Genomic DNA, 115,061 nt, shown 5'->3' on the forward strand with positions numbered 1-115,061 from the left:
GCGGCGAACCGCTCGCCGCCCGGCTCGCGGGCCGCACCCTGGACGGGACCGTGCTGCTGGTCGACGACATCTGCGGCACCGGAGCCACCCTCGACGCGATCCTCCCCGACCTCGCCCCCCACCTTGCGTCCGGCGCCGTCGTGCGCACCGCGGTGCTGTGCCGCAACGCCGGTGCCCGCTACCAGCCCGACCTGTGGGTGTGGACCGTCGATGACTGGGTCCACTTCCCGTGGGAAACAACACTTCCCGACGACCAGGCCACCGAACCACTCACTCTGCCTCACGAGGTTCAACCATGACCTGCATCGCGTTCGTCCTCGTCTCCTGGCGGCCCAACGCCCCCGCCGGAATGGAACGATCCGTCGCCGCGTCCGTCGCCGGGCTCACCGCCCGTGGACACCGCTCGGTCATCGTGACCGCCGACCCGGCCGCACCACCGCACTACCGCGGCGCAGCGGTCGAACGCCTCACCACCCTGCACCTGCCGCAACCATGCAGCGACCAGCAACTGCGCCGGCAGGTCGATCTCGCCGGCGACGACCTGATTGCCGAGCTCACCGACCTCTACGCCACGCACCAGGTCGACACCGCCATCTACGTCGACGCGCTCTGGGGCCTGGGTCGGGTGATGCCGCCGGCATCACCCGACCGCCGAGTCCTTGCCGCGCACGTCGTCGGACACGACACCGACCTGGCCGCTGCCCTTCCCCGCGCGACCACCGTCATCGCCCCGTCCGCCACGGTCCTCGACCAGGCGACCGACCGCGGCTACGACACCAGCACTTGGCAGATCGTCCCCAACGCACTGCTCGACGACCCCACCAGCCCCGACCAGGCCAACCGCGAACACCTCCGCGAGCAGGGGCCGGTCCGCGTCCTCGCCCGACTCGGGCCGGAGAAGGGCGTCGCCGACCTGCTGTCGGTCGACCCCCAGCTCGACCGCCCGATCGAGATAGCCCTCGCCAGCGCCGGATTCGAGGCTCAGGCCGGCAGCCAGAACCAGACCCTCCACACGTGTCTGGAGCGCGCCAGCCGCATCTCCGGTGCCGCGATCGTCCCGCCGAAACCGTGGGACCAGGCTGCGCCGTGGCTCGCCGGCGCCGCAGTCGTGGTGGTCCCCTCCCACCAGGAAACCTTCGGCCTCGTGGCACTGGAGGCTCTCGCTGGCGGCGCACCGGTCGTCAGCTACGACATCGGCAACCTGCCCGCCCTCACCGACGCTGGAGGCATCACCGTCCCCCACGCAGATGGTCCTACCGGACTGTGGCGGGCCGTGCACACTCTGCTGGGCGACCCGGTACGCTGCAAAGCGACTTCATGGGCTGGCTACTACCGCGCGCGGGACTATCGGCCCACCCACATCGCTGACCTGCTTCTTAAGGTGGTGAGCTGATGGGCGTCCCGCGTGCCCACCAGACCGCAATCCCGCTCCAACCCGGCACAGACGACGGCGCGCCGCCGCTGCTGCTGGTCGACGGCCACAACCTGCTGTGGGGCGGCACGTTCGGATTCCCGGCGGCAATCTACTCCCGCGACAAGACGCGAACTCTCACCGGGCTGTTCGCGTTCTTCGCGCTGCTGCGCGTCGCGATCCGCGAGGAGGTGCCCGGCGGATCGCCCGAGGTCATCGTGGTGTTCGACGGCGAGCACGGCGGCGCCGCCCGCAAGGAAGAACACGCCGGCTACAAAGCGTCCCGGCCCACCGACGACGCTGCGCTGGAACCGTTGCAGTACCTGCCCGACGTGCAACGTGGCCTCGACCTGTGCGGCATCAGCTGGATCGAAATCGACACCGCGGAAGCGGACGACGTAATCGCCGCGCTCGTCGCCGCCACCCCGGCGCCGCGACCCGTGCTGATCATGTCCCGCGACCGGGACTACTACCAGCTCATCAACGACCGGGTCCGCGTCCTCAACACCAAGTTCCGGGCCGGAAAACGCCTCGTCGACCCGGCGCAGGTCTACGACCGATTCGCAGTCACGCCAGCCCAGTGGGCCGACTACCGGGCGCTGGCCGGCGACCCCGCCGACGAGATCCCCGGTGTTCGTGGTGTCGGCGCGAAAACCGCCGCGCAGCTTCTCGCCGGCGGCCTCACCCTCGATGACCTTCCCGCCTCCGGCCGACTCGCCTCCGGCCGCGGCCGGCTCGTTAGCGACCAGTACGACATAGCCCTGAAGTGGCGGCAGATGATTCAGCTCGACCACACCCTCGACGTGCCCCTGACCCCGACCGGACAGCCCAGCCCACTGCTGCCCAAACCAGCGGACGTGGTGGAGGCGCTCGGCAGATGGTGACCACATCGATCATGACCATCATGGCCCACCCCGACGACGCCGAACTCTGGGCCGGCGGCACCCTCGCCCTACATGCCGCCGACGGCGCCGAGATCACCATCGTCGTCGCCCACCACGACGACGTGCGCGACGCCGAAGCCGCCGCCGCTGCATCGATCCTCGGTGCGCGACTCCACCAGGTCGAACGGCTGGACCCCACCACGATCGCCAACCTGCTCGTCGCCCGCCGGCCCGAGGTCGTCATCACCCACTCCACCGACGACATCCACCCCGAGCACCGAGCCGCAGCCCAGGCCCTCACCGACGCGCTCCCCGAGCCAGTCATCGCCACCGGCCGCCCCTGCCGTGTCTACACCTGCGACGGATACAACAACCTCGACAAGGCCGGACGGCCACTCGACCTGCCCATCATCATCGACATCACCAGCACCGTCGACACCAAGGCAGGAGCGCTGCGCGCTCATCAATCCCAACCTATCGCCGGCCACTTCGGCCCCATGGCTGAGAACCTCAGCCGTCTCCACGGCCACCGGATCGGCGCAGCACACGCCGAAGCGTTTCGACCGATCCCCATCCTCGGCCGACTACCTGCCACCAGCCGACTTTGAGGCGATGCCGCGATCATCACGTCGGCCACCCCACCTCTGCAGGACGTGCAGAGACTTCCGTGGGGTTAGATGAGGATCGCGATGATCGCGGCGGCGCACAGGGCTGGCCCAGCAGGGATCGTGGTGTGCAGGTTCCGGGTGCGGGCCCACGTAAGTGTTGCGGCGATCAGCGACAGCCCCGCGAAGGCGGCAATGAGCATGATCAGGTGTTCGATACCGGCCCACGCTGTGACTGCTGCGAGGGTTCCGCTGAGTTTGACGTCGCCGAATCCGAACCCGGACCGGATCAGCGCGAGTGACAGCACGGCGACGGACACGGCGGCGGTGGCGATGATGGCCCGCACCAGCGCAGTGAGGGCGTCTGGCATCCGCAGCACCACCGTGGCCGTGGCGGTGGCCATCCAGACGATCAAAATGGGCGCGATCAACCAGTCGGGAAGTCTGCGAGCGCGCAGATCGCTGATCGTGAGTGCTGTTCCGGCAGCGATGGTGGCAAGGGCGACGGGCAGCAACGGGACCAGACCAAGACGCGCGGTGGCGACAGCGGCCACGCACAATGCCGCCGCGGCCCCCGCGACAGGCACGGGCGCTGCGGTGAAGCGTGGGCGCTTGGGAGCAGGTGACGCTGCGGGTGCCACGGTGGCTGCGTGAACGGTCAAGGGCCAACAGCACACCGCGGTGACGACCGCTCCCACAACGATCCGGCTCCAGGCCACCTGTTCACGCTACGGTCCTGAGGCGGTTGCCAGAACCTGATCGGCCGTTCCGGATCTGATGGTGCGCCGTGAGCGTCGCGTGGGAGTGCAACGACTTCTCGGGCCGTGGCGGTCCGCGTGGGACGGGATCAGGGCTTGTCCTGTCCTTCCAACTGGGCGATTGCGTGGTCTGCCCGTTGTTGGGACGATGCAGTAATGACGAAGAGTGTCGCACGGTTGCGGTCTGTCGGTGACCACTGCTACGCGTGGGTTCATTCGTTGGCGACGTGGGGGTACTCCAACGCCGGCGTCGTGGTTGATGCTTCCGGGCGGCAGGGGCTGCTGGTCGATACCCAGTTCACGCTCGGATGGACGCGTCAGCTGCGCGATGCGATCACCGACACGCTGCCAGAGCTGGCGATCAGCGATGTGGTCAACACCCATGCCAACGGAGATCACACACACGGCAACATGGTATTTGCCGATGCACGGGTGTGGTCGTCGAAGCAGACCGCTGCTGACGTGGCCGCTGAGGTGAGTCCCGAGATGCTACGGCAGGTGTTTACTTCCTCCTTGCCGGAGCCGCTAGCCGGGTACGCGCACCGCTTTTTCGGCCAGTTCGACTTCTCCGATATTCAGACGGTGCCGCCGACCGACACGTTCTCCGGGCAGCACACGCTGCGGGTTGGGGACACGGCTGTGGAACTGTTGGAGCTTGGCCCGGCGCACACGCATGGCGACGTCGCGGTGTTGGTTGCCGACGACGGCGTGCTGTTCACGGGGGATCTGTTGTTCGTGGGTGATCATCCGGTGACATGGTCGGGCCCGCTGGACGGGTGGATCGCCGCGTGCGAGCGGATGCTGGCCACCGGCGCGACCACGATCGTTCCTGGACATGGCCCGGTGGTAGGCCCGGACGTGCTTCGAGAGTTCATGCATTACCTCGAGCATGTCGCCGAGCATGCGTTGGCGGCGTGCCGGGCCGGGACCCCGTACACGGAGGCGGCCAGGACGCTTCCGATCCCGGAGTATGCCCAACAATGGGGTAACCCGGAGCGGTTGGTGTTTCTGGTCGCCGCTGTATATCGGTCGGTGGGGGCGCCTGCGCCGTTGGCGCAGCTGGAGCTACTGGCCGACGCCGCCCAGATCGCCGCGAGTCTGGGGCGGTAACGACCGCATGGTTTGGTGGCGGGCGCCCGCAGACGGCGAGTGCGGCATGTCGTCGGGCGGGTAGTCGGCATCGTGGCGCAGGGCCCGGTAGATCTCGTCCCGGTCTGAGGCGTGTATCGGGATCAGCGACATCACTCGCGCGTGCGGGGACTGCATAGGGTCGGCGGCGTTGATCTCGATGTCGATGATGCGGTCGGAGTAGAACGGTAGGCGGATCTGACGGATGTCGCCGTCGGGGTGCTCGTAGGGTGCCAGCGCGTGCCACATCTGTTCGTTGTCCGGCTCGGTGAGGATGTCGTCGATGACCTCGCGGAGCCTGTGGTTGTCCGGCTGCTGGCTAAACGCGGTGCGCATCTGCGCCATCATCAACGGCGCCCAGATGCGTCGCCACGGCACCAGCGTGTACCGGGCTTCCGCGGTCAAGAACACCCACTTCATCACGTTGGGCCCTACCCCGGTGGGGCCAATCTGGGCCATCCACGGCAGCCACAAGATCGCCGCCTTGTTAGCCAGCCGCACATCCCACGCCGAGTCGGAGATGTAAGTAGGCAGTGGACGCGACAACACGTCGATGCGACGGGCCTCGGACAACTCGAAGTGTTCCGGCCGGGCGCCGGTCGCATGTCCAGTCAGCCGCAGCAGATGGTCGGTCTCGCTGGCGTTGAGCTCTAGCGCCAGCGCAACCCGATGAACGGACTCCGCCGAGTAGTGCGCGCTCGTGTCGCCGCGTTCCAGCCGGCCGTACCAGGTGGTAGACATCCCGCAGCGCTGAGCCATCCGTTCCTGGCTGGGTGGCCCTGGCAATCGCTGCCGAGCCATGCGCATCAGATCGGACAACTCCCGCCCAGCGGTCAGCTTCTCGCCGTCAGCTCGAACCATCGATCGCCCCCCAGCTCACCGCCAACCAACAACCGATGGACACCCATCGGAGGGATCCTCCGCCATCAATCCATCATCACCCTCAGCAATCGCTCGACATGCCAGATAGTGACAATGTCAAACCGGACAGACATACCAAACGGTCGGATGTTCCGCATCGTTAGGCGGCTGAGAACTTCTCGCGGCACCGTTACTGCAGGTGGCCAGTCTGGAGGAGATCTGCACTCGTACTACAGATCACACACAGGTAATTCCACGGATAGTTAACAGAAGGTTGTCGATCTGCACTGGCAGTTTCTTCCGTTATTTCGCGACAGCGGCCACAGTGATGCGCACGCCAACCCCTCCGCCACGGCGTAGCACTGCAAATCCCCTCCCAACCCACCACGTGGGGTGAGCCGAAGCGGACCCCCGCCCGGCCGGTTCAGCCTGCGCAGACGACGACGCTCCGTACGCATGCGGGGCGGACGGGAGGCAACCGCCATGACCACAATCGGCGACCAGAACGTCCTGCCCGGCGTAGCCGGCGACGCTCAGCAGAAACCGACAGTCACCATCCACGCCAACGTTGCGGCGGGTACAACCGGCCAATGGTTGCCGACCCCCGGGCAACTGCGGGCCGGAATCCCGCTGGGTATCCGCACCGCCACCCTAGTTACCGACACGCGTCAGGCGATCATCGACATCCTCACCGGCACCGACTCTCGACTGCTGGTTGTCTGCGGCCCCTGCTCGCTGCACGACCCCAACGCAGCCCTCGACTACGCCCAACGACTGCGCATCATCGCCGACCAACTGAGCGACGACCTACTGATCGTGATGCGCACCTACGTCGAAAAGCCGCGCACCGCACTCGGCTGGCGCGGGATGGTCGCCGACCCCGGCCTGATCGGCACCGGCGATCTGCGCAACGGCCTGGTGCTGGCGCGGGCGACCCTGCGCGGGGTGCTACGTGAAGGCATGCCCACCGCGACCGAGTTCGTCGACCCCGCAGTGGCCGCCTATCTCCAGGACACCGTGTGCTGGGGCGCGATCGGCGCCCGCACCGTGGAAAGCCCCACCCACCGGCAACTCGCTGCGTCGCTACGACTGCCAATCGGATTCAAGAACCGGCTCGACGGTGCAGTCGTGCCAGCGATCAACGCCGCGCTCACCGCGGCGACCGAAGACCACATCCTGGCCTTGGCCGCCAGCGGTAGCCCCACCCGCCAGGCCGCACCCGGCAACCCCTGCCCGCATCTGGTGCTCCGCGGCGGCGAGTCCGGACCCAACTATGCGCCGAGCATCGCGGCCGACGCCGCAGACCAGCTGCGTGCGAACGGACTCCCCATGCTGCCGGTCGTCGATGCGGCACACGGCAACAGCCGCAAGAACCCCGCACAGCAACAGGTTGTGCTGGGCGAGCTGGCCGACCTGATCGAGGATCCGGCCTACCCGGTCGCCGGGGTGATGATCGAGTCGAACCTGGTTGGTGGCCGCCAGGATGTCGACCTCAACCGGCCGCATGCGCTGACGTATGGGCAGTCGATCACCGACGCCTGCATCGTCCTGGACGACACCCGCCCCCTGCTGACCCGCCTTGCCCGCGCCTGCCACGCTCGCCGTCGCCAGCGCCAGGCTCAGACCCGTTCCCTGCGCTCCCAGACCAACAGGCACGAGGACCTGGCCGCGGTCGCGGAACTGCGCCAGGTCCCCGTGGTCGCGGGTGTCGGAGCTGCTGCGGTGAGGTCGTCGTGCGCGCGGTAAGCGCACTGCGCCGGTTGCCCGGCTCCGCGGTCCTGCTCCCGCTGACAGCAGGGATCGCCGTCGCCGCAGTCACCGGTGGCCGAAGCGGGCTCGGACCGTTCACCACGGGCATGTCCGGCGGCGCGATCAGCTACGTCAGCTTGCTGCTGGTGTGCATCGGCGCCCAGATCAGCCCCGGCAGCCTGCGCCCGGTCGCGTCCCGCATCGCCGTGGTGCTCGCCGGTGCGACCCTCATCCCCGGCGTCGGCGCCCTCGTCTACGCCCGGCTCGCCGGCAGAGACGGCATCGACGGAGTCTCATCGCTGGCGGTGGCCGCTGCCGCGGTCTGCACCAGCAACGCGCTCTGGCTCGTGCTGGCACGACGCTATGGCAGCGACACCGACGCTTGGGGCGGCGCGGTCGCCTCCATCCTCAACTCCGCACCCATCGCGCCGATGCTGATCCTGGCTGCCGTCTCCCGCCACCACGCGCTGCCCTGGTGCGGCATGATCGACGCCCTCGCGCCCCTGGCCGTCGGCGTGGTGGTCGGCAGGCTGGCGCCAGCGTGCAGGACTGCCCTCGCCGCCGCGGTACCGCTGTTGGTCGTCGCGTTGTCGTTCGGCCTGGGTACCCAGGTGCAGGTGCGGCACCTGGGCGGGCAGCTGGTGGCCGGGGCAGTCCTGGGTGTCGCCGTCGCCCTCGTGTCGGGCGGGCTGGTCGCCGCCGGATGGCGCATAGTCCTGCACCGCCCCGCGACGGTCGGCTTCGGGGCGGCAGCCTGCACGGTCGCGGTCCCGCTGACCCCCAGCATCGTCGCCGCAGCCGATCCGACCTGGGCGCCGCTAGTACCCGCCGCCACCGCCCAACTCGCCGTCGCGCTGATCGTGTCCACCCTCGCCGCGCCCGCACTCACCGCCGCCGTGCACGCCTGGACGCTGCGCGCCCATCACCGGCCCGCACACCTCGCCGGCCACCCACGACCCGCCACCTCAACAACCCTCGTCCCACGGCCAGCGCGCGGCATGCCCGACCTGATACCGATAGACCACACCTGACCACACGCACGTCGACCCGGCGTGAAGGAGATCCTCATGAAGCCAGCCTCACCCGCCACGATGACCGCGACGTTGACGCTCGCCGTGCTGACCGCTGTGGTTCTGACCGGATGCAGCAGCCCTCGCTCTGACGCCTCCGCGCCCCAGCGCTCTACCCGGGCCCCTGGCCCGACGCCCAGCCTCAACGTTAGGGCAGCGGCAGAACGCGATGCCCTCGCAGCCTACCGCGGAATGTGGAGGGCGTTTGTTCACGCCGCCAGCACGTCAAACGCCAATGATCCGCTCCTGACCAAGTACGCGACCAGCGATGCACTCCATACCATCCAGTCGGCCCTGACCAAGGATCGTCGTCAACACCGGGTCGCCAAGGGCCGCGTGTCCACGCACCCGATCGTGCTGAGCGCCAGGCCAGGAACACGACCTTCACAGATCACGCTTCGCGACTGCGCAGACGACAGTCACTGGCTGACCTACCACGAAAACGGTGGCCTCGTTGACGACCAGCCTGGCGGGAAGCACTCGGTCACCGCGATCGTCGAGGACCGCCACGGGTGGAAGGTGACGGCCTTCGCTGCACATGAGGTGGGGACATGCACATGAATCGGGGAGTGGCCATCGGCATCTGCCTGGTCACTGTGGCTGCGTGCGTGATGATGCCGACTGTTTCGTTTGCTGGAGGCCACATCGGATCCGTCACGTGCGATGAGTCTCCAGCTGGTTGCGATCTGCATGCCGGCCATGGTGGGCACCACGGCAGCAGCCCGGCAGGGGGTATCGACGCGCCACCGAACGGCGCTGCTCAGGGTGGGACGTCCATCCATTGCGAGAACCCGTCGCATCAGCAGATCCCCTGCCAGGATCCAGATCTTGGTTCGGTGGGTGCGGATGGCTGTTACTACAAGCCGACTTCGCGGCCTGAGGGACGTAAGCAGCCGTCGGGTCCGGGTGGCTGGTACGCCAAGACGTGCACTCGCAACGGTTCGGACGGCCGGGAGTCGTTGTCGCATCCTGTGTGGCGCCCGGGTTCGACGGGTGGACAGCCGCTGTTGTCGCCGGAGCAGGTGGCGCAGATGGCGGTGCGGCGGCTGGATCTGCCGAAGCCTGTTCTGGCGATGAATCCGCCGCGCACGGTGCGGCAGTTGGTGGGGGTGCCGGTGTGGCTTTGGGTGGTTCAGTGGCCGACCAAGACCGCCACGGCGCGTGTCCCAGGGGTTGAGGTGACCGCGACCGCGCACCCCACCCAGGTGCTGTGGGCCAGTGGCGATGGCGGCTCGGTGGTGTGTTCAGGCCCGGGAACCCACTGGCAGCCGGGCAACGACCCGACACGGTCCTCACCCGATTGCGGGCATGTGTTTCGCCGCGTCTCGACATCCAGTCCGGGCGGCCGGTTTGCGGTGACCGCGACGATGCGCTGGGCCGTGAGCTGGCAGGGCGCGCACCGCTCCGGCACGGTAGCCGATCTGTCCACGTCGGCGTCGACGTCGGTGAAGGTGGCTGAGTCGCAGGCGGTGAACACCCGCTGAGCGACCAACAGCGGTCATGAGTACGGGGAGGAACCAGTCATGGTGAGTCTTCAAACACCGCCGGATCAGGCGCGGGCCACCCAGCACAGCGCTGCGGTCACCTCGCGGGGGCGGCGGGGCTGGCGGCGTCATGGATGGGGCCGGATGGTGCTGGCGGCGGTGCTGATCGTGGCCGGCGGTCTGGTCGTGGCGTTCGTGGCAGGCACCGGTGATCCTCGCAGCGAGGTGGTGGCCGCGGCACGCGATGTTGATGCGGGGCAGACGATCACGGCCGCCGATGTGCAGTCGGTGAAGGTGTCCGCGGACTCGTCGGTGCAGCTGATCAGCTGGGCGCAGCGCGGCGCGGTGGTGGGGCACACCGCGGCGGTGCCGATGACCACCGGGCAACTGATCACAACGAACTCGATCGGAACCTCCCGGTGGCCGGGCGCCGGGTATGCGGTGGTCGCGGTGGTGGTCAAGCCGGGGCAGGCGCCGCCGCGGCTGCCGGTCGGGCAAACGGTGCAGGTGCTGTTCACCACCGCCCCGAACCTGGAGGCCGGAGCCCGGGACTCCACCGACGCCGGCCCGGCCGGGGTGGTGGCGCAGGTCGCGTCGGTGTCGGCCGCAGCCGGCAGCGGGGAGGGCTCGCGGGTGGTGTCGCTGCGGGCGCCAGTGGAGACCGCGCAACGTATCGCCGCCGCCCCCGCGGTGACGTTGGTCGCGATACAGCCGGACTAGGCCGTCGCCGGACACAGGTCCGGGACGAGTGTGCACGCGGACGGGGGGATGCGTGATGAGTGTGGTGGTGTTCTGCCGGGCGAAAGCCGGCGGATGCGTGACAGCCACGGCGTTGGCGGTGACCGCATGTTGGCCTGATCCGGGGCCGGTGACGGTGGTAGAGGCCGACGCCTCGGGCGGGAGCCTGGCCGCTCGGGCTGGCCTTGAAGCGGGGCCGGGCCTGGTGGAGTGGGCCGCGATGGCCGGCTCGCCGCGGCCGGCCGGTGAGCTTCTGGACCAGGTGTCCCGGCCATTTCCGGGTACCTCGGTGGCGGTGGTGACCGGCCCGGTCGACGGCGCCGAGCAACCCCAGGACAGCGCGGCCACCGCCTACCCGGCGGCCGGGGGCGCGCGTTTGGCCGGTGGGGCCGCGGCGCGGGCGCGGGCCGCGGTCACGGCGCTGGCCTGCGAACCGCGGCTGCTGGAAGCCGGCGACGACCGGGCGGTCCTGTTGGATGCGGGGCAGGTGAGCGCCGCCGCGCCGGCGTGGCCGCTGTTGGCCCGCGCCGATGGGGTGCTGGTCTGCGCGCCGCCGAGTCTGGACGGGCTGGCCGCCGCGTTCGGCCTGGCCCGCGAGATCCAGGCTGCGCCTGGCTGCACCGCCGAGGTCGCTCTTGTGGCGATCGGGGACGGCCCGTACTCGCCGCAGGAGATCACCGCGGCGGCGCCGGCGGCGCTGTGGGGTGTGCTCCCCCACGACCCGCACGCCGCCGATCTGCTGGGGTCGGGGAGAGGGCTGGCCGCGCGGACGCGTCTGGCCCGCGCCGCCACCGTCCTGGCCGCCCGGTGCGCGAAGCGCGCATCCGCCTCCCCGTTCCCGGCCCCAGGACCCGCCCGCGACGCCACAGCGGACGCGCAGCCCTCGAGGTTGGTGCGGCGGGCACCGGGTCGCCGGTGGACGCGACACGACGGCGTGACCGAGCCGCCGGCGCATCTGGCCCTGTTCGACCGCAGCCGCATGCTTCCGCACGCCACGGACTGAATGGAGGACCGCCATGACTGCAACCTTCACCCACCCCGCGAAGATCGGGGACCCCGCCACCACCTTCGGCGCCGGCCAGCTCACGGTGCTGCGCCGCGAACTGGTGGACCGGTTGACCGCGGCGGCCCAACGTGCCGAAGCGGCCGGCTCGCCGCTGGTCGGCCCGACACGCGCGCAGCGGCTCGAGGCGTTGATCGAGCAGATCATCGACGAACAATCCACCCGCCAGGTGGAGCACGGCGGCGGCCCGCTCGATGGGCCGACACGATCGGGCCTGGCGGCAGCGTTACGGGCCACGATCTCGGGGATGGGCCCGTTCGAACAGCTGCTGGCCGACCCGGACGTGGAGAACATCAACTGCAACGGCTGCGATCAGGTGTGGGTGCGCTACGCCGATGGCCGCAACCAGCAGATGCCGCCGGTGGCCGCCAGCGACACCGAGCTGATCGACTGGGTGCGCCGGGTCGTGGCCGGCCCCGACGGTAGTCAGGAACGCCGGTTCGATCGCGGGCATCCGGTGGTCTCCGGGCAGTTGCCTGATGGGTCCCGGCTGCACGCGGTGATGGACCTCGGACAACACGGCGTCTACGTTTCGATGCGCAAGTTTCGGCTTGCCCAGACCAGCCTCGATGCGCTACGCCGCACCGGGACCGTCGATGCGCGTACCGCCGCGGTGTTGGCTGCGGCGGTGCGGGCCCGGCTCAATCTGCTGATCGCCGGCGGCACGGTACTGGGCAAAACCACCCTGCTGCGGGCGCTGGCGGGCGAGATCGACCCGACGGAGCGGGTCATCACCGTCGAAGACGCCTTCGAGCTCGGGTTGGGCCGCACTTTGCCCGATGTGGTGGCGTTGCAGGCGCGGGAGCCCAACATCGAGGGCGTTGGGGAGGTTGATGCGGCGGAGCTGGTGCGCTGCGCGCTGCGCATGTCGCCGGAGCGGGTCATCGTCGGGGAGGTCCGCGGCGGCGAGGTCGTGCCGATGCTGCTGGCGATGGCGCAGGGCTGCGACGGGTCGATGGGCACCATCCACGCCTCTACCAGCCAACAGGCGCTGCTGAAACTGGGGATGTATGCGGCGCAGGCTGATGAGCGGCTGCCGTTGGATGCCTCGGCTCTGTTGATCAGCTCGGCGGTGGATCTGGTCGTGCACCTTGACTACACACCGGGCACCCACACCCGGGTGGTGTCCTCGATCCGCGAGGTCGCCGGCGCGGACGGGACCACCGTGTCCTCCAACGAAATCTTCCGCCCCGACCCGGCCAGCCGACGCGCGGTGCCGGCGCCCGGGGCGATGTCGCAGCGCCTGGGCGACCGGCTGATCGCCGCCGGCCTCGACGAACGCGTCGTGCACGATGCGGACGGGTGGTGATACCCATGATGGAACCCGCCCGACTGGCTGTCACCGCGGTCGCGGTCGTCTGCCTCGCCGCCGGGATCCTCGTTGCGCTGGTGCCGCCCCGGCGTGCCACCGGCACCGAAGCCCTCGTACCACCGTCGGATGCACAGGTCACACGCCGCGACCCGACCGCCGCCCACGGCTGGGCGGGGCAGCGGTGGCGACAGATCGTGGGGGCACTGGCCGGCGGCGTACTGGGGTTCGCGGCGACCGGCTGGCCTGCCGTCGCGGTCCTGGCCGCGGCGGGAGTGTGGTGGCTTCCCGCCATGCTCGGCCCCGATCGGGTCGGGAAGACGCGGCAGCGGCGGGCGGAGGCGATCGCCGGCTGGGCCGACGGGCTGCGTGACGTGCTGTCGGCCGCTGCCGGGCTGCAGCAGGCGCTGTTGACCACCGCCGGTACCGCCCCCGCCGATATCCGCCCCCACATACAGCAGCTGGCCGCCCGCATCCGCGCCGGCCAGCCGCCCGAGGCGGCGCTGCGCCGCCTCGCCGCAGACCTCAACGACCCGGCCGCTGACCTGGTGGCTGCGGCGTTGATCCAGGCATCCCAGCACCAAGCACGCCAGCTCGGCCCGCTGCTGGGCCGGCTGGCCGACACCGCCCGCGCACACGCCGCCGCCGCCCAACGCGTCGCCACCGCCCGCGCGGCGTCCCGCACCACGCTGCGGATCATCACCGGCACCGTGGTCGGCGGGTTCGTGTTGCTGCTGTCCGCCGATCAAGAGTTCCTCACCCCCTACCAGTCCGGTGCCGGCCAGCTGGTGTTGCTGGCCGTCGGTGCGATGTTTTCTGCCGGGCTCGCCTGGATCCGGAGGCTGGGCGCCGCCGAGGAGCCTCCCCACACCCTGAACCTCCACAACCACGCCTCCACCACCATCCCAGCGGCTGATCCTGCGGCACCGGCGCCTGCGTGGACGGCGAAACGCGCGGCGGGGGCCGGCACATGAACACCGCTGCAGTGATCGGCGGAGCACTGATCGGTGGGGGCGTCGCCGCCGCAGTTCTCGCCGTGCTGCCACGGCGCCGGGACCTGGCTGCCGACCTCGCCGCCCTCACCGCCACCGCTCGCGCCGACACCCGAGCCGAGGCGGCGCCCGACGCACCTGGCCGCCACGACCGGCGGCTGCTGGTGCGGATCGGACGCCCGGCCGTTCCCCTGCTGGCCCGGCTCGGCCTGCCCCGTGCCGACCTGGGGCGGGACCTGGCGTTGCTCGGCCGTAGCGTCAGCGATCACCTCGCAGAACAGGCCGTGGTCGCCGCGGTCGGCCTGGCCGTGGTCCCGCTGCTGGCCGCGATGATGGGCGCTGCCAGCCCGCTGATACTGCTGGCGTTCGCCGCGACGGGTGGGGCGGCCGGGTTCCTGCTGGTCCAGCGGCAGACACGCCACGCCGCCGCCACCCGCAGGGCTCAGATGCGCGCCACGCTGTCGTCCTATCTCGACCTGGTGGTGCTCGCCGTCGACGGTGGAGCCGGCATCGACCAGGCGCTCACCGACGCCGCCGCCAACTGCGCCGGCTGGCCCGGGGCCCGCCTGGCGGGGGCGCTGCGCACCGCGCACCTAATCCGCTCCAGCTGCTGGGAGGCCCTGGCCCGGCTCGGCGCCGACACCGGCATCACCGAGCTAACCGATCTGTCCGCCACCGCACAGCTGGCCGGCACCGAGGGAGCACGGGTGAGGCAGTCGTTGTCCGCGCGCGCGGAAAGCCTGCGTACCCGGCTGCTGGCCGAGACCGAAGCAGCCGCCAACCGGGCCACCGAGAAGCTGTCGCTGCCGATGGTCCTGCTCGCGGCCGGGTTCCTGCTTCTCCTGACCTACCCGGCACTGGCCGGGCTGATGGCCACGCCCTGACCCATCCGCCACATCGCACCACCACGGGGGACACGATGAACACACACCACACACCGCCCGCTCCACTCGCCCGGCCTCGGATCCGGCACCACCATCGGCCGCGGCCCGCCGCGCCGCAGGCCCGCCGGGCGCGCATCGCCGTGGTCACGGCGCTGGCCGCGCTGTGGCTGCTGCTGCCGGCACGATGCCGCGCGAACTGGCGACTGCTTCACCGCCGCCCGGATGCCGGTGCCGAAACCACCGAGGTCGTCATCGGCATCGCCCTGGCCGCCGCCGCGGCGTTGACCGTGTGGCACTTCCTCGGCCCGAAACTGCTCGCGATCGCGCAGAACGCCATGTCCGGCCTCTAACCAAACCCCGGCTGGACCAGTTCACGACGAGGGAGGCTCACATGGCTGACGCGACACCCGGCACACGGGCCCGCCGGATCCTGCAGTGGCTGCACACCGACCGCGGTTCATCCACGGTGGAGACCGCGATCTGGATGCCCGTGCTGTTCGCGGTGATCCTGCTCGCCGCGCAGCTGGCGTTCTGGCTGGTCGCGCAGCACGCCGCGACCGCCGCGGCCACCACCGCTGTGGACCAGGCGCGGCTGCGTGGCGCCACCACCGCTGACGGCACTGCCTCCGGACGCCGACGACTCGACACCACCGGCGTGCTTAGGCAGCCCTCCCTAAAGGTGAGGCGCTCGGCGAACACCGTGACCGTCACCGTCACGGGCAGCGCGCCGCGGATCCTGCCGATCCGGCTACACGTGTCGGCCACCCAGACCGGGCCGGTCGAACGCGACACCCGCCCCTCCGGCACGATCAGCCCGGCAGGCACCCCATGACCGCGCAGCTCGCCCGCCGGCCGTGCAATCCACGCCGATACACACCGCACCGGCCGATGCGCCGCTTCGCCCGGCTCCACGGTGATGCGGGGTCGGTGACCGTTGAGGCGATCCTGATCCTGCCGCTGGTTCTGATCAGCGTGCTGGGCATCGTCGCCGCCGGCCGCGGCACCCACGCCGCCACCATGGTCGCTGCCGCCGCCCACGACGCTGCCCGCGCCGCCTCGATCGACCGCGACCCGGCCGCAGCCCGCGCGGACGCCACCCGCACTGCACTGCGATCACTGCATCGTGGCGGGACCAGCTGCCGCACCGCGACGGTGTTGGTCGATACCAGCGCCTTCGCCCCGGGCGGTGTGGTCACCGTCCGTGTGACCTGTCACGTGGCGCTGGGATCGCTCGCCCTGCCAGGCATCCCCGGCGACATCGCTATCGCGAGGTCGGGCCGCAGCCCACTCGACCAGTACCGGGGGGTCAACCCATGAGCGTCCAGCACACAGACCAGCACGGTGGCATCCCGAACCGTCTCCCGGCACGGCGGCGGGCCCGGCTTGGCGGCGACGACGGGCAGATCACCGTCGCCTACCTGATCCTGCTCCCAGCTCTGCTCGTCTTCGCAGGTCTGGTGGTCGACGGCGGCGCCGCGCTGAATCTGCACACCCGGGCGTTGGATGTCGCCGAGTCCGCCGCCCGCGCCGGCGCCCAACAACTCGACCTGTCCGCCCTGCGCGCCGGGCACACGCTCACGCCCAGACTGGACCCGGACGCCGCCACCGCCGCCGCCGACCGCTACGTGCGCTCGGCCGGCCTGGCCGGCACCGCCCAGGCCACCACCACCCAGGTCCGTGTCGAGGTGAGTGCCGCGGGCCGGACGCGCCTGCTGAGCGTGATCGGCATCCGCGCGTTCCACGCCCACGCCACAGCAGCCGCGCAGCCCGACACCGGTAGCTGAGATCCTCGGAGGTGAGCCATGGTGCGGCCCCGCGATCCCTACGAGCTGGCGCGCGAGAAGTACCCGTGGGCCTACCAGGACGAGCCGGGGCCAAGCCGTGCCCGGCAGCTGGCCGGCGACCTCGCCAACCTGGCCATCACCCTGGTCCTGCTGGTCGGGTTGCCGATCGTGATGCTGCACGTGGCGCCCTGGCCGCCGCTGCCGATCCCTCACCACCTCGACCTGACCCGCGAAGGTATCCAGGGCTGGTACAACGGCGCCCCGTGGGAAGACCCCCGTCTGGTCATCGGCGCCGGCGTGACGGTCGGCTGGATCTGCTGGGCCATCCTGCTGCTCGACACCGCCTACACGGTGCTTCTGGCCGTGGTCGACGCGGTCCGCTACCGGCGGCTGCGCCCTCGCATACCCGGCCGCTCACCGACCCGGGTCGCGGCACGCCTGGTCGTGGCCGGGCTGATCGCCGTCACCGTCGCGATCACCTCCCGCTTGACCGCCGCGCACGCTGCGCCGCCGGCCCCGCCGGCTGCGGTCGCCGCGCAGCACCAGCCGCACAGCATCGACCTCGACCAGCCGGTCACCCTCACCGCCCACCGCGGCAGCGCCCGCATCCATACGGTGGTCGAAGGGGACACCTTGTGGAATCTGGCGCGACGCTACCTGCACGATCCGCAGCAGTGGCGGGCGATCTATCGCGCCAACCGGGGACACCTGCAGCCTGACGGGCGGCGGCTGATCCGGCCTGACCTGCTTCAGCCGGGATGGCGTCTGCGGATACCAACAGGCCAACACTCCGCCGACCACCATCGGCAATCCGCCCCACGGCCGACCACACCGCATCGGTCCGGGCACCATGCCGCCGCGCGAGGCGGGCATCGGCCTGAAACTACGCCCAAGGGGCCCCAGGGTTCGGTGACGAGCGAGGCGGCACCGCGCAGGGCAGGGCCGGGCGATAGCCGCATCCGTCTTCCCGGCGGGAGCTTGGTGGCGGCTGGTCTGGCGAGCCTGCTGCTGGCCGGTATCACCGCAGCCGCTGCGATGCGGTGGCGGCGCCGTTTCCGCCCGCACAACGACGACCGGCCTACTGTTGCCGACATCCCGCTGACCCGGGCTCTGCGCGCCGCCGCCGTGCCGAGCGGCCGGCCGCAGCCTGGCGCCGATGCCTCGACCGGCCAGCGCCGGCCGGTGGGCGAGGAGAATGACCTGTCGCAGGACGGGCTCACGGAGGCCCCCTCGCCGCCAGAACATGTGGGCGTCGAGTGCCTGCGCGATCGCGGCCGTCCCGTGGACGGCGACTCCGGCGAATGCGACCCGGACGAGTGGGATGCCGATGAATGGGACGCTGCCCAGCCCAATCCGCGCACGCCCCGGCCCGACCACAGCGCGCCCGAGAAGTTGGCCGGCGGCCCCGTTGACGCTGGCGCGGACGCACAGCGGCGCCATGAGCTGATGGGTGCTGATCCTGAACACGGTGACGCTGCTGACCAGTTGGCTTTGGTGGACCGGCCGCTGACGGCGCTGACCGGCCCGGGCGCCGTTCCTGCTGCCCGCGCTCTGCTCGCCCGGCATCTGGCCGCCACCGCCGCGGCACATGTGGTGATGGCCGCCGAGCATGCGCAGATGCTGCTGGAAGTCGACACCGCGCCGAGGGTCCCGCGGCTGGCCGTGACGGCGACAGTGGACGAGGCGCTGACTCTGCTGGACGCTGATCTGATCGGCCGCCGCCGCATCAGGCCCACTGCCGACGCCGGCGGCAGCGACGAGCAGGAGATGGGTGCGCGGAGCGTGCTGTTCGCCGCGCCGGTCACCGGCGCAGCCCGTGCTCGGCTGACCGGGCAGCTGGCCCAGGACGGCATCTACGCCGTGCTGTGCGACCCGTCCGGCGCCGGCGAGGACACCGCGCTGCATGTGGATGCCAGCGGTCGGCTCACCCAGCCCGACGGCGCGGCCGTCGCCTCCACGCGGGTCGACCTGATGACGGCCACCGATCTGCGGCAGCTACTGGGCGCCCTGAGCCTCGACGAACCCGGCACCGCCCTCGACTCGGAAGCCGGATCAGTGGCGGCGCCCGACTCCCCGCCCAGCCCCCGCACGCAGCCGGCGGATCAGACCGCCGTACCGGGCTCCGACGCGAGCGAGAAGCACAGGCCAGAAGCGGAGAGCCGCGGTCACACCGACGCCGAGTCGCACTCCGACAACGAATCGCGCGCCGGGGCGGTAGCGACCCCTGCCGGGGACGACCGTGACGGTGACCGGGAGCAGCTCGCTGCCGGCGGGCCTGCCGGGAACACTGACGGGCCGTGCGATGAGACCGAGCGCGGCGAAGGTGCAGGCGACCGCCAGCAGCCCGGCGGCGGGTCGGCTCAGCTCGGGCCGGCCGAAGCGGGTGGCCCGATGGCCACGGCGCCAGGACCGGCGGACCGGGACGATGATGGCCCGCCAGTGACCGCGCCGAAGGCATTGGTCCGTGTGCTGGGGCCACCGAGAGTGCACCGTGCTGATGGGCAGCCGGTCAGTGGGCTGCGCGCCCGCGCCGGGCAGATCCTGACCTTCCTGGTGCTGCAGGAGCGTACCGGCGCCACGCTGGAGCGGCTGATCGAGGCGACCGTGGAGGACACCGTGCGCCGATCGGCGGCGCAGCGGCGCATGTACACCGACCTGGCCAACCTGCGGGGTGTGCTGGCCGCCGCGGCCGGCGACACCAACCCCACACCCGGCAGCTACATCCTCCTGCTCGACAACCGGTACCGCATCGACACCGAACGCGTCAGCGTCGACCGGTGGCAGATGCGCGCCGCCCTCGACGACGCCACCGCGGCGGTCACCGAGGAACAGCGCATCGCCGCCCTGCACCGCGCCGTTGACTGCTACCACGGCGAATTTGGTGCGGGCATCGATCACCTGTGGGTGATGGATGCCCGCACCAGCGCCCTACAGGACGCGCTCGTGGCCGCGGCAACCCTGGCCGATCACTACCTGGCCGAACGACCCGACAAGGCGCTGCAGATACTGCGCCGCGCGATCGACTGGTCGCCCTACACCGAAGACCTCTATCAGCGGATGATGCGGGTCCATCACCGGCTGCGTAGCCCGGACGGAGTGCGCACCACGCTGCGTACCCTGACCGCGCGGCTGGCCGACATCGACGAGGTCCCCACCCCAAAGACGCAGCAACTGGCCCGCACGCTGCTGCACGACCCCGAGTCCTGAACCGCCCAGACAGCGACCGCCGACAGCGGCCCCCGGCGCCTCGGCCGCTGCCACGCCGACGGCCTGCCCTATGCTGACAGCGGGTGGGGCCGACCATCTTTACCGAGCTCCGGCCCCACCTCTTTGCACGCAGACGGCCCTGCCCCGGCCCGGCGCGCTACGCCCAACACTGACGGCGTGGCTCATTGCCTGTTTCACGGGCCCGCGTCGAGGATGTAACCCCCAGATGTGTGGCGGTGCCCTGTGAGGGTGGGCCACTGCGGAACTCATCCCGCTGCTCAGGTGACCGACATCCACACCGTGGAACGTCAAACGATCGGTGCGAACTTCCCGAAGGCTCGGGCGGCGTGGCGGCAGACGTTTCGGCTCGTGGCGCCGCGCCCTGGGTGTGGCTAGGCGGCGACTGGCCTCGCAGGCGGCGTCAGGGCGGCCGTGCGCCCGATCCGGTGTGGCGCGCCCGATCGTGTACACGGCCGCGGGGTAGTGGGGTCGCGCGCGGGCCCAACAGCCGACGCGGTGTCGACTCCCGCGCTGGGGATGACCAGGCTGCGCCGCCCGGCTGCGAGGTCGGGCGTGCGCAGCGTGGAGGGAAGCGCCATCGGGCGGCGCGACCCCGCAGCGCGGATGGTGCGCGGCGACGCGGTGAGGGCAGGCGCGTCCAGGGAACCGAACCACCCGACCCAGGTCGACGGCGTGGGCGTGCGCCGGCGACCGACGGCGATCGTGCGGCCTGCCCGGCGGGCAGGCCGGATACTCAGCGGCCGGGCTGGCCCCGGCCGGCTGGTGACGGCCGACGGCGGTGAGGTCGCGCGCTGCGGGGTGTGCGCCGCGAGCGTCTGTGCGCACATCGCGGTGGCCGCGGGCGGGCATGGGTAGTGGCCGTTGGTGGTGCACTGCAGGTTCGTGCAGTGGCCGCGGGCGTCGGGCTGGTGTGCGGCCAGGACGTCGGCGGCAAGGTTCCACAGCAGCCGGTCGTGGACCTCATCGGGTGCTTCGCCGCGAGGGCAGGGGCGGTTGGTGGTTCGTGCGGGTGGTGTGGCGACGGTCGTCATGTCGGAGTGCCTTTCGTCGAATGGGCCATGGGTACGCTCAGTGCTGGTTGCGGGGAACCAGATCGATGGCGCGGGTGACCGCCTCGCGGCCCAGCTGAGGCAGCACCATGGTGTAGATCTGGGAGGTGGTGTCCAGGTCGGTGTGGCGCAGCATCTTCTGCACGACGGTGATGTCCACTCCCGAGGCCAGAGCGAGCGTGGCCGCGCCGTGGCGTAGGCCGTGCAGCCGGATCGGCGGCAGCCCGGCGGGGTGCAGCGGCAGGCCAGTGGGGCCAGTGAACAACAAATCGTTGTCATGCCAGCCCGATCCCGCTGAATCACGATCGAATCCCCGGAGCATCTGGTGCGCCGAGAGCTGTTCGACGACCTCGTCGGGGATCGGGGCCACTGGACGCTGCGAACCTGGCGACGTCGGGGCCGTCGGTTGCCGTCGATGTCAGGCGGCAGCTCGATGCGGTAGTTGGTGGTGTCATGGTCGGCCATGCCGCGCTGCGGGCATCCGGCGCCCAGTGACTTGCCGGCCCCGTCGGTGCACCAGCACCGGAAATAGATCGATCCTTGAGCAGCCATCCGAGATCTCCGTTCGATGTGCGCTGCGCGCATGCTCGCGCCGAGCGGGCGCCTTGGGCCAGCTCGGGCCCGAGGGATGGACACCTCGGGCCCGAGTGCCGGGATCGGCATCGCGAGCGTTGCGACGGAGGCCGTGCGATGGCCGACGCGCCGCGCCTCGTTGGCCCGAAGTGAAGACGCGACTTCCATCACGGAAAGCGATGGTGCCGGAGTTGGGGACTCTGGAGGTGGTGGGAAAGTCCCGCCAGGGCTGCCAGGTGGTCAGATCTGTGATGGCGAGCCGGATGATTTCATGGTCTTCTACCACGGGAGCGGAATTGATTCTCTTGTGGACATCCTGAACAATGGGTTGAATGCATCCCAAGCCAGTGCCAATTACACGGACGGCGTTGGTCACGGATTTTTATGGCAACCGCTCAGGAGGATACTGAGTACTATGCGTTTCGCGCGATGGGAAACATTGTTAAGATCCAGATGTGCAAGTCTGCGTTCGAGGCGCTGAGGGCTGCTGGGGCGGATTTCCGAGACCCGCCAAGCGGCGGCCCAAGGTCCTTCAATTATGCGGGTAAGGAGTTCTACGTTCCCGACTCGGCGTTTGACCTCTTCAACGACCTGAGAGATTGTGGGGATATCGATGTATTACCCTGAGCAGATCCCACGTCTCAATGGTGTTGAGTTTGTCAAGCGACACCCGGAAGGGTTCTTTCGGGCGGGGCATTTCAATCCGCTCGAACTTGCGATGATGATCCTCATGGATGCTGTAATCCTTGGTGCCACGAAAGTCCGGCTGTCCATTGACGATGATTGGTACATATGTTGTGCCGATGTTGATTGGCTCCAGTCAATACCCGAGTCGTTTGATAGGCTTCTTGCCTTCCCGGAAGCCGGGCAGTCATCGTTCCATGCGGAGTTCTTGGCGAAGGTATTTTGTGAGTCGGTCTACACTCTCACCAGGGAATCTGAAAAGATAGTAAAGGGATCGAGTCCGGGTGCACCGCTGGGCATTCGGCCTCCGTGGGAACGGATTGTCGCTTTTAGAAGTTGACTCTGCGTTCAGTACTCTGTGATGGATGTTGCAACATTTAGAGCTCTGTTCTTGTTGTGCATCAGCAGTAATCTAGCAATCGAACCTCAAAGTCGCGAAACGACTTCGGATGCGCGACTAGGTCGAATCACCGGAGGTCTGTCGCAAGGGTTTGGGGTTAAGAATTATTCTTCGACTGCCCGGCACTATGGCGCAGGCAGCATCGAGCATCATCTTCGGGGAGACCGGTATAGCGGACCTCGAGTATCTGAAGACATCAGCACCAGTCGATTCACGCATCGTTGATGCCGGCTCAACTGAGCCCTTTTCATTCCCCACGAGGATGGAAAGGGCTCATTGTAGGGAGAACGGGTGAACGAGTACTTGCCGCTGATCCGGAGAGTAGCCGGCGTCCCGGAGGCCAGATTCGGGGGCGCTCACCAGATCGGAGCGCGAAGGGTCAGCGCCTGGATAGCCATTGCAATGGTGAGAGCCGTTGCGATGGTGATTGCCGGTCAGCCCCCTCCGTTGCCAGGGCGGCTGCCTCTGATTTCGCCTCGGCATTTGGCCCGCGAATGCCGAGCGCGGCAAGCAGTGTCGCGGTGGGAACTCGATAGTGGCGGCCGACCGGCAGCACCGGTACAGGGAACCGATTGTCGCGTACGAGTTGGTAGGCGAGGGTGCGGCCGATTCCCAGGGCGCGGGCTGCGGTGGTCAGGTCGACAACGGTGGGCGCGTCGAGCAGTTGTCGGATGCTGATCGGGGTGCGGAAGTCGTGGTCATTCATGGGCTTGTCCTGTCGGGTTGAGGGTGTCGAGTAGTTGTTGGTGGTAGGCGGGTTCGAGGTCGATGCCGAGGTAGCGGCGGCCGGTGGTCAGGGCGGCGTATCCGGTGGTGCCGGAGCCGCTGAACGGGTCGCAGACCAGCTGCCCGGGATGAGTACCGGCGAGCACGGCGCGGCGGGCGAGGTCGGCGTAGCCGCCGGTGGGGTGGCGTTGGGTGCGGGGTCGCGACGGCAGGGTCCACACGTCGCCGGCGCCGGCGGGCCCGGCTTCGGCGCGAAGTGCGGCGCGGTCGAACCGGTAGTGAGGGGAGCGGGTGAGAAGGAACAGGGCGTCGTGGCGGTTGTGGAGCCGGTCGGTGGCGCTGGTGGGGGTGGAGTTGGGGCGGTGCCAGATGATGTGGTTGCGCAGGATCCACCCGTCGTCGATCAGGTCGAGGCACACCCGCCACGGCACGCCGAGTAGGCATTTGGGGCGGTAGCGGCTGGCGGGTGGCCGGTGCGTGCCGTAGTGCGGCATGCGGACCTGCCTGCTGGCGGGGGAGGGCTGCCCGGCGTGGTAGTTGCCCCAGGAACCGCCGTAGCTGTCGCCCAGGTGCAGCCACACCGTCCCGTCGCCGGCCAGCACCCGGGCCAGCTGCGCGAACACGGCGCGCAGGTGGGCGAGGTAGTCGTCGAGGTTGGCTTCGTGCCCGTACTGGCCGGGGCTGTGGTAGTCGCGTAGCCCCCAGAACGGCGGGCTGGTGAACACCAGGTCCACCGAGCCATCGGGCACCGTGGCCAGGGCCGCGGCGGCGTCCCCGACCACCAGCCGTAGCCACGCTGCGTGACGGTCGGGGTGGTTGCGGGGGGTGGGGGCGGCGGGGGGAGAGGGCCGCCGCCCCCACTGGAGGGGGGTGGTGTCAGGCATCGATTCCGCCTTCCAGGTGCGGGGCGGTGGCGATCACCAGCCAGCAGTGCGTGACCGCCGTCGGGTCGGCCGCTGTGCCGGGGTCGCGGTCGGGGGTGTGGTAGGTGAACCGGTCGCCGGTGACGCCGGCGGGATCGGTGATGGCCTGGATGCAGTGCAGCGGCATCAGCCCGGCGGCGGCGATGTCGGTGAGGACCGTGCTGCGGTCGTGGCCGCGATCGGCGGGCACGACGACCACCAGGCACCCGCCGTCGCTGACCTGGGTGGCCAGCTCGGCCAGGCTGGTGCCGGCCGGCCCGGTTGCTGGGGTGTGGGTGGTGATGACCAGCTCGGCGGGGGTGGCGGCCGGGTCGGGGCGGGTCCGGTAGGCGCGAGACAGGGTGGCGGCTGCCGCGGCGATGGTCGCGTCCGCGGTGGCGTCGTGGATGGTGTTGCGGCGGCGGGAGTAGATCGCCACCAGCCGCAGCGCCAGCGGGTAGCTCAACCCGCTTTGTTGCCCGCTGTGGGGCGGGCCCGGGTGGTCCGGATGCGCGCCGCTGCGCCAGGTGGCCCGGGCTGGACGGTGCTGTCGTGGAGTGCTCATGTCCCCCAATGGCGCGGCCGCACCTCTGATCAGTCAGCCTGTGGGCACGTGTGGGAAATCAGCTGCGAAAAACCGGGCGGTGAGGTCTGAACATGCCCATCTGGTCGTGGTCGATGGCCTCGGTCGGGGTGTGCTGACGCGCACGCTGTGGGGATGTGTGGGCGCACGGGGGCCGCCCGCGGCCGTGGTTGTGGGCCGGTGTGGGAGGCGTGTGGGGTCGCTCGGGCCTGCTGGGCGTATCGGGCCCCGAGAGGGCGGGGCCGTGCGACCAGGAGGTTGGTCATGGCATCCACCACCATTTCTGTTGCCGGCGGTTGGCCGGCCGGCGTGCTGGACGCGGCGGAGACCGCGTTCGGATGGCTGTCGGTCGAGCCGCACCCGCTGTGCTTGGACTGCACCGGCCTGACGGGGCTGCCGGCGGGGCCGGTGTCGGTCGGGCGGCTGCGGCGGCTGTTGCTGTCGCCCCAGACCCCGGCAGACTCCCGCGACGCGGTCTGGGCGCACGTGATCACCCGCGCCCAGACCGGCCGACCGGAATGGACGATCGCCGCGGTCGGGCTGGCGCTGCCCGGCCTGTGCGCGGCGGCCGGCCGTCTGGCGGCCGGCTGGCGCGGCGACCCGTGCGATCTCGATGCCGAGTTGCTGGCTGGGTTCGTCGCGGCGTTGCGCACCGCCGATCCCGACGACCGCTGGCTGTGCCGGCGGTTGGTGCGTCGGGCCATCGCGGCTGGCCGCGCGCTACGCCACGCCGACGCCTCGGCCGCCACCCCCCACTCTGACTACCCTGAGTCACGGGCGCCGCAGCGTCCGTACGGGCATCCGGACCTGCTGTTGGGTCGGGCCGTGGCCGACAAGGTGCTGTCTGCCGACGATGCGGACCTGATCGGTGCGACTCGGCTGGAGGCCGACACCCTGGCGGGCTGGGCGAGCGCGCACGGCATCTCGGTGTGTGCAGCGGCGTCCCGCCGGCAGCGTGCCGAGAGCCGCCTGGTCGAGATGATCGCCGCTGGCCGCCTGGATGGCCTGGCCGGGCCGGCTGAGCCTGATCCCGCCGGCATCGGCTGATCTCCACACCCCGCCGCACCCCTGTGGACAACGCTGTGGATAACGCTCTGGCCTGCGGTGTGAGGTTCTGTGGGGAGCTGTTGGACCGACACCTGCCTGATCGGCGGGGTCGCGATGGCAGTTGGGGGTCATCGCAGGCCGCACCCGACGAGCTCTCGGGCCGCGGCGCGATCCCCGGGACAACGATCCGCCGCCACCCGACGCCGGGTGCAGGCGCGGGGGGCGTGGTCGACGCCGACCGCGCCCCCGCTGCCGGCCGGCGGGCCGTCCGGGGCCGTGATCGCCTCCCGGCGCCCGCGTGGCGGGCCACGGGGGATGGAGGCACCCCGATGCTTGCCACCGCCGCACTCACCGAACTCTCGCAGCTGCTGTCCACGCTCGCCGACCTGTACGGCGCTCTCGCCGCCCACACCGCGGCCGGCCACACGGTCCTGGCTCTCACGTCGCCGAGCGGGCCGGGCCTCGCACCGCCCGCCGCTCCCCCTGTGCCGGATCTGCACGTGCCGCTTCTGCACGTTTCGGGGTGGCCGCTGGGCCAGCTGGACTTGTCAGCCAACCATTCCCTGGCCGGTGAATGGCTGGCCGACAAAGCGAAGAAACCGCATTCGTTGCCGACGATCATCAGCAAACTGCGGCTGTGGATCATGGGCCTGCTCGCCGGGGTCGCCACCCTGTTCCTGGTCGTGGGCGGGGTGCGGTATCTGGCCGCCGGCGGCGACCCGTCGGAGGTCGAGCGGGCCAAGTCGTCGCTGAAGTCCGCGCTGATCGGCTACGCGCTGGCGGTGTTGGCGCCGGTGTTGTTGACCGTTCTCCAGTCGATCATCGGGGGCTGAGAAATGCCTTCCAACGTGAACGCGTCGATGATCAACGCGATGATGACGGTGGTCATGCAGTGGCTGGCCGGGCATCTGATCAAGCCGCTGCTGGACACCCTGTTCGCCTTGTTGAAAGTGACGTCGTTTTCCAGCCCGGACGTGACCGTGATGCCCGCCGTGCAGCACATGGTCGGGAAAACCACCTGGATCGTGGCCTCCGCCTACGTGCTGGCGTTCGTGGCCGCCGGGATCATCGCGATGTGCCGCGACAGCCTCCAGGTCCGGCATTCCGCGGCCAGCCTCGCGCCGCGGCTGGTGGTGGGTTTGGTGGCGTCGGTGATGTCGCAGAAACTGCTCGCCGGCGTCATCGACATCACCAACGCCCTGGTCGCGCAGCTGACCGGAGACAAGATCACCGGCGGCAAAGCGGCCGAACAACTGGCGCAAACGGCCCGCGATTCGCTGAACACCACCGGCGCCGTGGTGGGCCTGTTACTGGCGATCTCTCTCGCGGTGTTCTGCGTTGCCGCCCTGATCACCTATCTGGTGCGGCTGGGTGTGCTGGTGCTGGCCGCTGGACTGGCCCCGTTGGCGCTGGCCTGTTTGGCGCTGCCGCAGACCGAATCGGTGGCCCGGCTGTGGGGGCGCATCGTGGCGGGTTGCCTGATCGTGCAGGTGCTGCAATCGCTGCTGATCACCATGGCTCTGCAGATCCTGACCGACCCGAAAGCCAACTACCACCTGCAGATCAACACCCCCAACGGCAATCCGTCGCAGGTGATGAACGTGCTGATGGTGCTGGTTGTGCTGTGGGGTGCGGTACGTATCCCTACCCTGGTCTCCCGCGCCGTGTTGGGCACCACCGGATCGGGCGGGTCGCTGGCAGCAACGGCAATGCGGGTGGTGGTCGTCAACACCGTCGGCCGCGGATTCACGATGCTGCGCCGCGCCGGAACGGCCACCGCCGCCGCTAGCGGTGCCCGCACCGTGTCGCGGGCACCGCAGGCCGCGACAACCACGACCCGGCGCCCGGCCACGCGCGCCCCGCAGATCCCGACAGGGAACCGGCCATGAACACCACCTCGTCGACTCGATCCACCGGCGTGCATCGCCTCGCGGAATCGAGGGATCGGCACGCGCCCTACGCCGCGAGCGATTTCTGCCGCCCGTTCTCTGCCCAGGAAAGTGAGTGATCACCATGGCCTCGCACAACAGTTCAGGCGATCACTGCGTCGGGGCGCCGGTACCGGCCGATCTGGACACCCCCGACACGATCGCCTACGGGCTCACCTTCCGACAGCTGGCCATTCTCGGCGTCGCCGGGGTCATCGGCTGGCTGGTGTGGCAGGCGCTGCACACCATCGTCCCGGTCCCGATCCTGATCGCCGCCGCGATCCCGGCCGCCGGGGCGACCGTGGCGATCACGATGGGCCGCCGCGACGGGCTCAGCCTCGACCGATGGCTGATGGCGGCGATCCGCGGTGTGCGCGCCCCGCGGCGGCTCGCCCCGGCCGGCAGTGCGCCAGGCCCGCTTCCCGGCTGGGCACCGGCGACCACGGCGGCGCATCCGGCGCCGGCCCTGCTGCGGCTACCGGCCGCCGGCATCGGCGCGGACGGCATCGTCGCCACCGGCGACGGCGGGCACGCCGCCCTGGTCGCCGCCTCCACCCTCAACGCGTCGCTGCGCACCGACGACGAGCAGCTGGCGTTGGTCGGCGCGTTCGGCCGGTGGCTCAACTCGCTGTCCGAACCCACGCAGATCGTGCTGTCGGCCCGGCCGGTCGACCTGCACGACCGGGCCCGCGCCCTGGCCCAGCGGGCAGGGCAGTTGCCGGACCCGGCGCTGGAGGCCACCGCCCGCGACCACGCCGCCTGGCTGGCCGAGCTCGCCGACACCCGGCACCCGCTGCGCCGTACCAGCGTGATCGTCTGCCGCACCCCGGGCCCCGCCCGCGACGCCCAGCGAGCCGCGACCCGGACCACGCGCGCCCTGTCCGGGCTCGGGTTGGCGGCCAAGCCGTTGGACGCCGACACCGTCGGTGCGGTGCTGGCCGCCGCGGTCGACCCGTTCAACCCGCCCGCCGACGACCACCGCGCCCCTGCCCACACCCCCGTGCGCTACCGCAGCGCCGACACCACACCGGCCAGAGCCGGCGACACCCCGCCGCCCCGGAGCGCAGACCGGGACCCCGGTGCCAACCAGCGACGGGGTGACGGCACCGATCGAGGAGGTTCGCAATGACCACCAGCATCCTGTCGCGGCTGTGGAGCCGCCGCACCAGCACGCCCACCACCACCGCCGAGGCCGCCGGGCTGATGCCGGCACCGGCCGGAGTGGAGGTCACCGGCCGACACCTCGCGGTCGGCGACGGCTACGCCACCACGCTGGTGGTCACCGGCTACCCGGCCGAGGTCGGCCCGCACTGGCTGGAACCGCTGCTGACCTGGCCCGGCCGCCTCGACGTCGCCCTACACATCGACCCGGTCGCCCCCGCTCTCGCAGCGCAGCAGCTGCGGCGGCGCCGCGCCCGGCTGGAATCGGCGCGCTCTATCGCCGCCTCCCGCGGCAAGCTGCCCAACCCGGTCGCCGAGGCCGCCGCCGACGACGCCGCCGATCTGGCCGAACGCGTCGCGCGCGGCGGCACCCGCCTGTTTCGCCTCGGCCTGTACCTGACCGTGCACGCCGCGACCCTGCCCGAGCTGCAAGACGCCGCCGCCCAAGTCAAGGCATTGGCCTCGTCGCTGCTGCTGGACACCGCCCCGGCCACCTGGCGGCAGCTGCAGGGCTGGTGCACCACCCTGCCGCTGGGCGACGACGCCCTGGGCATGACCCGCGTGATCGACACCGACGCCCTGGCCGCATCGTTCCCGCTGTCGAGCCCGGAGCTGCCCGGCCCGCTACCGGGCGAGCCCGCCGGCGGCGGCGTCCTCTACGGCGTCACCCTCGACTCGCCCGGGGTGGTGTGGTGGGACCGGTTCGCCCAGGACAACCACAACGCGATCGTGCTGGCCCGATCCGGCGCCGGCAAGTCCTACCTGATCAAACTGGAAACCCTGCGCTGGCTCACGCAGGGCGCCACCGCGGTGATCATCGATCCCGAAGACGAGTACCGGGACCTCGCCGGCCAGGTCGGCGGCACCCTGATCGGGCTCGGCGAGCCCGGCGTGCGGATCAACCCCCTGGAGATCCCGCCGACCGAACGGCGGCGAGATGCCCTGACCCGCCGCTGCCTGTTCTGCCACACCGTGGTCGCCGTCCTGGTCGGCGAGACCCCACCGCCGGCCGAACGCGCCGCACTGGACCGGGCCGTGGCCGCCGCCTACGCCGCGGCCGGCATCACCCACGACCCGCGCACTTGGCGCCGCCCCGCCCCGCTGCTGGCCGACGTTGCCACCCAACTGACGGCCGATAGCGACGAGGCGGCGCACACCCTCGCTGCCCGGCTGGCGCCGTTCACGACCGGATCGTTCTCGGAGCTGTTCGACGGGCCGTCCAGCCACCGACCGGACGGGCACCTGGTCGTGTGGTCGCTGCGGGCGCTGCCCGACGAGCTGCGCCCGATCGCCACGCTGCTGGTACTGGACGCGATCTGGCGCGGTGTGGATGTCACCGAGACGGGCCGGCCCCCGATGCTGGTCACCGTCGACGAGGCATGGAACCTGCTGCAAAACGAGCACGGCGCGAGGTTCCTGTACCGGCTGTCCAAGGCGATCCGCAAACGCGGCGGCGGGCTCAGCGTGGTCACCCAGGACGTCGGGGACGTGCTGTCCACCGAACTGGGCCGCGCGGTGGTGTCCAACGCGGCCACCCAGATCCTGCTGCGCCAGGCGCCGCAGGCCATCGACCAGGTCGCCGACACCTTCGACCTCACCGACGGCGAGAAGCAGCTGCTGCTGGCCTGCCGCAGGGGAGAGGGACTCCTGGTCGCCGGGACCGACCGGGTGGCCTTCCAGGCCGTCGCGTCCCCGGCAGAGGACCGGCTGTGCCGCACCGACCCTCTCGCTGCCGGCGCGCCTGCCGCTAACCCCGGGGATAGCGCGCTGGACGACGGCGATCTCGGAGCCCTTCCCGCCGACGAGCAGACCTTCCCCGGCCTGGATAGCGCCGGGCTGGATGAGGACGACATGCCATGACTACCACCACAACCACCACTGCCCAGCACCTCCCAGCACACGCTGCCACCATCCACCTGCCGACGCTGCCGGACTGGCCGCAGCTCGCCGCCCTCGTTGGCCGGCCGGCCGTGTGGGCGATCGCCGCGACACTGCTTGTCGTGGTCTGCTCGGCAGGACCGGTGTGCCGCGGGCTGCGGCAACGCCGCTTCACCCGACACGGCCGCCGGCTGCTGATCCAGCCGCCGCCGCAGGTCGACCCCGACGGCGTCAGCCAGCTGTGGGCCACCCTCGCCGGGGTGCTCGCTGCGCCCCGCACCCGCCGGTGGCTGTTCGGGGTCCCGCACGTGGCGCTGGAGTACACCTGGTCCGGCCGTGCCCTGACCATCGGGTTGTGGATCCCCGTCCAGGTCCCGATGCGCGCCGTGATCGCTGCGGTGCAGGCGGCCTGGCCCGGCGCCGGCTGTCAGCCCGCCACCGATGCGCCGCCTCTTCCGGGCGGGGTTTGGGCGCGAGGCGGGGCGCTGATCCCGGCGCTGCCCGGCACCTACCCCCTCGAGGTCGCCCACTCGACCGACTCGCTGCGCCCGCTGCTCGCCGCCGGCGCCGGCCTGAAGGCCAACGAGGCGGCGTGTGTGCAGATCCTGGCGCGTCCGGCCACACCGCGCCAGCACCGGCGCCTGCGCACCGCCGCAGCCGGGCTGCGCACGGGCCGTCCGCACGCCTCGGCGCCGGCAAGCCTGCTGCGCCTCGGCCTGGATCTGGCGACACCCGGCGGCACCCACCGACACCACCACCGAAGCCCCACCACCATGGCGGATCCATTGCGGGAGCGGGATGCGCGGGCCGCGTTGGACAAGACGGCGCTGCCGCACTGGCAGGTCGCGATCCGCTACGCCGCCGCCGTGGCCCCTGCACGCACCAGCACCGAGCGCCGGATGCCGGGGGTGGTGCGGGCACGGTTGACCACCATCGCCCACACCCTCGCGGCAAGCTTCGCGGTCTACACCGGCCGCAACCACCTGCGACGCCGCCGCCTCGCCCGCCCGGCCCCGGTGCTGGCCGCCCGCCGCCTGGCCTCCGGGGCGTTGGTGTCGGTACAGGAGCTCGCCGGCCTCGCGGCCCTGCCGTTGGATGTCGCCGTGCCGGGCCTGGATCGGGCCCGCGCCAAGACCATCCCCGCCCCGGTCGCCGTACCGGCGGGCGGGCGCAACACCAAGAAGCTGGGCACCGCAGCCGCCGGCGGACACTCCGTCGCGTTGCCCGTGGCCGACGCCCGGCAACACCTGCACGTACTGGGCGCCACCGGCTCCGGGAAATCCACCCTGCTGTGCAACATGATCTGCGACGACCTCGCCGCCGGCCGCGGCGCCGTCGTCCTGGATCCCAAGGGGGACCTGGTCACCGACATCCTCGACCGGCTGCCCGCCTCCGCAGCCGACAAGGTGTGGCTGCTCGACCCCGACCAAGACCACACCCCGGTGCTCAACCCGCTCGACGGCAACGACCACGACCTGGTCGCCGACAACATCTGCGGCATCTTCGCCCGCATCTTCCAACGCCACTGGGGCCCCCGCATCGACGACGTGCTCCGCGTGGCGTGTCTGACCTTGCTGCGGCATGCCAACGCCACCCTGACATTGGTGCCGCCGCTGCTGCAGAACAAGCAGTTCCGGGCACGGATGACCGCCGACCTGACCGACCCGGACGGGCTGGGCGGGTTCTGGGAATGGTACGAGGAGATGAACCCGGGGCTGCGCGCCCAGATCATCGGCCCGGTCCTGGCCCGCCTGCGCGCGGTGCTGCTGCGCGACTTCGCCCGCCGCACCCTCGGCCAACCCCGCTCCACGCTGAACATGTCCCAGATCCTCGACCACGGCGGGCTCCTGCTCGCCCGCCTGCCCAAGGGGGCGCTGGGGGAGGACACCTGCCGGCTTCTCGGCTCGTTCGTGCTGGCGCAGGTGTGGCAGACCGCCACCACCCGCACCGCCATGCCCGAAGCGAAACGCCGGGACGCGTCGCTGTATGCCGACGAGTGCCAGAACTTCCTGACCCTGCCGCACTCGGTGGACACGATGCTGGCCGAGGCGCGAGGCTACCGGTTGAGCCTGGTACTCGCGCACCAGGACCTGTCTCAGCTACCGGCCGAGACCGCCGCGGCGATCTCCACCAACGCCCGCAACAAGCTGTACTTCGCCTGCGGCCCCGAAGACGCCCGCATCCTGTCCCGGCACACGCTGCCGGAGCTCGACGACCACGACCTGTCGCACCTGCACGCCCACACCGCCGCCGCCCGGCTGATGGTCGCCAACCAGCAGACCGCCGCGTTCACCCTCGCGACCCCGCCCCCGCGGCGGGTGCTGGGCGCCGCCGACCACCTGCGCCGCTGTGCTGCGGCCCGCGCTGCCACCGACGAGCAGCAGCAGGTCGCGGCGCTGCACCAGCAGGCCGGCTTCACCACCACCGAGCCTGAGATCGGTGATGATGCGCAGTGAACGATGCACCCGACCGCGCAACGCCGCATTCACCCGTTCGAGGGGTGGCTGAGTACCCTCCCGACCACGGCACAGACCAGGTCACCGACGGGCCTACCGACCCTCCTGCCCACCCGAATCCGGTAACAGCGCAGGTCAGAGGCCAGATGCGGGCGTCTCGGCGAGTCCGACTCCCCCTACGGGGGACCCCGGACCCTCCACATCACCCTGGTCTGTCTGCCGCCGGGTCCGCTGGCCCGCTCGGTTCCGGCCGGCCGGCTCCCGCCGGCTGGCCGGACGGTCTGGCGGCGGCCTCCGGCGCCATCACCGGCCGCGATCGAATGCTGCTGGAGCTGCTGGACCAGCACGGGACCCTGACCACCGGCCAGATCACCGCGATCTGCTTCGGCGCCTACAGCACCGCCGACCGGCGGCTGCGCCGGCTGTTCCGGCTCGGGTTGCTGGATCGGTTCCGGCGGTACAACCCGCACACGGGCAACGTCACCGGCTGGCACTGGACGATCGGCGTTCTCGGCGCCAGGCTGATCGCGCTGTCCGCCGGCCGCCCCGCACCGGCGCGGGCGGCGGTGACCCACCGGCGTGACCAGCTGATCGCCTCCCCGCGGCTGGAACATCTGCTGGGCGTCAACCAGACGTTCGTCGACCTACGCGCCCACGCCCGCACCCACCCCGGCGCGCAGCTGACCAGGTGGTGGTCAGAGCGGCGGACCGCCGAAGCCTTCAGTCACCGCATCCACCCTGACGGGCACGGCGTCTGGCGCGCTGGCGGCCACACCGTCGGCTTCTTCCTCGAACACGACACCGGCACTGAAACCCTGCGGCGGCTGATCGACAAACTGCCCGCGTACACCCGCCTCGCGCAGGCCGGGGGACCAGCCTGGCCGGTGCTGTTCTGGCTTCCCACGACCACCCGCGCCAAGCACCTGCACGACGCGCTCGCCGACCAGCCGCCCTTACCGTTCGCTGTCGCGATCGCCGCCCGGGTCCCCGGTCGACGTCGTGGACTGATCGTCACCGGGCCCGACCCCGCCGGGTGCCTCTGGCGCGTCCCGGGCCATCGAGAGCTGCTGCCACTGGCCCAGGTGCCCTGCCCGCACCAGCTTCCCGGGCCACTCAACCCTGGCCTGGAGTAGCCCGCCACACCACGGCCCGCCACACCACGGCACGGCACGCGACGGCACGGCAGATCAAGGCCGACACGCCATGCATCCCGCCATCGCAGATCCGCCACGCCCAGATTGCTGCCGATCCGCTACGTCCTGAGGAGCCGCCATGCGTCCCGTTGTTCTGCTCTGCCTGCCCGACCTCACCCCGCACACCCCACTCTCCGCCGCTATCGGCGCCGCACTGTCCCGCCACCCCGATCGGACCGCCGGAGCTGACCCGCCGGCACCGCGCTACTCGCCGCGCCCGCCGCGCACAGCCGCCCGCCCCGGCGGGCAGCGTTGGAGCTTCGCCACCGGATTCTGGCCCACCCACCCGGGCACCGACCGCGCCCTGCTGGTCTCGGCGCGGCCCGACGAGGCACCCGGCCGGTGGGCGTGCGCCGGCGGCCCGATCGCCGTCGTGGACCGCGCTCTGGCCGCCCGCCGCGCACAGCGAGCCGCCGAAGTGCTCTGGCGGCTGTTCGACGCCGTCACCTGGAACACCCCACCCGCACGCCGCTGGGAACTGTTCGCCACCCGACACGAGGCCGATCCCCAGGTGGTCACTCTGGATGCCGCGCGACGGGCCTTCGGCGCGCAGCCCCGCATCCGGGCGATGCGCGACTTCGACCTACGGGCCGACACCCTCACCGTGTTCGCCCGCTTCACCCCCGACCGGTACGCAACCGCCCTGGACCACCTTCAACCCGGCAGCGCCGCGTTCACCGCCCGCCGCATCACCCGCGCCGTGGCCGGTGATCGGATGGTCTGCCCCGGCGGGCGGCTGCTGCGCCCGGTTGCCGACACCCCCGACGCGCTGGCGGTCTACCGCGCCGCCGCCGATGCCGTCCTGGCCGGCCTGCCCCCATCCACGATCGTGGTGGCGGTGCACTACCACTAACCGGGGACAGCCGCGTCCCCGATCGACGACGCGACCTTCGCACACCTTCTAACAGTGCAGGTCAGGGCTCTCCCCGTAGCTGCGGACAGGGGTTGTGCTGTGCGATTGGGCCGCTAATCTGCCGGCTCACCTTTTCCCCATTTCCCTGACGGTTGCTGCGTTGTGCATTCCCAGTTCTGGCCCTCACGGTCGCCTTGTTGTCCACACCCACCACCGGTGGCTTGTCGACACAGCGATCTGGTCGCACTGGCACTACCCACGCCGCACCGTCCCCGCCGACTGTTCGGCGGTCAGTCTGCCCACCAGGGCAAGGAAGGAGCCGGCCATGTCCACCGCTGCGGGCAGCGTGCCCACCACCCGCACGATTCCTACCACCCCCACCGGCCCGCGCCGGCACGATCCCCGCACCGTACTGGTCGGGTTCGTGTGTATGGCCGAACGGCCCGACTGGTACACCGTGAGTGAACGGCTCAACGATCTGGCCGGGTACTCCACCGTCGGGCTGGCGCCGGTCTACCGAGCGCATCGGTGGACCCGCCGCGAGCGGCTGATCAACCCGACCCGTCAGGGCCGGTACTGCTATGCCGCCGGAGGGCGGGTGGGATCGCTGCGCCTCGACCGCATCCGCGCTCAGGCCGGCCGCAACGCCGACTACGAGTGGTGGACCTGGGCGCAGGTTACGGCGGGAACGCCGAGGGCACGCACCAAGGATGAGATCACCCAGGCCAACCCCCGGGCGGACGAGAAGACGATCACCAAGCTGTTCGAACAGCAGCCGAGGGTCGCCGCGATGCTGGAGTACAACGCCCGCACGGACATCCCAGTCAGGCTGGCACCCGAAAACCTGGACGTGTTTCAGGCCGGATGCGGCAAATACTGGCGGTTCCAAGTGATGTCGTCGGTGGTCGGAGACGAGATGTGCAGCCTCATGGGCGACTTCTGGTTCCCGCAATCCGACAGCTTGGCCGATCGGTTCGCCTACCTCACCAAGGCGAACCATCACCTGGACTGCATGGGTCCGGGCAGTTGGTTGGTGTGCGCCCGCCTGTAGTACCCGGCGGCACTCCAACACACCCCGCATCACCACTCATCCCCCATCACCGCGCCACAGCGCCGACCCCGACCGGGCCGGCGCTGTCGTGTGCCCGCACACCGGACACACGCAGATCGCCATCCACCAGATCCGCATCAGAGAAGGAGCCGACACCCATGACCGTCACCCCGGCGCCACCTGCCGATCAGCCGTCGGTCCGGCTGCGCTGTGACTGCCGCTGTCCCGTCCATCACGTACGCCTGCGCACCTGGTACGACGACGGTTGCCGCTGCGCCCTGAGCTGCGCGACCCAACCGCCCACCATCGTCACCCGCTACCTGCACGGCGTGCTGTTCCAGAACCCGGACGACCTGACCCTGTCGTATGCCAGCTGGCACGACGACGGCCGCGTGGACTGGGCCAGCCTGCACGAGTTCGGCATGTGTGCCGACAACGCCCACATCGCGGGCGTCCTGCAAGCCCAACTCGCCGCGCTCAGCGCCTGCCTCCCCGACCTCGGCGACCTCGCTCCCGCCGCGCCTGGCACCGCGCCCTTGGCCCGGGCCAGCTCCCCACGGTGCGACTGCGGATGCCCACTGCACCACGGATGCCCGCGCAGAACCTGGAACACCGCGCGGTGCCGGTGCGCACTGCACTGCACCACCCAACCCACCAGCTTCATCTCCCGTGCCTGGAACCGCTTGCTGTTCCTGGACACCAACGACAGCAGGCTGCTGACAACCATCTGGAGCAGCCCGGGACGAATCAGCTGGGGAAGCTGCATCCAGGTCACAGCCCGCGATGACGACTGGTCGACCAGCGCCGTGGTGCAACCACAAATGGCCGCGATCGCCGCCTGCCTCCGCAACACCCGACCCGACCTCGCCTACTAGCGGTCAGGAGCGACAGTGATCATCATTCGCCATACACATCGCGACGGCACGATCCTGGAAGGATCAACCAAAGGCGACGGGGTGTACGAGATCGTCCGGCAGCACGGGTTCACCTGGCGCCGTTCGGTCGGGATTTTCATCCGCGGTAGCCGCGACAAGGACGCACAACAGCAGAACATCAACGCTGCGGCCGAGGCGCTGCGCGCGGCCGGGCACGAGGTCACCATCGAGGTCGACAACCAGTGGCGGCCAGCCGCCGAGCGAGAAGCCGACCGCGTCGCCCGAGCCGCGGACCGGGTCGAACGGCTGGAGGCCGGCGCCGCGAAGGCCGCTGCCGGTGCGGCTGCGGCACACGCCGCGGCGCACGAGATCGCCGCGCGGCGACCGTTCGGCCAGCCGGTTCTGGAGGGCCACCACTCCGAACGGCGGCACCGGGCCGACATCCAGCGCGGCAACGACCTCGACCGGCGCGGGCGCACCCTGGACGACAAGGCTGGCCGCAGAGCGGACCGGGCGGCCGGCGCCGCGGCGAACGAGACGGCCAAGCACAACCCGCATGCGATCGTGCGGCGGGTCGAGACGCTGGAGGCGAAACGGCGCGCCTACCAGCGGCGGCGCGACGAGGCCACAGCGGGCGGCGAGTACCAGCAGCGGATGGCCCGCGAGATCGCGCGTCTCACCGACGACATCGATCACCAGCAGCGCACGCTCGACGCGATGCGCGAGGCAGGGGAGTACGACCCGTGGCAGCGCGACCACTTCCAGAAGGGAGACCGGGTGCGCCTCGCGCGGTTCGGCGGCTGGTACACCGTCACGCGCATCAACGCGAAGTCCGTGTCGATCATCGACCAGGAGCAGCAGCGCACGATCAGCTACAACGACCTCGGCGGCCGGCGCCGGGACGGGATGCAGCTCGACCAGCCCAGCGGGCAGCCGTGGCCGGTGGAGCTCGCGGTCAAGGTGGCGCGCTGGTCGAGTTTGGCAGCTCGGGCGTCGCGACGAGACGACGAACACAGCGATCTGGCCCGCAACGTGAACGCCGCAGTGCGGCTGGTGTACGGGCTGCCCGTCACCGCCTCCGACGCGGAGGTGAGGGCGTTCCCGACACCCGCCGAGGTGGAGCAGCAGCGGGCGCTTTCGGCCCGGCTCCTCGCCGTTTACGAGCGGCTGGACGCCGGTGAACGGTGGCCGGATGTCGCCGCGTCGCTGCCCGCCTACGAGCTTGCGCCGGCGTGGCGGATCCCAACCGACCGCAAGCCGCAGGACGTGCGGATCGACCATCTGAAGGTGGGGGATCTCGTGGCCGGGGTGTGGGAACACCACGGTGGTGGCCGGCGGCTGTGGCGCACCTTCGCCGGGCCGATCGCATCGGTGGATGCGCAGGACTGCCACGGCGAGCACGGCACCCACTACACCCTCACCACCGACGACGGCGCCGTGTACGAAGGGCGAGGCCAGTCGATCTGGCTGGCGGTCTACCGAGACGAGCACGCCGCCGGCCCGGCATCGGCGACCCCTGCGCCGGCGTCGACGTCAGAGCAGACGCCCGCCTCGATGGCGTCGACCGAGCCGACCGTCGAACCCGATCCAGACCACCACACCGCCCGGTAGACCGCGCGGCGCAGACGGCCCGAACCGAGACCCGCAGGTAGGCACCACAGACCCAGGCCGCGCAGACTGCCAACCTCGCCAACCCTGGGCCGGCAGCAGCAGCGTTCACCGCTCATCGACGGCGGGCCCGCCGCGCACCGCGCGCTTGCATTCCGCCAGCCGATCCGGCTGCGCGCAATGCCATACCACACACCCATGCCGCAGCCGGCCTCCGGACAGACGTCCGGGCAACGACGCTGCGGTCAGACCCGGCGCCTGATCGCGCCGAGAACAGGAAGGACTGTCATGACTGACACCGAGTCCACCGCTGCCGCCTCGGCGGCGTCGTGTGACTGCGGCTGCCCGATCCACCACGGGAAGCCCCGCACCGTGTGGAACGACTCGCAGTGCCGATGCGCGCTGATGTGTGCCACGCAGCCGACCACGGTCGTGGCCCGGGAATGGGACTGCGTGGTGTTTCTGGATCCCGCCGACCAGCACATGGTGCTCAGTGCGCATCTGCTGCCGATGACCCGCATCGACTGGTCCAGCTGCGCACCCATCGCCGGTGGCGACGGCTACCACGCCAAGGAGATTCTGCACCCGCTGCTGGCCTCGATCATCACCTACCTCAACACCGCCCTGCCGGTGCTCAACCTGTAACCGCCTCACAGCCACGGATTCCTGCACTTCCACTCGGGCCACGTCGCGTGCCGCCCGGCACGAGGACGTGGCCTTCTCCATGCCCACATCCATCTCGTCCCGAGGAGTTCGCCATGCCCGCTTTACCGCACCGGCTGCGTTGGGAGCTTCGTCCGCCGGCTCAGGTTGCCGAGGTGCTTCCGCTGGCAATGTGTCCGCTGGATCATCCCGCGACCATCGACAGCGGCGCCCGCGTCGTGCCCCTGCACGTCCTGCCCGACGGATCGGTGGAGGCCTACCAGCAGAGCCTGACCCTGCTGCGCCTGCCTGCCGCGACCCTGGCCCAGCCCGACCCACACATCCAACCGCCCTGCCAGGTGCGCCTGGCGCGGCGAGAGGCGTTCATCGTCGGCTACCTGCACGGCGCCACCTCCACCAGCCCGCTGTTCGAAGCCACCTTCCACGAGCCCGGCAACGCCGGCGCCTACGCCTGCGGCTACCAGTGCGGCACCGCCAGGCCGGCAGGCCCGCACCTGGCAGGCAGCGCCCTGCTGCAGCGGTTCGCGCTGACCGTCTACGGGGCGGTGTTGATAGGCGACAGCGCCGTCACCGTGCCTGCCGCGACACCGACGGACACGCCCGGCACACGCGACACGACGCCGACTCCGGAAGCGAGGGCGTCGTGACGCGTCCCGCGCACGGCGCTTCGCGCCGCAGCTGCCGACCACCGAGGTGAGCCGGTCAATGCCGGGTTCACCCGCCTCCACATTCCGCCCGTCCGCGGCGTCCGCCCCTCTAGCGGGCGCCGCGTCTTCTGTGCGCGGTTCACGGGCGCGTACGGCCGTTCAGATCGGAGATCTGTCATGTCGATACGACACTCCACCACCACCGCACTGGTGGTTGTACTGGCCGCCACAGGCGGCTACCTGCTCGCCGCCCACCACCACGCCGCCGACACCGCCCGATGGCGCGAGGCCGCCCTGCACGACCCGCTGACCGGCCTGCCCAACCGGCGGGCGGTCTACGAGCAGTTGATGCCGGCCCACCCCGAGGCGTGTATCGCGATGGTCGACCTCGACCACCTCAAGTCCGTCAACAGCCGCCACGGGCACCACATCGGTGACCAGATGATCGCCGCCGCTGGGGTCACCATGCGGGTCTGGGCCCAGGTCAGCCGGGCGCAGGTGGCGCGTCTGGCCGGAGACGAGTTCCTGGTCGTCCTGCCCGACGCCACCGACGCGGCGACCGCGCAGCGTCAGATCGACGACCTGCTGGACTGGCTGTCACAGCCGATCCAGATCGATGCCGCCGAGCTGGCCATGAGCGCCACCGCCGGCATCAGCACCCGCACCGGCAGCGACGAACAGGACCGCGCCCGCGCCGGGCTCGCCCTGCGCAGCGCGAAACGGCGCCGCGGCATCGCGCTGATCTACGACGCCGACCGCGACGGCAGCCCCGCACCCGACGGCGCCCGCCCGGCCGTGCGGTCCCGGGAGATGCCGTCCTCGCCGAACGCGGTCACACCGCACACGGGCCGGGCACGGTAGGCCTGGCGTGCCGTAGCAGCACGCCTGTCCCCGCGGCCACACCAGCTCGCGGCCAAGGGCCACGCGCCCGGTCACCTACTCCGACCCGCTCAGCGGGGTCACGTTGTCCGCTGTGAATCATGCCGTTCGCTCGACCGGTCTCGCCGTCCTGGTGGTGCTGCCGTCGAGCAGCGCCACCCGTCGGCCAGACCGGTCGAGTCTTCCCGCAAGGAGACCACCCTCATGCCCGACAGCACGCCCATCCCGGCCGGCCTACATCACTTGCCCACCCACGGCGGCCGGGCCGTGCCGATCGCCACCGCCCGCCACACCGACGGCCAGCCCGTCTTCGGCCGCCTGGACGGCCCGCGGCTCCAGGCCTGCCTGGCCGGCCGGCTGTGTGGAATCTGCGGCACCAGCCTGACCAACCAGCCCACCGTCGTGGTGCTGGCGCGGCCGATCGACGTCCGCTACGGCGTGGTCGCCGAACCCGGCGCCCATCCCGCCTGCGCCGCCTACACCCGCACCGCCTGCCCCATGATCGCCGGCCATCTCGCGACCTACCGGGCCAACCCCGCCACCCGGCGCCGCTGCCAGCAGCCCGACTGCTTCTGCCAAACCGACGACCGCCAACCCGGCACCGACCGCCGGGCCGGGCACGGTGCACACCGGTGGCTGGAGATCCGGCTCGACACCCGCCAGTACCACACCCGAGCCGTCGCCCGCCGCGCCGAAGACATCGGCGTCCTGCTCACCGCCCAGCTGATGGCCGCCGCCCGCCGGGTACGCAGCATCTCGCCACCCCACATCACCAACGACCACGACCCCGCCCTGCCGATCCTGCACACCTCGCTGCAAGCCGCGATCAGGATGGAGATGCTCACCGCCGCACCAGCCAGCCGCGCAGTCCAGGCGCAGGCTGCCCGCACGGTCAAGCAGCTGACAGCAGACCAGGGAGACCTGCTGCTGTGCGGAGGGCCCAGCACCAGCGGACGCTTCGTCGCCCTCGCCCGCGCCGCCGCCCGCGCGGCGTATCAACCAGGCGGCGTCACGGTGCTGGGCATGCACCTGTGTCGCCAGGCGCATCCGGGATGCCCTAACCGTGACAGTCCACTTTAGACATTCGGAGTCGGACGCCGTCCGAGGAGATTGGGTAGGGACGGCACTTGCCGCTGGCACCGGTGCTTCGCGCGGTGCCGGCTGCCCTCATGCCTCCCAAACTCCGTCAATCGACTGTCTCGCAGAGAGCGCGCTGGCGTGGAATCGCGGTGAGCTGTCGGCCACGGGTGCGACCGGAGCCCAGCGAAAGGACAGGATCTCACGAGACGCGCCGCAGCGTGCAGAACGCGCCACACCAGCCATAGGAGGCTTGCCCGCGATCCCGCGCCGTCACCCGCACCGCCCACCAGCAAGGCAGCGTCACGGCTCCAGGTGTGCACCCGTGCCGGCAGCCCCACGACAACTGCCCCGACAACGCAGGGCGGCAGCGGATACCGCGGCGGGGATCGATCACCACATCGCACGGAAGGGAGAACAATGATCGTCTTGATACCGCGGCTGTCGACCCCACATCAGGCAGACCTGCTCGATGCGCTCGCCGGCATCGTCGACCGGCACGGTCTGCGCGCCGTCGTCGTCCCCCAGAAGATGTGCGCTCCGCGCATCCGTTGCGAGGCTTCAGTGCGCGGAACAGTTCACCACCGGGTGAGGCTGCGCCTGTTGCCCATGTCCGAGCGGTACTGGCTGCTGGGTCGAGATGGACGGCGCATCCACGCGGTCTGCTGGCATGGACACCGCGACGTACTGCGCGAGCTGTTCGACACCTGGCCGCGCGCCACGCTGATCAGCGCGCTGGCCACCTACCGCGGCGCGGATGACTTCGACGTCTCGCACCAGGACACGCAAGACAAGCACTCCGGCCTCGACGGTAGATGCCGGCCGATACGCGAATGCGCATGCATCGAGCCCGAGCACGACTCCGGGTATCGATGGCATGGCTCGCTCGACTCGGCAAGGTGGACGCCGGCGCTACTCGACGAGCAGGAATAGTCCGCATCGACAACGCGCCGGCCGGCCTGGCGCCAGGCGGCACAATCCACAGTAGACAGTCCGTCCTGAGTTCGGCTGCCCGGCAGTGTCGCTGGCCGCTGTTCACCATCACCCGGTCTCCGAGAGTCGACGCCACCTGCGTCGGCGCTCCGGAGACCGGGTCGTTTCGTCTGATTGGAGAACACCATGCTGCGCACTGTCGCTGCCCTGCTGGGCGGATCTGTCCTGACCATGTTCCTCGGATTCGGCGCGCTCGGCGCCATGCTCGGCGATGACGCGTCCAACACGTCCTGCACGGCGGTATCCGCTCCGGGCAGGATCGGCCACTACGACGCCTCCCAGACCGCCAACGCCGCCACCATCATCCGGGTCGGGCAGCAGCTGCACGTTCCGCAGCGCGGGTGGGTCATCGCGGTGGCCACCGCGATCCAGGAATCGTCGCTGCACAACCTGGTCGGCGGTGACCGCGACTCGGTCGGCCTGTTCCAGCAACGCCCCAGTCAAGGCTGGGGCACCCCCAACCAGCTACACACCCCGTCCTATGCTGCCGCGGCCTTCTACCACGCCCTGCAACGCGTGGCCGGCTGGCAGCACATGCCGCTGACCGCAGCAGCGCAGGCGGTCCAGAAGTCAGCTTTCCCCCACGCCTACGCGCAGTGGGAGACCGACGCCACCCACCTGGTGGACACCATCATCCTCCAACCATCCACGGTCGATGCGGCCGACGCCGCCGCCCTCCAGACCCGCCCGTCCACCCACCACACCAACAATGGGGCGTCTCCCGCTGGTACCATCCCGGCCGGATGCAGTGCCGCAACGTGGATCAGCCCCGTGATCGCCCCCATCTCCTCAGGGTTTCGTCCACCCGACCGCCCCGATCACAACGGGGCCGACCTGGCCGCAGCCCGCGGCACCACCATCCGCGCCGCGCACGCCGGCACGGTCACCGTCGCTCACTGCGACCCAGCGACCGGCAACTGCAACGTCAACGGGTCGATCACCACGCCAGGATGCGGCTGGTACGTCGAGATTCGCAGCCCCGATCACATCATCACCCGCTACTGCCACATGGCCGTACGGCCCACCGTCCACGTAGGACAGAAAGTGACGACCGGAGCCGCGCTCGGGGTGGTCGGGCAGTCTGGCAACGCCGACGGCCCACACCTGCACTTCGAAATCCATCTGCGCGACGACCCCAACCCGTCCGGGGCCGTCGACCCGGTCGCCTTCTACCGCAGCAAACACCTGGTACTAGGCCATAAGCAGACGGCCAACCGCTGACGGCCCTGGTGTGAACCGAGGTACGGCCGCGCGGCTACCTGCCCGGGGCAAAGGACGGCGACTACTGGGCCGTAGCTGATTCACCTCAGCCGGGACGTCGCGCACGGCGGCATCGCCGTGTGATGACCGCCGAGCATCCGCTCGTCTGAGCGGCTACCGATCGCCGTCAACATCCGCCGGGATTCGTCGCAGCGGACGCGCTTTCCCTTCATCGCCTCATCGCCGGCGCCCTCTGACGCTGGTGACCAGACAAGGAGCTGATCATGTCCCACCACGATGCGCAATCCGGTGAAACCGTCGTGCGCGCCGGGTACCTCGCCCTGCGCCACACCCACCGCCGTGACACGGGCCCCGTGTTCGTCCTCGGGGTCACGCGCCTGTATCCGCTGCGGCTGGATCTGGTGACGGTCGCCTGGAACTGGGCGCACGCGCAGGAGATCGTCCACATCCACGCCGACAGCAACCACGCCCGTCCCGAAGCCGGCGTGTTCGCCTATACCTGCCACATCGGCAGCCCCGCCTCCGGCATGGCCGCCACCTGTCTGCACACGCCCAGTCTCGCGGCCGCCCGCGCCGCGTTCGCCGAGCTGGTCAACGACGGCGGCTACGACGGTGTCGGCGCCGACGGCCCTGACGCGGTCATGGACATCTACCCCTACGGCCCCAATGACACCAGCGAAATGTCCCACGGAGACTACCCACTGGCTCGGTGGATGGTCGGTGCCCGCCGCAACGAGCAGTACACGCTGCGGCAGGTGCAGGTGTGATGCGCACCTACCGCACCCGTCTCGAAGTCTGGGGCTGCGTGCAGGGCAGAGCCGGCGAGATCGTCGTGCTGCACTTGGTCGGCGTCAATTTCGACGACGCGGTGCGGGCGCTGTCGGGCGGGCTGTCGGTCGCCTGCGACACGCAACGGGACGCGTGGCCGGCCGGACACCACAACCGACGCGCAGTTGGCCAGTTCCGAACCTACCGACAGTGGCGGATTCGGGCGGCGCAGAGCCTCGGCTCCCGGCATGTCTGCGAACGCGACCTGTCAGCCGATGTGGACTACCCGCACACGGGCGCCGATGGGGCCCCGAAGTGGCGATGCTGCACCGCCACCGCGACCTGCATGCGTCGCGCCGCGGCACGGCAGGGACTGGACTGCTACCACCCGGCGGGGTTTCTGCGTTCCGACCAGCGCCTGCACGACATCGACCGCGTCCCGGTGATCGACCTGACCGATGGTCGGGTCCTGACCGTCTGCGGGCGGCACGCGCCGTGGTTCCGCGATCCCCGCAGGTTCTGCTGATCCCGCGATCTCTCCCACCGACACGCGACAGCCGAGTCCAGACAACGAGCGCGTGTAGCGGCGCAGCGTCGATGGCTCGGCCAACCCCCGCAACCGACTGAACAGGAGGCCATGTGCCATGACACGCCACTACCGGATCACCGCGACCGGTCACAGCGACGACCACCAGTTCGACACCGACGACCCGCAGCAGGCGATCGACACCCTGCACCAGTGGACGTTCGAGGCGACCGCCTGCCTTGACACCGACGAGGAAGCCGCCCGCTACGCCTGGGTGTATCGCGTCAGCCCGGCCGACCTGGACGGGATCACCGTCGAGGTCCGCGGCTACCAGATCGACGTGAGCGTCAGCGACCCCGACGCCCCGGAGCTGGCCCGCTACCTGCATCCGGCCGCCCTTGCCAGCGGGAGCCCGCAGGTGCACGCGCGGCTGGCGCTGACCGAACTGGTCGGCCCCGCATACCCCACCATCGCCGCCTGGGTCGCCGAGCACGGCGCGCTGGCCACCCTCGCGTGGCTCACTGACCACGAGGATGCCGCCTGGCTGCGCGAGAGCATGCCGTATCGGCATCCGACCACCATCGACACCACCGCGATCCTCGACTACGCCGCCCGGCACGGCTTCTGCTACCTCACCGCCCAGGATGCGGGCTGGCCGCTGCGTCTGCCGCACCCGGTCTACGAGGTAGCCGGCGGGGCGTTCACCACCCCGCTGGGCCTGTGGGTGCACGGCACCAGCCGGCTGGACCTGCTCGCCACCGACGGCGGTATCGCCGTGGTCGGACGCCAGGACCCCAGCGACTACTGCGGCGAGCTGGCGCAACGCTGCGCACATGCGCTGACCACTCAGCGAGTCACAGTGTGTGCCGGGCTGAGTGGCACCGGCGCCGCCGCACACCGCGGCGCCGCCCTCGCCGCGGCGACAGGGTCGGGCACCCGCAGCGTCGTGGTGCTGCCGATCGGGCCTGGCGGGCGACTGAACCTCACTCAATGCCAGCGCCTCGCCGGCTCCGCAGAACACGCCGCTCTGGTGTCGTGCTGGCCGATCGGATACACCGACTACCACCAGGCGGGCATTGCCGACCGGCAGGACATGCTCGCCGCGGCGATGTGCGGGCAATTCCTGCAGATCTGCGGCACTGACGCGCCCTGGCAGCTGGCACCAGCGCGGCTGGCCGCAGCCCTGCACCACCAGGTAGTCGCCATCCCGGGCGCGCTGGATTCGGCTGGCGCCCGCGGCCCTCATCGACTGATCGCCGAGGGAACAGCGGGCCTGATCACCGACGCCAGCGACCCGCTCGGCCTCGGGCACGAGCCGGCCCGGGCGCTCGCCGGTCCTGCCCGCGTGGTCGAGTCTGATCCCGGCCTCGACCACGACCGGCGCTGCGGCTGCGGCGGACGCGGCGTCCACGGCATCGACCACACCGACTGAGCGTCCGTAGTGGACAGCCACAGAGAGGCCACGGCTTCGCCTACACGACCGAGGCGAACATGCTGATCCGCCGCCCGGGTGCGCGGGCACGGTCACCGCCGCAACGCCTTGTCGCCACACCGCCGAGTCCCCGGCCCGGTCCCGAACCTTTGGGGCCGGGCCTGTTGCTTGTTCCCGTCTCTCCCGTGCGCTGGTGAGCCCTCCATATCACCGCGACGCCCGCCCGGGGGGAGACCCCGGTACCGGTGTGCGCGTGAACCGCGGGGCTCGCTGGTGCACCTACCGAAAGGTGACACCACCCGATGACCACCACCACACTGACCGGCCACCAACCGGAGTCGGTCAGCAACCACCAGGCCTGCGCCGGATGCGGCACCCCGCTGGACCCGGACGGCGCCGCGTGCACCGGCTGCCGCCGCTGCCCGACCTGTGGGTCGCAGCGTCGTCGTATTCAGCCCGGCGGCAGCACCGACTGCGACGGCTGCGACTGGTACTGCGACGACTGCGAAGACTGGTTCGCCGCGGCCGACACCTGCGGCTGCCTGATCTGCACGTTCTGCAGCACGCGCATCAGCGACGGCGATCAGTACACGATCGGCCGCAAAACGCTGTGCGAGGACTGCACCTACTACTGCGACGACTGCGAGGCTCGGATCCCGGAGGGCGAGGACTGCGAGTGCCCGACCTGTGATCGCTGTGGAGATCGCGTCGCCGACAACGACTCGTACTGGGTCGACGGCCGGCAGCTGTGCGATGGCTGCACCTGGTACTGCGACGACTGCGAAACCACCGTCGAAGACGGTGATCCCTGCTCCTGCCAACGGCTCAACGGTCTGGTCCACAGCTGGGGCTATCTGCCGGAGCTGATCTTCCGAGGCGCCGGGCCGCTGTATCTGGGCATGGAACTGGAGATCGCGATCCCCAACGAACTGCAGCACGCGTGCGCCGAGCTCGCCGTTGACACACTCGGCGACCTCGGGTTTCTCAAAGAAGACGGCACGGTCAACGGGTTCGAGCTGGTGACCCACCCCATGACCTACACCTGGGCGATGTCCGGGTTCCCTTGGCCGCTGCTGCCGCAACTGCGCACGGCCGGCGGTAGCGACACCGCTCCCAACACCGGACTGCACGTGCACCTGTCCCGCGCGGGCTTCGATGGCCCAGCCCACATCCACCGATGGATGAAGCTGATTCACCGCAACCGCCACCACGTCCTGCAACTCGCCCGCCGTGACAACGACCGCTACGCGGCGTTCACCGACGAGGAACGACGCGCGGTCGTCCACTACGCCAAGAAGCAGTCCGTGTCGGGCAAGTACCGGGCGATCAACACCTGCCCCGAAGACACGTTCGAGCTGCGGATGTTCGCCTCTTCCCTCCAACCCGAGCACGTGCAGGCCGTGTTGGGCTTTGCCGACGCGTCGGTGGAATACACCCGCACGTTGACCGTCGCCGACATCGCGCACGGCAATGGATGGGGCTGGGAAAGCTTCCGCAGCTGGGTGAGTGAGCACGACCAGTACGCGCCCCTGGCGGCCGAGCTGGGCGAGGCGGTGCCCGCATGTGCCTGATCACCTTCCTACCCGAGGGCATCGAACCCGACGCGGAGGCTCTCGTCGCTGGGGCGGACTGCAACCCCGACGGGCACGGCTACGCCATCGTCGACGGTGATCGCCTGCTGGTCGAACGCGGGCTGGACGCGCACGAGCTCGTCGAGGGCTTCCTGACCGCGCGTCGAGCCCATCCGGCTGGTGCGGCGCTGTTTCACTCCCGCCTGGCCACCCACGGCGTGATCAACACCGCCAACTGCCACCCGTTTCGCCTCGGCGCAGACAGACGCACCGTGATGGCCCACAACGGAATCCTGCCCCACGACGTGCGCCCGAAGAAGGGGGAGCGGCGCAGCGACTCGCGCATCGCGGCCGAACGCTACCTGCCTCGACTGGGCTCATTGCAGATGCTGTCAGTACGGCACGAGATCGAGCGATGGATGGGCACCGGCAACAAGATGGTGCTGCTCACCGCCGACCCTGCCTTCGACTCCACCGCGTACCTGCTCAACGAACAAAGCGGCTTCTGGGTCGACGGTGCCTGGTACTCCAATCTGAATTTCGTCGACGCGTCGGGCCCGTGGCGGCCAGAACGAGAGCGCGACGTCTGGGCGTGCCTGCGGTGCGACGGCCCGGTCGGCGAGACCGGCCTGTGCCTTCAATGCGGCTACTGCCAATTCTGCGGCGGGTACGCCCCGTCCTGCGAGTGCTGGGATCACCTCGACACCTGGTCCGCCTGACACCGAAGTCCGATATCGACAGTCCACAACAGACAGTCCAGACCGACATCGGTCGCGTTGAGCCGCACCGGCCAGCAGCGGTGTCGCTGCTTCACGCCTGGTGCGGCTCAACCCCGTGCAAGAAGGGCTACATCGTGACCCACACCGATACTGATCTGGCGGAGTTGGTCCACCAGATCACCGACACACTCGCCACCGCGTTCACTGCGATGGCCATTGCCGACGAGGAGATCGACCGTGCCGCCCGCGAACACCCCGCTGACGCCGACCTGCTGTATCACGCGTTGACACTGCTGGTCCCGACTCACTCGCTGATGGCCACCGGCCACCTGTTGCGTGCGCACTGCCGCGAATTGCTGAGGCGTGTGGTGAACGCTGAAGACACCCGGCCCGGCACGGCGGCCGAGGTGTGCTGCGTCTGCCATGACATCAGCCTGGCCACCCCGCTCAGCAGCCCTGCCGTGGGCCTGTACATGCGGATGTGGACCGCCGCCGGCCTGCCCAGTACCGCGATCGACACCGGCGACGCCGCGCACCACGAAACCCTGGAAGCAGAACGGATCGACGAGCTGGAGGCCGACACCCGCCGCCGGCTCGCGGTCGCCGACCGGCATCTGAGCGCCGTCTCGTGCACCGGAAGCCACCACGGGCGAACGGTGTCCTGCCGCTTCGCCGAGGTCCACGGCGACTAACCGCCATCAGACACCGGCTGCTGACCGCAGCTGGCCACCACACCACTGGGCCTTGCCGAGGCGCATCCGACGCCTGGTGAGGCCTTCTTGCTGCGCCCGCGCCCCGACGCCATCCCCGGCCTCGGGGCGCGGGCGCCCCGTGCTGTGAAAGGACAACAAGCCATGACCACCGTCTGCACGATCCCCCAACCCGAACACCCGATCGGACCCGACGCCCTCGACCGGCGCCGATGCGTGTGCCGCCACTGCCGACAGCAGCTGGAAACCTGCACCGGCTGCCGCACCGTGCACCACCTGGATCAGCCCTGCCTCGTGTGCACCACCTGCCAGCGGTGCGGGGAGGCGCATCGGCCGGACGCGGGGATCATCACCGCCCGCGGCTCACGCATCTGCTCCGGCTGCGCGGTGCGCTTCTACCAGCGCTGCACCGACTGCGAATCCTGGAACCGGATCGGTGATCGCTGCGGGCACTGCGATACCCCACCGCCGCAGCTCATCCACCCCTACAGCTACACGCCGACCCCGGTCTTCCACGGCGACGGCCCGCTGTATCTGGGTGTGGAACTGGAAATCGACGCCGCGCCCGAACGGGTCCGCGAGCTCGCCCGCATCGCCACGACCGGACTGGGCACGCAGGGCTATCTCAAGTACGACGCCACCGTGTCCGGCTTCGAGATCGTCACCCACCCGATGTCGCACGCCTACGCGACGCGCCAGTTCCCCTGGTCGCTGCTCCCAGAGCTCGCGGCAGCCGGCGCCCAGACATCACCCAACACCGGGATGCACGTGCACCTGTCCCGCGCCGGATTCGACGGCGACCCACACCTGTACCGGTGGATGAAACTGATCTACCGCAACCCGCGGCCGGTACAGCGCCTCGCCCGCCGCCAATCGGACTACGCCCGCTTCAGCACCGACGAGCGAGCCGGCGTCGCCGACATCGTCAAAGGCACCGCCCGAGGCTACGGGCACGCCGCGGTCAACACGCTGCACGCCGACACCATCGAACTACGGGTGTTCGCCGCGAGCCTGGATCCGGCCACGGTCCGCGCCGCGCTCGGATTCGCCGCCGCCACCGTCGACTACACCCGCCACCACCAGCCCGCCCCACCCCGCGATCGGATCTGGGAGTGGCAGCACTTCGCCCGCTGGGTCACCCGCCACGGCGGCTACCCGGAGCTCGCCGCCCACCTCGCCTACCACACCCCACCTCACACCAGCCAGCACACAGATCAGCGAGCAGTGCGTCAGCTCTCGGCCCCTCGGCAGGGGAGGCGGGCATGACCGGCCACACCCCACCGGCGCTGCGGCTACGCACCATCGAGCCCGCCCGCGACCGCATCCAGGCCGTGGAACTGACCACCACGACCGGCGTGTGCAGCCTGGGCAAGCTGTGGCAGATCGTTGCCGGCCGCTACACCGCACTACCGGTCGGCTGCCCCGTCGCCACACCCCTGCTGGCCGATCCGCAGCCCCTGCTCGACTGGCTGATCGACCGCCTGCAGCACCCGACCCGCGCCGCCGCCACCGCCCGCCGCTGGGCAGCCGCCGCGACGGCCCACCGCGGCCCCACCACCGCACCCGGCCCGTCGCTGTGGGCGAACTACCTGCACGCCGAAGCAGCCCACCTCGACAAGGCCACCACTGGACCCCACCAGCCCATCGACCCCCAACCGATCGACCAGCGGCCGGCAGCGCCCCGGAAGGACTGCCCACCCCGCAACAGCAACTGACCGGGAAAGACCTCGACGGACGGCACCGAGGCACTGTGTCGACGACGCCGAGTCAACCGACGCCGGCGACGCGCCGCTGATAGCCCGCCGCGCCACGCACCGACTCTGCGGTGCGTCCGCCGCCGCCTCACCAGCCACTGCGATTCGGTTCCGCCGTGTCGAGAGTGTGCTGCCTGAGCTCATCGCGATGGCCGGGACGCGCACCAGCGTCCCGTCCATCGCTGTCTTGCCGTCTGCTGTGCCGATCGACCGGAGAACCCACACATCCCCGCCGCATGGCGGGAACACCAGAAAGGACCGACACCAGATGACCAACCAGCCCCGTATCAACGGGCACGCCAGCGCTGCGATCCCCGAGGACACCTTGATCGCAGTCGCGCTGCTCGAACAGTTCCAGATCACCCCCAACGACGATCGTCTCCAGATCGGGATCTTCACCACCACCACCTGCGCCCCACTGGAGCTCAGGAGCCGGCGGCTTCGGCTGCCCGACCTCGACCTGGCTGCCGGCCAGCGGCTGGCCCGCATCATCAACACGGTCACCGACGACGGCCACACCATCCGCGAACAGGCTCAGCAGGAAGCGGCAGCACCGGTGCTGGCCTGGTGGATGGCGGTCGGCTACACAGACGGCCTGCGGCTGGTGGTGGCCGTCACACCCGCCGGGGTCTGGTACGACGCTGCCGCAGACCACGCGGGCAGCGATCCGACCATCTGCCGCTACAACGGCGGCGAACCGTCCGGCGTCGACGCGATCGTCGATTGCCTGCGGGAGCTGGCCTTCCCGGTCACGCTGCAGCACCAGACCACGGACGCCTGGGTGGCGTCGGAGACCCGCATGTGTGGCTGCTGGCATCCCTTCGCCGCCCATCGACTCGACGGCCCCGAGCACGGCTGCGACCAGGACTGCGACTGCCGCCGGTTCGCCTCCACCGAGGACCATCTGCCGGGCCGGTGGGTCCTCGACACACCCAAGATGCTGGCCACGCTGAAGCTTGCCGATAGCTGCGCCACGGCCGCCCACCACACGAGCCCGGACGGCCAACGCTGGCACTGGGTGCCCGACTTCCTCACCCGACTCGACGTCTGACAACGACGCCACACCGATGACCGGGCGCCGTGACAGCCACGGCCAGCCGGTCCTGTCCCCGCGCGGGGCTCGTCTTGACACCGGGTACCGCGCGCTGCCCGAACCCCACTGAGAAGAACCAACAAACGCCCTCGACGAACGCGGGCACCAGCCACATGCGGCCGGTGCCCGCGTTCGCGTCGCCAGGAAGGACGGCCATGACCGACCACGACCGCCAACACCGCCAGCCGGTACGGTTGAATACACCGGAGGCGCTGCTGACCGCGATCCCCTACCTGCTCGGCTACCACCCCTGCGAACGGCTGGTCGCCCTGCTGCTCAACGTCAACCACGTCGAGCTGATCCTCTCCTACGAGCTCGATACGCCCGACATTGCCACTCACCTGGTCGACTGCGCACGACGCCATCACGCACCCGCCGTGGCCCTGGCACTGTTCAGCGACCTGGGCTCGGCGACCACCCTGCTGCGCTCAACCGCGCACGCGGCACGCACTGCGGGCATCCGGCTGTTGGGGCAGATGCAGATCCAACACGGCCGCTACCAGGTCCTCGACCCTCACGACGGCGAACGCACCGGCTGGCAGCAATTCGGGCCCGACACCGCGATCCAAGCCACGATGGTCACCCACGGCCTCGTCGCACACGCGCACCGCGCCGACCTGGACAAGCAGTTCACGCCCGTGACCGGCGCCGCCCGCGACGCCATCCGCCACACCACCATGGTGATCAACCAGCGCTGGCAGCACCGTTCGCGTCGCGACGCGAACAAGACGCGCCACGCCCTGCGCGCGATCGGCCTGCGTTACCTGGCCACCATCGACCGCCAGGTGCGCGCAGACCCCACCCAGACGATCGCCCTGCCCGACAACCACCTCGCGCAGCTGGGTATCTGCCTGCGCGAGGTCGCGGTACGCGACGCGGCGATCGAGTACCTCGACACCAACCTGGCCGCCTACCAACAACTCTGGTCGCAGATGATGCGCCGCGTCGACCACGACGACCTGCCCGCCTGCGCCACGATCTGCGCGTTCGCCTTCTGGCAGGCCGGCGATTCGGTGAGCGCGGGCTTCGCGATCACCCACGCGCTGGATGCCGACCCGGGCTACCGGCTGGCCCAGCTGTTGCGTACCGCGCTCGACGCGCAGATCCCACCAAACGACCGAGCGCACAAGCACGCCCACGCCACCCCGCACAGCGCTGAGCGCTGAGAGCCGCACCGGGCTCACGCCGGGTGCGGCTCTGCCTCCATCGCCCCGACGACACCCGAGTCGCCGCACCGTCCACCGCGCCGTTGCCGCCCAGGCGGGCCGGCGCATCATGCCCAGTTCCCGACGCGGGCACCCGCCTGCCCCCTGTGGTCCGGGTGCCCGCGTTCCCCGCTGTTGAAAGGAATCTGATGTTGCCAAGGCTTGGCTCAGCACACTGCGACTGCGGCTGCGTCATCCACGCACGAGCGCCGCGCACCCGCTACACCGACGCGGGCTGTTCCTGCCGACTGACCTGCGGCTCACAACCGGCGAGTCTGCTGATCCCCGATTGGGGGCTGCCACGGTACGCGATGTTCCTCGACGCGGCCGGCGCCCTGATCACCGTCGCCATCGACACCGACGGCCAGCCGGACTGGCCCACCGCAGGAGAGATCCACTACACCCATGTCCTGGCGTCGGCCCGCCCGGTGCTGGCACACCTGCTGGAAGCGATCGCACTGCTGACCCCGCCGGCCGGTCGGGGGATGGCGGCGGCCGACGCCTGGCTGCTTCGCGGCCTGATCGATGCCATCGCCACCCAGGTTCGCCACGGCGAGCACCTGGAACACGGCGACGCCGCCCCACACCGCCAGCCCGACACCAGCAGGGATACCTGCCCCAGCGACTGCCCACTGCGCCGCTACAACCGGCTGCAGCCGAGCTGTCGATGCCGGCTCAGTTGTGTCCTGCACGGGGTGGCGCTGGTCAGCGGTAGGCAGGTCTGGGTTCCTGACGGCAGTGTCCTGCATGGCCTGGCCGCCACCGTGGACGGGGAAATCGACTGGCCCAGCCACCGCACCGTCCTGATCAGCCCGCCACCGGCCCCACTGCGCGACGAGCTGACCGCGACCCTGACGGCCCTGTCCACACTCCACGACCGGCCGTCGCGGCCCGCGCCGCTCGACCAGGTCATCGGTCACCTGCACCAGGCGCTCACCGAACACCTCCGGCAGCACTGAGCCCGCCTCCGATGGCCGGGACGCCCACCGCGCCCCGGGCATCGCCGTGCGCACGCCACCTTTCGGCCGACCGGCCGGAGACATCGCGCTGCCACCGCACGGCGGGCAGCCAGGAAGGAGCACTCCGCATGACCGACCAGCACCGGATCAACGGGCACAGCCACCCGACACCGCCGGAGGAGATCTCGATCTGTGTCGCGCTGATCCAGCAGTTTGCGACCATCCCGCTCGACGGCCGGGCCCGGGCCGGGACGTTCACCCGCCGCACCGCCGGGCAGACCGTTCAGCTGGCCAGCGCACCCCTGCCTCTGCCCGACAGCGAGGTAGTGCTCGATCAGCGACTCGCACGGTTCATCAACACCGTCACCGAGCCCGGCGAGCCGACCATCCGGCAGCAGTTCCTGCACGAACATCCCGGGACGGTCGTGGCGTGGTGGACGACGATCGGCTTCAGCGACGGGGCACGCCTGACGGTGGCTACCACCCCCGCCGGCGGCTGGTACGACGCCGCCGCAGACCACGCCGACGCCGACCCGACAATCTGCCAGTACGCCGACCCGAGCGCAGTGGACTGGATCAACCCGATCACCGGGCTGTTGGAGGAGCTGGCCCGCCCCGCCACTCTGCGCCCCCAGACCCCGACGGCGTGGGCGGCGTTGCAGACACGCATGTGCGGCTGCTGGCACCCGTTCGCCGAACACCACCTGACCGGCCCCAACTACGCCTGCGACCACGGCTGCGGATGCCACCGGTTCTGCTCCACCGACGACGACCAACAGGGTCGGTGGATCAACGACTCACCGGCTGTGTTGGCAGCGCTGAACGTGGGCGGCAGCTGCCCGACCGCCACGCACCACACCGGGCCCGACGGGCGGCGCTGGCACTGGGTTCCCGACTTCCTCACCCGCCACGGCCGGTGAAGGAGCTCACCCATGCCTACCAGCCTTGACGCGGTAGACCAGGACATCCTCGACCGGCGCCGGACCCGACTCGACGCCCAGCACGGCCCACGGGTCGGTGACTTCGTCGAGTTCACCGACGGCGCCACCCGACGCATCAGCTACCTCTGGACCGTGCCGGACGGCCAGAAGGCGCAGACCAGCACCGACGGCCGCTTCTACCTCGGCGACGATGGCGTCGACTTCTCCGGCTCGCTGTACCCGGCGGTGCCCACAGCCAGCCTCACCGACACCGCCCGCACCCGCCTCGGCGCGGTGTGGCTGTTCCACCACGACCGTTGGCGCGCCTACAACGCCATCACCACCGTGATCCCGTTCCGCGTCTATGCCTGCCACCTGCCGGCACCCCACTAACAACCACCGATATCGATCCTGCGAACGCGGGCATCGGCCACCTCGGCCGGTGCCCGCGTTCGCGCATGTTGGAGAGGACATCATGGCCGACCACGACCGTGTCACCCTGCCGCTTGCCGTGGCCATCCCGGACGGGATGCTGACCCTGATCCCGTACCTGACTGGCTATCACCCGTCCGGGCGACTGGTGGCGCTGTTGGCCGACGAGCACGGCGACTGGGCGATCGCCACCTACGAACTCGACGATCCGCAACTGCTGCCGCATCTGATCGGCTGCGCACATCGCCGGCAATTGCCCCTGGCCTTTCTCGCCTCCTACAGCCCGCTGGATGCCGCGGCAGACCACGCCCGCGCCGTGAGCGCCGGCGTGCGCGCCGAGGGCCTGACGGTCGTCGGGCAGGTACAGGTCAATCGTGGCCACTACCGGTCGCTGGATGGTGTGCGGGATGTCTGGGGAGATTGGCAGCGCGCCGAGCTCGACGCCCTGGTCGCGGCCGAGATGGTCATCCAAGGACGAGCCGTGTTGGCCGACCGCGAACAGTTGGCCGCCCAGTACGCGCCCGTCACCGGGCCGGCCCGCGACCGCATGAGCGCAGCCACCGCCATCGCTCAGCGCTTCTGGGACCAGCAACACCGCCACGACCAGGCCACCGCCCGCCGCGCGCTGCGCGCGATCAGCCTGCGCTACCTGGACGAGATTGACGACCACCTGCGATCCGAGCCCACCCACGGCCTCGACCTCGGCCTCGACGACATGGATGTCGCGCTGCTGGGCATCGCGCTGCGCGATGAGACCGTCCTGAACGCCGCCTTGCTGCGCGCCGACCGCGACCCTCGGGGCTACCAGCAGGTGTGGGCCGAGATCGCGCGTCGCGTCGACCACGCCGACCGTCCCGCGCCCGCGACCATCGCGGCGTTCACCTGCTGGTGCTGCGGTAACGCCGACACCGCCGCCATCGCCCTGCACCACGCGCTGACCGCAGACCCCACCTACCCGCTGGCCCGGCTGCTGCACGCCGGGGTCACCGCCGGCCTGCCCGCCCCGAGCTGGGCGTACCTGATGCGCCCCACCGCCGCTGACACCGACCCGCACTGATCACCAACGCGCGGCCCACACCACATACGACCCGCCGCGCCGCCGGCATTCGGGGGTCCGGTCGCGTTCTGCGCGGTCGCCACCAGCCGCTGTTCGTGACCGCTGGGACGCCCACCCGGTGTCCCGACGGTCGCCTCCTACCCCCCGAGCGTCGATCAGCCAATCGGCGCCGTCTACTGCCCGCCGCCCGGCGGACATCAAGAAAGGACACCTCTCTTTTGAGCAAGGAAGCCCGCATCAACGGCCACACCCACCCGCAGCCGCCCGCGGAACAGCTGCTGCGCATCGTGATCGCGGAGAAGTTGCCCACCATCCCCATCGACGGCATCGCCCGGGTCGGGGTGTTCACCTCCACCACCGTGGCCGGCGCTGTGCTGTTGACCGGGGCGCAGCTTGGCCTGCCGGATGACGACACGGTGCCCGACCAGCGGCTCGCGCGGTTCGTCAACACCGTCGCCGACGCCGACCGGCCGACCATCCGCGAACAGTTCCTGCAGCAGGTGCCCGGCACGCTGTTGGCGTGGTGGCTCACGATCGGGTTTTCCGGCGGGGCGCGGCTGCTACTGGCCGCCACCCCGGACGGAGTCTGGTTCGACGCCGCCACGACCGGGCACGACGCCGAGGCGGACATCGGCCGCGCCGATCATGCCCCGGACGGGTTTGACGAGATCGTCGGGTTCGTGCAGGAGATGGCCTGCCCGGTGACGCTGCAGCATCACACCCCCGCCGCATGGCAGGCCAGCGAGTTGCGGATGTGCGGCTGCTGGCACCCGTTCGCCGAACACTGGCTCGACCGAACCGATCACCCCTGCACGCAGAACTGCGGCTGCCGGTCGTTCGCCTCCACCGACGATGCGCTTACCGGCCGGTGGATCCGCGACACCCCCGCCGCCCTGGGCGCGCTTGGCCTCGACGGCAACTGCGCCACCGCCTGCCATCACACCGGGCCCGACGGGCGGCGCTGGCACTGGGTGCCCGACTTCCTCACCCGCGCAGCCCACTGAGGCCTGCCACGGCCCAGCTCGCCTGGTCGCCGCAGGCCCACCGCCACCCGATGATCGCGAACCGTCCTGCGCGGGCATCGGCCACGTCGGCCGGTGCCCGCGCTCGCCGCCCAAGTCCCACCCGACGGGCGCTACCGCGCCGAGAACACCACAGCCCGCGACTGAAGGAGAGGGGCAACGTCATGCTCATCGCGCACGTCAACAACCACGCCGGCACCATCACCATCTGGCACAGCTGGACCGACCACCACGGCGGCACACACCGTGTGCAGGTCGAATCCTGGCACCACGCGAGGCAGGGCAGCAGCAGCCTTGCCGGTCGCGGCTACCGGGTGATCGGCACCCTCGGAAACGACTATGCCCTGTCGCCAGACCACGACCGGGCCCACGAGGGTGTCCGGCGCGCCCAGACCAGACACGAGCCGTCCTGCCCGGGCTGCGACGGCACGGCCAACACCCGGGACGGGGCCGCCCCGCGCGCGGAAGCGGCCAGTACAGGCCACCGCGACCGGCCTGCGGTGCCCGGCGTGGCGAACCCCGACAACGAGGTGACTGGCCACCAGCGGTGCGACGCGCCGGGCGGCGGGCGGGTCATCAACCAGCACACCAACGACATCGGCGACTACTGCCCCTGGTCCGACGTGGCGGTGTCCGCCGGCTACCCGGCCGACTGCTGCCCGGCCCGCTGCCAGGCCTCGGCGGTGACGTACGCGGATCCGAAGACCACCGCAATCGACGACCACCACACCAGCCGGTCGGTGGGACTCGACCGCACCGCCGACGACAACTCACCCCGGCACTGAACGGCCGGTGCGCACCTGCATAGGTCGGCCGGTGCGCCAACCACCAACCCGTGACCCTGAGTCGACAAGGAGACCCGTTGTACACCGCGCTGATCCACCGACCCGGCTGCCTACCCGACACCACCGAGCCGCCACCCGAGTTCGACACGCCCGCTGATGCCTGGCACTACCTCGCCGAACAACGCGCCGCTGAAGAAGACCACGACCCCGCAGAACCCTGCGATACCGCCGGCGGCGCAGACACCGAGCCCAGCTCCACCTACCAACAACTGGTGCACTGTGCGAATCGGCCCGCCCCGACCGCGGGCTGGGACGGCACCGGAACTATCCACGGCCCCACACCCGGCGCCGACACCCTCGGAGACCTCGGCTGGTGCTACACCGTGGAGGCCATCACCGAACCACTGGACTGCCAGACACCCGGCCACGATCACAACGCCCACGACACCAACGGCACCCCGACCACCGGACCGTCGCGTTGCCCCCAGTGCCGAGCCCTGTGCCACTTCGACGACCGGGTCGGTGACTACCAGCACGACGGGCCCACCATCCCGGACTGTTTCCTGATCCGACGCCACCCGGCGGCCGCGCCCTGCCTGCGCCCCGGCACCGATCTGGACACCACGCCCAGCTCGACCGGCCTCCCACAGGATGCCGCGGCCCCGACCCACTCGGCGGAGCCGCTGACGCGCATCCGCTGGACACGCACCAGCCTGAAACAAGCCTCCCGAACCAGATCCCTGTCCATCGTGCAGCGTGTCGTGGGCTGGTGGATGTCGCTGGGTGCCTCGGTGCGGTCTCTGACCCGCCGTGGCCGCAGCGCCGGCCCCAGGGTTCGGCGGTTGCTGGACATGTCGACCCAGCACATCCCGCTGCAGATCCTGGAGGACGGGTTGCACACCGTGTCCGGGCTGGTCGTCTACTCGACGCGCTACGGCTGGCTGATGTGGGTGCCGGCCGACCCCGCGGCACGAGCCGCCGAACAGATCGACCCGCCGCCAGCCGCACTGGTGGCCATCCAACGGTATGCCCGCCGATACGGCTGCGACTTCGTCCTGTTCGACGCCGACGCAGACACCGACCCGCATCTCCCTCTTTACCCGCAGGCCTGATCGCTCCCACGCGATCGACCGCTGCCCGGCCCCCCGCTTACGGCGACATCCGCGATCGGGCGGGCCGGGCCGAAGCCGGGGCCGACCACGCGCCGCCGTCGCGCTGGCCGGCCCCTTTTTCATGCCCACACAACGGAAGGAACTGCTGGATGAGCGCATCCTCCACGCCGCGCAGGCCGCGGCTGCTGACCCAAAACTCCCGACTGCGACCCCACGGCATCTTCAACTGGACCCTGCCCGCCTGGGCCGGCCGGCTACCCGACGGCCGCACCTACAACACCTGCCCGTCGGCCGGGGTATGCCGACACATCTGTTACGCCCTACACGGCACCTACCGCATCCCGACCGTCAAGGCCCGCCACCAGGCGAACCTGCGGCTGGTCCTCGACGAGTCCGACGCCTTCGCTGCTGCCATGGCCGCCGACCTCGAACTGCCGGTCCTGCAGGGAAAGTGGGTACGCATCCACGACGCCGGCGACTTCTTCACCGACGACTACACCCGCACTTGGCTCCAGCTGATCCGCACCCACCCGGCCGTGCGCTTCTACGCCTACACCAAGGAAATCAGCCGGTTCCGGCGACTCGTGGAACCTGACCCTCCCACCAACTTCCGCTGGGTCTACTCCTACGGCGGCACCCAAGACCACACCCTGGACCCCGCAGCCGACCGGGTCGCCGACGTGTTCCCCACCACCGAGGACGCCAAGGACGCCGGCTACCACTCCCAGGCCGACTGCGACCTGCTCGCAGTCACCGGCCCGGCCCCGGTCGGGGTGACCGCCAACCGCATCCCCGCCGCCCTGCGTTTGCAGGGCGACCGCAGCCTGCGCACCTGGCAGCAGCACAACGCGGCCACCGCACGCCGGCGCCGCCACCGCGGCGCGCCGACCGGGATCGGCTGCACTCACGCCGCCTCCCACGACAGGACCACCACATGACCACCAGCCCCATACCCGAACCCTTCAACGCCGCCGAGCGGCGCCACCCAGACGCTGTGGATGCTCGTTTGCCGCCAGCAAGACGGCCCGTATCCGACAGCAAGAAGCACGAGTGAACGCCCTACAGAACCAGAGGGAATCGTGAGTACCCGAACCATCAGCCTTGACCGAGACCCGTACGCACTGAACGACATCATGAAGTTTGACCACCCGATCAGGTCCACGGGCGACTCTGCCGTACGGGAGTACTTGCCTGGCGTCTACGCGCCGGTGGCTAGCATGAACACTGACTCCGACGGGCAGGTACTCGCCGAACACGAACTCGACATGCTGGCAGAACTGCGATCACAGGGATGGGAAGCACTGACCGGGTGGTCAGGTCAGCATGGCTACAACGGCCCCATCATGCATCCGTCCGAGTTGGTCTGCGGCGCACTTGCCGAGTACATCCTCTCCACACCCGGCACCTACGTTGCCGTCGCGGTGGAGACAGAAGACCAAGACGATCCCGCCGGATGGCTGGTCTTGCGACACATCGAGACTGCCGTCAAGGAGAGCAAGTAGTGATGCGACTGACCATCCACATGCCGTGGACGTTGTCCGCCACGGTCGCGGTTCCGCTGGCTGACTCCGATCGCGTGGCACGTCAACGCATGCGGTCGGTGGGTTGTGCCGGATGTGATGCAGCCGGACAACTACGTGGTACCAATCGCCGATCGTGAACCGGGGTTGCCAACGTGAACGGCAAGCGTCCCGGACCACCAGTACCACCGGCGCCGGATGCCCACCACTCTGGCAGCTAGGAGGACGGCCGGGCCGCGGACCGTGCCAAGGCAGGCATCCCACCCTGATCCTGCAGCCAAGCTTAGGTATCGAACGCGAACACGGCGACTGCTTCCACGCCTGGCTGGACACCCCTCGCTACCACAGACCCGCGCTGACCGCCTTGTGCGACCCGGCGGCTGCCACCGGCTCAGCAGCCGGGCGCGACGGCCCTCAGTACGCCAGATCGCCGGACCGACTCAGACCGCCCACCCCGGGCAAGCCATCCCACGCGCGGTTCAGCCTGTTCCCGGGGGTGCCGTAACTGTTCAGAGCGTTGGAAAGGAACCACGCTGTGCTTGACCACTACGACCCGATGCTGATGCAGCGGATGCTCGCTGTCCGCCTGAGGCAGCTGCGGTACAAGACCGGCCTGTCACAGCGGCAGACCGCTCTGCGAACCGAGTGGTCGATCAACAAGGTCAACCGGATCGAGAACGCCGACAGCACCATCTCGATCACCGACCTCAACGCCCTGCTGGGCCTCTACCGGCTCACCGACCCGCAGGACGACGAGACGCTACGCGACTGGGCCCGCCGTGCCCGACAGCCGGGCTGGACCAGCCCCTACGCGGCCAGCCTCGACCTACGCACCCGCCGTCACCTCGCCTACCAGACCAGCGCCAGCCGCATCCTGATGCTCGACACTCTGCTGATCCCCGACCTGCTGCGCACCGACGACTTCAACCGTCACGTCCGTCGCGCGACGACCGGCGGGGCGCCGCCGACCGACCAGCAACACCACCTCTACAGCCAGATCGACGCCACACGAAGGGCGCAGCTCGCGAAGCGGGCCGACCGCGAGCTGCGGGTCGTGATCGACGAGGCGGTGCTGCTACGCCCGTTCGGCAGCATCGACACCACCATCAACCAACTGCAGTATCTGCGGCGCCTCACCGAGACCGGAACCCTGTAGATGCAGGTGATCCCCTGTGACGGATGGATAGCCCACCGAGGCCAGCCACGGTTCGAGCTCCTGGAGTTCGACCACCCAGCCGCCCCACCCATCGTCGTGTCGCACCTGACCGGGTACCCGCCCGAGAGCCTCTACGACCCGGCCGAGGTCGAACCCTTCCGTGCCCTCGCCTCGCGCCTGGCGGACGCAGCGAGCTCTCCCGACCAAGCGACCGTGATCCTGGGCCGGGCGATCGACCGCCTCCGCAACGGGCCGATCAGCCTCCTTGACACCCAATAGGCGTCCACCGCAACCGACCGCGCCCTGCCGGCGTCTTGGACAGCAGACCAAGTCCGAGACGCCGGCAAGACACACACGACCGTCCCTCGACGGCGGCTGGCGGGCGCGATGCTGCGCTTTTCTCGTGCCCGCTCCTCGGCCCCTGCCCCGACGCACCAAAACCGATCTGGCAGCGAACAGCGCGCAGGCACCGGACGATCGTGTGGTTTCTCTGAGCTGAGCCGACACCGGTTGCGCACGAGACTCGACACCAGCCAATCGGTCACTGGGTCGATGTTCGCGAGTTTCGACACCCGTCTGCGTGCCGGCTCGTTACCACGACGGAACCCAGCCCGCCCGGTCAGGAGGCGCCGTGCATTCCGAGATCTGTCCAGCACGCCGCCAGCGACACGCCCCACGGCCGGCCGAGCTGGCCAGTCTGGTCGCCGACTGTGGGCTGGCCGCAGCCAGCGTGTATGACCCATCGGCCCCCAGCCTGACCAGTCGATATCGGCCCGATCAACCGCCTCGCCGCGCAGGCCACAGCACGGTTAACCGCGGCTGAAGCCGCCGACGATCGAACCTGGCCTGCCGCGGCCACCGACACCGCAGGCTGCGACCGGCGGACCGCACAGCGCGCCGTGGCCGCCGCAGCGGAGGCCATCGCCGCCCAGCTGCCCGACCCGGACCGGCTCGCCGCAGTTGGCGCCTGGCTGCCGTGCTCGGACGCTGCGCACCCCGCGCACCGGGCACTCTGCGGCGGCGCCGGCGACGCCGTCCTCGCCGTGTTGGCCGCCAAGCATGGCGTCGGCGTGGACGAGATGCTGGAGGAGCTGTCCGCGGTGAGTGAGGGCAGACACCCCGCGGACAGGAAGGAGAGAATTCGTCATGACCAGGCAGGAGGACGCCCGAGCCGCCTACCCGCCCGAGGTTGCTGCAGCCCTCGAATCCGCCGGATACGAGGTCGTGCCGAGCACGGCCGACCCCGACGGCGCACTCCAGGTGCGGCTGCCTGGCCGCCGGACGTTGTGGCGACGCCGCGCGACCAAGATCCGTGCTCTGGCCAGTCTGGTCGCGCCAATGGGATGGCTGATCCTGCCCCCTGGCCTTGTTCCACCCGGCCGCGGCGACTGGGTCCTGCTCATCCACCCCGCGGATATCATGGGCAGCCCAGCGGAGGTACTGGTGGGACGGGACATGGGCGCATGGGCGGCGTCAGGAAGCCGGAAGCCCTACCGGCGGTGGCACGGCCCAACGTCTCGTCCAGAACGTGGCCACCAGCACGGCGACCCCACGCCGTAACTCTGCTCCTGCTGCGACGGCAGCGGCCACCCGACCAGACGCCCGCCCGCACCGGGCCGGGTGGGGCGTCCTATCGGGCCGCCGCGCCCTGCGCGTGTGTCGTTGACCCGTTGGGAAGGTCGTCCGAGGCGCCGTTCTCATCCAGCACGGGTACCGGTACCGTGGCAGCGGTCTGCGGTTGGGCACAGGCCCACCTGCGATGCGGAGGTGCCGTGAAGCAGCTCGACCCCCCGATCCCCGACCCGGACTGGCAAGGCCACGTGATCGCAGAGAGCACCGGCTTTCGGTGGCTTGCTGTCCGGCAACTGTTCAACTGGCGCCTGGTTGGAGTCGCCGTGGATGCCGAGCCGATGGACGGCGCCACCTGGGGGTGGTGCTACACCGATCCTCACGCACTGGCCGCCGCGGTAGGCATCTGGAACCCCGACGTGCAGGACGAGCCGCTGGGCTGGCACAAGCGCCCGACCGACACCATTCGCAAGGCGCCCCGCCGGGCAGAAGACCCCGAGTACAACCGGGCCCGCTGCATCCACGGAAACTATATCGACACCAGCACCGCGTGCGGCCACGACCCGTACTGCCCTGACTTCGCTTCCAGCCGGCGACAGGCAGCCAGCATGACTGCCAGGTAACCCGGCTGACGCTCATCGGCACCGGCAGCGCATAGCAGCCGGGTCGTGGCCGCCGCTGGCGCCGGGCGTAGTCGCGAGCCAGGCCACGAACGGGCCTGATAGACCGATCGTCGAGCGCAGCCCGCTCGTCACATCCTCCGGACGAGAGACGACCACGCGGTTCGACCAAATGGACGCTGCACAGCCGCTCATCGGGAGCTGGACGCCACTGAGCGCAACGAGGGGCTCTTCTCGTGCCTACACCATGGGCGTCGCTGATCCCGCGGGCGAGCAGCCAGCCGCTCGCGGTGCTACGGGTTGCCCGTGCCTACCGGCCGGATGCGCCGGGATTCGGGCCGAACAGCTTCGCAGCGCGCTGATCCCCGCCGCTGTGCGTGGTCTGTTGCGCGACGGCCTGGTCGAGCAGCGTGCGCAGCTGGCTGCCGTGGTGGTAGGTGTGGATTGTGCGCGGCCGGCTCAGGACGATCTCGTAGCCGCTGTAGTCATCGCCGACGTCCACGACCGCGTGGGTGAACTCGACCAGGCCGGACAGGGCGCCGCGGCGGGTGCCGGGGCTGACCCAGTCCGGGTCACGCGGCTTGTCGCCGGTCACGGTGCGGCGCGCGGTCGGTGTCGCCAGGAAGGGGCAGGCGACGGCGGCATACAGCATGCGGCGTAGTGGCCGGGTGCCTCGTAGGTGGAGAACTCGCCGGCGGGCTCGGCGCCGCGCTTCAACGTGTACGCGATCCACTTCGAGCTCTGCCCATCCATCACATGCCACACGGTGCCGTCTGGGTCCATCGGCTGGCCGCACACCGAACACCGGTGGGTCAGCGCGCACAGTAGCTGCCGCTCGCCGGATGCCTCCGTGAACTGCGGAACGCCGTGCTGCCAGCGGGTGATCGCCGGTACCGGGATACCGCGGGCATCGCGTGGACGTGCCGCCACGGCGGCAGGCATCGGAACGTCGCTGACCAGCACCCGACCATCCTGCCCGTTCGTCACCGGCGCGGCGACCCGTGGGCTCAGCGTGGGGCAACCTCGACGACCTGCAGCCGCCGCACCGTGGCGTGCCGCATCGTTTCGACCGTGTGAAGCCCCGGGCCAGCACCGCATCCGACAACGATTCCGTCGCGACCCCGTTCGGTATCTGATTCGGCACTATCGGTAGTATTGATGTGCGCAGGTGGTCCGATGGGGGTGTGTCGGTGGCCCGCGTGTGTTGGGGGAATCGTCGGGCGGTCTGGGGGGTCTGCGCGACACGAAGACTCCACGTCCAGCCCGGTTGGCCGGCGCACCACGTGCCCGTCAACCGGGCTGCGCCCATCGCCCGCCGCGACATCGATCCCTGGCGGTGCGGCCCCGACCAGTGCGGGCAGCGTAACGGGCCGAACTGTTGCGCGCCAGCGGCCGTGTCGGTCAGGTCGTGCTGGGGTCGACGGCGGCGGACAGTTCCCGGCAGGAGCGGCGGGATGCCTCGGCCGCGGCGTCGAAGCGGGCGGCGGCGCCGGTGTTGACCGGCCGGTACGCCGTCGCGATCTCGTCCAGGACCTCGCCGAGCGTGTGCATCGTGACCCGCAGGTAGTGCACCAGCGCGTCGTTCGGGTCGAGCACCACATCCTCACCCAGCAACGAGCGCAGCACCCGCGCATCCATCATCAACTTCGCCCCGGCAGCGTCCGGATCCAGCTCGGCCATCCACCCAGAGTCCCGCACCGCCGCCACCCAACCTGGAGCGACTTCATCTTCGAGTCCGGTCAGCTCGGCCCTCCGGGGCCCCTCGACCCCGAGGGCTGGCACTGGTCATCAGAAGGTCCCTGCCGGCCGCAGCCGGCAGGGACCTGAGGAAGCCGGTGGTCGAACAGAACCTTCCACTCCTGCTCGACGACTTCCTGGGCGCGACAAGCCAGAGCCCCCAGCGATGGCTGCCGCGTGGGAACAGACGCTAGTCCAGGCGCGTCAGATGGCGCCATTACTGCCCGCACAGATCACTATGTCGTGGTACATCGGCGGTACTGGTCGGGTGTGGTCGCGCACTCGGCGGCGTAGCGTCCGTCCCGGCGCGGCACATCCCCCCGTGCTGCACCGCCCGGCGGGCCCGGCGCACTGCTCGCGCTGGGCCCGCCCCCCACCGGCCGGGTCGATCTGCGCTCGGCTGAGGGATCGCGGCCAGCACGGCCCGCCCTTACCCTCAACGGTGTGGACAAGCACTCGGCGGTCTGGCACAGCATCAACGGTGACTCGCGCGTGTCCGCGGTCAGCGCACGCGACGGGCAGTTCTACCGGGTCGGCCATCGCGGCGAGCTGCTCACCGAACTCGATTCCTTCATCGAGCTGGCCCACCTGGTGCCGTTGCATCTGCTTGTCGCAGAAGGTCATGACGCCCGGTAGCCCGTCCGTCAACCCCGGTATCACGGACTCGATGCCCGGCATGAAGAGCCTGACCGGCGTAGCGTCCCGGCTCATGCCGCGGTGACGTTCGGTTTCCCCACGGTGATGATCCGGGAGGTGCAGTCGCCTCGCGAGCCCTACCGGACGCGGCGCTGCCGGACACAGCAGTGAAGACCTTCGGATACCCATCGGTCGTCCGGAACCCGACGAGCGAGCCGAAGCGCGTCGTCACTGATCGATGGGCGCGCAGCGCCGAGACTCAGCGCGCGACGCTGATGGAGAGCCGCCAGCGTCGCCGCGCACGCCGCCAGCCGTCCCGGTCCGGGCCGAGCGCCCGGAACCACAACAGCCGCGTGGTCGCGGTCTTGATCAGTGCCTCCGCGACCCGGCCGTCCGCGTCTGGGTGCAGCGCGAGCTCGGCGTGTTTGCCGTCGGCTGACAACACCGCCGTTCGTGGATCGGCCCGCGGGTCACGTTCGGCGATCTGCAGACTTCCACCCAGTGCGGTGAAGTCATCGATCGCGCTGCGCTGCGTCAACGTGGTCATGCAATCCCCTCCAACCAGCCGCCGCACCGCAGCGGATGTCCCGCCACTGACGGCGGCGCGGCGGTACCGGCCGTGCCGGCCGGTCCTCTGTTGACGGTCAGCCCTCCCGGGCGAGTAGATGCACCAGCACCCATCGGCCCAGCTCGGCGATGTGGTCGACTTCGGCCACCAACTCGCCGTGCCATTTGAGCTGGAAGAACTCCCTGATCTCGTGCTCGCCACGGATCCACCCCGGCAGCACATGCACCGTCCACGCTCGTCCAGGCGGCGTCACTCGGTCGCCGTGTCCGCCATGACTGGCAGGCTACGGAGCGTCCCGCACGGTGAACATCGGTCGCGCGGACGATACGGCGCTTCGCCGGTTCGCACCGCCTTGGTGTCGGCATGGCAACTGCGCGCCGTAGATCTGGAGCGCACCGAAACTGATCGCCTCTGCGCTCGGCCGTTTCGACGAGTTCATGCACTCGCGCCCCGAGCGGCTCGGCCAGGTCATCGACGCCGTGCACCGTCAGCGGGCGGGATGGGACCTGGACAGACTCGGCGAGCAGATCACCGGCCGCGCCCACCAGCTGAACGCCAGCCATCCGCTGATCGGCGACGAAGACTTCCGGACCACGCCAGGCTCCGGCCAACTCCCGCGGTTTGGCGTGTTCTTCGACTGGATCATCCCGGACACGATCATCTCGGGCCCGCTCGGTCCTGGAACGACTTCGCTTCTCACCGGCCCGACATCGTCGCCACCATCATCCGGTCCCTGCTGACCACGACCGATCCCGCGGGGATGCTGCACCGAGTGATGGGCCAGCCCGGGCACGTGCACGTGCACCGGCTGCTCGGGCCGGCAGGGCCGGTGCACCGCATCAGCATCAACGGCACCCACCGCACCCACGCGTTCCGGATTCTCGACCTGCCGCTGGTGGCCGCCGAGGCCACGGTGCACCCGTTGCCGGTGACCGTCACCGAGCTGGACATGTGGGGCCCGCAGTTCGACGGGCCAGCAGAGCCGCTGTGGCGAGGCATGATCCGCCGGGGACTCCTGCACGGCCGTATCGTTGCGCAGGAGTGGAGGTCGATCCTGGAACCCTCCACACCGACGCCCCCTGGATTCTGCTTCCCCCGGAACAGACCGTCGTGATCGCCGCCGCCTACGACCGCGTCTACCCCGGCGCCCTCGCCGAGTGGGGGATCGCGCCCCACGCCTGGTGCGACCAGCTCGCCTGGCGCCGGTGGCTGACCGACGACGGCCCCGCGTCGGCACGATCATGATGGTGGGTCAGCGTCGAACGGCTCGACCGCCGAGCCGCGGCCGGGCGTGGGCCTTGACAGCGTGAGCCGTGCCGGTGTCCTACGGTGCCGGGATGGACCTGATGCGGCTGTCGGACGAGGTTGAGGTGGTGTCGAGGGGCTACGCCGCCCGACACCACATTCAGCGAGATGCCACCTGGTTTCTGCTGAAGCTGCAGGAAGAGGTGGGAGAGCTGACCCAGGCATTCCTCATGCGGTCCGGGCAGTCCCGCGCCAAGGGGCACACGCCGCAACAGCTCGACGAACTGTTCGCCAACGAACTGGCGGATGTGGTCTGCCACGCCCTGCTGCTCGCGCGACACCACGATGTGAACATCCAGGACGCGATCACGCGCAAATGGCTGGTGTGGAACAACCACGTCACCACGACCGGCACTACGCACTCGCCGGAGTGACCCACCCTCAGCCGGACCAGACGGTGCGTGGCGACCGGCCGCGAGGTGGTCATGGGCCGCGCACCCGTCGCCGTCGCCAGGTGAGGCGTTCAGAGGCTCTGCCGGCAGGTCACCCACTCGGTGTAACGCCTGGCCCTGGTATCGCGAATAGCGCCTGCCCGGCTTAGCGTCGGCGTCGTGGACGCAGCAACGGGGGCCTGGCGCAGCATCGACGGTGCCTGGCGGGTGAGGGCCATACACGACGACGCCAACGGCGGCGGCGGTGAACAGTTCTACCGGATCACCCACGACGGAAAACACATCGCCGACCTCGACGACTTCGCCCAGCTGGCCCGCTGGGTGCCGCTGCACCTGCTGGTCGACGACGAACCGTAGACCACGCCCCGACACCGTCGCCACGGACAACTTCGACCCCGCTCAACCCGATCCTCCCGACAACCCCTGCTGCACCCCGCACATTGCGGCGCCTGCTGCGGTGGGCCCGCGACGTGGCCCGCCCAGCCCTGCCGCACCCGCCGTCCGCCAGCGAGCAGCCGACGGCTCTACGCTCAACGGGGTGAACAGCGAGACAGCCGGGCAGCGGCGGCGGGTCAAGGTGGAAATCGAGGCGACCGTCGAGATCGTCGACCGGGACGCGGCCGTACGCGCCGCGGTGGAGGTCCTCGATCAGTACCAGTTCGACGACGCCGACCGCGCCGTCAACCAGGACGAGATCCGCGCGGATCTGGCGGAGGCGGTCAACTGGCTGGTCGACCCTCACGGCATACTGCCCGAGACCGAGGGCGTGAGCATCACCGCCACCGACACCAGCACGCAGGAGATCGATGCCGACGGCCAACCGGTCGACACGGCGCCGGACTTCGCGACGTTGTTCCCGGTCTGTCGGTGCGGGAAGGAGTCCTGCACGTCGTGCGCGGGGTTCCAGCTAACACCCCGCACCGCGGCCGTGCTGCATGCCGCGGCGCAGGTGCTGGCCGATGGCGCCTACGACGACGTCGATGCACACGGCGACGAGCCCATCGACGGCAGCGGCTGGATGCTGTTGGATCGGCTGCCACGGCTGACCTGGGGGCAGGACGCGGTCTGGCGCCGCCAGATGGCCCGCGCGTTCGACGACCTCGCCGCCGATCTGGCCGCAGGCGCCTACCCCCGGCCGACCTGCCCGGGCGAGGAGATGGCGCTGCATCTGGTGCTCGCCGACGCGCCCGATCTGGCTGACGCCGACGCTCCCGGCCGGTCACCCGAGCTGGAGCAGCTGTCCGCCCACCCCGACGACTTCGACTGGGAACGGGCCAGCGAGACGCTGCTGCAGGACCTTGACGTGGTGAGCCTGTTCGACGCCGAGGTGGACGGCATCCAGGACCCCGGCAGCGACCTCAACCGTGTCCGGGGCATCGGCGACTACCGGCCCGCCGCATGGTTCCGCACCTTCCCCAACACGCCCGCCCGCGACGGACGCCGACCATTCCGCCGCTGACCGCTGACCGCTGACCGCTGACCGCTGACCCGGCACGCCGCGTCGATTGGCGAGCCGAGCCCTTCGTGGTGATCATGTCGTGATGTGACTCGGAACGCCCGCGCCACGCCCGTGTTCGTCGTGCCCACGGGGCGGCGCTCACCGGGGGGTCTGGCCTTCATCGCAGGATGCGCGGGAACCCGGGAGTGTCGCACGGTGTCGATACCGTTGCTGGCATGGCCGTGGAGCAGTCGGAGGATCGTGCTGCGTTGCAGCAGGTGAAGCGCCGGTTGGAGGCGGAGCTGGCACAGCTGCGGCGCAGGCGCGTCGCTGAGGAGAAGGAAGCCGCGCGGCTGCCAGCTGTACGCTCGGCGCTGGCGACCGCCGCCGGGATCGTGACGCGGGTACCCATCCGCGGTTGCGGTCGGCGCGGTCGGGGCTGGAGCGGGCGGTGGGCGATTACGAGCAGCTGTTGGCGGCGGCGGGCAGGTTACTGGCGCGGGCGAACACCTCGCAGCTTGCGCCGGAGGATCCGCGTGTCCACGCGGTAGAGACCGTTGTGCTTGGTGATGTGCAGGACGCGGTGAGGGCGTTCGTGGCCGCGTGCAACGCCGAGGACGACCGGGCCGGCGACGGGGCGGGTGATGCGCGGTGAAAGGCAAGCACAAGCGGGCCGCCGCGGCACGTCAACAGCGTGGTCTGGCCGAGCAGGTCGCACACCTGGAGGCTGAACTCGCCGCGGAACGGCAACGCGCCGACCAGGCCGCCGCGCAGGCGGCGACGACGCGTGCCGCCCGGGACGAGCTGGCGGCGGTGCAGGCCGCGGTCGAGCGGCGGGTGGCGGCCGATCTGGAGCTGGAGGCCCGTCGCGCTGCCCGGTTGAAGGCGGCGGGGGAGAAGGTCACACGGGCGTTGCAGTCGGTGCGTCAGGTCGACGAGGCACTCACCGGGGGCCGCGGCTCGCATGAGGTCGCCCTCAGCGCGGGCGAGGCGGGGTTGCGGGTGCGCTACCCGGCGGTGCACACCTCGGCGAGCACGCAGTACGCGCGGACCTGGTACCGCAAGCAGACCGGGCGCGCGTTGCAGGAGACCGTCGATGTCAGCCTGGAGGGCTGGATTCCCGACACGGTCGGCCCCGAACTCGACGCGTTGGCCCCGTACGCCCTGTCCAGCGCGGCCGGCGATGAGCCGGAAGCATGGTGGGAGTGGGCGATCCCGCCCTGGATGCGGATCCCCACCGACACCAGAGACGCCGCCGACCTACGCGCCGAGCTCGGCGCCCACACCAGCGGCGCACCCCGCTACCGGCAGGCCAGGTTCCCCGGGCCGCGGCTGCCGACCTCGGCGACGATCCGGACCCCGTGGCGGCACAGCCCGCTGATCGCGACCCCGGCCGACGCCGCGGACCTGACCCACTGGTACCACCGCAGCGCGTTCGCGCAGGACTGGCACAGCACGCAGCGGCCGGTCCCGTTCTTGCTGCCGGCCGCCTACAGCGCCATGTTCGCCGACGCCCGCCCGCTGCCCGACGGGGTGGAGCTGCATCTGCCGTTCCCGCTGGTGTTCGCCCGGTTCAACAACCCCTGGCAGATCAGCGCCGCAGCGACCGCCACCCAAGGCATCCTGACCCGACCGTTCGCGCTGATGCACGCCCGCGGTGAACCGGCCAGCGACCCGAAACCACCCCAGCTGCAGACCGTGCTGCACCGGATGCACGCCTTGGGCCTGGACGACCGCGACATGCTGCCCACCCCGCTGCGCACCCTCGACGTCTCCGGCGGCGAAGTCGAAGGACTCCTGCTGGCCGCCGACTCCGACGGTCACCCGGCCGACGAGTTCGCCTGGTGCATCGCGATCGGATCGGCCTTCGGACTGCCCTTGGCCCGCATCGCCGTTCCGGCGCGGCGATCGCAGGCCCGCTGGGGCGCCCAGGTCACCAACATCATCACCGCCCTCGCGCTGAGCACCTGGCACCGCACCAGCCACACGCCCACCAGCACACACAACACCACCATCGACGGCAATGTCCCCATCGGCGACGAGGTGGACGTGCACGTGCTCGACGTGGAAGCCACCGCACCCCGCCGCAACCACCCGCAGCCGGCCGGTGACCGGCACGTGGCCCCGCACCTGCGCCGCGGGCACTGGCGACGCCAGCGCGTCGGCGCCGGCCGCGCCTCCATCGAATGGACCTGGGTACGGCCGACCACCATCCACGGCGGCCCAGCCAGCATCAACCAGATCTACCAACTGCCCCGATCCACCACGACACCATCGGACTGACACGCATCGACAGCGGGCGCCCACCACGCTCGGGACAGTGCCGCTGGAACTCCATGATCGCGCTGGAGGACCGCATCCGGGCTGAGGCGGAGACCGTCGTCGAGCGTTCGACGACGAACGCGAATGGCGCCGTGGGGCGCCACCGCGGGGGCGCTGGCCCAGATCACCGGCCTGAGGACGCAGATGGAACCTGCGGGGAGAAGCGGCACAGTGGCCAGCTCGTCGAGGCTCGTGAGGCGGTGCGAGATGACGCATCCGACCGTCGCACATCAAGGCGGCAGGATTCTCGTATCGATCGACGTATTGGGCAGATTGCCCGGGACCTCGCTTGGGCGGACGTGAAACGGTCCGGCACATCTCGAGTGCCGGACCGTTCCCATCGCGGATCTCGCCCACCTTCCCCGTGCAGACCCCGGGGCGAGAACTACACCGTACCGGCGGGGAGCGCAGGCAGAATCCGCCGTTCGGACGGCGGTGACCTGCGACATTGCCGTCTCACATGGCCTGCGGGGCCCGGCAAGACCAGGGCCGGGTGGGAGGATAGTGGGGTGTTCGTCCGTCGGGTGAGGTTGCCGGCGGCGGCGTCGACGGGACGGTACCCGTACACGCTGCCGGTGGTGCGCTGGCTGGCGTCGGCGCCGGGGCTGCCGCTGGCTGACGGGGTGACGTTCCTGGTCGGGGAGAACGGGTCGGGCAAGTCCACGCTGATCGAGGCCGTGGCTGTGGCGGCCGGGTTCAACCCGGAAGGCGGTAGCCAGAACTTCCGGTTCGCGACCCGGGCGAGCGAGTCGTCGCTCGGCGACAGCTTGGTGCTGGAGTGGGCGCCGGGGCGTCGGCCGCGGACCGGGTTTTTCCTGCGGGCGGAGTCGTACTACAACGTGGCCTCGGAGATCGAGCGTCTCGACGAGGTCGACGGGGGCATGCTTGCCAGCTACGGCGGTGTGTCTGCGCATGAGCGCTCGCACGGCGAGAGCTTCCTGGATCTGGTGGTGCACCGGTTCGGGCCGGACGGGCTGTACCTGCTGGATGAGCCGGAGGCGGCGCTGTCGGTTCAGGGCTGTCTGGCGCTGCTGGCGCGGATGGTCGAGCTGGTGCGGCAGGGGTGCCAGCTGGTGGTGGCCACGCACTCGCCGATCCTGCTCGCACTGCCCGGCGCGGTCATCCTGCAGGTCGACGAGGCGGGCCGGGTCGAACCGGTCGACTACGACGAGGCGCTGCCGGTGCAGCTGACCCGCGACTTCCTGGCCGCTCCGGACCGGTTCCTCCATCACCTGCTCGCCGAGGCCGACGATGAGCGCTGAGGTGCACCAGGCGGTCGAGCACTTCGGCGTCTGTATGGACGGCAGGCGGCTGCAGGCGGAGACCCGCACGGCACGCGAGCCGACAGCTCGCCGCCCGCCGCCGAAACCGTCAACAGCGTCCGCGGTCAAGATCTGGAAGGCACGGAACCCGAAGGTCAACAATCCCAGCATCGCCACTCGCGATCAGGACCGGGCATGTTCGCGCAGGCCCATCGGGTCTCGACACCCCGCGGCCGGCCTGGGTCCGGCTCGGTGTCGTGTTCGATAGCTACCGGCCGCCTGGCCTCAGGGCCACCACAGTGCGCGAGGCCGCCTTTGGTGGCGATGGCAGGGCCAGGGTGCCGGGCACCTGGTGGGCTGGTGCCGGCTGTCGGTCGGCGGCCCGTACTGGTGGTGGGGGCTGCTCCGGCTTGCGGTCGGCTCCCGCAACCGGCGGTTGTGCCTGCACTTATGCAGCTGATGCCGGCCACCGCGCTGTCGCCCGTACCAGCGACGATCCGCCGATCGGCAGCGGCCCGCTGCCGATCCGGCCGATCGTCACGGGATGATCGACGAGGATCGGCGCAGTCTGCGGGCGGTGGTGCGTGGCCGGGCCGGTTGGCGGGTACGCCGCGCAGACGGGGTTGCGGTCTATGAGGCGGCCCGCCGCCGAGTGGTCCGGGCCGGTGCGGCGCGCGGCGGGGCCGATCGATGCCGGCGAGACATGGAGCGCCACCGTGCTGATCGGCGAGACCGCCGCCGTTACGACCATCGAATACAGCCGCACATGAGGCGGTGACCTGGGTCGAGGCCCAACAGTGGCATGTCGTGCGCGGCCTCGGCTAGCAGGAAGTGAAATGACGCGGGAGCTGCCCACCGTCCGCCGGCGTCAATGTGCGCGGATACGACGGGCGCTGACGCGGCCTACACGGATCGCAGAGTCGGGTCGCCTGCCGCCAGGTGCCACACCTGAGCTCCTCGCAGCAGCGGCAGATACGTGTCAGATTGGGGCAGCGGAGTCGGTCCGGTCAGCGTGATGCCCGGGTTCAGTAGCGCGGCCAGCATCGGCCACACCATGAAGACCAGTGCGCGCACCATGTCCGCCGTCGCGCCGGCCGCAGCGGATCGTATCGATGCAGCCGCATCACGGGCTGACCACGCAAGACTCGGCTGGTCGATGTGGACCCACACCGGGGTGAGGTGCTCCCAGCCGCGGTCGTGGTCAAGCAGCATCCGCAGCTCTGCTCGGCCGGTCTTCACGTCGTGCTCCAGATGCACGTAAAGCCCCACCGTCCACCACATCGACACCTTGCCGTCGTCAGGCGGGGCGACGGGGTTAGCCAGGTAGTAGCAGTGGCCCTCCAACTCCCGCAGCAGCAGAGTGCGGTCGATGGCGAGGTCCATGTCCGCCACCTCCATTCCCAGGCGGGATGCGTCGGGCACGTGGAGGTCGGTGACGTACTGGTCGGGCAGTACGACGTGCCGGCCGGTCAGCGTCCACTGGCCGACCGCGGCGATGCGGCCGATGTCGGCGGGGTCGGGCAGACCAGCTTCCCGGACGATCGCCGCGGACGCGGCCATCGGCAACCAGCACCAGTCAGGCCAGCTGAACTCGGGAGACGAATTGCGCTGGTCCTCGAAGTGCTTGAGCTGCGTCAAGGCGTGGGGGTACCGGGTGCGTAGCTGCTTCTGGTGACCGCCAATGCGGGCCGCGGCATCGGCGACAACCTGCTGCGCTGGAGGGATGGCTACCACCATCAAACCGTACCCGCGGAGCGGGTTCCTGGCACCGCTCGTGGCGGTACGCCCGCTGTTGGTGGGAGTCGGCGCGTACCGGCGCCGTCCTTGGCGAGGCTCAGTAGCAGGTCACTGACGCGCGTCGCCGGTACCGTACGTGCATGACTCGCGACCCCTCTCCCGAGCCGGAGGAGCCATCGCCTGGCCCGGTACATCTTGATCTCGACAACCTGGTCGAACCGCAGCCGAGCGTCGCCCATCGGCGCTACGCGCCGTTGGAACAGCTTGGGCGATCGGTTGCGCGCTCGATCGCGGCCGACCTCGCCCCAAGCGCGCTGCCGGCCAGGGCCGCTGCGTCGTTGGTGCCAGCCGTGCATGGACAGTTGATCGCGGAGGCTGCGGTCGCTGGTTCGTTCGGGCTCGATCTCATGCAGTCCGCGGCGGGCGAGATGCTCCGGGGCTTCTCGTCGGGGACGATCGCCGCCGATCTGCTCGGAGGCAGCCGGCTTCGCGCCGAGTTGGAAGCGGCCCGGCTCCACGACAGGATGCGGGCGCTCAACCAGGAAGTCGCCGGGCGTATCGTCGCGAGCCCGATGATGCAGTGGCAGCGCGACATCCAGCAGATGTATGCCCGGCAGCAGTCGATGTGGGAAGAGGCGCTGCGCAGCACTGTGCTCGCCGCCGGCTACGCCGACTCGATTCGCAGCACGATCATGCCTATCACTGACCGCCTTGCCGGCCAGACGGCGCTGCTGGCCGGGGTCTCCAGCCCACTGGCTCCGGCGGCACGCGCCGCGACAGGCGGGTGGATCGACGCGCTGAACGTCACCGACCACGAGCCGACCATCGAAGCATTGGAGCAGTTCGGCCACGCCACGGAGTCGGTCAACACCGCCGCCTACCTGGTTCGGCAGCGCGACACCCCCACCGGCACCTCCCGCGACGCTGCGCGGGGCCGCCGGGAGGTTCAGTCGCGTCACGGCGTCCAGATCGAACAGTTCCTCGCCGAGGTCGACCAGCGCGTCCGGGAGCACTACGACGGAATCTGGGACGCAATGACCCATCGCGGGCCGGCCTGGCCGTCAGCAGCCGCCCACCACGCGGTCGAAGTCCTGGACGGCACGCTGCGGGCGCTCGCGCCGCACGACGCCGTGCTGGCCTGGCGCGGCGGCTGGCCGGCCACCACACCACGCAAGGCCGCCGATCTGCACGAGGGCCGCCCCACCCGGGCGCTGCGGGTGCGCTACATCGCCGAACAGCGCGGTGTGCCCGCCTCCACTGTCGACTACCTGGCCTCCTCGCTGCGGTCGTCGATGCTGATGCTGCAGGGCGTCAAGCACGCCGGCGACGACACTGCGGCGCTCACCGTCGAGACACTGGTCTACGGCATTGACCTGTTCGTCTACGGTCTGATCGGTCGGCCACACTGCTGACAACGGATCCAGTGGATCACCGACAGCAAGGGGTGGCCCGGCGGGTTCCTCCTGGCGGGCAGGGCGTCGAGACGGCGGGCCGCGCTGACGGACCGACCCGATCCGCCGAACCTGGGTCGGCACTGGCCGTGGATGAATGCACACACGCGTTGCCATCTTCAGGAGCCCTAGCCGGTCGCCGACCGGGTCCACGACACGTTCGCCGATGTCCTCGACAGCCAAGACAGCCGGGATCGTGCAGCAGTCCGTTGCCGCGCCGATGCTGGCCCGCATCCAGCGCCAAGCGCTCAACCGGCCGGGGCCCCTCTTGCGCCGGGCAACGCACCCGCACTGAGCGGGTGAGCGCCTCGAGCGTATGGCCACGCGTACGCTCAGGTTCGAGACAGGCGAGGAGGCGGGGTCCCATGTCCTCTGGTCGTGCCATGCGCGAGGGGGGCCAGAGTAGTGGCCAGCTCGGCGAGCTCATCCGCGGTCTTAGGCTCACACACGGCTGGTCGCAGAGCCGACTTGCCAGCGAAGTGTGCCGCGTGTCCGGCCAGTGCACTGTGACCCGCAGCGAGGTATCGCGATGGGAGACGGGGCGGCGGATACCGACGCCGGTCTGGCTACGGCATCTGGCGGCTGCCCTGCAGACCCCCCTGGCCACGTTTGACGAGGCGGTACGCACGATGGATCGACGCACTCTGATCACCGACTTGGCCGCGACCGCGATCGCGCCGCTGGCGGCGGCCGACCTGATCCGGTCCGGCTTCGCCGCGGCGCTGCGGTCCGGGCGCCCGTCGATCGAGGCGTGGCAGGAGCGGCTGGAGCAGTACGGCCGCGACTACATGACGCAGGGCGCCGGCACGATCCGGCAGCGGCTCGCCGGCGACCTGGTGCTCCTGCAACAACAGCTGGAGCACCCGCAGCTGTGGGCGGTCGCGTCCAAGTTGATGACCCTGTACGGCAAGACGTTCCCGGGCAGCGACGGGGCGAAGGCGGCCGGCTGGTATCAGCTGGCGGCGAATGCGGCGGACCGATCCGGCGACGACGACACCCGCGAATGGGTGCGCGGCCGGGCAGCGATCGCGCTCGGCTACGAGGGCGCGAGTCTGCCGGTGGCAGCGATGTTCGCGAACCAGGCGGTCGCGATTGGCGATGGTCGGCCGACACTGGCCCGGGTCAACGCATTGATGGGCCGAGCGCATGCCGCGGCAATCCTCGGGGACCGGCGCACCGCGCTGCGCCTGGTCGACGATGGCCGCCGCACGTTCGACCACGCCGGCAGCGACGAGCAGGCGTCGGACTACAGCGTCCCGTGGTGGCGGTTCAACGTGTTCACCTCGCTGTTGGGCGCCCGGATCGGCGACGAACAGCTCGTCGATGAGGCGCAGACCGCGGCCCGCTCCGCACTGCCCGCGTCGCTGCCGCGGTTCCGCACCCACCTCGACATGCATCAGGGCATGCTGCTAGCTCGGTTGGGCAACCGGGACGCCGGCGCCACGTACGCGCAATCGGCGCTGGACGAGCTGCCGCCGGAGAAGCACTCTCTGACCCTGCGGATGCTGATGGACGAGATCAAGGCGGGATGACCCACCGCCGCCTGATCCCGGACATTGGCCACTAGTCTGGCCACTCCCTGTGGCCTGCGATGGCGCTTAGCGTCACTGTCATGTGGCGCAGACTACAGCTCTGGTGGCGATGCCGGCCGGCCGGCGACCCCGCTCGCAGCGCGGGCGGAGACACTCTTCGCTCGATCTGGCAGAACGTAACGACCGACCCGTACGGCAACGCGCTGCGCCTGCATGACCAGCGCGCCGTCTCCCGCCGGGGGTCGTCATGATCCTCATCCCTGGTGACCGGATCATCCTCGGCCACAAGCCCGCGGTCACGATCACCGTTCACGAGGCGTACTACCACGTCGATCAGGTCCAGGTCATCACCACCGACGGCCACGCGATCTGGTTACCGGCCGATCGGCTGGAGCTTGCACCGACACCGGTACTGGCGGTGCGGTGATGGGCCGGGCGCCGACGATCGGCGGCGCGGTCGCGCTGCCCGCGTGGATGGGGGTCGGTCCGGTGCGGGTGCTCGACGTTCGCCCCGACCGAATCCCGGGCTGGGTCCAGATCGACGGGTACGAGATCGGCAGGCCAGAGACCGAAACGACGTACCGGGCGGCTCTCGCTCAGCTGCGCACGGTGCCGGACGCGACCTATAGCGCACCGTGAGCGCGGTATCCGCGGCCGGAGAGCCGCCTCGTTCAGACCACATGGGGTCGGTCCCCGCGGGCTGCCGCGATCGAGCCCGTCCGCACCGGTACACGGACGGACCGTCCGAGGGACGCAGTCTTGTTACACCCCCGGCTGGGCGTCCTTCCGCCACCTGGAGCGCCCGGAGCCCCGGCCACCTCCTGTGGCCGGGGCGATCGCGTCGTCGTGCGGTGCACCGGCGGGCGCGCCGTCAGCACCGGCGGAAAGGAGGGTCGCACCACCGCACCTGGGAAGTCTTTCGACGAGGAGGATGAACCGTGCTTGACCAAAGCGAACCCGCAACCGTCACCGCGACGCCGCCCGTACCCCGGGTGGACCGGCTGTGGGCCGAGCTGACCGGCCGTTGCCAGCTGGCCTGTGTCCACTGCTACGCCGAGTCCGGCCCGGACAAGGGGCACGGCCGCATGACGGCCGCCGACTGGATGCGCGTGATCGACGAGGCGAACACGCTGGGCGCCTCGCTGGTGCAGTTCATCGGCGGCGAGCCCACGATGCACCCGCAGTTCGCCGAGATCCTGCGCCACGCCGTCGGTACCGGCATCGGTGTCGAGGTGTACTCCAACCTCGTGCACATCACCGATGAGGTGTGGCAGATGCTGCGCTCGCCGAACGTGTCGCTGGCGTTCTCGTACTACTCCGACGCGCCGGAGCAGCACAACGCGGTGACGGCCCGGCCCAGCCACGCGGCGACCCGCCGCAACGTGGTCAAGGCGGTCGGGTACGGCATCCCGATCCGGGCCGGGGTCATCGACGCCGGGACCGGGCAGGTACCGGGAGCCGAGGCCGACCTGCGGGCGATGGGCGTGACCCGCATCGCGGTCGACCGGATCCGGGCGATCGGCCGCGGCGGCGACAACGACCCGAACGAGCTGTGCGGGCGCTGTGGCCAGGGCGTGGCGGCGATCAGCCCGGACGGCGAGGTGTGGCCGTGCATCTTCTCCCGGTGGATGGGTGTCGGGAACGTGCTCGACGCGCCGCTGGGGGAGATCCTGACCGGCCGGGCGATGGCCGGCGCGGTCGCGTCGATTCCGGCGCCCCGCGCGGTGTGCAACCCTGAGATGGAGTGCTCGCCTGGGCACCCGCCGTCCTCCTGCCAGCCCCGGAGCTGACCTGCGATGAAACCCGATCCCGGCCCCGAATTCTGGCGCTTGATCGAGCCGTACACCGGCCCGGTCGACGCCGTCGAGCACACGGCCCGCGGCTACACCTCGGACGTGACCGCGATCGTGCGTGGCGGGGCCGGGTCGGTGTTCGTCAAGGCCGCGCACGCCGACGGCCCGCACGTCTCGTCGCTGGAGCGCGAGGAGGCAATCAACCCGTACGTGCGGTCCGTGTCGCCGGCGCTGCGCTGGCAGCACCACGGCGGCGGCTGGGTCGCGCTCGGCTTCGACGTCGTCGACGGGCAGCACGCCGACTTCACCGACCCGGCGGACCTGGCCGTCGTCGCCGACCTGGTCGGAGCGGTCGGGAAGATCGGCCTCCCGGACATCGCCCGCGGCTGGGTCGAGTCCCGGTGGGACCGCTACACCGACCGGCCCGACCTGTTCGCCGGCGACGCGCTGCTCTACACCGACATCAACCCCGACAACATCCTGATCAGCGCCGGCGGCCCGGTGGTCGTCGACTGGGCGTGGCCCACCCGCGGCGCCGCGTTCATTGACCCGGCGTGCCTGGTCGTCCAACTCGTCGCCGCCGGGCACAACCCCGCCGACGCCGAGAGCTGGGCGCAACGCTGCCCGGCCTGGGCCGAGGCCGACCCGACGGCCATCGACGCGTTCGCCGACGCCACGGTCGCCATGTACCGGCGGTTCGAGCAACTCGACCCCGCCCCGTGGCGTACCGCGATGACCCAGGCCGTGACTGCCTGGGCGCAGCATCGCCGCAGGTGACCACCCCTGACCTGCGGATATGGGAGGCCCTTCGCCCCGGGGTGATAGGGGAAATGGCGGGGCCGAGGATCGGCCGCACTGGGGCGGGGCGCTTGGCTGGAGCTGGGCTGCGAACCGCGGCGTTGTATCGGCAGGGCGCGGTCTGCTTGGCGTCAAGGTCGTAGCTGGGTCGAATCAGCGAGCCAACCAGCGCGCCGAGCGCGGGCCAGCGGTGCTTGAAGACCCGGGCGGTGAGGGATCAGACGGCGCCGTGCCGTCAGCGGGGTCGATCAGCCCGACAGTGTCCTGGACTCCACGGGTGGGAGCGTCGACGTCGAGCACTCGCAGGAGCCGTGTCCTACGTCTCGATGGGAGCCGGCGGGGCCAGGTCGAGGCCGTCGAGCGTGTCCAAGCGTGCTTCGATGCGGTCCAACTCGGCGCGGAACCTACTGCGGTATTGGGCTTTGGCGCGTTCCCATTCGTGGATCAGAGGTTGGATCGCGGCCATGTCGTCGGGCAGCAACCGGTTCAACGATTCGAGCGTGTAGCTGCCGGCCATCAAGTCGGGTATTTGTAGTGCTCTGCGCGCTTCGGCGAGGCGGGTTGCCCGCGGGTCTGGAACGGTGGCGCCCAGTTCCTGGATCGCCTGGTAGTACAGGTCGATCGCGTGTTGCCTGACCTGCGGGCTGGCCGTGCGAAGCGCCCAACTATCGATGCCTGCCAGCTCGGTGAGAGCCGGCCCTGGTTCAACACCTCGTTTCAGCAGCGACTTCGCCGCGTTCGGCAGGGTCTCGGCGTTCCCGAGTGCGGCATGCCGATAAAACTGGCAGAAAGTCTCGACCGAGTAGCGCTTGTCGCTGGAGTCGTCCCGCGGTGCCCGTTTCACCATGTCGGGACTGTAGCGGGTAGCGACCATGCAATCACAGGGGTGGGGAGTGTTGGCGTGTTGGTGCGGCCTCAATCGGCGCGGCTGGTAGCGGCTACCGCGTCGGTGCACAGGCGTGCGCTGATCCGAAGCATGCTGAGAACCCGCGCCGTCTTCTCGGCACGACCAAACAGAGGTTGCCGCTGCCTGCCGCGGATGCCATGACTCGCCCGCGTACGCCGCGGCCGAACCGAGCGCGGACACTGCTGTGGCAGGGGCGGATCGGCCAAGACGATCCGCTCCTTGTCGTAGCGGCAGGCGATAATGCGGACATGGCGTCCCGAAAGCCCCCGCGCAAGAGCCCGCCCATCAGGGCTGACCGGCTCGTCGACGGCTGGGACGGGCCCAGCGACACCCGTATCCGGCTGGCTCGTCCTGACGACGTGGCGCAGATGCGCGAGTCGATCGACGCGGAGGGGCTGCTGTTGGACGACGCCGTCGCGCGGGATCTGACGGCAGGCCGCACCAGTCAGTCCATCTTGCGCGGCTTGCATGCGGGGCCGGATGCGATGCTGCGCCCGCTTGCGGAGGCGGCCAGCGCCAGCGACCCCGGCCGCGCCATGCCCGGACTGGTGCTGCCGCTGGTCGCCCAGGACAGCCAGGGGCGGCTGGCCGGCACGCTGGTGTGCGTACCGCCGGGCAACGTGATGTCCGAAGCAGCCGAACGCGGCATCCCCGTGCCGCTGGCGATGCTGGGCGCCGCCCGCATCGCGAAGGTCCAGACGCTGACCGTGGCGCCGGCCGCCCGCGGGCAGCGGCTGGGCCAGGCGCTGCTACGCCGCGCGATGCGCATCTTCTTCCAGCTCGACTACTTCCTGATCTACGGCCAGTTCGGCGTCGGCACGGGGCTGGGCGCCTACTACCAGCGTCTGGGCTTTCGCGTACACGACGAAGGCGCTCAGTTCGATCTGGACCGCATGAGCCTCCCGGTCGTGCTGGGCGCGGTACCCGGCGAGCAGCTGTTCACCAAGTGGCGGCCCTAGCCGTCGCCTCTCTCGCCCATACCATCATCGTAGAAGGGAAGACGCCTTGATTCAGGAGCCGGATGACGGGGCTGTGATCGCGCTGCACTGGGGCTACCCGAGCCAGGAGATCTGGGTTCGCGAGGCAGGTAGCTGGTCGTGCGCCATCCACCCGAGCACCGTGGACTGGGAGTACCTCGTTGACCAGGACGACGAGTTGGTCCTGCTGATTCCCGCCGACCAGGACCGGTACGACGCTGGCTGGCGCGACGGCCGGTTCGACCTGCTGCGGTCGCTGGACCGCACCCTTCGCCAGCTGAGCGACGCCACCCATCAGCACCCGAAGTGATGCAAGGGCCCCGTTGCACTGGAAGTGCCATGTCAGACGCCCCCGCCGCCGCGGGGGCCCAGCGCCGGCCCGGGCCGGCGAGGATCGCAACATCTGTTGGTACGGGTGTGAATCCAGGCGACGGCCCCGGCCCCTCACGGCCGGGGCCGTTGTCGTACCCGCCCGGTACGGTGGCAGTCGAGCTGGACGCGCTGGAGATGGCGCCGCCGGCAGAGGTCTCACGACCCGCGCTCGTGACTCCCTGCCCGGGCACGATCTCAACGGCCGGCAGCAGCGTCGGAGCGGCCCGGCCGAGACGAGGACCGCCATGCCCCGCACCACCAGCCCCGCCGACAAGCGCCGCGACCGCCAGCTCGCCGCCGAGCAGGGCGTGCCGTACCACCAGGCGCTCAACCAGGTCCGCGGCGTCGCAGCGTCGCGCGACGGCCGCGCCATCTTCAACTCCGACCGCGACGTCGCCCCTGCCATCTTCGACGCGGACCGCGGGATCGACGGCTGCCGCGCCTGGGACGACATTGTGACCGGCCTCGACGCTGCCGAGCAGCACCTCCAGGACTCCGACCCGTACGCACGCGCCGCTGCTGCCGCGGACCGTGGCCGGCTGTTCGCCCAGATGGGCGCCCGGACCACCGATAAGGTGTACGCGCACGTCTGCCAGCTCGCCGCGCTGTACGAGGAGCAGGAGGGGGCGCGGATCCGGTGCCGGCACCGGATCCCGACGGTGTTCCCGCGCACTCAGGCTGCCGCGGTTGGTCTGTCCACATGCGACTGGTGCGGCCGGCCGTGGCAGGCCGACCCGACCGGCGCCTGCGAGCACTGCCCACGGCTGGTATTCGGGCCGAGCCCGGCCAGCCGGGAAGAGGCGGCCCGGTACTCGCCGGGCCAGCCGGTCACCGCCGACGACATCGCGTCGTGGTCGGAGCCGGTGGACGGCGACTGACCGGCGCCCACGCCCTCTCCGTTGATCAGCCGGACGGCTTCTCCGGGTCTACCCCGCGAACCACGGGCGAGAGCGCCGAGTCGACGTTGACCGGGGTCGGTGGGTACCACCGCATCTGGTATGACCAGTCGACACCGTAGGTGCCGGTGGTGCTGCCGACTATCTGGCCATCGTCGCCTCTGGTCGCGACACGCACCCTGTGCCAGTGGGCGCGCCGGATGTGTGGCGGAAGCGCACGTACCGCCGCATGCGGTCGCGACGCGCCGGAGCCAGCCTCGCGGCTAGCAGGAGGCGCGTCGCGGCGCCACGACCGAAGGTTCTCTCCGACACGCCATCCGACGTTGGCGAGCCGTACCCCGGTGAGCTGGGTGGGGCGGCTGACCTGATTGTCCGGCAGCCAGTCCAGGTCCGGCCGCTGCGCCGTGAGGTACAGCAGCAGTTGCAGAGACAGCGGGGTCAGGGTGCTGAGTTCCGGCCCCCACGGGTGTCCGAGCTGCTCCGCCAACCCCTGCTGTGCCTCAACCAGATCGGTGATCGTGCGGTCCGGCGAAGAGAACTCGCCGCGGAACATGCAGGAGAGGGTCTGACAGCGGGTCGTCGGGTCGCCCTCCGCGGTGTACAGCCACAGGAACCGGATCCCGTCGGCCTTGGCGAATGGCCCGTAGGTGGTCCAGACGTTCTGGATTTGCCCCTCCGACGGGGTGGAGGATCCCCGAACCCGCGTGCCGCACACGATGAAACCTACGTAGTGGCACAGGTCGTGGCCGTCGTGAAGGGACAGAGGCTCGGACAGCGAGACAACCAGGGAATCGAACGGCTGTTGATCGAGCCAGTCGGGCGGGACCTTCGCGTCGGTGTCCGAGGCAAGCAGAGCGTTGACGAATTCGCGGTCGACGCGCAGCACCACCTGGGTCTTGCGCCACACGCCGTAGATGTTCTCCGCGACCGCAGCGGCCTGCCGATTCACCGGAGGCACGGCGGGGTTGGCACGCTGCAAGATCATCTGTTCGGCCATGGTGATGACCTGCGCAGCGTCAAAGACCTTGATGTGGCGACGGGATCGGCGGTCCGTGGACTTGAGACGACGCTTCTTGCCCATGACGCGCAGCGTAGCGATGGCACCCGGCACCGTTCGGTTACTGCGGTCGGCCCGAACGGTCGACCGCGGCCGGCAGATTCCGTCTCATCCGGCCCGTAACGTGGTGCTGTTACGCCAACACACCCCGGGAGGTTCAGCGTGAGGATCGGTATCGGATTCGGCGTCGGACCGTTCCGGGTGTCGCAGACCTTGTTCCGCACTCGGAGCCGCCGCCAGCACCGGAAGGTGGTGCACCGCCGCCCGGGACAGCACTCCGGCTGGTGGTGGTGCGGCGTGATCCTCGCCTGGACGTGCGCGTACCCGTTCCTCGGCGCGTACTACATCGGGCGGTGGGGTCTGCGGAAGCACCGCGAGCAGCAGGCGGCGCTCGCCCGCCAGCAGCCACGCCCAGTGCAGCCGCCCGCCCCGGTACCGCCAGCGGGCTGGGCCACCGTTCCGCCCGCGTACCGGCCGGCTCCGCCGCCGATGCAGGTACCGCCGCAGCCGTCCAGTGCGCCGTCTCCGCACTACCCGCCGATGCCCGGCGCGTACGGTACCGGCGGCGCGGTCGACATCCGCTGACCGGCGGTCAGCAGGCGCCCAGCCCGTCCTTGTAGACCCGCGCGACCACCTGCCCGGCGACCACCCGGCCGAGCTCGTCGGCCGCGCACCACCACGCGTAGACGAACGGCCGGCAGACGTACGGCGCGGGTGCGCACGCCTCCACCGCCTCAGCGTGTGGGACAGCGGCCGGCACGGCTCGTCGGACGACAGCGCCCCGATGTCCAGGGTCGGCGCCGCGGCAGCCGCGGCACCGCCAGCTGCTCGTAGTCGCCGAATGGCCCCTCGCCGGCGAGCCACTGCCACAGCATCGGCCGCAGCCGCTCGTACGCCGGGTGCCACTCGCCGGGCATCGGCACGTCGGTCACTGCGGCTCGCCGCCGTCCACCTCGTCCAGGAACAGGCCGCCCGCCGCCTCGACCACGATCTCCAGCATCGGCCCCTCAGCCGGCGCGGCGGTACCGGCCCGCCACGACATCGACCCGTACCCGGCGTGCATCCACTGCCGCTCCAGCACCCGGTACACCGCCCCCGACCCGGTGAACCGGTCGGTCAGCCAGATCAGGTCACCGACCGCCGGCGGGTACGGCGTTGGCAGCGCCCCGTCGCCCTCCCGGCTGTCCACCGATGTTGTCCCAACCTGCTCTCCCGGGGAGGCGAAATGGAGCTGCTACCGGCCCGCCGTCGGGCGGCGGATACTGCCTCCGTGGACACGCCGCGCAACGCCCCGTCTGTCGAGGTCGAGAACGCGACGACAACCCGTCTTCTGTCCACAGCGACCGAGCCGCAGTGCTCGAAGGACGGGTGATTGCTGCCGGACTATCGGTAGGTCTTGCGGTGGCTCTATCGGCTCGAATGGCGGGGGGCATTCCGCGCATGTACCGGTCCGACGACGGTGCTTGTCGAGCAGCTTGGAGCGGGGCGTCTGCTGATCGACCCCTCGACATGTAGTGACGGGGCCGCTACGTTGCCGATGTGGCTGCTTCCGATACCCCTCTGATCACACGCAGCTCCGCGCTGCGGATGGTGATCTCGGCCGCGCTGGCGGCACCGCAGTTGCTGCTGCCAGGGCAGGTCCCGCTGCTGCTGCGGTGTGCCAGCGGCGCAGCGTGGTTCGGTATCGCGCTGGTGGGCTTGACGTGGTTCACCCGGTCAAGTCGTCTGCACAGGTGGCTGGAGGAACGGCGCCATCGCCGTCATCCCGAGTGGGAGCCGCCGATGACGCACACGTTGCGGCAGATCCGGACTGAGTTCACCGACCAGGTACTTGCCGAGTCCGAGCACGACCCCGTCCTGCGTGGCGAGTTGATCGCCTTCACCGGGAAAGTGGCCGGCAAGCTCGACGAGGTTGACCTGGCATGGCGCGAGCCGTTCTTGCGGCATGTGATGCTCCTGCGATTGATGAACGGGATCATCGATCACGCCACGGACCCCGGCCACCCGCTCGGCGGGCGACGGATGGATGGCTACTCACCGATGGTGGTGTGGCTGGCGGCGATCGACCTGATGATCCGCGAGCCGGGCGTCGAGGCCATCCCATCTCTGTCTGGATCCTGACGTGCACCAGGAGCCCAGGCACCGGCAGGCTCCCTGGATGGATGTCGGTCGCTGCGGTGGATGCGCGGCTGGCCACCACCTCCGCGCCGCGTCGCGGGTTCTGTCGGCAGAGAAAGGGGTGTGCTGATGGCGGTCTCTGGCGAGGTGGGTATCCCGTTCGCGGTGGACGCGGCGGGTCATCGGTTTGGGCGTAGCGCCATCGACCGCTCCCCGCAGCCATTTCGTAAGCCGCTGAGCTGCGCGGGATGCAAGCTGCTGGTCACCGCGGTCGCTGGCTACACCACCGGCAGCGGTCGACACACCAGCTCGCACTACCGCCGACACCCAGGCGTCCACCACGACGCGTCGTGCCCGTATGACTTTGATCGGCAGGTACAGGTGCTGGTTGGAGCCGACTCCACCGCGCTGGAACGCGAACGGAGCGGCCACTACCGCCTGGTGCTACCCGACGAACTGCAGGCGCAGCCGCCGCACGACCCGCCCGGAACCTACCGCCGTCGACGTGCGTCCATCGTTGTGCGCCGGGCCGACGCTCCTCGCCTGTCCGCTGCGATCAACAGCGCGGTGAAGGTCGCCCGGCTGTTGGAACGCTTTGACCACATGCCCCAAGCGCTGGAAGCGTTCACCGTGAGAAGCGGCCGATCGGCCATCGCGTGGCGCGACTTCTGCTACCTGCCTGACCGCTACGACGAACTTGCCTCCCGCCTTAGCACCGACCGCACCCGCCTTCCGGTCGCAGTCTCAGGCATCGCCCAAGCACGCGGTGTGGCGAGCGCGGGGACCAGCTACTGGTTGATGCACGACCCAAGCCAGCGAGTCCAGCTGGACGGTTCGGCCGCGTACCTGCGGCTGCGGATCCGATCTCGCAGCGAGGCAGTGCTGGAACGGGTCACCGACGGCCAGCGGTTCTTCGCGCTGGGATGGTGCGGACGCCTCGATGCCGGCAAGTCGCGGGGCGGCCACCGCCGCTGCGACCTGAACATGTGGATCAACAGTGCCGCGGGCATCTGCTCCTGGTAGCAGATGCCCCGTCTCGCGAGACGTTCAACAGCCCGGCGGCCGTCCCACCGATCGCGGTTTGCGCGGCTGCCACAGGGGTTTTAGCTGTTCGGCCCAGCTGCGGTCGGGGGCGCGGGCTGCTGGCCGGGCTGCGCGGCGATGACTTCGTCAAGGTCCACGGGGATCGTCGCCGTCGACTCTTGCGGCTGGGGATCTCGTTGGTCCAGCCACGACGCGAGCGAAGCACGCCTCGATAGTCCAGCAGCTCCGCGGCGTGCGAATAGACGACGACGGCGATGCCTTCCTCGGTCTGTTCGGGATGAAGGCGTCGGGTCGGCGACCAGGTCGTCCAGGACCGGCTGGAGCGTCGCGTGGGCGTCGGCTGCCGGGCCGCCGGCCGGTGCGATGAACATGTCGGCGGCTGCGCTTGCCGTCTGGCCGTCAGGACTGGTGGGTGTCTCGGTGCTGGCGCTGGCTTGTTCGATGGCTGCTGCAGCGGCAAGGTCGTGCTGGCCAAGGTACCGGCACGCCCAGTCCACCCGAGCTGCTGTGCTCGGGTGACGAGGCTTCGCCGTACTGCTGGTTGCTCGCTTCAGGGTGGTGAGCAGGTAGCCGTGGCAGGCTCTGCGGAAGCGTTCATGGTTGTGGTCTCGAAGCGCGGCGCGGGCGCGGGTGAGTTGGTCGAGAAGCTGCGGCGTGGTGGGCCGCAGCGCCCGGAGTGATGATGTTGGTGACCTGGGCGCCCCAGGGGCGCTAACCCGTTCGCCCGCTGAAGCGTTACGCGCCGGCGGCGCCGGCCACCAGGTATCGGACAGAACCGTCGTGTCTTCCAACACATGACGTAAGGGTTGCAATGCGGTGTGTGGCGCCGATAGCTTGGTCCGGCTCGTCACGGGCATACCGTGACCTACCCCTCACGGAGGAATCATGCGGAACAAGCTCTCGAAAGCGGCGCTGGTCGTGGGTATCGCGGCCGCAACGCTGGGCGTCGCGCCGGTCGCCGCGTCTGCCGCCGCCCAGCCGATGGACCCGTCCTGCCCGACGGCCCCGTCGATTGACAAGATCACCGACAACGGCTACGCCCAGATCGTGCTGGTCCGCAACTGCTCCTACTACTCGATCAAGGCGCACGTGGGTTACTCGCTGAGCTCCGGTGGCGGCCAGATCTACACCGGCTGCTACTCGATCAGTGCCGACGGCAGTCGCAACTACACCATCCCCGAGAATGCCTTCGGGATCACCGCCTCGAAGTGCTGACACGCCCGGAAGGGGACGGGCGCCGGTGCTCCCGGCGCCCGTTCAGCGCGTCAACACCAGCCCGTAGCACACGGCCACAATCGCTCCCAGCGGCACCGCCGCGGCGGCGAGCACCTTCGCCCAGGACGGCGAGCTGACCTGCCGTCCCCACTGCAAACTCCACACCGCCAGCGCACACGCCGCCACGCCCAGCCCGACCCCGGTCCAGCCGGTCGCGTGCATCATCTGGGCGTTCAGCTTGTCCACATTGCCGGTGGAGGTTATCAGCGGGCCGGTCAGCGCGTACTGCACGGTGCGGATGAAGTCCGACCCCACCAGCCCGGTGACGGCCAGAACGAACCCCACCAGCCCGACCGGCGCCGGCCTGACCAGCAGAGCGCCAAGACTCGGTGACTCCCGCCGTGTATACCCCCGACGGCTGTCCCGGCCATCTGGCGCGGTGTCACCTTCCACATCAAGGTCAATCACCGCATCAGGAGCGTTCACGCCGTCACTATCTGGACCGGTCATCCACCAAGAATACGGACCTTGAGCCCTGCTGAGAGCGCGAGCATCCTGTGGCGCGAGTCGGCGCCGGTCAGCACTACCCTCGCGGACTGTCCTCGCGGTCCGCGGCGCCGGTGGAGCAGCGGCAGCGGCCAGACACCGCGTGAGGTGATGCGCGGTCTGCTGGCCGAGGCGGCGATCGTTCGCCGGGGCGGAGTTCCTGACCCCGACGCGATCGCCGACCAGATCGAAGATCTGGACGGCTTGGCCGAACAGCTTCCCGACGGTGAAGCACAAGGCTTGACGGTGCGGACCGACGCTGCTGGGCCCGCTCCGGCCCGCTCGGGATCTTCTGGAGCATCTGCTTGACGGCCTCGGTTCCAGCCAGCTGCTGTGCCTCGACACCGCGAACGATCCTGACGACGACGCTGATCTGATCGAGGACGACGACGAGCAGGCAGAGGCCGTCGAAGAAGCCGACGACACCACGCAGCTGGAAGAGCAGTTTCTGGGCGCGGTGCGGGCCGAGGCGCGCCGTACTCATGCACGACTGTCGTAGCGCGGCCATTCGCCGCGAGCTGGGTGAGTCAAGCCGGCGACTGACACCCAGGATGGGGGCGTCGAACCCGGCAGTGCGCCCGTCGGTGACTCGGCATGTGGTAATCGCCGTGTGTGCGGGGCCGTCGGCGATCTTGTACGTCTAGATCGCGTTAGGGTCAGCCAAGGTCAGCCGTGCGGTCCTGTGGCTCTGAGGCGGGCCTCGTACGCGTCCATCTGCTCGGGGGTCGGCATGCCGGCGGCGATGTGGGCGCCGATGTGCAGGTGCCGACGCAGCGCGCTGGGCGCCTCGCCACCGACGAGCGGCGCGGCGGTGTCGGCGTGGGCGAAAATCTCGTCCGCCGCGCGCTGGCAGGCCCGGGCGGCGATCAGGGGTGCGGCGGCACGTACCGCGGCCTCGGCCACAGCGCGCTGGTGTTCGTCGGGCGCCTCGTTGCCGCTGACCGCGCGGGCGGCAGCATTGATCGCTGTGGTCAGGTCGATGTTGTCACGCATCCGGTCTCCTCTGTGCGGCCGGTCGGTGCGGCTGGTGCCACGCCGGGTCGAACGCATCGACGGGTTGAGCATCACCCACACCGCAGCCGGCCCGCCGCACTCCTGGTGCGAGTCAGCGCGCATACCCGGCGCGGTCCGTTGGAACGGGGAACTCGCGACGGCATTGGGCCCGGCGCCAAAAACGAACTGATGCGAGTGAAACCCATCCCTTGATTGTCCCTGGCGCGCTCGTAGTCAGTCGCAGCCGCGCGCGGCTCGCCGCGCTGGTGGCGAACGCGGACGCAGGCGCCGAACCTCCTTTGCGTGTTGGCGTCACCGCTGCCCTCCGCGCGCGGAGATGGACGGACCGACCGCTCCCACGATCGCCGTTGTCGGCTGAAGCCGATGGGCCCCAGTCAGCGGCAGGCGCTTGCGCTCTGTCCCTACGCAACGCTCAGCCCAGCGGCGCGTCATTGCTGGTTTGCCAGCGCCTGCTTGACGCGGGTGGTGGAGATTCCGGTTGCTGTGGCGATGTCTTGCACGGTGGCGCGCTGTCGGGCGAGTACGGTGACCGCGTCGCGCAGAGCCGTGGTGTAGGCGTCTTCGATGGCGCGTAGCTGCTGCATCTGCGGTCCGGTCGCGACAATGTTGACGTCTGCGTTCAGGCCGAGGAACGCGAGCCCTTCGATGATGGCGTCGCGTGCGGACTTCAGTGCCTTCCCGTGCCCGTAGAGCCTGCGGTGCGCGTCGCGCGCAATCCACAGGGTGTCTCGCCGCGTCGCTTGGCACTCGATGGTTGCGTTGCTATCGGGGCGACTCGGCTCGTCTGGGGGTGTCTGCTGCAGGTCGTCGATGAGCTGGCAGGCAAGCGGGTAGGGGATCGGTGTCGGCAGCGCGATCTGTCGGTCTCCGATCTGGTACAGCGTGTGAGTGTCGCTGCTGCGGATCGCGGTGACGGGAAGTCTCAACCGGCCGGCCGCCGCGCGGATCAGCTGCAGCGGCCCGTCACCGCGTACACCAGCCTTCAGCGCCGCGGTGACCTGCTGGGCCTGCTTCCATTCCGCCAGGCTGATCACCGGCTCATGCACGACATGCGGCGACCACACCCACATCGAGATCGGGTTCAGCTTGCTGCAGCCGGGGCGGCCGGTTCGGCTGGCTTTCCGGTTGTACACCTGGTGGCCAGTCAACTTCGGGTTGGCGATCAGTCCCTCGACCAGGTTGTGCGTCCAGTGGTGTTCGATCGGGTATCGGTCCGGCGCTGCCTCCAGGATCGCGATGATGTCCGCGGCTTTCCGATGCTCTTCGCGCCGCAGGCGGCAGATCTCTCGCGCCGCGTCGAACCGGCGGGGATCCGGATGCGGCACCAGCTTGCGTTTCCGTCGAGGCTCGCCGAACCGGTTGCTCTGCACCCTTGGCGCGTCCGGGTCGATCACTGCGGTGTAGGGGTACGGCGGGTAGCCGTGGTTCCATCCGTTGATGGCATGCTGCACCTGCCCGCCCATGGAATTTTCCAGCATGATGGTCCGGTAGATTTCTGCCTCCACCTGCCCGTACCGGCGGCTGCGCAGCCGGCCGGATTCGGTGCCGCCTGTCGGCTCGTTGGCGTAGACCACCTCCACCCCAACACCGGCAAGCGCGTGCTCCACTGTGAGGCTGGTCAGCATGGCCCGCGCCAGCCGGTCAGACCGCTCCGCCAGCACGTGGGTGATGCCCATGTGCTCGGCCCGGTCCACAAGATCCTGCAGACCGCCGTCGCGAGGCACGCGAACATCGAGCTCGTCGTACAACTCCTGCGGACCCAAGCCCCGCAACTCCGGTGGCAACATCCCCGATTCGACATCCCAGAAGTACGCGACGAACTTCTCGCCTGCCTCCAGCCGCTGGGAGGCATGGTGCACCTGCCGTGGGATGGACGTCTCCGGGTTCTGGTTGTCCTTCGTCGAGACACGGCCGACAAACACCGAACGGCGCGCACGAAGCTCGGGCACGTGAAAGCTCGGCAGATCCGTGAGATCGATCGGCGGTCCAAACACCGAGGTCATGAACAGTCCTCTGAGGGGCTTCGGGTTTTCCGGACAGGGGATTGACCGGTTATTCACGCGGCGTGCCGCTTGTTTTGATGCTCGATCCATATCTCGCGTGGGGTGCGGTACCCGAGCGTCGAGTGCAAGCGTTTGCGGTTGTACCAGAACTCAATATAGCGGGTGATGTCTCGCCGGGCTACCTCGCGGGTGGGGTATGTGGTGCGGGACACGAGTTCGTTCTTCAGGGTTCCGAAGAACGATTCGGCCATCGCGTTATCGAAGCAGATTCCGGTGCGTCCGGCCGACCGGCGGATCCCGAGTTCGGCGAGGGTGGCGGCGTAGTCGGCGGACATGTAGTTGCTGCCGCGGTCGGAATGAAAGATGGCGCCGTCGGCGAGGGTTCGGTTACGGGCAGCGTTACGGATCGCGGCCTCGATCAATGGGGTCTTGTAGTGATCGTCCATCGCGTAGCCGATGACTTCTTTGGTGCAGCAGTCGATGACGGTAGCCAGATAGAGCCAGCCTTCGTCGGTGGGAATGTAGGTGATGTCGCCGACCATTTTCGTGCCCGGCGCCTCGGCGGTGAAGTCGCGGCGCACCAGATCGTCGACCGCAGCGGTGGCCGGCACGGTCAGGCTGCGACGCGGGCGCGGCTGACAGGCGACCAGGCCCAGCTGCCGCATCAGCGCGCGCACCAGCTCCGGCGTGCAGTGGCGTCCCCAGTGGGCAAGCTGGGCGTGGATGCGCCGGTAGCCGTACCTGCCGTCCGCGTCATCGAACGCTTTCTGCACGAGAGTCATGAGTTCTTTCCGCCGTGCTGCCGTCGCTGATTGTGGCCGTTTGCGCCAGTCGTAGTATCCGGACTTCGACACGTCGAGCCAGGCGCACATCAGCTTAACCGGGTGCGCGTACTCCGCGGTGTCACCGACCCGCATCTGGTCGATGAACTCGTACTTCGCCGTTATCGGCGATCCTTCGCGAAGTACGCGGCTGCTTTTTTCAGGAACTCGATCTCCGCCGCCTGTTGACGGTTGAGCCGTTCGAGTTCCCTCAGCCGGGCTCGTTCGGTGGCGCTTAACTCGGCGCCTGCGGGCTGATCGTCGCGTTCACTGCGGCGTACCCAGTTCCGCAGTGTCTCTGCGTTGACATCCAATTCCCTCGCAACGTGCGCGATAGGGCGATTCGACTCGCGGACGAGTCGGACCGCTTCCTCACGAAACTCGGGAGTGTAAGAACTAATCCGCGCCACTACCTTTTCCTCGTCTCGGTTTCAGGAACCATCTTATTGGATCCCTGTCCGAGAAACTCGGGGCACCTCACCTCCGCTTGTCACATCACGATGATGTACAGGGCTGGCCTACCGGGAACCGCAAGGGCAACGGCCGGCGGGACATGGCCCAGCCAGGTGCCGGGTCGAGGTGACCCAGCGGGCTGTGACCGTTGACCAGCAGGCGCGCAGCACGTAGCAGCCCGATCACCGCGCACACGAGCGATGTGGGCAGCCGGTCTAGGCGTCCACCGAGAGGCGGGAGCCCCGGAACCCCCACAGAGGTGGGGAACAAGCATCACGGCCCGAGAGCCATCAATCGACCTAGGCCGCTCCTGCGACAACCCCGCATAGGCGGGGACAATGAGACAAAACCTACCATGCGGCAGCGATGTGCCGCCCCGCTGGAGCCCTATCGTGGCCGGTCCCTCGGCGCACGCGCTAAGCACGGCGAACACGCACGGGCTCAGCTCGATGCGACGCGTGCGCTGCCGGCGTCGCACTGCGTCTGGGTGCTGCCCGCGCTCCGCGGCTCCCCTCCGCACCGCCACGCCGATCGCGGATGTGCACAGGGGGCTGCCGCTCGGCACATATGACGGCGTGTCCGCACCCACAGTCGCACCTGATGCGGCCCTCGCGCGAGGATGGGCCCTCGTCAAGACCGAACACGACCCTCGCCGCTGCTCACCCCGGCGGCGACAGCCGGACAGGACCGCCATGCCGATGCACAACCAACGCGATGAGCAGCTGGACGTCGAGCTAACCGACCAACACGACGGCGGCGGCTCGACCGGGCCGGACGAGGACAGTGACGTCGCCGCGATGGAGCAGACCATCCGCCACCCGTGGACTAGCTACACCATCCTCGATGCCTGGCACGAACGGGCCCAGACTGCCACCCGCCACGTACGGCCCGCTCGCTGGTGGGCCGTACACACAGACTCCACCGGCAGCGCGTACACCATTGCCGACTCGCTCCTATCGATCGCGCGTCACGGCGACGTGCCGTTGGAACCGGAACAGCTGGCCGGTCACTACGTCCGACGCGCCTACCGCATCGGGCTGTCGCTCCCGTGCCCGCCGAGACTGGCCGGGCCTGTCGGACTCACTCAACTGGGCGTCTGGGTCGCCGCCGTTGCCGTGGCCGGCCGCGTCGAGGCACTCGTGGGATGGCAGGCCGCAGACCGGCTCATCCACCGGTTGTGGGGCTGCGCCGACACGGAGACCCACTCGCGTTCTCCGCTCACGCAGCGCCTCGCGGTCGAGCTCAGCCGCGAGGTCGGCGGCCAACCCGTTCTCGGCCTACCCGAGCTGGTCCAGATCGGCATCCACCACCACACAGACACCCAGCCGATCGCCTCTCACCACCTGCTGCGGACGACCCTGCGCAACAGCTCACCCGAGAGCGGCCGTTCGGAAATCACCGCCGCAACGCTGTCCGTGCTCGACCTCCGCAACACGCACCTGCGCGCGTAACCAGACCATGCGGTGGATCTCTCGGTGCGGCCGACGGGTCGCGCGGCGGGACGCGGTCTCAACCACGACCAGGGTGAACTGGTGCGTCGACCCGGTACGGCCGGAGGTTGTTAGGTCTGAGTGAGTGATCGGCATACCGTCGCGCTGCGTATCACCCGGCCTTGGCCCGGGACCGCGGCACGCTCGGAGCCTCTGTGGACGGTGCCGGCTCCGGATTCGGCTCGCTGGCCTGCGCTGGGCTCCGATTGTCGTAGACGAGGGTTCGGGGTCAGGCTCTCGATGTCCTTCGGCTTGCCATCAAGTTCGCCAAGTAGGCGATGAGCGCCCCTGATGAGATCCGGGCGGCGCTCTGTCCACTGTGGATATATCACTCGGCCTGCGCGCGCCCGGACGACTACGCACTCAACAGGCTGCACCTGGTGAGTTTCAGGGGTGTTTGGCCGCGGCCTACATCACCATCCTCACTGCAGACCTAACCGCCCACGGGCCGACCCGACGACTTCCGACACTCTGTTCGAACAGCCGCCAACACCATCGCGGCGCACCGTGTTCTTCGACTATGAGTAGGTCCGTGATGCACTCCGATTCGGCTACTTCGCCTGCACCGCAACGTGACCACTCGGGACGAGCTACGAGCATCTAGAGCACGTCATCCTGAAATGTGGGAAGCGGTTGCATCTGACTCCGGTGCCCGAGCGGTGCCCGAGAACACGCGACATCGCCTGGCACTGGGCGATACGCGGCGGCATCGGCCCTTGAACGTGTGCTAGAGTTTCGGCAGGTCTCCGCTACTTTCGTTGTGGCCCAAGGCATCTCAGCATCTGATACGGATCAGAAGGTTGGGGGTTCGAATCCCTCCGGGCGCACCCACGTTTTACCAGGTCAGGACGATTTTTTAGCGTCCTGCGTCGATGTGTTTCGGCGCGTGTCCCTTTATCCATCCCTTTAACTACAGGGTTGGCGGGGGGCGTACAGGGATGGTCTCTGGATGATCATCCCTGGTAGCTGGCCATGTGGGTGCGTTCCAGAGGGGTCCGAACCACTCCCTGCAGTCTCCGTGTCAGGCTCTCATGCTGCCCTGGTCGCCACTGGGCCGGGCCGTCGCATCGAGATGGTTTCCCATATTGTGGGATGACGTGGTGGGGAGACGTGAATGGTTTCGTCGGTTGGCCTGGCCGATCGGTGGCCGTTGGCGGTGTTGGTTGGCCGGTTTGTCGAGTCGGCGGGTTATCGGAGCCCGGCCACGCTGGCGTTGACGCTGACCGCTGCGCGAGCGGTCCAGGATGACGCCTTGGGCGCGGTTCTGGTGGGTCGGTTGAGCGCGGCGTTGCTGACTACGGTCAGTGACCGTTGGCGGTCGGGCGGAGTTGGTGCGGCGGAGGTCCGTGCGCGCCTTGCTGTGGTGCGGTCCGCGCTGAGGTGGGCGGTCGACCGGGATCTGGTGGCCGGCACCGCACTACACCGGGTGGGTACGGCGTCGGGCATTACGCCGCGGGTGCATCTGCCTGTCCCGGTGGTGCGCCGGTTGATCGCGGCCGCGGTTGAGGGCGTGAACGCCGCCCGGAAGCGCTACCGGCGTCGTCCGGGGCCGGGCACGGCACGGGCCTGGTTTGCTGCCGAGCAGCGCCGGCTGTTGGTGTATCTGGTTGCCGATACGGGGCTGCGGCGTGGTGAGCTGGCCGGGTTGCGTTCCGATGATCTGTTGGGTCGGCAGCTGTGGGTGGAGCGGGCAGCCAAGGCCGGTCCTGGCGGGAGCGTGGTGGTCGGCCCGACCAAGTCGCACCGGCACGGTCGGTTGACGGTGACCGCGGCGACCGGTGGGCTGTGGCCGGCCCACCTTGACGTCTGGTACGGGCCGCAGACGGCCATTGGTGTGCGGCCGGTGTGGATGTTCCCGTCGCCGCGTGATCCCCGCCTGCCGGTGCATCCCGCGACGTTGGCGGCTCGGCTGGCACATGTGGCGGAGGCGGCGGACGCGACGGGTTCGGCGTTGCACGCCATGCGGCACACGGTGGCGACCTCGCTGGTGGCGTTGGGCTACCTGACCGAGGCGCAGGGCCGGCTGCGGCACCGGCGTCTGGACACGACGCTGCGGCACTACGTCGACACCAGCGGCGTCGGCGACCAGGACGTCGCCGACGACCTCGAACGGCACCTGCTGACCGCCTGAGCAGCGACGGCGGGCCGCACAGTGCGTGCGTCGGTAGTCGGCAGTGGAGCGTGGATCCTGGCGTGAAGGGAAGCTGCCGTTGGTGGTCGTGATGGGTGAAAGGGATGCGGGAGCGATGGCGCGTCGTCGTGGAAAACGTGGTGAGGGGACCAGTCGGGAACGCCGGCCTGGTGTCTGGGAGGTGCGGGTCACGGTCGGACAGGATCCGGAGACCGGACGCGGCCAGCAGAGGTCGTTCACCCATCATGGGAACGAGGAGACGGCCAAAGCGGTCCAAGCGCAGCTGGTCGCGCTGCACGGGGTGCGGAAGATGCCGGCGCCGCCGTCGACGGCGGCGATGACGGTCCGGGAGCTGCTGGGGCGGTTCCTGGACAGCTCGCACACCTGGTCGCCCAACACGTGGCGCAGCCACGGCAGCGCGGCGAAGCTGATCAGCCGCGACAGATTCAGCCAGGTACGGCTGGATCGGATGACGCCCGACAGCATGGAACGCGCGATCAGCCGGTGGGTGCAGGCGGGCCTGTCGGTGTCGGTGATCTCCGGGCGGTTTCGGGTGCTGCACGCGGCGATCAGCTGGGCGCTGGACAACAAGCTGATCCTGCAGGATCCCCTTGAAGGCATGAGTACACCGTCGCGGCCGCATCCACGGCTGCACCTACGGCCCGGCGAGGTCCGCAAGCTGCTGATCGCCGCCGACGCGGCCGTGGACAAGGCCCGCGCCCAACTCCAGGAGCACCCGAACATGCGCGGGTACATACTGCGGTTGTTCCGGGCCGAGCAGGACGCCCTACTGATTCGGCTGGCAGCTGACTCCGGCGCCCGCCGCGGCGAGCTGGTTGCCCTGAGAACCACGGACCTGACCGGCCGGGTACTCGCCATCAACCGGGCCTCGCAGGACGGCATCATCGGCCCGGTCAAGAACCACCTCAACGGCCAGCTGACCCTGGGCTCCGGCACCGCCGCCTACTGGCACGAACACGTCCGATCCTGGGCCAAGTTCACGGCCGGTGCGCGTAAGTCCAGCGGTGACGGCGGCGAGGGCGCCTGGCTGTTCAGCGCCACACCCGAGCGCAGCACACCGCTACTGCCCAACGGGCTCGGACAACGCTTCCGCAAACTCGCCCACGCCGCGGGCCTGCCCGAAGCGACACTGCATCGGCTGCGACACACCGTCGGCACATTCCTTGTCTCCCAAGGAAAGATCCTCCAAGCCAGCGCACGCCTCCGGCACAAGGACGTGGCCACCACCCTGCGCGAGTACGCCCACGCTCTGCCCCTCAACGACGAAGACATCGCCGACACCCTCGACAACCTCTACGGCCTCAGCACCGCGCTAGCTCCTCCTGCCGCATGAGTGGTTCGGCGGTAGGCCTTCCGGAGGGTTAGACGAATGCCCGGCGGATGCAGGCTCAGATCGTTTGAGGCTCAACGGATCCAGGAGCGCTAGGTAGATCACGGCATGATGCTCTAGCCGGCAAGCAGGAAGCCCTCGGGACCACGGCGAACGACCATGGAAGGACGCCTTACCGGGATTTCTGCGGCTGCCGACACTGACCCTGCGTCTGACGGCCGGTGTGATCCGCGCCCACGCAGGGCGATCCGGTCTCGCCGACGGCGCCTGGAGGCGGAAGGTCACTGCCCTAGGTCCAGCAAGGTGGACGTCGGTAGCGTGGCCGGCCTGCTTAGGAGCGCACCGGCCAGAGGCGTCACCGGAAAGGGTCAGAATCGCGGCGGAGCGGCCCCAGATGATTCGAGACCCCTCATGTCCAGAGTGGCGAGGCTGGATCAGATCTAGCTACGATCGGGGACAAGCGGGCGGGTGCATCGGGATACTGGTATGCCGAAGAACCGATTCAAGACGTTCGCGGAACGTTGCGCCGGTAGCTCGCCCATGTCGATCACTAACGTACTGATGCCAACGTGAGGGATGACGGGATTCCCCGTCTAGGGTCCACATCGATGGCAACCTTGAGCCATCCTGAAACCAGGCGTGAAGCCAGGAAATCTGGGCACGGAAATTAGCGGCAGCCAGGCCATACAGGCCACTAACGCCCCAGCCGGCTACCAACTCCGTCGAGGTGGCAAGCACATCCTCAAGCTTGGGTCGGGCCGATTCCCAACCCATGGAGTTTCGTCCCACCTCATTAATCGCAGTCACGCTCCGAGTGGGTATCGCGAACAGGTTCGCGATACCCACGCTGCCGCACCCGAGGACATCAGCAGCCACCTGCAAGTGTCGCATGGTGGCCTGCCCAGACGTCAGAGGCGGGTTGAGGAGAATCGCTCCGAGGGTCCGCTGATTCTGGCGATCAGAAGGGGCCATTTACGACCAGCGCCTTGCCTTTAGTCATCTGCCTTATGGACTTGAGGATATTTTCCGGACCCTGGTCATAGATAAATCGCACTGCCGATTCTGCTGCGTAAGATCGATCAAGTTCGAAGGATAGCCAGCGGCGATCGAGATCTTCGGCGGCTCGCCCAGTGGTGTTTGAGCCAGCAAAGAAGTCGACCACAAGGTCACCGGGATCAGTGCACATTTCGATGAAAAACAACGGAAGCTTGAGAGGAAACCGCGCCGGATGGCTGGGGAATCCAAGTTTCTTGCAAGTTCGCAGGTACATATCATTTGACTGGCTATTCGGGATTGCCAGAAGGTTGGAGGGCAGCGCACCACCGTTATCACGCCCGAACGCCTCTCCGATACTATGCTGCGATGGTCGATCCTTGGGCGTGTAATAGCGAGCTGGATCGGCTAGCAGTCGCTTCATTGACTCCGAGTACGGTATCCGCACCTTGCCAACATCGGCCTTCGGCTCGTCGGTCTTTGAGAGCCACCAAACTGTGTTGACGGCGTCCTTAGCTCGGATTTTGCGCTTGTTCACCCACTCGATTGGGGAAGGCAGCTTCGACGGGTTGTACCAGTAGAACTCTTCCGCTAGTCGATACCCCAGTTCATCGACGAAGGCTAGGAGGGCACGGAACTGGTGTAATGACCTGACGGGCAACCCTCGCTGGTATGCACCGCCGATGTCGATCACCAGGCTGCCGGTCGACTTTAGAGCATCCTTGGCCAGCTTAGCGAACTCAGTAAGCCAGGCCACATAGCGCTGTTGGTCTTCGTTGCCGTACGCCTTCTGCCGCAGCAGTGGGAACGGAGGGCTAGTGATGAACAGGTCGACACTGTCGGCTGGCAACTGGGCCAGGAGCTCGAGACTGTCTCCGCTGATCATCGCTCCGCGGCGAGTGGAGTAGCACACTCGCCCCGACCTCAGGTGATCAAGCAGGTCGCGCATCGTTCTCCTCCCAGAGGGTCAAGCAGGAACGACCTTACCGGGCGACCTCAGCGGCAAGGTGAAGCCATGCCGAAGGGAGAGCAGGGGTCGGCCATGTTGCTTACGGTATCGACTGCGGCGCAAGTGCGTAATATTACTTACTGTAATCCAAGATTACTGAACGTGACGTGTCGGAGGTACGTGAGCTACCTCTCCAGTGAAGGCTCAGGTCGAGTCGAGCTCCGTGGCGCAGAGGAGATGGCGGAATGGGCGAGGCGTCACCTGACTGGCTGGAGATGTCGTACGGTGCCTTTCAGGAGTTGTACCGACCATCCGGCAACCCATCGAGCCGCAATCTACATCGTCTCATGATCCGCGGACTTGGATTAACTGTTCTCCAGTTTCCGAAGGACGAAACGCGACGAGTTAAGCTGCTTGTGTCCAATCTGTCCTTGCCGCTGCCCTCGCAACTGCGCTTCTATCTTTATAGAGTGACGCAGCATCCCCTGATTGACAAAAAGGCACCTTTAGGGTCCAGATGGCGACCGAAATTTCCAAGAATAGTAATGCGGGTCTCAGAAACTCACTCTGAACCCCAGCTACGCCGCAGAGCTCGCCGACCGGCGCCGGTCGTCATTCGAGTTAAATGGAGATTTCGAGAACCTGTCGCCTTGCGATTTCTCGAAGGCTACGATCTGGCCGCGGTGTCCGTTGTACTCGAGACGATGAACCGTGGCACCAGGGTGCGGTTGGGGCCCGTTGCCGTGGTGGTGAGCCAGCCGAAGAGCCGAGCTCGTGGATCACTCCGAGGTCTTAGGTACTCGATGGATCGATCAGGTCGCGCAGGGATAGCACTTCGCCGTCGGCGACCTTTCGATCCAACGCAATGGTGCCCAAGCTCATCAGTGTCTCGATGACGCGGTACGGGTCCTCGTCGATCTCAGGGTGAAGAGCAATAAGGAGGTCTCGCATCTCGCCGTGAGGGTCAACGGATCCAACGTTGAAGTTCGATCCGTTGGCTGAACCGAAGTCCGCTTCTCGGTTGAGGGGCAACTGCTCTCGGAGGGCATACGCGGTGCCCACCCGGGCAACATCGACCAGGTCGGCAAACGGAAACCGTTGCTGTAGGCGTTTCGCCGCCGTTGTTGCATCTGGTGTGAATGCGATGTTGACCCGGCTGGAGCTACGGCGGCTGCTATCGGTCACGGTGGCCTCCTGACTCGATTTCGGTATGCCTAACGCCTACACGGCGAAGATAATGTTCCGCGACTAGGTCGGTCCCGAGCTTGTTCAAGGCGACTTCCCGATCGAGCTCGTCATCGTGGACCAGCAGCAGTACCTGATCTGTGATCTGCGGAAGGGCTTCCAGGACATGCTCTTTATGCGTCTTGTCCAGCCGCCCGAACGGTGAGTCGGTGATAATCGGGCCATTCATTGGCGAACAGCGCTGCAGTGCTGCAATCAACGATAAGGCGACCACGTGCTCATACCCGCTGGACCGATTGAGAACCTCGCTCCCATCTGCATGCAAGATTGTCAGTCCATAGTTATCGTTGATGCGAAGACGGTCGTAATCCTTCTCAGCCGACAATGCCCGGAACACCTCACTGGCCTGCTCTTCGACGCGGTCGCGCAGCCTATCCCGGAACTCGTTCACGGCGGAGGTGAGCAGCTTATGCAGCTGCACCAGCCATGCGACTTTGCGGTCCTCCTGGCCTGAGCCTGACGCGCCGAGCTTACGGAGTTTTTCCGATAACGCGGTGACCGCGTTGTCTTTCCGGATCAGCTCCTCACGACTGTCCTTTAAACGTGACCGTGTGTTCGTCAGGCTGGTGTGCTTTTGGGCGTGTTCATTGACCAGATTCGAGATGATCTCAGCGGTTCCCTCGGGGGCATCCGCCAGCTCGCTTTCGAGTTCGCGGAGTGCTCCCTCGGCGTCAGAAAGATCGACTCGTGCCTGACTGGCTTCCTCTTCCAATCGCACGAGCTCGCCGCTGTCGGCCCTCATCTTTCGCAGTGCGTCACGTCGCGCACGTAGTGTGGTGAGCTCTGCTTGCACCGCATCGGCGTCCTCGCCTTGCTGGTGAGCGTGCAACTGCTGCGTTTTCTCGGGACTAACCGCTTGTCGACAGGTGGGACACGTTCCCGTCGTTATCGCCGTGGCAACTTGACGAGCGGCTAGTGCCGCCGCTAGCCGGCTCGTCAGCGCATCATCCTTGGCCTCGATAGTCGCGAGTTCAGATGCGACGACAGGGGCCAGTACTGCCCGCCATGTCGCGCCAGCGGCGGCGGCAAGATCATCGACTCGCGCTGTGGCTCTCGCGCGTAGCCTTTCGACTTCGTCTCGTTTAGAGTCACGCGTGGCTAGCATGCTGCGGTACCTGGTATTGCTGCGTAGCTCCTTCTCTAGCTCATTCACATCATTCTGCAGCTCGACGACGAGGTCGTTGAGCTCGCGGACGTTCGTACGCTCGTTCTCTGCTTCGTCCGACGCCAACTGAAGGTCGTTACCCAATGCCTGGGTGGTCCTGTCTTGCTGCGCTGCCTTCGCTTGCGCGGTTCGTGCCGCCGCCAACAAGGACGCCACATCATCCCGAGCTCGGGTGAGCACCGGCAGGCCGAGGACCCGTTCGATCGACTCCTTCAGCTTTTCGCCGGCTTCGCTCCCGGGTGTCAGCAGCTGCTCGTACTCCTGCAACAGCTCGGCATCGAAGAGGAAGAATCTCGCGATTTGCTGGGGGAGCAGCGTTGCCAGCTCTCGCTCGCGATCGTCTGGTCCGAGGACGTCGCCGTCCTTCACCAGGCTCACGGTTGTTCTGAAGGTTGCCGCGCCACTGCTCGTCTCTCGGACATACGCCCGTGTCAGTTTGTAGTTATGTTGACTGTGGTTGAACGTCAGAACCACTTTAAAGGGACTGACTGTCGAGCTGTCAGCATCATCGCGGTTGCCTACCTTGGAAAGGTCGATCTGGCCAGATGCGCGACCCAACACGATGCCGAACAGAGCCCACCGCAGTGCGTTGAGGAAAGTTGTCTTACCACGGCCGTTCTCACCCCATACGACTTCAACGCCGGGCTGATCTGCGAACTCGAAGCGTTGAGATCCGCGATATGGGCCGAAGTTGGTCACTTCCATCGCGACGAGTCTCATTCAGCTCCTCCACTGTCTAGTGTCGAGCCAGCCGTTGGCTCATCGGCGTGGTCGATGAGCCAGGCGTCAACCACCTGGGCAACTGCCCGTGCCGCGGCGCTGCGGTTGTCAGGATTGTTCTGCTCGGCTGTGAGGACCGCTACGAGCAGCTCAGCCGGTACGTTGGGAAAGTCAGCCGCCCGGACCTCCTCTGTCGCCGTGAAGACATCTTCCTCTGGCGGCTGAGGCAGTCTCAGCGGTGGGCCTGATGGGTTAGTCATCCTCATCCTCGATCTCGGTGTCTACTTCGACGCCTGCCGCGCTAACGGTCGTATCGAGCTCGATCGGCACACCGTAACGGATGCAGAGGGCCTCAACCTGCGTCAGGGCTTGCGGGTTGGCCGCGCCACGTGCGAACTCCAGCACACGGTGGAGCTCGCCCGCGAGGAGCCGGTCTCCGTGGGCCGTTGGAGCCTCTGCATCCTGCGTGGGCACGACAATTGCGTCATGCAGGAATGCCAGTGCCTTACCTGGGTAACGGCGAAGGATTCTGCCACGCCGCTGGATGAACTCGCGCGGATTCCGACTGCTAGCAAGGATCAGGGCGTGGCTCACAGCGGGAAGGTCAACACCTTCGTCCAGGCAGCGCACACTGACGAGAATGCCGCCGTTGATATCCAGCTCAGCTAGGGTGGCTTCCCGATCGCCTGTCATGGAGCTGTGGTATTCCAAGGAATCGAGGCTTCTGGCGGCGAGTGCCGCACGGACCTCGCCGAGTTGCCGCAGCCCGTCGCAATACACTAACCACCGTTGACCTGGCTGGTAGTGCTCAGCCAGTACCTGCACGGCCAAGGGGACCTTGCCTGCCGCTCTCTTTAGAATCCGAGCGCGCGCGATCGCCAGTTTCCGAAGTCGCTCGTTGCTTTCGACGTTGTCAAGTGCATCCCCTCGTCGTCCGGCCTCTCGCCGCAGCTTACGCGAGAGATCCTCGTACGCAGCCTGCTCACCGCCGTCGAGTGCGACATCATGCGGGATGTAGTTATAGGGAGTCAAGACACGATCTCGGATCGCGTCCTGCAGGGTATACGGAGGCGGAATAATCCCCCCGAAAAAATTGAGAAGACGGGCGGTGCCATCAGGGTCGCCGGCGCGAACCGGTGTAGCACTCAGGCCCATGCGCCAGGGCGCCGCCAGCGTCAGCAACGGCTCGGCGCCGGGGCTGCCGAGTCTGTGGGCTTCATCAGTGATGACGAGAAGCCGGTCATTGTTGGCGACACGTGTTAGGAAAGCGTCAGTGGCCGCCGTTTGCATCATCGCAACGACGATGCGTGGAGGGCTTCCTGCCGTACGAGTGCTGGTCCAGGGATACAGTAGGTCGTCGGTGCGCCACGTGTTGTTTCCGGCGCCAGCCAGTAGAAGTTGGGGAGCCAGATCGGCAAGGCGTTGTGTGAGCTCACGGCGCCACTGGTCGAGTAACAAAGCGCTAGGGACCAGCACAATGGCACTCCCGCCCTCGCTCAAAACGGTGCGCACGGCCTGCACGGCGGTATAAGTCTTTCCGCTCCCAGTGGCGTGCTCGAGTAGGCCGCGACGACCGTGAAGTTCCCATGCGGCTAGTGCCTGGATCTGGTGATCTCGCAACGGCCTTGCGTCCGCCGGTGTCGCTGCACGCACTGCGGCCTCAGCGAGGACCTCGTCGACGAGGACCTCCCAATCCGCTGGGCCGGCGTTTCGGATGAATTGTGCGGCCACCTCCGGAACCGCTCGGACGTCGACGCTGTCGATTTCATTGCGCCACAGCGCCTCGAAGCGAGTTGCTGCGTCGCTCACGCGGCGCGCGTCGCGGCCGCCAGCCCAGGATGGGAATACGTCGACACTCTCAAGGTTGCCGTCGGCTGACAGACCCAGAAACGTCTCGTTCATCGAGCCGCGAAACCCCACGGTGTCGCCGGCGTCATCGGTGAATAATCCGACCTTATCATGAAAGAGGCGACGGTCACCGGGGCTGGCCGACGCGGTCAAGATCGCCAGCCGGACATCGACGGCACCTGCCGCAATCAGACCAGCCAGCACTCTCGCAGGCTTGCGCGATCGCTCGCTATCCAACAGGAACCTCAGCTCGGCGAGCAGTGCAGCACCGAGTTCTTCGTCGCTTAAGGCTTCGTATCCCTGTCTCAGCGCTCCGGCATCTGTGCTGGAGAACACAGGCGAGCAAATCAACCTCATCCGCCCACCGCCCTCGATGAAATCCTTAAGCGCTGGCCAGGCGATGGAGAAGACGGCAGAGGAGAAGTAGCCGGAGATCCGGTCGTAGCGAGTCGACACTCGCATACAGGGCAGGTAGAAGTCGCCGGCAAGATCATCGACGCTCTTGTCGTAGCTCGGCGCGAATTCGTGGTCCCGCAGGCCGCTCATGTCACCGACGACCGTATCGGGCTCTTCAACAGGGACTGGCGGGTGAGTTCTTCTCTTCGTCGCAGGCCCGTCACTAGGCGATCTGCCCGTACCGCAAGGACTTGCTCGGGATAGCCACCACTGCGGCGCACCTCGCGTCGCTGGCCACCTTGGCCGTGGATCGCGGCGTGGTGCACGGTGGTGGCACTCACTTGGATGCCCTTGGAGTACGGGAACTCCGAGTGGGCGATGGCATCCCAGAAGACAAAGACATCGAACTCGGCGACATAGCCTGCCAGCAGCACGAGCACGCCAGGGTCTAGCGCCAGACAAGCCCGCTGCCGCCTCCGCTGCCCCGGCAGCCGCAGCTGAATCCGGTAGTCGCCAGCCTTACGCTCAGACGGATGATCGGTGCAATTGAACACATATAGCCGAACTTTCCGGGGCAGGGGCGCTCGGCAAAGGAGGTCCAGCGGCTTCGTTGTCACCGAGATCGTCTCAAGGTCGGTCAGCACAGAATCACCTAGGGCCCGGACAAATCGCTGGTAGAGCATGGACAATGGCTGCTTCTCACTTGGCCTCCACTCTCCCACGGTGATCAGACTATGACCTCGTCGGAAATCCAGCGATGCCCAGTGCTGAGCTTAGGGTGTGGCACTGACACTTCTCGGTGGATCTACCGGGCGGGATCCGGTTGTCAAAGAGCGCTCTCCCACTGAGGTCCTTACAACGACGGCACGGGCGCCACGACGGCCGGCGCGGTCCGGCTTCTCACGGAGTTCCACGTCGACCGCTACCCGCGACGCCGTCCTCAAGGGAAGGAGTTGAGAACTCCCCATGTCGCCGTAGAAGATCGATCCCGAGGTGCGTGAGCGGCCTGCCAGGGTCGTGCTCGATCGCCGCACCGAGTACCCACCGGCCGCGAATGCGATCGCGGCCGGCGCCCGGGGGCGGAGGCGCTGCGCCGGTGGGTGATGCAGGTAGAGATCGACGGCGTCGACCGTGAAGGTCAGACCAGCGACGAGCTCGCGGCGGCCCGCACCGGAGCCGCTCCTCGCATAGAAGCGGCGAAGAACCTGGGACGGTTCAGGCCGCCAAAACCGTCTTCGGTGTCGGATAGGTGTTTGACTGGGCCAACCTGTGGTCCGAGCTCGAGGTCCACGCCGGCCCGGCACCCGACTGGCTGGTGCCGGGTGCCAACGACGAGTACAGCAACCTGTTCTGCCTGTCGCTGCGCGGGCCGGTCAGGGGTCAGTGTGGTTCTGGTACCACGAGGAGGCCGACGAAGGCGAGCCACCTGCCGAGGACAATCTGACCCTCAAGGCCAACTCGTGGCCAGATCAACTGGCCTCCTTGCGACCCGTTGAACCGGAGGCATGACCACCTACACGTCGATCGTTCGGCGGAGGACGACCCGCTTCCAAGGTACATGCGCTGGGTCAAGCCCAGCGCCTCTACTGGGACGGCAGCTGTCGACGCGCCGCGGAACTGGCCCACAGGGGTCAGCGGTACCCGGCCGCTGGCAGCAGACAGCTCGCCCAAGCCGGCGCCGTCGTGCTCTGCGCCGGCGGTATCGGCGTCATGGCAGCGCCGGAGCCCACCCCGCCGACGGCCTGGTCATCGGTACGGCCCAACGCCGACCGCGCCGGCGGCTCGGCCACTAAAGCGACTGGCTTAGCTACGAGGCGGACCCGTCCCCGCTCGCGCGGGCGTTCCCCGCGGTCGAGCCGTCCAGTGAGCGAGGTATCTAGAGCCGAGCATTGTGCCTACTCCGCGGCGACGCTGGCCATGATGTCGGCCATCGTCTCGTTGCCCGCAACTCGGCGGGCAAGGTCCCGCACTCCAAGCTCGGCCAGTCGTTCCATCGTGGCCATGGGTCGGCCTGGCTCGCCGATGTTCAGGATTTCCAACAGCTCGCGCACGCTGCCGCTCGGATCGAGCGTGCCGATGCCGTTGTACTTCGTCGTGTAGCCACCCTGCGGCGCGTTCTCGATTGCGAGATCTGCCCCAATCGCGTAGGTAATCGCGAACAAGTACGCATCTTTCTGGCTGCCGCCGAAATACTCGTTGGACACTGTCTCGATCGCGTTGTTGCCCTCGAGAGTCAGGCCGATCTGCTGCTTGTCACCCCGGTCCGTCGCCATGCCCTACTGCGTCCTTTCAATCTCGGCTTCCTCGGGGTCGTTGTTCGGCCGGAAGATCCGGTACGCCTGCCCGATCCGGTTATCCATGATATCCCGCGCTTGCGCTTCGGTGAGCTCGCCGGACTGTACCAGCAGGATGGCTTGATTGCCGAGTTCGGGAACCCACTGTTGAAGGACGTTAGCGCGATGTTCGAGGTCGAGCCGGGCGAGCGGGCTATCGAGGACCACAGGGCCACCCCGCACCGCGGCGCGCTTGAGGGCACCGATGAGTGACAAGGCGATGAGCTGCCGCCCGCCCTCGCTGGTCTTCATGGAAGGTCCGCGCTTTCCGACGAGATCGACGCGGTAATCCGGACCGATGCGGATGCCCTCGTAGCCCTCGGCGTCACGGATCAGCTTCGTGAACATCCCGGTTGCCGTGCCCTCGACTTCGGCACGCGTCCGCTCCTGGTATCGCTCGATGGTGCGCTGTACGAGCTGCTGGGTGTACTCGAAAAAGTATGCCTCGGCCGCGAGGTCCGGCTGACCGCCGCCAAGCCTACGGATGGTGCCCGCCAGCTTGTTCTGATCGGACTGCACCTTGGCCTGCTCATCGTCGTGGTGCAGCAGCTGAGCGTTGTAGCCATCAATCGCATCTTCGAGTTGCTGCTGGTCGTGCGCGAGTTTGCGGATGCGGGCGGCATCATTGTCCTTTAGTCGGTCCTTGATCGTGCTCAATCGCCGGTTCCGAGTGAACTGCGCACTGACGATGCCGTTGAGCTGCTCCTGTGCGCGATGGAATGCCGGCAGTGTGCGGGTGTCGATGAGGGCACGAACACGTCGCTCCAGTTGTATATCGGCCTGGTCGCCACCGGCCCCCTTGAGCCGGGCGAGTTCATCTTCGGCCCTGGCGAGCGTCCGGCGCGTGGCGTCGTCTGGTGGTGGCAGTTCCTGGTGGCAGGTCGGGCATATACCGCCCTGGATCTGCTTCTGCAGCACGTCGACGCGATCGCGCGCTGTCTGGATTGCCTTCTGTCGTTGCTGGGCTTGGTCGTTTCGTTCCTCGATCCGCTGAAGAGCGGCCGTGAGCTTGGCACTGGCTGGAGCCAGCCAGCCGTCGATGAGCAGCCTGCGCATTTCGTGGCGAAGCTTGGCTTCATCGGCCTCGCCGCCTTTGATCGCTGCTTCGAGGCTCTCCATCTCGCGGGCGTCAGCTTTGAGTTCGTCCACGGCGGCGATGCGCTCGTTGACCTCTTCCAGGTCGGTCTTGGCCTTGTGGAGCGCCGCCTCAACCTCGGAGCGATCCTTTTCGATGCTCTCCTGTTTGGAACGCAGGTCACGGAGCTTGCGCCGGGCTTTCTCTGCCTCGGTCTGGTTCTTGAGAGCCTTGGCTTGGCGGCTGAGGATGTCTTGGGCCATCACCGAGATGTCCCGCTCGGCGAGCTGCAAGGCGGGGATACCCAGCACGCTCTCGATGCTGCGCTTGAGCACGTCACGCTCGCGGTCCGAGTTGAGCCGATCGTAGAAGTCGCGCAGCAGCTCGCCGTCGAATAGGAAGAACTCGGAGATCTGCGGATGGAGCAGCCTACCAATTTCGGAGTCAATGGCGACCGGCTGAATCACTTGAGCGTCGATCCGCAGGTCGGCACTGACCTTCGGCGCGCCGCCCTCGAACCGTGCGGTCCGTGTTAGCTGAAACTGCTGCCCGTTAGCGCTGAACTTCATGCGGACTTCCATCTCGGTCTCGCCTTCTGCGAAGGCCGGACGGTTCATGTAGTCGCTGAGGCTGCGCGTCGACTCGGCGGGTGTCTTACCCGCTTCAGGTGCACCGTAGAGGCACCAGCGCAATGCCCGGAACAGACTCGTCTTGCCGAGCGTGTTTTCACCGTGAATCACCACGATGGGTGCGTCCGGGTTCGTGACAAGGTTGAGGTCCGCGATGGACTGATATGGGCCAAAATTGCGCAAGCTGACGCTCTCAAACTGGAGACTCATTGGCCGAGCTCCAGTCGAGCCAAGATGCGCCGGCTGACCTGTTCTTGCAGCTCCCGCAGCTCGCGCTTGAACTTGGAGCGGTCGTCATCAAACTGATAGCGCCAAGCGAGCGCGACGATCTGCTCGTAGTCCTCCGGCACAAACGAGGCCACGGCGGCGCCGAACTGCTGCCTGAGGTCGCTATCCTCCGCGACCTCGCGCAGCGCAGCCAGAGCACCCACCCGGCCCTGGGGCTCATTCGTAGGTTCATCGGTCATATCAGTCGGATTCCTCCTCAGCGTAGTCGAGCAGGTCTGGCAGCTCGATGGGATCTTGGCTGAGCGATACGACGATTTTCAGCCGCTCGCGGGCTGCACTGTTACGGGCCAGCCGCACGAACTCCAAGGCCCGCTGCGCTTCGCTCTTCGTCAGCGCGCCGCCGATCGGGTTGACCAGCATCAGGTCATGGACTTCAGCGCTGACCTTGCTTGTCCCCGGCGCCTGGCGCAGGACGCGGCCGCGGCGTTGGATGTACTCACGCTCGACGGTGGAGCTAGCCAAGATAAGGGCATGATCCGTAACCGGGACGTCGATGCCTTCATCGAGGCAGCGGATCGCGACTACGATGCCTCCGTGGTCACCCAGGCTGCGGATAACGGCGTCACGGTCACTCTGCATGCCCGAGTAGAATTCTAAGATCGGCAGACCAGCCGCCCGGCACTGTTCGGATAGCACTTTGAGCTGAGTGAGGTCGTCGCAGTACACCAGCCACCGGTCACCCGGCTGGTATTCGTCTTGCAAAATGGCCGAGGCGGCCGGCACCTTCTGGCGCGCTTGCTTTAGTACCCGAGCACGGCGTATCAGGAGCATCTGGAGCTGACCTTCGATCTCACCGAACGAGTCGCCGCTGCTAACGAGCTGCCCGATCCGCTTTGTGAGATGTTCGTACTGCTCGAGCTCGTCATCATCCAGCTGGACCTCGTGCAGCCGGTAGTCGTAGGGCACAAGAAGGCCGAGCATCAGCGCTTCCGCCAGCCCGATGACCGGCGACAGCACCGGACCGAAGTACTCTAAGAGGCGATCGGTGCCCTCAGTGTCGAACTGGCGGCGATAGGTGGCGCTCAGTCCCAGGGTCGCGCCGCACTCGGTCGCCTCGAGCATCGGGAGCACCCGCCGGCTGCCCGCACGATGCATTTCGTCCGCCACGATCAGTAGGTGGTCACCGCTCTTCAAACGACGCTGGAAATCCGCGCTCGCGAATGTATGGATCGTCGCGACGATAACTCGCTGTGCGCCGGCCGAATTACCCGGTGCACTGAAGATGGGCAGAAGCTCCATCCAGGCGCTCTTGTTGCTGTCAGCCCCCGCTGGCAGGACTTGCACGCTGTCCAGTTCGGTCTCGATCTCACGTATCCACTGCGCGTGGAGGTCACGGCCGGGTACGAGGATGACGGCCGCTCCGCCGTCCGCGGTCCAGCGCTTAACGGCCTCGATTGCCGTCAGCGTCTTGCCGGCGCCAGTCGCGAAGTTGACGATGCCTCGATAATGGTGGGCCTTCCAGTCCTCCAGCGCAAGGCGTTGGTGCTCCATCAGTGGTCGGCTGGTCGTCGTGCGGCGGTTGCGCTCGCGCGCCTGGTGGCTGCGCACTTGCTCGATCGCATGGTCCAGATCATCGTCGGCGATGGCCCGCAACTGTTCGGCCGTAACTTCCTCAAGGAAGGCGGTGCGGATGCCCGGCTCACGTCCGCGCCAGATCTCCCTGAAGTAGTCCGATTCGTCTCGAGTGCGCAGTAGCTCAGATTCGTTGCGCCAGCTACAGAAGACTTGGAACGACTCGTTGTTGAGGCCCCATGCCCGCCAGGTCTCGTTGGCGCTGCCGGTGAATGCAACGCGCCGGCCGTCTTGGTCCTCGAATATGCCCATTTTGTCATGGAACAGGCCGCTGGGGTGTTCCGGGAACGCGATGCGTACCTCGATGATCTCGTTGGCGATCAGGGTGGCGAGGAGTCTCGTCGCGGGAACCGCCTCAGGATGTTGAAGCAGGGTGTCCAGATCGGCGCGAACGGTCGCCTGTGCATGCCGAGCGATCTCGTCGGCATCCTTCATGACCGCGAAGTCTTCGGGCGACAAGGCCGGCGAACAGATCAGCCGCATCCCTCCACCGCGTCGCACAAAGTCTGAGAATGCCAGCCCCACCACTTGGTACAGCGTGCTGCTGAAGTAGCCGACGGCTCGGTCGTAGCGGACCGACTCCTGCAGGCAGGGCACGTAGAAGTCATCGAGCAGCCGATCGCGCCCCGACCGATACGCGGGCTGTAGGCTCAGGTCCGGCAGCGACATCCAGGTGCCCCTCCAACGCACTTCAGAACCAGTACTCAACCGGACTTCGCGGCCATCGAGCTTCGTGGGCGACCTTTGCGAAAGGTAATGACACTGATCAGCATGGTACTGCCATTGTCGACACCAAGGCGACCACGCGTCGGCGGGTCGTACCAGGAGCGGACGTCGACACGGATCGGGTCGTGCTGGATCTCGTTGCACTACGATCCGGCCATGCTCAGCGGCGCGGACAGGCACAGTCGCGCCGGCCAGCAGCACGTGACCGAGCAGAGATCGCCGTGGTGGTCCAGGAGACAAACACGCTAACCGGAGCATTCCTACCAGATCCAGGATGCTGGTGACTACCGCCAGCTCATGCGCCGCAGATTGGGCACAGTTCCGTCATCTTACGTAACTGCCGGTCGACGGCGGCTCGTTCTCCTAGTAGGGCTGGCAAGGTAGTATGCGCGCCGGCGCAACGCGCTCGGCGTGACCCCAAGCGACCGATC

The 115,061-nt window shown here is 69.0% G+C and carries 113 protein-coding genes and 1 pseudogene (1 of these 114 cut by a window edge); 85 read left to right on the forward strand and 29 right to left on the reverse strand.

Annotated elements, in window-relative coordinates; genetic code table 11:
* The 4 genes in view from NUM_RS21775 to NUM_RS21790 are tightly spaced (each overlapping or abutting the next) and all read left to right on the forward strand, a layout consistent with a single transcriptional unit that may run on beyond the window.
* Positions 1–299 carry the 3' portion of a phosphoribosyltransferase gene (locus NUM_RS21775; protein ID WP_207126753.1) on the forward strand. The gene continues 295 nt to the left of window position 1, outside the view, so the window shows 299 of its 594 coding nt (coding positions 296–594); the start codon falls outside the window, past its left edge; it ends in the stop codon at positions 297–299.
* Positions 296–1,393 (forward strand): glycosyltransferase family 4 protein, encoded by a 1,098-nt coding sequence (locus NUM_RS21780; RefSeq protein WP_207126754.1) that lies wholly within the window; start codon positions 296–298, stop codon positions 1,391–1,393. The genes NUM_RS21775 and NUM_RS21780 overlap by 4 nt, the downstream gene beginning before the upstream one ends.
* Positions 1,393–2,295: a 5'-3' exonuclease gene (locus tag NUM_RS21785; protein WP_207126755.1), complete on the forward strand. Its 903-nt coding sequence runs from the start codon at positions 1,393–1,395 to the stop codon at positions 2,293–2,295. The genes NUM_RS21780 and NUM_RS21785 overlap by 1 nt, the downstream gene beginning before the upstream one ends.
* Positions 2,289–2,903: a PIG-L deacetylase family protein gene (locus tag NUM_RS21790; protein WP_207126756.1), complete on the forward strand. Its 615-nt coding sequence runs from the start codon at positions 2,289–2,291 to the stop codon at positions 2,901–2,903. The genes NUM_RS21785 and NUM_RS21790 overlap by 7 nt, the downstream gene beginning before the upstream one ends.
* Positions 2,904–2,968: 65 nt before the next feature.
* On the opposite strand, the gene NUM_RS21795 is transcribed toward NUM_RS21790, so the two are convergent.
* Entirely contained in the window at positions 2,969–3,454 is a 486-nt protein-coding gene (locus NUM_RS21795) for a prepilin peptidase (protein ID WP_207126757.1), read from the reverse strand.
* Between the two features lie 360 nt (positions 3,455–3,814).
* Between NUM_RS21795 and NUM_RS21800 the strand changes: the two genes are divergently transcribed.
* The gene (locus NUM_RS21800; RefSeq protein WP_207126758.1) at positions 3,815–4,768 is read left to right on the forward strand and encodes an MBL fold metallo-hydrolase; all 954 of its coding nucleotides are present in this window, start codon (positions 3,815–3,817) and stop codon (positions 4,766–4,768) included.
* Here NUM_RS21800 and NUM_RS21805 read toward each other — a convergent pair.
* Positions 4,724–5,527 carry an MmyB family transcriptional regulator gene (locus NUM_RS21805; protein ID WP_370467030.1) on the reverse strand — a complete coding sequence of 268 codons (804 nt, stop codon included), beginning with the start codon at positions 5,525–5,527 and terminating at the stop codon, positions 4,724–4,726. The two genes, NUM_RS21800 and NUM_RS21805, sit on opposite strands and share 45 nt — an antisense overlap.
* A gap of 603 nt (positions 5,528–6,130) precedes the next feature.
* Between NUM_RS21805 and NUM_RS21810 the strand changes: the two genes are divergently transcribed.
* From NUM_RS21810 to NUM_RS21875, 14 genes are all read left to right on the forward strand, one after another.
* On the forward strand, positions 6,131–7,393 hold the full coding sequence (locus NUM_RS21810) for a 3-deoxy-7-phosphoheptulonate synthase (RefSeq protein WP_207126760.1): 1,263 nt from the start codon (positions 6,131–6,133) through the stop codon (positions 7,391–7,393).
* On the forward strand, positions 7,381–8,427 hold the full coding sequence (locus NUM_RS21815) for a 2-keto-3-deoxygluconate permease (RefSeq protein WP_207126761.1): 1,047 nt from the start codon (positions 7,381–7,383) through the stop codon (positions 8,425–8,427). Before NUM_RS21810 ends, NUM_RS21815 begins: the two co-directional genes overlap by 13 nt.
* Before the next feature lie 21 nt (positions 8,428–8,448).
* Entirely contained in the window at positions 8,449–9,027 is a 579-nt protein-coding gene (locus NUM_RS21820) for a hypothetical protein (protein WP_207126762.1), read from the forward strand.
* Positions 9,018–9,950 carry a hypothetical protein gene (locus NUM_RS21825; RefSeq protein ID WP_225918758.1) on the forward strand — a complete coding sequence of 311 codons (933 nt, stop codon included), beginning with the start codon at positions 9,018–9,020 and terminating at the stop codon, positions 9,948–9,950. The genes NUM_RS21820 and NUM_RS21825 overlap by 10 nt, the downstream gene beginning before the upstream one ends.
* Positions 9,951–10,094: 144 nt before the next feature.
* Positions 10,095–10,670 (forward strand): SAF domain-containing protein, encoded by a 576-nt coding sequence (locus NUM_RS21830; RefSeq protein WP_207126763.1) that lies wholly within the window; start codon positions 10,095–10,097, stop codon positions 10,668–10,670.
* A 148-nt stretch (positions 10,671–10,818) separates the two neighbouring features.
* Positions 10,819–11,691 (forward strand): hypothetical protein, encoded by an 873-nt coding sequence (locus tag NUM_RS21835; RefSeq protein ID WP_207126764.1) that lies wholly within the window; start codon positions 10,819–10,821, stop codon positions 11,689–11,691.
* A gap of 13 nt (positions 11,692–11,704) precedes the next feature.
* The gene (locus NUM_RS21840) at positions 11,705–13,060 is read left to right on the forward strand and encodes a CpaF family protein (RefSeq protein WP_207126765.1); all 1,356 of its coding nucleotides are present in this window, start codon (positions 11,705–11,707) and stop codon (positions 13,058–13,060) included.
* Between the two features lie 5 nt (positions 13,061–13,065).
* Positions 13,066–14,034, forward strand: a complete 969-nt coding sequence (locus NUM_RS21845) for a type II secretion system F family protein (RefSeq protein WP_207126766.1) — start codon at positions 13,066–13,068, stop codon at positions 14,032–14,034.
* Positions 14,031–14,936: a type II secretion system F family protein gene (locus tag NUM_RS21850; RefSeq protein WP_207126767.1), complete on the forward strand. Its 906-nt coding sequence runs from the start codon at positions 14,031–14,033 to the stop codon at positions 14,934–14,936. Before NUM_RS21845 ends, NUM_RS21850 begins: the two co-directional genes overlap by 4 nt.
* A gap of 140 nt (positions 14,937–15,076) precedes the next feature.
* Positions 15,077–15,286: a hypothetical protein gene (locus NUM_RS21855; protein ID WP_207126768.1), complete on the forward strand. Its 210-nt coding sequence runs from the start codon at positions 15,077–15,079 to the stop codon at positions 15,284–15,286.
* Between the two features lie 41 nt (positions 15,287–15,327).
* Entirely contained in the window at positions 15,328–15,768 is a 441-nt protein-coding gene (locus NUM_RS21860; RefSeq protein ID WP_207126769.1) for a TadE/TadG family type IV pilus assembly protein, read from the forward strand.
* Positions 15,765–16,253 (forward strand): TadE/TadG family type IV pilus assembly protein, encoded by a 489-nt coding sequence (locus NUM_RS21865; protein WP_207126770.1) that lies wholly within the window; start codon positions 15,765–15,767, stop codon positions 16,251–16,253. The genes NUM_RS21860 and NUM_RS21865 overlap by 4 nt, the downstream gene beginning before the upstream one ends.
* Entirely contained in the window at positions 16,250–16,720 is a 471-nt protein-coding gene (locus NUM_RS21870; protein ID WP_207126771.1) for a Tad domain-containing protein, read from the forward strand. Before NUM_RS21865 ends, NUM_RS21870 begins: the two co-directional genes overlap by 4 nt.
* Positions 16,721–16,738: 18 nt before the next feature.
* On the forward strand, positions 16,739–19,927 hold the full coding sequence (locus NUM_RS21875; RefSeq protein WP_207126772.1) for a LysM peptidoglycan-binding domain-containing protein: 3,189 nt from the start codon (positions 16,739–16,741) through the stop codon (positions 19,925–19,927).
* Positions 19,928–21,016: 1,089 nt separating this feature from the next.
* Here the strand turns inward: NUM_RS21875 and NUM_RS21880 are convergent.
* Positions 21,017–21,367: a tyrosine-type recombinase/integrase gene (locus tag NUM_RS21880; protein ID WP_225918759.1), complete on the reverse strand. Its 351-nt coding sequence runs from the start codon at positions 21,365–21,367 to the stop codon at positions 21,017–21,019.
* An 816-nt stretch (positions 21,368–22,183) separates the two neighbouring features.
* Here NUM_RS21880 and NUM_RS21885 point away from each other — a divergent pair.
* Positions 22,184–22,594, forward strand: a complete 411-nt coding sequence (locus tag NUM_RS21885; protein ID WP_207126773.1) for a hypothetical protein — start codon at positions 22,184–22,186, stop codon at positions 22,592–22,594.
* Positions 22,595–23,033: 439 nt separating this feature from the next.
* Here the strand turns inward: NUM_RS21885 and NUM_RS21890 are convergent, their stop codons facing one another.
* The 3 genes from NUM_RS21890 to NUM_RS21900 are packed head-to-tail and all read right to left on the reverse strand — an operon-like array spanning position 23,034 to position 24,847.
* Positions 23,034–23,360, reverse strand: a complete 327-nt coding sequence (locus NUM_RS21890; RefSeq protein WP_207126774.1) for a MerR family transcriptional regulator — start codon at positions 23,358–23,360, stop codon at positions 23,034–23,036.
* Positions 23,353–24,264, reverse strand: coding sequence for a DNA-methyltransferase (locus NUM_RS21895; RefSeq protein ID WP_207126775.1), 912 nt, complete (start codon positions 24,262–24,264; stop codon positions 23,353–23,355). Before NUM_RS21895 ends, NUM_RS21890 begins: the two co-directional genes overlap by 8 nt.
* A complete protein-coding gene (locus tag NUM_RS21900; protein WP_207126776.1) occupies positions 24,257–24,847 on the reverse strand; it encodes a hypothetical protein in 591 nt (196 codons plus the stop codon). The genes NUM_RS21895 and NUM_RS21900 overlap by 8 nt, the downstream gene beginning before the upstream one ends.
* A 282-nt stretch (positions 24,848–25,129) precedes the next feature.
* On the opposite strand from NUM_RS21900, the gene NUM_RS21905 reads away from it, so the two are divergent.
* The 38 genes and pseudogenes from NUM_RS21905 (at position 25,130) to NUM_RS22090 (ending at position 65,328) form a co-directional block, all read left to right on the forward strand.
* Complete coding sequence (locus tag NUM_RS21905) at positions 25,130–25,912, forward strand: hypothetical protein (RefSeq protein WP_207126777.1); 783 nt, start codon at positions 25,130–25,132, stop codon at positions 25,910–25,912.
* Between the two features lie 329 nt (positions 25,913–26,241).
* Entirely contained in the window at positions 26,242–26,745 is a 504-nt protein-coding gene (locus NUM_RS37290; protein ID WP_225918760.1) for a pilin, read from the forward strand.
* Between the two features lie 3 nt (positions 26,746–26,748).
* Complete coding sequence (locus tag NUM_RS21915; protein WP_207126778.1) at positions 26,749–27,801, forward strand: type IV secretion system protein; 1,053 nt, start codon at positions 26,749–26,751, stop codon at positions 27,799–27,801.
* 124 nt (positions 27,802–27,925) lie between these two features.
* Positions 27,926–28,969 (forward strand): PrgI family protein, encoded by a 1,044-nt coding sequence (locus tag NUM_RS21920; RefSeq protein ID WP_225918768.1) that lies wholly within the window; start codon positions 27,926–27,928, stop codon positions 28,967–28,969.
* 74 nt (positions 28,970–29,043) lie between these two features.
* Positions 29,044–30,861: a VirB4 family type IV secretion system protein gene (locus tag NUM_RS21925; protein WP_225918311.1), complete on the forward strand. Its 1,818-nt coding sequence runs from the start codon at positions 29,044–29,046 to the stop codon at positions 30,859–30,861.
* Complete coding sequence (locus NUM_RS21930; protein WP_207123113.1) at positions 30,858–33,335, forward strand: type IV secretion system DNA-binding domain-containing protein; 2,478 nt, start codon at positions 30,858–30,860, stop codon at positions 33,333–33,335. Before NUM_RS21925 ends, NUM_RS21930 begins: the two co-directional genes overlap by 4 nt.
* Positions 33,336–33,655: 320 nt before the next feature.
* A complete protein-coding gene (locus tag NUM_RS21935) occupies positions 33,656–34,468 on the forward strand; it encodes a replication-relaxation family protein (RefSeq protein ID WP_207123112.1) in 813 nt (270 codons plus the stop codon).
* 139 nt (positions 34,469–34,607) lie between these two features.
* A complete protein-coding gene (locus tag NUM_RS21940; protein WP_207123111.1) occupies positions 34,608–35,381 on the forward strand; it encodes a hypothetical protein in 774 nt (257 codons plus the stop codon).
* A 325-nt stretch (positions 35,382–35,706) separates the two neighbouring features.
* Positions 35,707–36,432, forward strand: coding sequence for a hypothetical protein (locus NUM_RS21945; protein WP_207123110.1), 726 nt, complete (start codon positions 35,707–35,709; stop codon positions 36,430–36,432).
* A 158-nt stretch (positions 36,433–36,590) separates the two neighbouring features.
* Positions 36,591–37,307, forward strand: coding sequence for a hypothetical protein (locus NUM_RS21950; RefSeq protein WP_207126780.1), 717 nt, complete (start codon positions 36,591–36,593; stop codon positions 37,305–37,307).
* Between the two features lie 15 nt (positions 37,308–37,322).
* Positions 37,323–38,918, forward strand: coding sequence for a DUF3560 domain-containing protein (locus NUM_RS21955; RefSeq protein ID WP_207126781.1), 1,596 nt, complete (start codon positions 37,323–37,325; stop codon positions 38,916–38,918).
* 285 nt (positions 38,919–39,203) lie between these two features.
* Positions 39,204–39,560 carry a hypothetical protein gene (locus tag NUM_RS21960; protein ID WP_207126782.1) on the forward strand — a complete coding sequence of 119 codons (357 nt, stop codon included), beginning with the start codon at positions 39,204–39,206 and terminating at the stop codon, positions 39,558–39,560.
* 113 nt (positions 39,561–39,673) lie between these two features.
* Positions 39,674–40,225: a hypothetical protein gene (locus NUM_RS21965; RefSeq protein ID WP_207126783.1), complete on the forward strand. Its 552-nt coding sequence runs from the start codon at positions 39,674–39,676 to the stop codon at positions 40,223–40,225.
* Between the two features lie 177 nt (positions 40,226–40,402).
* Positions 40,403–41,086, forward strand: coding sequence for a GGDEF domain-containing protein (locus NUM_RS21970; RefSeq protein ID WP_207126784.1), 684 nt, complete (start codon positions 40,403–40,405; stop codon positions 41,084–41,086).
* Between the two features lie 222 nt (positions 41,087–41,308).
* Positions 41,309–42,184, forward strand: a complete 876-nt coding sequence (locus NUM_RS21975; RefSeq protein ID WP_207126785.1) for a hypothetical protein — start codon at positions 41,309–41,311, stop codon at positions 42,182–42,184.
* 417 nt (positions 42,185–42,601) lie between these two features.
* A complete protein-coding gene (locus NUM_RS21980) occupies positions 42,602–43,114 on the forward strand; it encodes a hypothetical protein (protein WP_207126786.1) in 513 nt (170 codons plus the stop codon).
* 186 nt (positions 43,115–43,300) lie between these two features.
* Complete coding sequence (locus NUM_RS21985) at positions 43,301–44,395, forward strand: M23 family metallopeptidase (RefSeq protein ID WP_225918761.1); 1,095 nt, start codon at positions 43,301–43,303, stop codon at positions 44,393–44,395.
* 263 nt (positions 44,396–44,658) lie between these two features.
* On the forward strand, positions 44,659–45,162 hold the full coding sequence (locus NUM_RS21990; RefSeq protein ID WP_207126788.1) for a hypothetical protein: 504 nt from the start codon (positions 44,659–44,661) through the stop codon (positions 45,160–45,162).
* Positions 45,159–45,689 carry a hypothetical protein gene (locus NUM_RS21995; protein WP_207126789.1) on the forward strand — a complete coding sequence of 177 codons (531 nt, stop codon included), beginning with the start codon at positions 45,159–45,161 and terminating at the stop codon, positions 45,687–45,689. The genes NUM_RS21990 and NUM_RS21995 overlap by 4 nt, the downstream gene beginning before the upstream one ends.
* Before the next feature lie 118 nt (positions 45,690–45,807).
* Entirely contained in the window at positions 45,808–47,121 is a 1,314-nt protein-coding gene (locus NUM_RS22000; RefSeq protein WP_207126790.1) for a DNA-processing protein DprA, read from the forward strand.
* Between the two features lie 302 nt (positions 47,122–47,423).
* Positions 47,424–48,692 (forward strand): hypothetical protein, encoded by a 1,269-nt coding sequence (locus NUM_RS22005; protein WP_207126791.1) that lies wholly within the window; start codon positions 47,424–47,426, stop codon positions 48,690–48,692.
* The gene (locus tag NUM_RS22010) at positions 48,683–49,411 is read left to right on the forward strand and encodes a class II glutamine amidotransferase (protein ID WP_207126792.1); all 729 of its coding nucleotides are present in this window, start codon (positions 48,683–48,685) and stop codon (positions 49,409–49,411) included. Before NUM_RS22005 ends, NUM_RS22010 begins: the two co-directional genes overlap by 10 nt.
* A gap of 134 nt (positions 49,412–49,545) precedes the next feature.
* Positions 49,546–50,103 carry a hypothetical protein gene (locus tag NUM_RS22015; protein WP_207126793.1) on the forward strand — a complete coding sequence of 186 codons (558 nt, stop codon included), beginning with the start codon at positions 49,546–49,548 and terminating at the stop codon, positions 50,101–50,103.
* An 87-nt stretch (positions 50,104–50,190) separates the two neighbouring features.
* A complete protein-coding gene (locus NUM_RS22020) occupies positions 50,191–51,387 on the forward strand; it encodes a hypothetical protein (RefSeq protein WP_207126794.1) in 1,197 nt (398 codons plus the stop codon).
* The gene (locus NUM_RS22025; RefSeq protein WP_207126795.1) at positions 51,384–51,836 is read left to right on the forward strand and encodes a hypothetical protein; all 453 of its coding nucleotides are present in this window, start codon (positions 51,384–51,386) and stop codon (positions 51,834–51,836) included. The genes NUM_RS22020 and NUM_RS22025 overlap by 4 nt, the downstream gene beginning before the upstream one ends.
* A 307-nt stretch (positions 51,837–52,143) precedes the next feature.
* Positions 52,144–52,926: a hypothetical protein gene (locus NUM_RS22030; RefSeq protein ID WP_207126796.1), complete on the forward strand. Its 783-nt coding sequence runs from the start codon at positions 52,144–52,146 to the stop codon at positions 52,924–52,926.
* 197 nt (positions 52,927–53,123) lie between these two features.
* Positions 53,124–54,134 carry a DUF4192 domain-containing protein gene (locus NUM_RS22035; RefSeq protein ID WP_207126797.1) on the forward strand — a complete coding sequence of 337 codons (1,011 nt, stop codon included), beginning with the start codon at positions 53,124–53,126 and terminating at the stop codon, positions 54,132–54,134.
* A 350-nt stretch (positions 54,135–54,484) separates the two neighbouring features.
* Positions 54,485–55,132, forward strand: coding sequence for a hypothetical protein (locus NUM_RS22040; RefSeq protein ID WP_207126798.1), 648 nt, complete (start codon positions 54,485–54,487; stop codon positions 55,130–55,132).
* A gap of 128 nt (positions 55,133–55,260) precedes the next feature.
* Positions 55,261–56,052: a hypothetical protein gene (locus tag NUM_RS22045; RefSeq protein WP_207126799.1), complete on the forward strand. Its 792-nt coding sequence runs from the start codon at positions 55,261–55,263 to the stop codon at positions 56,050–56,052.
* Between the two features lie 12 nt (positions 56,053–56,064).
* A complete protein-coding gene (locus NUM_RS22050; RefSeq protein WP_207126800.1) occupies positions 56,065–56,445 on the forward strand; it encodes a hypothetical protein in 381 nt (126 codons plus the stop codon).
* 82 nt (positions 56,446–56,527) lie between these two features.
* Positions 56,528–57,541, forward strand: coding sequence for a DUF4192 domain-containing protein (locus NUM_RS22055; protein WP_207126801.1), 1,014 nt, complete (start codon positions 56,528–56,530; stop codon positions 57,539–57,541).
* A gap of 95 nt (positions 57,542–57,636) precedes the next feature.
* On the forward strand, positions 57,637–58,545 hold the full coding sequence (locus NUM_RS22060; protein WP_207126802.1) for a hypothetical protein: 909 nt from the start codon (positions 57,637–57,639) through the stop codon (positions 58,543–58,545).
* A gap of 182 nt (positions 58,546–58,727) precedes the next feature.
* On the forward strand, positions 58,728–59,348 hold the full coding sequence (locus NUM_RS22065) for a hypothetical protein (RefSeq protein ID WP_207126803.1): 621 nt from the start codon (positions 58,728–58,730) through the stop codon (positions 59,346–59,348).
* A 77-nt stretch (positions 59,349–59,425) separates the two neighbouring features.
* Entirely contained in the window at positions 59,426–60,460 is a 1,035-nt protein-coding gene (locus NUM_RS22070) for a DUF5983 family protein (RefSeq protein WP_207126804.1), read from the forward strand.
* A 149-nt stretch (positions 60,461–60,609) separates the two neighbouring features.
* Positions 60,610–61,398, forward strand: coding sequence for a GP88 family protein (locus NUM_RS22075; protein ID WP_207126805.1), 789 nt, complete (start codon positions 60,610–60,612; stop codon positions 61,396–61,398).
* Between the two features lie 279 nt (positions 61,399–61,677).
* Entirely contained in the window at positions 61,678–61,962 is a 285-nt protein-coding gene (locus tag NUM_RS22080) for a hypothetical protein (RefSeq protein ID WP_207126806.1), read from the forward strand.
* Positions 61,963–62,551: 589 nt separating this feature from the next.
* Positions 62,552–63,415 (forward strand): annotated as a pseudogene (locus tag NUM_RS22085) (helix-turn-helix domain-containing protein).
* 1,493 nt (positions 63,416–64,908) lie between these two features.
* Complete coding sequence (locus tag NUM_RS22090; RefSeq protein ID WP_207126808.1) at positions 64,909–65,328, forward strand: hypothetical protein; 420 nt, start codon at positions 64,909–64,911, stop codon at positions 65,326–65,328.
* 307 nt (positions 65,329–65,635) lie between these two features.
* Here NUM_RS22090 and NUM_RS22095 read toward each other — a convergent pair whose 3' ends face one another.
* Together NUM_RS22095 and NUM_RS22100 are read right to left on the reverse strand one after the other, a co-directional pair.
* The gene (locus tag NUM_RS22095; RefSeq protein ID WP_207126809.1) at positions 65,636–65,977 is read right to left on the reverse strand and encodes a hypothetical protein; all 342 of its coding nucleotides are present in this window, start codon (positions 65,975–65,977) and stop codon (positions 65,636–65,638) included.
* Positions 65,978–66,726: 749 nt separating this feature from the next.
* Positions 66,727–67,005 carry a hypothetical protein gene (locus tag NUM_RS22100; protein ID WP_207126810.1) on the reverse strand — a complete coding sequence of 93 codons (279 nt, stop codon included), beginning with the start codon at positions 67,003–67,005 and terminating at the stop codon, positions 66,727–66,729.
* Positions 67,006–67,506: 501 nt separating this feature from the next.
* On the opposite strand from NUM_RS22100, the gene NUM_RS22105 reads away from it, so the two are divergent.
* Positions 67,507–67,698: a hypothetical protein gene (locus tag NUM_RS22105; RefSeq protein WP_207126811.1), complete on the forward strand. Its 192-nt coding sequence runs from the start codon at positions 67,507–67,509 to the stop codon at positions 67,696–67,698.
* A gap of 259 nt (positions 67,699–67,957) precedes the next feature.
* Here the strand turns inward: NUM_RS22105 and NUM_RS22110 are convergent, their stop codons facing one another.
* Positions 67,958–68,245 (reverse strand): hypothetical protein, encoded by a 288-nt coding sequence (locus tag NUM_RS22110; RefSeq protein WP_207123081.1) that lies wholly within the window; start codon positions 68,243–68,245, stop codon positions 67,958–67,960.
* Between the two features lie 97 nt (positions 68,246–68,342).
* A complete protein-coding gene (locus tag NUM_RS22115; RefSeq protein ID WP_207126812.1) occupies positions 68,343–68,492 on the reverse strand; it encodes a hypothetical protein in 150 nt (49 codons plus the stop codon).
* Positions 68,493–68,703: 211 nt separating this feature from the next.
* Between NUM_RS22115 and NUM_RS22120 the strand changes: the two genes are divergently transcribed.
* The 9 genes from NUM_RS22120 to NUM_RS37295 all read left to right on the forward strand — a co-directional run bounded on the left by NUM_RS22120 (position 68,704) and on the right by NUM_RS37295 (position 74,985).
* Positions 68,704–69,006 carry a hypothetical protein gene (locus tag NUM_RS22120; protein ID WP_207126813.1) on the forward strand — a complete coding sequence of 101 codons (303 nt, stop codon included), beginning with the start codon at positions 68,704–68,706 and terminating at the stop codon, positions 69,004–69,006.
* 20 nt (positions 69,007–69,026) lie between these two features.
* On the forward strand, positions 69,027–69,380 hold the full coding sequence (locus tag NUM_RS22125) for a hypothetical protein (RefSeq protein ID WP_207126814.1): 354 nt from the start codon (positions 69,027–69,029) through the stop codon (positions 69,378–69,380).
* Positions 69,377–69,511 carry a hypothetical protein gene (locus NUM_RS37705; RefSeq protein WP_263975135.1) on the forward strand — a complete coding sequence of 45 codons (135 nt, stop codon included), beginning with the start codon at positions 69,377–69,379 and terminating at the stop codon, positions 69,509–69,511. Before NUM_RS22125 ends, NUM_RS37705 begins: the two co-directional genes overlap by 4 nt.
* Before the next feature lie 92 nt (positions 69,512–69,603).
* Entirely contained in the window at positions 69,604–69,945 is a 342-nt protein-coding gene (locus NUM_RS22130) for a nucleoside triphosphate pyrophosphohydrolase family protein (protein WP_207126815.1), read from the forward strand.
* A gap of 177 nt (positions 69,946–70,122) precedes the next feature.
* Positions 70,123–70,320 (forward strand): hypothetical protein, encoded by a 198-nt coding sequence (locus tag NUM_RS22135; protein WP_207126816.1) that lies wholly within the window; start codon positions 70,123–70,125, stop codon positions 70,318–70,320.
* A 181-nt stretch (positions 70,321–70,501) separates the two neighbouring features.
* Positions 70,502–71,422 carry a hypothetical protein gene (locus tag NUM_RS22140; RefSeq protein ID WP_207126817.1) on the forward strand — a complete coding sequence of 307 codons (921 nt, stop codon included), beginning with the start codon at positions 70,502–70,504 and terminating at the stop codon, positions 71,420–71,422.
* Positions 71,423–71,852: 430 nt separating this feature from the next.
* Positions 71,853–72,056, forward strand: a complete 204-nt coding sequence (locus NUM_RS22145; protein WP_207126818.1) for a hypothetical protein — start codon at positions 71,853–71,855, stop codon at positions 72,054–72,056.
* Positions 72,053–73,684, forward strand: a complete 1,632-nt coding sequence (locus NUM_RS22150) for a hypothetical protein (protein WP_207126819.1) — start codon at positions 72,053–72,055, stop codon at positions 73,682–73,684. The genes NUM_RS22145 and NUM_RS22150 overlap by 4 nt, the downstream gene beginning before the upstream one ends.
* A 548-nt stretch (positions 73,685–74,232) precedes the next feature.
* Positions 74,233–74,985, forward strand: a complete 753-nt coding sequence (locus tag NUM_RS37295; protein ID WP_225918762.1) for an AAA family ATPase — start codon at positions 74,233–74,235, stop codon at positions 74,983–74,985.
* 448 nt (positions 74,986–75,433) lie between these two features.
* On the opposite strand, the gene NUM_RS22160 is transcribed toward NUM_RS37295, so the two are convergent.
* Positions 75,434–75,751, reverse strand: coding sequence for a hypothetical protein (locus NUM_RS22160; RefSeq protein ID WP_207126821.1), 318 nt, complete (start codon positions 75,749–75,751; stop codon positions 75,434–75,436).
* A gap of 137 nt (positions 75,752–75,888) precedes the next feature.
* A complete protein-coding gene (locus NUM_RS22165; RefSeq protein WP_207126822.1) occupies positions 75,889–76,623 on the reverse strand; it encodes a hypothetical protein in 735 nt (244 codons plus the stop codon).
* A 239-nt stretch (positions 76,624–76,862) separates the two neighbouring features.
* On the opposite strand from NUM_RS22165, the gene NUM_RS22170 reads away from it, so the two are divergent.
* The 6 genes from NUM_RS22170 to NUM_RS22195 all read left to right on the forward strand — a co-directional run bounded on the left by NUM_RS22170 (position 76,863) and on the right by NUM_RS22195 (position 82,275).
* The gene (locus NUM_RS22170) at positions 76,863–78,134 is read left to right on the forward strand and encodes a hypothetical protein (protein WP_207126823.1); all 1,272 of its coding nucleotides are present in this window, start codon (positions 76,863–76,865) and stop codon (positions 78,132–78,134) included.
* 422 nt (positions 78,135–78,556) lie between these two features.
* Entirely contained in the window at positions 78,557–79,705 is a 1,149-nt protein-coding gene (locus NUM_RS22175; RefSeq protein ID WP_207126824.1) for a helix-turn-helix domain-containing protein, read from the forward strand.
* A 247-nt stretch (positions 79,706–79,952) separates the two neighbouring features.
* The gene (locus NUM_RS22180; protein ID WP_207126825.1) at positions 79,953–80,132 is read left to right on the forward strand and encodes a hypothetical protein; all 180 of its coding nucleotides are present in this window, start codon (positions 79,953–79,955) and stop codon (positions 80,130–80,132) included.
* Positions 80,132–80,344 (forward strand): hypothetical protein, encoded by a 213-nt coding sequence (locus tag NUM_RS22185; protein ID WP_207126826.1) that lies wholly within the window; start codon positions 80,132–80,134, stop codon positions 80,342–80,344. The genes NUM_RS22180 and NUM_RS22185 overlap by 1 nt, the downstream gene beginning before the upstream one ends.
* 299 nt (positions 80,345–80,643) lie before the next feature.
* Entirely contained in the window at positions 80,644–81,495 is an 852-nt protein-coding gene (locus tag NUM_RS22190) for a radical SAM/SPASM domain-containing protein (protein WP_207126827.1), read from the forward strand.
* 6 nt (positions 81,496–81,501) lie between these two features.
* The gene (locus NUM_RS22195) at positions 81,502–82,275 is read left to right on the forward strand and encodes a hypothetical protein (protein ID WP_207126828.1); all 774 of its coding nucleotides are present in this window, start codon (positions 81,502–81,504) and stop codon (positions 82,273–82,275) included.
* A gap of 337 nt (positions 82,276–82,612) precedes the next feature.
* On the opposite strand, the gene NUM_RS22200 is transcribed toward NUM_RS22195, so the two are convergent.
* On the reverse strand, positions 82,613–83,143 hold the full coding sequence (locus tag NUM_RS22200) for a hypothetical protein (protein ID WP_207126829.1): 531 nt from the start codon (positions 83,141–83,143) through the stop codon (positions 82,613–82,615).
* A 308-nt stretch (positions 83,144–83,451) separates the two neighbouring features.
* On the opposite strand from NUM_RS22200, the gene NUM_RS22205 reads away from it, so the two are divergent.
* From NUM_RS22205 to NUM_RS22215, 3 genes are all read left to right on the forward strand, one after another.
* Positions 83,452–84,162 (forward strand): GNAT family N-acetyltransferase, encoded by a 711-nt coding sequence (locus NUM_RS22205; RefSeq protein WP_207126830.1) that lies wholly within the window; start codon positions 83,452–83,454, stop codon positions 84,160–84,162.
* Positions 84,163–84,235: 73 nt separating this feature from the next.
* Positions 84,236–84,490 (forward strand): hypothetical protein, encoded by a 255-nt coding sequence (locus NUM_RS22210; RefSeq protein WP_207126831.1) that lies wholly within the window; start codon positions 84,236–84,238, stop codon positions 84,488–84,490.
* A gap of 307 nt (positions 84,491–84,797) precedes the next feature.
* A complete protein-coding gene (locus tag NUM_RS22215) occupies positions 84,798–85,430 on the forward strand; it encodes a hypothetical protein (protein ID WP_207126832.1) in 633 nt (210 codons plus the stop codon).
* Positions 85,431–85,455: 25 nt separating this feature from the next.
* Here NUM_RS22215 and NUM_RS22220 read toward each other — a convergent pair whose 3' ends face one another.
* Positions 85,456–86,529: a hypothetical protein gene (locus NUM_RS22220; protein WP_207126833.1), complete on the reverse strand. Its 1,074-nt coding sequence runs from the start codon at positions 86,527–86,529 to the stop codon at positions 85,456–85,458.
* 138 nt (positions 86,530–86,667) lie between these two features.
* On the opposite strand from NUM_RS22220, the gene NUM_RS22225 reads away from it, so the two are divergent.
* Entirely contained in the window at positions 86,668–87,090 is a 423-nt protein-coding gene (locus tag NUM_RS22225; protein WP_207126834.1) for a hypothetical protein, read from the forward strand.
* A 7-nt stretch (positions 87,091–87,097) separates the two neighbouring features.
* Here NUM_RS22225 and NUM_RS22230 read toward each other — a convergent pair whose 3' ends face one another.
* Both NUM_RS22230 and NUM_RS22235 read right to left on the reverse strand, forming a co-directional pair.
* Positions 87,098–87,235: a hypothetical protein gene (locus NUM_RS22230; protein WP_207126835.1), complete on the reverse strand. Its 138-nt coding sequence runs from the start codon at positions 87,233–87,235 to the stop codon at positions 87,098–87,100.
* Between the two features lie 198 nt (positions 87,236–87,433).
* The gene (locus NUM_RS22235) at positions 87,434–87,694 is read right to left on the reverse strand and encodes a hypothetical protein (protein WP_207126836.1); all 261 of its coding nucleotides are present in this window, start codon (positions 87,692–87,694) and stop codon (positions 87,434–87,436) included.
* A 350-nt stretch (positions 87,695–88,044) separates the two neighbouring features.
* On the opposite strand from NUM_RS22235, the gene NUM_RS22240 reads away from it, so the two are divergent.
* From NUM_RS22240 to NUM_RS22250, 3 genes are all read left to right on the forward strand, one after another.
* A complete protein-coding gene (locus tag NUM_RS22240; protein WP_207126837.1) occupies positions 88,045–88,626 on the forward strand; it encodes a hypothetical protein in 582 nt (193 codons plus the stop codon).
* 126 nt (positions 88,627–88,752) lie between these two features.
* Entirely contained in the window at positions 88,753–89,646 is an 894-nt protein-coding gene (locus NUM_RS22245; RefSeq protein WP_207126838.1) for a hypothetical protein, read from the forward strand.
* A 906-nt stretch (positions 89,647–90,552) separates the two neighbouring features.
* Positions 90,553–90,882 (forward strand): hypothetical protein, encoded by a 330-nt coding sequence (locus NUM_RS22250; RefSeq protein ID WP_207126839.1) that lies wholly within the window; start codon positions 90,553–90,555, stop codon positions 90,880–90,882.
* Positions 90,883–90,924: 42 nt separating this feature from the next.
* Here the strand turns inward: NUM_RS22250 and NUM_RS22255 are convergent, their stop codons facing one another.
* Positions 90,925–91,392, reverse strand: a complete 468-nt coding sequence (locus NUM_RS22255) for a hypothetical protein (protein WP_207126840.1) — start codon at positions 91,390–91,392, stop codon at positions 90,925–90,927.
* Between the two features lie 147 nt (positions 91,393–91,539).
* On the opposite strand from NUM_RS22255, the gene NUM_RS22260 reads away from it, so the two are divergent.
* A complete protein-coding gene (locus NUM_RS22260) occupies positions 91,540–91,737 on the forward strand; it encodes a hypothetical protein (RefSeq protein ID WP_207126841.1) in 198 nt (65 codons plus the stop codon).
* A 357-nt stretch (positions 91,738–92,094) separates the two neighbouring features.
* Here NUM_RS22260 and NUM_RS22265 read toward each other — a convergent pair whose 3' ends face one another.
* The 3 genes from NUM_RS22265 to NUM_RS22275 form a co-directional block, all read right to left on the reverse strand.
* The gene (locus tag NUM_RS22265) at positions 92,095–92,421 is read right to left on the reverse strand and encodes a hypothetical protein (protein WP_207126842.1); all 327 of its coding nucleotides are present in this window, start codon (positions 92,419–92,421) and stop codon (positions 92,095–92,097) included.
* Positions 92,422–92,870: 449 nt separating this feature from the next.
* Positions 92,871–94,445 carry a recombinase family protein gene (locus tag NUM_RS22270; RefSeq protein ID WP_207126843.1) on the reverse strand — a complete coding sequence of 525 codons (1,575 nt, stop codon included), beginning with the start codon at positions 94,443–94,445 and terminating at the stop codon, positions 92,871–92,873.
* A 53-nt stretch (positions 94,446–94,498) separates the two neighbouring features.
* A protein-coding gene (locus tag NUM_RS22275) for an IS3 family transposase (RefSeq protein ID WP_207126844.1) occupies positions 94,499–95,676 on the reverse strand; the annotation gives its coding sequence in 2 pieces (ribosomal slippage) (positions 94,499–95,418 and positions 95,418–95,676; 1,179 coding nt in all).
* A 735-nt stretch (positions 95,677–96,411) separates the two neighbouring features.
* On the opposite strand from NUM_RS22275, the gene NUM_RS22280 reads away from it, so the two are divergent.
* From NUM_RS22280 to NUM_RS22290, 3 genes are all read left to right on the forward strand, one after another.
* Entirely contained in the window at positions 96,412–97,170 is a 759-nt protein-coding gene (locus tag NUM_RS22280; RefSeq protein WP_207126845.1) for a hypothetical protein, read from the forward strand.
* A 1,495-nt stretch (positions 97,171–98,665) separates the two neighbouring features.
* Positions 98,666–99,340: a tyrosine-type recombinase/integrase gene (locus tag NUM_RS22285; protein ID WP_207126846.1), complete on the forward strand. Its 675-nt coding sequence runs from the start codon at positions 98,666–98,668 to the stop codon at positions 99,338–99,340.
* A gap of 181 nt (positions 99,341–99,521) precedes the next feature.
* Positions 99,522–100,694 carry a tyrosine-type recombinase/integrase gene (locus tag NUM_RS22290; protein ID WP_207126847.1) on the forward strand — a complete coding sequence of 391 codons (1,173 nt, stop codon included), beginning with the start codon at positions 99,522–99,524 and terminating at the stop codon, positions 100,692–100,694.
* A gap of 955 nt (positions 100,695–101,649) precedes the next feature.
* Here the strand turns inward: NUM_RS22290 and NUM_RS22300 are convergent.
* The 9 genes from NUM_RS22300 to NUM_RS22340 all read right to left on the reverse strand — a co-directional run bounded on the left by NUM_RS22300 (position 101,650) and on the right by NUM_RS22340 (position 114,573).
* Complete coding sequence (locus tag NUM_RS22300) at positions 101,650–102,633, reverse strand: DNA-methyltransferase (RefSeq protein WP_207126849.1); 984 nt, start codon at positions 102,631–102,633, stop codon at positions 101,650–101,652.
* A 792-nt stretch (positions 102,634–103,425) separates the two neighbouring features.
* Positions 103,426–103,818 (reverse strand): hypothetical protein, encoded by a 393-nt coding sequence (locus NUM_RS22305; protein ID WP_207126850.1) that lies wholly within the window; start codon positions 103,816–103,818, stop codon positions 103,426–103,428.
* Entirely contained in the window at positions 103,808–105,763 is a 1,956-nt protein-coding gene (locus tag NUM_RS22310) for an ATP-binding protein (protein WP_225918763.1), read from the reverse strand. Before NUM_RS22310 ends, NUM_RS22305 begins: the two co-directional genes overlap by 11 nt.
* Positions 105,764–106,015: 252 nt before the next feature.
* A complete protein-coding gene (locus NUM_RS22315; protein WP_207126852.1) occupies positions 106,016–108,157 on the reverse strand; it encodes a DEAD/DEAH box helicase family protein in 2,142 nt (713 codons plus the stop codon).
* A complete protein-coding gene (locus NUM_RS22320) occupies positions 108,154–108,651 on the reverse strand; it encodes a hypothetical protein (RefSeq protein ID WP_207126853.1) in 498 nt (165 codons plus the stop codon). Before NUM_RS22320 ends, NUM_RS22315 begins: the two co-directional genes overlap by 4 nt.
* Positions 108,652–109,902: 1,251 nt before the next feature.
* Entirely contained in the window at positions 109,903–110,280 is a 378-nt protein-coding gene (locus NUM_RS22325; protein WP_207126854.1) for a hypothetical protein, read from the reverse strand.
* 3 nt (positions 110,281–110,283) lie between these two features.
* The gene (locus NUM_RS22330; protein ID WP_207126855.1) at positions 110,284–112,254 is read right to left on the reverse strand and encodes an AAA family ATPase; all 1,971 of its coding nucleotides are present in this window, start codon (positions 112,252–112,254) and stop codon (positions 110,284–110,286) included.
* Entirely contained in the window at positions 112,251–112,511 is a 261-nt protein-coding gene (locus NUM_RS22335; protein WP_207126856.1) for a hypothetical protein, read from the reverse strand. The genes NUM_RS22330 and NUM_RS22335 overlap by 4 nt, the downstream gene beginning before the upstream one ends.
* A 1-nt stretch (position 112,512) precedes the next feature.
* Positions 112,513–114,573, reverse strand: a complete 2,061-nt coding sequence (locus tag NUM_RS22340) for a DEAD/DEAH box helicase family protein (protein ID WP_207126857.1) — start codon at positions 114,571–114,573, stop codon at positions 112,513–112,515.
* Positions 114,574–115,061: the final 488 nt, after the last annotated feature.

The sequence above is a fragment of the Actinocatenispora comari genome (assembly GCF_017312725.1).
Classification (GTDB): Bacteria; Actinomycetota; Actinomycetes; order Mycobacteriales; family Micromonosporaceae; genus Actinocatenispora; species Actinocatenispora comari.

Bases quoted from the DNA above. Each gene is read 5' to 3' on its own strand.
- NUM_RS21925 (WP_225918311.1), top strand. From the start codon at position 29,044: ATGCCGGCACCGGCCGGAGTGGAGGTCACCGGCCGACACCTCGCGGTC.
- NUM_RS22255 (WP_207126840.1), bottom strand. From the start codon at position 91,392: ATGACCGGTCCAGATAGTGACGGCGTGAACGCTCCTGATGCGGTGATT.
- NUM_RS22035 (WP_207126797.1), top strand. From the start codon at position 53,124: ATGACCGACCACGACCGCCAACACCGCCAGCCGGTACGGTTGAATACA.
- NUM_RS22340 (WP_207126857.1), bottom strand. From the start codon at position 114,573: ATGTCGCTGCCGGACCTGAGCCTACAGCCCGCGTATCGGTCGGGGCGC.
- NUM_RS21875 (WP_207126772.1), top strand. From the start codon at position 16,739: ATGGTGCGGCCCCGCGATCCCTACGAGCTGGCGCGCGAGAAGTACCCG.
- NUM_RS21940 (WP_207123111.1), top strand. From the start codon at position 34,608: ATGCGTCCCGTTGTTCTGCTCTGCCTGCCCGACCTCACCCCGCACACC.
- NUM_RS21785 (WP_207126755.1), top strand. From the start codon at position 1,393: ATGGGCGTCCCGCGTGCCCACCAGACCGCAATCCCGCTCCAACCCGGC.
- NUM_RS22045 (WP_207126799.1), top strand. From the start codon at position 55,261: ATGACCGACCAGCACCGGATCAACGGGCACAGCCACCCGACACCGCCG.
- NUM_RS22185 (WP_207126826.1), top strand. From the start codon at position 80,132: ATGGGCCGGGCGCCGACGATCGGCGGCGCGGTCGCGCTGCCCGCGTGG.
- NUM_RS22075 (WP_207126805.1), top strand. From the start codon at position 60,610: ATGAGCGCATCCTCCACGCCGCGCAGGCCGCGGCTGCTGACCCAAAAC.
- NUM_RS22130 (WP_207126815.1), top strand. From the start codon at position 69,604: ATGGACCTGATGCGGCTGTCGGACGAGGTTGAGGTGGTGTCGAGGGGC.
- NUM_RS21840 (WP_207126765.1), top strand. From the start codon at position 11,705: ATGACTGCAACCTTCACCCACCCCGCGAAGATCGGGGACCCCGCCACC.
- NUM_RS22095 (WP_207126809.1), bottom strand. From the start codon at position 65,977: ATGCTGTATGCCGCCGTCGCCTGCCCCTTCCTGGCGACACCGACCGCG.
- NUM_RS22265 (WP_207126842.1), bottom strand. From the start codon at position 92,421: ATGCGTGACAACATCGACCTGACCACAGCGATCAATGCTGCCGCCCGC.
- NUM_RS21965 (WP_207126783.1), top strand. From the start codon at position 39,674: ATGCCCGCTTTACCGCACCGGCTGCGTTGGGAGCTTCGTCCGCCGGCT.
- NUM_RS22330 (WP_207126855.1), bottom strand. From the start codon at position 112,254: ATGAGTCTCCAGTTTGAGAGCGTCAGCTTGCGCAATTTTGGCCCATAT.
- NUM_RS21920 (WP_225918768.1), top strand. From the start codon at position 27,926: ATGGCCTCGCACAACAGTTCAGGCGATCACTGCGTCGGGGCGCCGGTA.
- NUM_RS22005 (WP_207126791.1), top strand. From the start codon at position 47,424: ATGACCACCACCACACTGACCGGCCACCAACCGGAGTCGGTCAGCAAC.
- NUM_RS22335 (WP_207126856.1), bottom strand. From the start codon at position 112,511: ATGACCGATGAACCTACGAATGAGCCCCAGGGCCGGGTGGGTGCTCTG.
- NUM_RS22280 (WP_207126845.1), top strand. From the start codon at position 96,412: ATGCCGATGCACAACCAACGCGATGAGCAGCTGGACGTCGAGCTAACC.
- NUM_RS21825 (WP_225918758.1), top strand. From the start codon at position 9,018: ATGCACATGAATCGGGGAGTGGCCATCGGCATCTGCCTGGTCACTGTG.
- NUM_RS21860 (WP_207126769.1), top strand. From the start codon at position 15,328: ATGGCTGACGCGACACCCGGCACACGGGCCCGCCGGATCCTGCAGTGG.
- NUM_RS22310 (WP_225918763.1), bottom strand. From the start codon at position 105,763: ATGAGACTCGTCGCGATGGAAGTGACCAACTTCGGCCCATATCGCGGA.
- NUM_RS22245 (WP_207126838.1), top strand. From the start codon at position 88,753: ATGGCGGTCTCTGGCGAGGTGGGTATCCCGTTCGCGGTGGACGCGGCG.
- NUM_RS22080 (WP_207126806.1), top strand. From the start codon at position 61,678: ATGAACACTGACTCCGACGGGCAGGTACTCGCCGAACACGAACTCGAC.
- NUM_RS22110 (WP_207123081.1), bottom strand. From the start codon at position 68,245: ATGACCACGTTGACGCAGCGCAGCGCGATCGATGACTTCACCGCACTG.
- NUM_RS21865 (WP_207126770.1), top strand. From the start codon at position 15,765: ATGACCGCGCAGCTCGCCCGCCGGCCGTGCAATCCACGCCGATACACA.
- NUM_RS22175 (WP_207126824.1), top strand. From the start codon at position 78,557: ATGCGCGAGGGGGGCCAGAGTAGTGGCCAGCTCGGCGAGCTCATCCGC.
- NUM_RS21870 (WP_207126771.1), top strand. From the start codon at position 16,250: ATGAGCGTCCAGCACACAGACCAGCACGGTGGCATCCCGAACCGTCTC.
- NUM_RS21790 (WP_207126756.1), top strand. From the start codon at position 2,289: ATGGTGACCACATCGATCATGACCATCATGGCCCACCCCGACGACGCC.
- NUM_RS21885 (WP_207126773.1), top strand. From the start codon at position 22,184: ATGTATTACCCTGAGCAGATCCCACGTCTCAATGGTGTTGAGTTTGTC.
- NUM_RS22180 (WP_207126825.1), top strand. From the start codon at position 79,953: ATGATCCTCATCCCTGGTGACCGGATCATCCTCGGCCACAAGCCCGCG.
- NUM_RS22260 (WP_207126841.1), top strand. From the start codon at position 91,540: ATGCGCGGTCTGCTGGCCGAGGCGGCGATCGTTCGCCGGGGCGGAGTT.
- NUM_RS37290 (WP_225918760.1), top strand. From the start codon at position 26,242: ATGCTTGCCACCGCCGCACTCACCGAACTCTCGCAGCTGCTGTCCACG.
- NUM_RS21975 (WP_207126785.1), top strand. From the start codon at position 41,309: ATGCCCGACAGCACGCCCATCCCGGCCGGCCTACATCACTTGCCCACC.
- NUM_RS21830 (WP_207126763.1), top strand. From the start codon at position 10,095: ATGGTGCTGGCGGCGGTGCTGATCGTGGCCGGCGGTCTGGTCGTGGCG.
- NUM_RS21905 (WP_207126777.1), top strand. From the start codon at position 25,130: ATGGCATCCACCACCATTTCTGTTGCCGGCGGTTGGCCGGCCGGCGTG.
- NUM_RS22000 (WP_207126790.1), top strand. From the start codon at position 45,808: ATGACACGCCACTACCGGATCACCGCGACCGGTCACAGCGACGACCAC.
- NUM_RS21980 (WP_207126786.1), top strand. From the start codon at position 42,602: ATGATCGTCTTGATACCGCGGCTGTCGACCCCACATCAGGCAGACCTG.
- NUM_RS21990 (WP_207126788.1), top strand. From the start codon at position 44,659: ATGTCCCACCACGATGCGCAATCCGGTGAAACCGTCGTGCGCGCCGGG.
- NUM_RS22055 (WP_207126801.1), top strand. From the start codon at position 56,528: ATGGCCGACCACGACCGTGTCACCCTGCCGCTTGCCGTGGCCATCCCG.
- NUM_RS21890 (WP_207126774.1), bottom strand. From the start codon at position 23,360: ATGAATGACCACGACTTCCGCACCCCGATCAGCATCCGACAACTGCTC.
- NUM_RS22100 (WP_207126810.1), bottom strand. From the start codon at position 67,005: ATGGCCGAGCTGGATCCGGACGCTGCCGGGGCGAAGTTGATGATGGAT.
- NUM_RS21935 (WP_207123112.1), top strand. From the start codon at position 33,656: ATGCTGCTGGAGCTGCTGGACCAGCACGGGACCCTGACCACCGGCCAG.
- NUM_RS21945 (WP_207123110.1), top strand. From the start codon at position 35,707: ATGTCCACCGCTGCGGGCAGCGTGCCCACCACCCGCACGATTCCTACC.
- NUM_RS21900 (WP_207126776.1), bottom strand. From the start codon at position 24,847: ATGAGCACTCCACGACAGCACCGTCCAGCCCGGGCCACCTGGCGCAGC.
- NUM_RS22030 (WP_207126796.1), top strand. From the start codon at position 52,144: ATGACCAACCAGCCCCGTATCAACGGGCACGCCAGCGCTGCGATCCCC.
- NUM_RS22010 (WP_207126792.1), top strand. From the start codon at position 48,683: ATGTGCCTGATCACCTTCCTACCCGAGGGCATCGAACCCGACGCGGAG.
- NUM_RS22065 (WP_207126803.1), top strand. From the start codon at position 58,728: ATGCTCATCGCGCACGTCAACAACCACGCCGGCACCATCACCATCTGG.
- NUM_RS21950 (WP_207126780.1), top strand. From the start codon at position 36,591: ATGACCGTCACCCCGGCGCCACCTGCCGATCAGCCGTCGGTCCGGCTG.
- NUM_RS22220 (WP_207126833.1), bottom strand. From the start codon at position 86,529: ATGGGCAAGAAGCGTCGTCTCAAGTCCACGGACCGCCGATCCCGTCGC.
- NUM_RS21850 (WP_207126767.1), top strand. From the start codon at position 14,031: ATGAACACCGCTGCAGTGATCGGCGGAGCACTGATCGGTGGGGGCGTC.
- NUM_RS21800 (WP_207126758.1), top strand. From the start codon at position 3,815: ATGACGAAGAGTGTCGCACGGTTGCGGTCTGTCGGTGACCACTGCTAC.
- NUM_RS21895 (WP_207126775.1), bottom strand. From the start codon at position 24,264: ATGCCTGACACCACCCCCCTCCAGTGGGGGCGGCGGCCCTCTCCCCCC.
- NUM_RS21985 (WP_225918761.1), top strand. From the start codon at position 43,301: ATGCTGCGCACTGTCGCTGCCCTGCTGGGCGGATCTGTCCTGACCATG.
- NUM_RS22040 (WP_207126798.1), top strand. From the start codon at position 54,485: ATGTTCCTCGACGCGGCCGGCGCCCTGATCACCGTCGCCATCGACACC.
- NUM_RS21930 (WP_207123113.1), top strand. From the start codon at position 30,858: ATGACTACCACCACAACCACCACTGCCCAGCACCTCCCAGCACACGCT.
- NUM_RS22200 (WP_207126829.1), bottom strand. From the start codon at position 83,143: ATGGTGAAACGGGCACCGCGGGACGACTCCAGCGACAAGCGCTACTCG.
- NUM_RS21970 (WP_207126784.1), top strand. From the start codon at position 40,403: ATGTCGATACGACACTCCACCACCACCGCACTGGTGGTTGTACTGGCC.
- NUM_RS21805 (WP_370467030.1), bottom strand. From the start codon at position 5,527: ATGTCTACCACCTGGTACGGCCGGCTGGAACGCGGCGACACGAGCGCG.
- NUM_RS22195 (WP_207126828.1), top strand. From the start codon at position 81,502: ATGAAACCCGATCCCGGCCCCGAATTCTGGCGCTTGATCGAGCCGTAC.
- NUM_RS22300 (WP_207126849.1), bottom strand. From the start codon at position 102,633: ATGCGCGACCTGCTTGATCACCTGAGGTCGGGGCGAGTGTGCTACTCC.
- NUM_RS22170 (WP_207126823.1), top strand. From the start codon at position 76,863: ATGACTCGCGACCCCTCTCCCGAGCCGGAGGAGCCATCGCCTGGCCCG.
- NUM_RS21845 (WP_207126766.1), top strand. From the start codon at position 13,066: ATGATGGAACCCGCCCGACTGGCTGTCACCGCGGTCGCGGTCGTCTGC.
- NUM_RS22205 (WP_207126830.1), top strand. From the start codon at position 83,452: ATGGCGTCCCGAAAGCCCCCGCGCAAGAGCCCGCCCATCAGGGCTGAC.
- NUM_RS21780 (WP_207126754.1), top strand. From the start codon at position 296: ATGACCTGCATCGCGTTCGTCCTCGTCTCCTGGCGGCCCAACGCCCCC.
- NUM_RS21960 (WP_207126782.1), top strand. From the start codon at position 39,204: ATGACTGACACCGAGTCCACCGCTGCCGCCTCGGCGGCGTCGTGTGAC.
- NUM_RS22325 (WP_207126854.1), bottom strand. From the start codon at position 110,280: ATGGCGACGGACCGGGGTGACAAGCAGCAGATCGGCCTGACTCTCGAG.
- NUM_RS22050 (WP_207126800.1), top strand. From the start codon at position 56,065: ATGCCTACCAGCCTTGACGCGGTAGACCAGGACATCCTCGACCGGCGC.
- NUM_RS22270 (WP_207126843.1), bottom strand. From the start codon at position 94,445: ATGACCTCGGTGTTTGGACCGCCGATCGATCTCACGGATCTGCCGAGC.
- NUM_RS22250 (WP_207126839.1), top strand. From the start codon at position 90,553: ATGCGGAACAAGCTCTCGAAAGCGGCGCTGGTCGTGGGTATCGCGGCC.
- NUM_RS22315 (WP_207126852.1), bottom strand. From the start codon at position 108,157: ATGAGCGGCCTGCGGGACCACGAATTCGCGCCGAGCTACGACAAGAGC.
- NUM_RS21915 (WP_207126778.1), top strand. From the start codon at position 26,749: ATGCCTTCCAACGTGAACGCGTCGATGATCAACGCGATGATGACGGTG.
- NUM_RS22125 (WP_207126814.1), top strand. From the start codon at position 69,027: ATGCTGCACCGAGTGATGGGCCAGCCCGGGCACGTGCACGTGCACCGG.
- NUM_RS22120 (WP_207126813.1), top strand. From the start codon at position 68,704: ATGCACTCGCGCCCCGAGCGGCTCGGCCAGGTCATCGACGCCGTGCAC.
- NUM_RS22025 (WP_207126795.1), top strand. From the start codon at position 51,384: ATGACCGGCCACACCCCACCGGCGCTGCGGCTACGCACCATCGAGCCC.
- NUM_RS21810 (WP_207126760.1), top strand. From the start codon at position 6,131: ATGACCACAATCGGCGACCAGAACGTCCTGCCCGGCGTAGCCGGCGAC.
- NUM_RS22215 (WP_207126832.1), top strand. From the start codon at position 84,798: ATGCCCCGCACCACCAGCCCCGCCGACAAGCGCCGCGACCGCCAGCTC.